The sequence below is a fragment of the Paenibacillus sp. FSL E2-0201 genome (assembly GCF_037963325.1).
GTDB lineage: Bacteria > Bacillota > Bacilli > Paenibacillales > Paenibacillaceae > Paenibacillus_AQ.
Map to the genome: position 1 here is coordinate 3,286,884 of NZ_CP150154.1, position 115,343 is coordinate 3,402,226.

General features: G+C 41.7%; 104 protein-coding genes and 5 pseudogenes (2 of these 109 cut by a window edge). 81 read left to right on the plus strand and 28 right to left on the minus strand.

Going from position 1 to position 115,343, the window contains the following annotated elements; genetic code table 11:
- The 5 genes from NSU15_RS14760 to NSU15_RS14780 form a co-directional block, all read left to right on the plus strand.
- Positions 1–898: the 3' portion of a saccharopine dehydrogenase NADP-binding domain-containing protein gene (locus NSU15_RS14760; protein ID WP_339291097.1), read on the plus strand. It extends 206 nt beyond the left edge of the window; only the last 898 of its 1,104 coding nucleotides appear in the window; the start codon falls outside the window, past its left edge; the stop codon is at positions 896–898.
- Positions 899–1,063: 165 nt separating this feature from the next.
- Entirely contained in the window at positions 1,064–3,448 is a 2,385-nt protein-coding gene (locus tag NSU15_RS14765) for a polyprenyl synthetase family protein (protein WP_339291099.1), read from the plus strand.
- Positions 3,449–3,588: 140 nt separating this feature from the next.
- Complete coding sequence (locus tag NSU15_RS14770; protein WP_339291100.1) at positions 3,589–4,404, plus strand: sugar phosphate isomerase/epimerase family protein; 816 nt, start codon at positions 3,589–3,591, stop codon at positions 4,402–4,404.
- 17 nt (positions 4,405–4,421) lie between these two features.
- Complete coding sequence (locus NSU15_RS14775; RefSeq protein ID WP_339291101.1) at positions 4,422–5,495, plus strand: Gfo/Idh/MocA family oxidoreductase; 1,074 nt, start codon at positions 4,422–4,424, stop codon at positions 5,493–5,495.
- Positions 5,496–5,508: 13 nt separating this feature from the next.
- Positions 5,509–6,060, plus strand: a complete 552-nt coding sequence (locus NSU15_RS14780) for an alpha/beta hydrolase (RefSeq protein WP_339291102.1) — start codon at positions 5,509–5,511, stop codon at positions 6,058–6,060.
- Positions 6,061–6,366: 306 nt separating this feature from the next.
- On the opposite strand, the gene NSU15_RS14785 is transcribed toward NSU15_RS14780, so the two are convergent.
- Positions 6,367–7,122 carry a DeoR/GlpR family DNA-binding transcription regulator gene (locus tag NSU15_RS14785; protein WP_076118577.1) on the minus strand — a complete coding sequence of 252 codons (756 nt, stop codon included), beginning with the start codon at positions 7,120–7,122 and terminating at the stop codon, positions 6,367–6,369.
- A gap of 184 nt (positions 7,123–7,306) precedes the next feature.
- On the opposite strand from NSU15_RS14785, the gene NSU15_RS14790 reads away from it, so the two are divergent.
- The 5 genes from NSU15_RS14790 (at position 7,307) to NSU15_RS14810 (ending at position 12,683) form a co-directional block, all read left to right on the plus strand.
- Entirely contained in the window at positions 7,307–7,801 is a 495-nt protein-coding gene (locus NSU15_RS14790; protein WP_042132176.1) for a sigma-70 family RNA polymerase sigma factor, read from the plus strand.
- A 20-nt stretch (positions 7,802–7,821) separates the two neighbouring features.
- A complete protein-coding gene (locus NSU15_RS14795) occupies positions 7,822–9,297 on the plus strand; it encodes a DUF4179 domain-containing protein (RefSeq protein ID WP_076118579.1) in 1,476 nt (491 codons plus the stop codon).
- 239 nt (positions 9,298–9,536) lie between these two features.
- Positions 9,537–10,925, plus strand: coding sequence for a Na+/H+ antiporter NhaC (gene nhaC, locus NSU15_RS14800; protein ID WP_339291352.1), 1,389 nt, complete (start codon positions 9,537–9,539; stop codon positions 10,923–10,925).
- A gap of 113 nt (positions 10,926–11,038) precedes the next feature.
- The gene (locus NSU15_RS14805) at positions 11,039–12,259 is read left to right on the plus strand and encodes a GNAT family N-acetyltransferase (protein ID WP_042127623.1); all 1,221 of its coding nucleotides are present in this window, start codon (positions 11,039–11,041) and stop codon (positions 12,257–12,259) included.
- Positions 12,260–12,359: 100 nt separating this feature from the next.
- Positions 12,360–12,683, plus strand: coding sequence for a hypothetical protein (locus NSU15_RS14810; RefSeq protein ID WP_076118584.1), 324 nt, complete (start codon positions 12,360–12,362; stop codon positions 12,681–12,683).
- 38 nt (positions 12,684–12,721) lie between these two features.
- Here NSU15_RS14810 and NSU15_RS14815 read toward each other — a convergent pair whose 3' ends face one another.
- Positions 12,722–13,597: a deoxyribonuclease IV gene (locus NSU15_RS14815; RefSeq protein ID WP_076118651.1), complete on the minus strand. Its 876-nt coding sequence runs from the start codon at positions 13,595–13,597 to the stop codon at positions 12,722–12,724.
- A 163-nt stretch (positions 13,598–13,760) separates the two neighbouring features.
- A complete protein-coding gene (locus NSU15_RS14820) occupies positions 13,761–14,759 on the minus strand; it encodes a M23 family metallopeptidase (protein ID WP_249923508.1) in 999 nt (332 codons plus the stop codon).
- Positions 14,760–14,953: 194 nt separating this feature from the next.
- Between NSU15_RS14820 and NSU15_RS14825 the strand changes: the two genes are divergently transcribed.
- The 10 genes from NSU15_RS14825 (at position 14,954) to NSU15_RS14870 (ending at position 28,027) form a co-directional block, all read left to right on the plus strand.
- Positions 14,954–15,709 carry a response regulator transcription factor gene (locus tag NSU15_RS14825; protein ID WP_076118585.1) on the plus strand — a complete coding sequence of 252 codons (756 nt, stop codon included), beginning with the start codon at positions 14,954–14,956 and terminating at the stop codon, positions 15,707–15,709.
- Positions 15,706–17,457 carry a HAMP domain-containing sensor histidine kinase gene (locus NSU15_RS14830; protein WP_076118587.1) on the plus strand — a complete coding sequence of 584 codons (1,752 nt, stop codon included), beginning with the start codon at positions 15,706–15,708 and terminating at the stop codon, positions 17,455–17,457. The genes NSU15_RS14825 and NSU15_RS14830 overlap by 4 nt, the downstream gene beginning before the upstream one ends.
- Positions 17,458–17,642: 185 nt before the next feature.
- Positions 17,643–18,509, plus strand: coding sequence for an SDR family oxidoreductase (locus tag NSU15_RS14835; protein ID WP_076118589.1), 867 nt, complete (start codon positions 17,643–17,645; stop codon positions 18,507–18,509).
- Positions 18,510–18,763: 254 nt separating this feature from the next.
- The gene (locus NSU15_RS14840) at positions 18,764–19,312 is read left to right on the plus strand and encodes a CueP family metal-binding protein (protein WP_339291106.1); all 549 of its coding nucleotides are present in this window, start codon (positions 18,764–18,766) and stop codon (positions 19,310–19,312) included.
- A gap of 252 nt (positions 19,313–19,564) precedes the next feature.
- Positions 19,565–20,065 (plus strand): DinB family protein, encoded by a 501-nt coding sequence (locus tag NSU15_RS14845; RefSeq protein ID WP_339291108.1) that lies wholly within the window; start codon positions 19,565–19,567, stop codon positions 20,063–20,065.
- A 351-nt stretch (positions 20,066–20,416) separates the two neighbouring features.
- Positions 20,417–21,895 (plus strand): Lsa family ABC-F type ribosomal protection protein, encoded by a 1,479-nt coding sequence (locus NSU15_RS14850; protein WP_339291110.1) that lies wholly within the window; start codon positions 20,417–20,419, stop codon positions 21,893–21,895.
- A 211-nt stretch (positions 21,896–22,106) separates the two neighbouring features.
- On the plus strand, positions 22,107–22,526 hold the full coding sequence (locus NSU15_RS14855) for a hypothetical protein (RefSeq protein ID WP_076118595.1): 420 nt from the start codon (positions 22,107–22,109) through the stop codon (positions 22,524–22,526).
- A gap of 273 nt (positions 22,527–22,799) precedes the next feature.
- Positions 22,800–25,589: a glycoside hydrolase family 3 C-terminal domain-containing protein gene (locus tag NSU15_RS14860; protein WP_339291112.1), complete on the plus strand. Its 2,790-nt coding sequence runs from the start codon at positions 22,800–22,802 to the stop codon at positions 25,587–25,589.
- A 290-nt stretch (positions 25,590–25,879) separates the two neighbouring features.
- Positions 25,880–27,430 carry a stage V sporulation protein B gene (gene spoVB / locus NSU15_RS14865; RefSeq protein WP_339291114.1) on the plus strand — a complete coding sequence of 517 codons (1,551 nt, stop codon included), beginning with the start codon at positions 25,880–25,882 and terminating at the stop codon, positions 27,428–27,430.
- Between the two features lie 363 nt (positions 27,431–27,793).
- The gene (locus tag NSU15_RS14870; protein WP_339291354.1) at positions 27,794–28,027 is read left to right on the plus strand and encodes an aldo/keto reductase; all 234 of its coding nucleotides are present in this window, start codon (positions 27,794–27,796) and stop codon (positions 28,025–28,027) included.
- Here the strand turns inward: NSU15_RS14870 and shc are convergent.
- Positions 28,024–29,928, minus strand: coding sequence for a squalene--hopene cyclase (gene shc / locus NSU15_RS14875; RefSeq protein ID WP_339291116.1), 1,905 nt, complete (start codon positions 29,926–29,928; stop codon positions 28,024–28,026). The two genes, NSU15_RS14870 and shc, sit on opposite strands and share 4 nt — an antisense overlap.
- Positions 29,929–30,054: 126 nt before the next feature.
- Complete coding sequence (locus NSU15_RS14880) at positions 30,055–30,501, minus strand: OsmC family protein (protein WP_076118600.1); 447 nt, start codon at positions 30,499–30,501, stop codon at positions 30,055–30,057.
- A gap of 224 nt (positions 30,502–30,725) precedes the next feature.
- Between NSU15_RS14880 and NSU15_RS14885 the strand changes: the two genes are divergently transcribed.
- The 5 genes from NSU15_RS14885 to NSU15_RS14905 all read left to right on the plus strand — a co-directional run bounded on the left by NSU15_RS14885 (position 30,726) and on the right by NSU15_RS14905 (position 36,403).
- A complete protein-coding gene (locus NSU15_RS14885; protein ID WP_170880272.1) occupies positions 30,726–31,370 on the plus strand; it encodes an SUMF1/EgtB/PvdO family nonheme iron enzyme in 645 nt (214 codons plus the stop codon).
- Between the two features lie 586 nt (positions 31,371–31,956).
- Positions 31,957–32,340, plus strand: a complete 384-nt coding sequence (locus NSU15_RS14890) for a hypothetical protein (protein ID WP_052404285.1) — start codon at positions 31,957–31,959, stop codon at positions 32,338–32,340.
- Positions 32,327–32,812 (plus strand): nitroreductase, encoded by a 486-nt coding sequence (locus tag NSU15_RS14895; RefSeq protein WP_076118606.1) that lies wholly within the window; start codon positions 32,327–32,329, stop codon positions 32,810–32,812. The genes NSU15_RS14890 and NSU15_RS14895 overlap by 14 nt, the downstream gene beginning before the upstream one ends.
- 11 nt (positions 32,813–32,823) lie before the next feature.
- Positions 32,824–34,563 (plus strand): ABC transporter ATP-binding protein, encoded by a 1,740-nt coding sequence (locus NSU15_RS14900; RefSeq protein WP_076118608.1) that lies wholly within the window; start codon positions 32,824–32,826, stop codon positions 34,561–34,563.
- The gene (locus NSU15_RS14905; protein WP_081389800.1) at positions 34,550–36,403 is read left to right on the plus strand and encodes an ABC transporter ATP-binding protein; all 1,854 of its coding nucleotides are present in this window, start codon (positions 34,550–34,552) and stop codon (positions 36,401–36,403) included. The genes NSU15_RS14900 and NSU15_RS14905 overlap by 14 nt, the downstream gene beginning before the upstream one ends.
- Positions 36,404–36,482: 79 nt before the next feature.
- Here the strand turns inward: NSU15_RS14905 and NSU15_RS14910 are convergent, their stop codons facing one another.
- From NSU15_RS14910 to NSU15_RS14920, 3 genes are all read right to left on the minus strand, one after another.
- Complete coding sequence (locus tag NSU15_RS14910; protein ID WP_076118610.1) at positions 36,483–37,028, minus strand: TetR/AcrR family transcriptional regulator; 546 nt, start codon at positions 37,026–37,028, stop codon at positions 36,483–36,485.
- A 597-nt stretch (positions 37,029–37,625) separates the two neighbouring features.
- Positions 37,626–38,171 (minus strand): hypothetical protein, encoded by a 546-nt coding sequence (locus NSU15_RS14915; RefSeq protein ID WP_076118613.1) that lies wholly within the window; start codon positions 38,169–38,171, stop codon positions 37,626–37,628.
- A 341-nt stretch (positions 38,172–38,512) separates the two neighbouring features.
- Positions 38,513–39,649, minus strand: a complete 1,137-nt coding sequence (locus tag NSU15_RS14920) for a glycosyltransferase 61 family protein (RefSeq protein WP_339291120.1) — start codon at positions 39,647–39,649, stop codon at positions 38,513–38,515.
- A 220-nt stretch (positions 39,650–39,869) separates the two neighbouring features.
- Between NSU15_RS14920 and NSU15_RS14925 the strand changes: the two genes are divergently transcribed.
- Positions 39,870–40,850 (plus strand): aldo/keto reductase, encoded by a 981-nt coding sequence (locus tag NSU15_RS14925; RefSeq protein WP_042127670.1) that lies wholly within the window; start codon positions 39,870–39,872, stop codon positions 40,848–40,850.
- 27 nt (positions 40,851–40,877) lie between these two features.
- Positions 40,878–41,225, plus strand: coding sequence for a MerR family transcriptional regulator (locus tag NSU15_RS14930; protein ID WP_042127672.1), 348 nt, complete (start codon positions 40,878–40,880; stop codon positions 41,223–41,225).
- Positions 41,226–41,266: 41 nt separating this feature from the next.
- Here the strand turns inward: NSU15_RS14930 and NSU15_RS14935 are convergent.
- Positions 41,267–41,895, minus strand: a pseudogene (locus NSU15_RS14935) (AraC family transcriptional regulator).
- Positions 41,896–42,034: 139 nt separating this feature from the next.
- Between NSU15_RS14935 and NSU15_RS14940 the strand changes: the two are divergent.
- Both NSU15_RS14940 and NSU15_RS14945 read left to right on the plus strand, forming a co-directional pair.
- A pseudogene (locus NSU15_RS14940) lies at positions 42,035–43,090 on the plus strand (family 43 glycosylhydrolase); the annotation flags it as partial.
- Positions 43,091–43,265: 175 nt separating this feature from the next.
- Positions 43,266–43,838 (plus strand): MBL fold metallo-hydrolase, encoded by a 573-nt coding sequence (locus NSU15_RS14945; RefSeq protein ID WP_339291123.1) that lies wholly within the window; start codon positions 43,266–43,268, stop codon positions 43,836–43,838.
- 67 nt (positions 43,839–43,905) lie between these two features.
- Here NSU15_RS14945 and NSU15_RS14950 read toward each other — a convergent pair whose 3' ends face one another.
- On the minus strand, positions 43,906–44,988 hold the full coding sequence (locus NSU15_RS14950) for a GntR family transcriptional regulator (protein WP_339291125.1): 1,083 nt from the start codon (positions 44,986–44,988) through the stop codon (positions 43,906–43,908).
- 313 nt (positions 44,989–45,301) lie between these two features.
- On the opposite strand from NSU15_RS14950, the gene NSU15_RS14955 reads away from it, so the two are divergent.
- Genes NSU15_RS14955 through araA form a run of 3 tightly spaced genes read left to right on the plus strand, consistent with a single transcriptional unit; the run spans position 45,302 to position 49,083 of the window.
- Positions 45,302–46,909 (plus strand): FGGY-family carbohydrate kinase, encoded by a 1,608-nt coding sequence (locus tag NSU15_RS14955; protein WP_339291127.1) that lies wholly within the window; start codon positions 45,302–45,304, stop codon positions 46,907–46,909.
- 16 nt (positions 46,910–46,925) lie between these two features.
- Positions 46,926–47,621, plus strand: coding sequence for an L-ribulose-5-phosphate 4-epimerase (locus NSU15_RS14960; protein WP_076121655.1), 696 nt, complete (start codon positions 46,926–46,928; stop codon positions 47,619–47,621).
- 37 nt (positions 47,622–47,658) lie between these two features.
- The gene (gene araA / locus NSU15_RS14965; protein WP_339291130.1) at positions 47,659–49,083 is read left to right on the plus strand and encodes an L-arabinose isomerase; all 1,425 of its coding nucleotides are present in this window, start codon (positions 47,659–47,661) and stop codon (positions 49,081–49,083) included.
- Positions 49,084–49,167: 84 nt separating this feature from the next.
- Here araA and NSU15_RS14970 read toward each other — a convergent pair whose 3' ends face one another.
- The 3 genes from NSU15_RS14970 to NSU15_RS14980 all read right to left on the minus strand — a co-directional run bounded on the left by NSU15_RS14970 (position 49,168) and on the right by NSU15_RS14980 (position 52,090).
- Positions 49,168–50,310 (minus strand): glycosyl hydrolase family 8, encoded by a 1,143-nt coding sequence (locus NSU15_RS14970; RefSeq protein WP_076121651.1) that lies wholly within the window; start codon positions 50,308–50,310, stop codon positions 49,168–49,170.
- Positions 50,311–50,359: 49 nt separating this feature from the next.
- The gene (locus NSU15_RS14975) at positions 50,360–51,334 is read right to left on the minus strand and encodes a glycoside hydrolase family 43 protein (protein WP_076121650.1); all 975 of its coding nucleotides are present in this window, start codon (positions 51,332–51,334) and stop codon (positions 50,360–50,362) included.
- 270 nt (positions 51,335–51,604) lie between these two features.
- Complete coding sequence (locus tag NSU15_RS14980) at positions 51,605–52,090, minus strand: nucleoside deaminase (protein ID WP_076121649.1); 486 nt, start codon at positions 52,088–52,090, stop codon at positions 51,605–51,607.
- A 152-nt stretch (positions 52,091–52,242) separates the two neighbouring features.
- On the opposite strand from NSU15_RS14980, the gene NSU15_RS14985 reads away from it, so the two are divergent.
- The 5 genes and pseudogenes from NSU15_RS14985 (at position 52,243) to NSU15_RS15005 (ending at position 55,788) form a co-directional block, all read left to right on the plus strand.
- Positions 52,243–52,692 carry an OsmC family protein gene (locus NSU15_RS14985; RefSeq protein WP_076121648.1) on the plus strand — a complete coding sequence of 150 codons (450 nt, stop codon included), beginning with the start codon at positions 52,243–52,245 and terminating at the stop codon, positions 52,690–52,692.
- Positions 52,693–52,747: 55 nt separating this feature from the next.
- Complete coding sequence (locus tag NSU15_RS14990) at positions 52,748–53,110, plus strand: hypothetical protein (RefSeq protein WP_076121646.1); 363 nt, start codon at positions 52,748–52,750, stop codon at positions 53,108–53,110.
- The gene (locus NSU15_RS14995; protein WP_339291135.1) at positions 53,091–54,041 is read left to right on the plus strand and encodes an LLM class flavin-dependent oxidoreductase; all 951 of its coding nucleotides are present in this window, start codon (positions 53,091–53,093) and stop codon (positions 54,039–54,041) included. The genes NSU15_RS14990 and NSU15_RS14995 overlap by 20 nt, the downstream gene beginning before the upstream one ends.
- Before the next feature lie 201 nt (positions 54,042–54,242).
- Positions 54,243–54,904, plus strand: a pseudogene (locus NSU15_RS15000) (helix-turn-helix domain-containing protein); the annotation flags it as partial.
- 89 nt (positions 54,905–54,993) lie between these two features.
- A pseudogene (locus tag NSU15_RS15005) lies at positions 54,994–55,788 on the plus strand (SDR family oxidoreductase).
- 57 nt (positions 55,789–55,845) lie between these two features.
- On the opposite strand, the gene NSU15_RS15010 reads toward NSU15_RS15005, so the two are convergent.
- Positions 55,846–56,925: a response regulator gene (locus tag NSU15_RS15010; protein ID WP_081390077.1), complete on the minus strand. Its 1,080-nt coding sequence runs from the start codon at positions 56,923–56,925 to the stop codon at positions 55,846–55,848.
- A complete protein-coding gene (locus tag NSU15_RS15015; RefSeq protein ID WP_339291137.1) occupies positions 56,903–58,954 on the minus strand; it encodes an ATP-binding protein in 2,052 nt (683 codons plus the stop codon). Before NSU15_RS15015 ends, NSU15_RS15010 begins: the two co-directional genes overlap by 23 nt.
- Positions 58,955–59,175: 221 nt before the next feature.
- On the opposite strand from NSU15_RS15015, the gene NSU15_RS15020 reads away from it, so the two are divergent.
- Complete coding sequence (locus NSU15_RS15020) at positions 59,176–59,976, plus strand: phosphotransferase (RefSeq protein WP_339291139.1); 801 nt, start codon at positions 59,176–59,178, stop codon at positions 59,974–59,976.
- A 76-nt stretch (positions 59,977–60,052) separates the two neighbouring features.
- Entirely contained in the window at positions 60,053–60,406 is a 354-nt protein-coding gene (locus NSU15_RS15025; RefSeq protein WP_339291141.1) for a VOC family protein, read from the plus strand.
- A 137-nt stretch (positions 60,407–60,543) separates the two neighbouring features.
- On the opposite strand, the gene NSU15_RS15030 is transcribed toward NSU15_RS15025, so the two are convergent.
- Complete coding sequence (locus NSU15_RS15030; RefSeq protein WP_076121661.1) at positions 60,544–61,242, minus strand: MerR family transcriptional regulator; 699 nt, start codon at positions 61,240–61,242, stop codon at positions 60,544–60,546.
- A 156-nt stretch (positions 61,243–61,398) separates the two neighbouring features.
- Here NSU15_RS15030 and NSU15_RS15035 point away from each other — a divergent pair, with 156 nt between their 5' ends.
- The 8 genes from NSU15_RS15035 (at position 61,399) to NSU15_RS15070 (ending at position 73,231) form a co-directional block, all read left to right on the plus strand.
- Positions 61,399–62,277 (plus strand): alpha/beta hydrolase, encoded by an 879-nt coding sequence (locus NSU15_RS15035; protein ID WP_339291144.1) that lies wholly within the window; start codon positions 61,399–61,401, stop codon positions 62,275–62,277.
- A gap of 8 nt (positions 62,278–62,285) precedes the next feature.
- Positions 62,286–62,543, plus strand: a complete 258-nt coding sequence (locus NSU15_RS15040; RefSeq protein WP_139328646.1) for a hypothetical protein — start codon at positions 62,286–62,288, stop codon at positions 62,541–62,543.
- 430 nt (positions 62,544–62,973) lie between these two features.
- Complete coding sequence (locus NSU15_RS15045) at positions 62,974–63,600, plus strand: RNA polymerase sigma factor (RefSeq protein WP_339291146.1); 627 nt, start codon at positions 62,974–62,976, stop codon at positions 63,598–63,600.
- Positions 63,597–64,505, plus strand: coding sequence for a hypothetical protein (locus tag NSU15_RS15050; protein WP_339291148.1), 909 nt, complete (start codon positions 63,597–63,599; stop codon positions 64,503–64,505). The genes NSU15_RS15045 and NSU15_RS15050 overlap by 4 nt, the downstream gene beginning before the upstream one ends.
- Positions 64,506–64,763: 258 nt before the next feature.
- Positions 64,764–68,891 carry an SdrD B-like domain-containing protein gene (locus tag NSU15_RS15055; RefSeq protein ID WP_339291150.1) on the plus strand — a complete coding sequence of 1,376 codons (4,128 nt, stop codon included), beginning with the start codon at positions 64,764–64,766 and terminating at the stop codon, positions 68,889–68,891.
- Between the two features lie 326 nt (positions 68,892–69,217).
- Positions 69,218–69,541, plus strand: a complete 324-nt coding sequence (locus NSU15_RS15060; protein WP_339291152.1) for a metalloregulator ArsR/SmtB family transcription factor — start codon at positions 69,218–69,220, stop codon at positions 69,539–69,541.
- Positions 69,541–69,957: an SRPBCC domain-containing protein gene (locus tag NSU15_RS15065; RefSeq protein ID WP_339291154.1), complete on the plus strand. Its 417-nt coding sequence runs from the start codon at positions 69,541–69,543 to the stop codon at positions 69,955–69,957. Before NSU15_RS15060 ends, NSU15_RS15065 begins: the two co-directional genes overlap by 1 nt.
- A 103-nt stretch (positions 69,958–70,060) precedes the next feature.
- A complete protein-coding gene (locus tag NSU15_RS15070) occupies positions 70,061–73,231 on the plus strand; it encodes an ATP-binding cassette domain-containing protein (RefSeq protein WP_339291156.1) in 3,171 nt (1,056 codons plus the stop codon).
- 57 nt (positions 73,232–73,288) lie between these two features.
- Here the strand turns inward: NSU15_RS15070 and NSU15_RS15075 are convergent, their stop codons facing one another.
- Positions 73,289–73,837 carry a TetR/AcrR family transcriptional regulator gene (locus tag NSU15_RS15075; protein ID WP_339291157.1) on the minus strand — a complete coding sequence of 183 codons (549 nt, stop codon included), beginning with the start codon at positions 73,835–73,837 and terminating at the stop codon, positions 73,289–73,291.
- Between the two features lie 182 nt (positions 73,838–74,019).
- On the opposite strand from NSU15_RS15075, the gene NSU15_RS15080 reads away from it, so the two are divergent.
- From NSU15_RS15080 to NSU15_RS15090, 3 genes and pseudogenes are all read left to right on the plus strand, one after another.
- Positions 74,020–75,180 (plus strand): MFS transporter, encoded by a 1,161-nt coding sequence (locus NSU15_RS15080; RefSeq protein WP_076120867.1) that lies wholly within the window; start codon positions 74,020–74,022, stop codon positions 75,178–75,180.
- Positions 75,181–75,327: 147 nt separating this feature from the next.
- Positions 75,328–75,621 (plus strand): annotated as a pseudogene (locus NSU15_RS15085) (aldo/keto reductase); the annotation flags it as partial.
- 237 nt (positions 75,622–75,858) lie between these two features.
- Positions 75,859–76,785: a VanZ family protein gene (locus NSU15_RS15090; RefSeq protein ID WP_339291357.1), complete on the plus strand. Its 927-nt coding sequence runs from the start codon at positions 75,859–75,861 to the stop codon at positions 76,783–76,785.
- A gap of 48 nt (positions 76,786–76,833) precedes the next feature.
- Here NSU15_RS15090 and NSU15_RS15095 read toward each other — a convergent pair whose 3' ends face one another.
- A complete protein-coding gene (locus NSU15_RS15095; protein WP_339291358.1) occupies positions 76,834–77,868 on the minus strand; it encodes a PocR ligand-binding domain-containing protein in 1,035 nt (344 codons plus the stop codon).
- Between the two features lie 202 nt (positions 77,869–78,070).
- Here NSU15_RS15095 and NSU15_RS15100 point away from each other — a divergent pair, with 202 nt between their 5' ends.
- Together NSU15_RS15100 and dhaK are read left to right on the plus strand one after the other, a co-directional pair.
- Entirely contained in the window at positions 78,071–79,207 is a 1,137-nt protein-coding gene (locus tag NSU15_RS15100; protein ID WP_042127767.1) for a glycerol dehydrogenase, read from the plus strand.
- Position 79,208: 1 nt separating this feature from the next.
- On the plus strand, positions 79,209–80,969 hold the full coding sequence (gene dhaK / locus NSU15_RS15105) for a dihydroxyacetone kinase subunit DhaK (protein ID WP_076120870.1): 1,761 nt from the start codon (positions 79,209–79,211) through the stop codon (positions 80,967–80,969).
- A 78-nt stretch (positions 80,970–81,047) separates the two neighbouring features.
- On the opposite strand, the gene NSU15_RS15110 is transcribed toward dhaK, so the two are convergent.
- Positions 81,048–81,389: a nitrous oxide-stimulated promoter family protein gene (locus NSU15_RS15110; RefSeq protein ID WP_076120871.1), complete on the minus strand. Its 342-nt coding sequence runs from the start codon at positions 81,387–81,389 to the stop codon at positions 81,048–81,050.
- A gap of 132 nt (positions 81,390–81,521) precedes the next feature.
- On the opposite strand from NSU15_RS15110, the gene NSU15_RS15115 reads away from it, so the two are divergent.
- Positions 81,522–82,574 carry an HD domain-containing protein gene (locus NSU15_RS15115; protein WP_339291160.1) on the plus strand — a complete coding sequence of 351 codons (1,053 nt, stop codon included), beginning with the start codon at positions 81,522–81,524 and terminating at the stop codon, positions 82,572–82,574.
- A gap of 20 nt (positions 82,575–82,594) precedes the next feature.
- Here NSU15_RS15115 and NSU15_RS15120 read toward each other — a convergent pair whose 3' ends face one another.
- On the minus strand, positions 82,595–83,608 hold the full coding sequence (locus tag NSU15_RS15120; protein WP_339291162.1) for a CapA family protein: 1,014 nt from the start codon (positions 83,606–83,608) through the stop codon (positions 82,595–82,597).
- Between the two features lie 122 nt (positions 83,609–83,730).
- Between NSU15_RS15120 and NSU15_RS15125 the strand changes: the two genes are divergently transcribed.
- Entirely contained in the window at positions 83,731–84,630 is a 900-nt protein-coding gene (locus tag NSU15_RS15125; RefSeq protein WP_052414606.1) for a glycerophosphodiester phosphodiesterase, read from the plus strand.
- A gap of 27 nt (positions 84,631–84,657) precedes the next feature.
- Here NSU15_RS15125 and NSU15_RS15130 read toward each other — a convergent pair whose 3' ends face one another.
- Both NSU15_RS15130 and NSU15_RS15135 read right to left on the minus strand, forming a co-directional pair.
- Positions 84,658–85,227: a hypothetical protein gene (locus NSU15_RS15130; protein WP_076120874.1), complete on the minus strand. Its 570-nt coding sequence runs from the start codon at positions 85,225–85,227 to the stop codon at positions 84,658–84,660.
- Between the two features lie 143 nt (positions 85,228–85,370).
- Positions 85,371–86,240 carry an AraC family transcriptional regulator gene (locus tag NSU15_RS15135; protein ID WP_339291164.1) on the minus strand — a complete coding sequence of 290 codons (870 nt, stop codon included), beginning with the start codon at positions 86,238–86,240 and terminating at the stop codon, positions 85,371–85,373.
- A 123-nt stretch (positions 86,241–86,363) separates the two neighbouring features.
- Between NSU15_RS15135 and NSU15_RS15140 the strand changes: the two genes are divergently transcribed.
- The 4 genes from NSU15_RS15140 to NSU15_RS15155 all read left to right on the plus strand — a co-directional run bounded on the left by NSU15_RS15140 (position 86,364) and on the right by NSU15_RS15155 (position 91,386).
- Complete coding sequence (locus tag NSU15_RS15140; RefSeq protein ID WP_339291166.1) at positions 86,364–87,422, plus strand: Gfo/Idh/MocA family oxidoreductase; 1,059 nt, start codon at positions 86,364–86,366, stop codon at positions 87,420–87,422.
- A complete protein-coding gene (locus tag NSU15_RS15145; protein ID WP_339291168.1) occupies positions 87,419–88,276 on the plus strand; it encodes a sugar phosphate isomerase/epimerase family protein in 858 nt (285 codons plus the stop codon). The genes NSU15_RS15140 and NSU15_RS15145 overlap by 4 nt, the downstream gene beginning before the upstream one ends.
- Before the next feature lie 24 nt (positions 88,277–88,300).
- A complete protein-coding gene (locus NSU15_RS15150; RefSeq protein ID WP_339291170.1) occupies positions 88,301–89,194 on the plus strand; it encodes a sugar phosphate isomerase/epimerase family protein in 894 nt (297 codons plus the stop codon).
- Positions 89,195–89,451: 257 nt separating this feature from the next.
- Positions 89,452–91,386 (plus strand): hypothetical protein, encoded by a 1,935-nt coding sequence (locus tag NSU15_RS15155; protein ID WP_339291172.1) that lies wholly within the window; start codon positions 89,452–89,454, stop codon positions 91,384–91,386.
- Positions 91,387–91,443: 57 nt separating this feature from the next.
- Here NSU15_RS15155 and NSU15_RS15160 read toward each other — a convergent pair whose 3' ends face one another.
- The 3 genes from NSU15_RS15160 to NSU15_RS15170 all read right to left on the minus strand — a co-directional run bounded on the left by NSU15_RS15160 (position 91,444) and on the right by NSU15_RS15170 (position 93,326).
- A complete protein-coding gene (locus NSU15_RS15160; RefSeq protein WP_339291227.1) occupies positions 91,444–92,280 on the minus strand; it encodes an IS3 family transposase in 837 nt (278 codons plus the stop codon).
- On the minus strand, positions 92,196–92,594 hold the full coding sequence (locus NSU15_RS15165) for a helix-turn-helix domain-containing protein (protein ID WP_042123336.1): 399 nt from the start codon (positions 92,592–92,594) through the stop codon (positions 92,196–92,198). Before NSU15_RS15165 ends, NSU15_RS15160 begins: the two co-directional genes overlap by 85 nt.
- 198 nt (positions 92,595–92,792) lie before the next feature.
- Positions 92,793–93,326, minus strand: a complete 534-nt coding sequence (locus NSU15_RS15170; RefSeq protein WP_339291173.1) for a GNAT family N-acetyltransferase — start codon at positions 93,324–93,326, stop codon at positions 92,793–92,795.
- Between the two features lie 364 nt (positions 93,327–93,690).
- On the opposite strand from NSU15_RS15170, the gene NSU15_RS15175 reads away from it, so the two are divergent.
- From NSU15_RS15175 to NSU15_RS15230, 12 genes are all read left to right on the plus strand, one after another.
- Positions 93,691–94,584, plus strand: coding sequence for a LysR family transcriptional regulator (locus NSU15_RS15175; protein WP_076120881.1), 894 nt, complete (start codon positions 93,691–93,693; stop codon positions 94,582–94,584).
- Positions 94,585–94,702: 118 nt separating this feature from the next.
- Complete coding sequence (locus NSU15_RS15180) at positions 94,703–95,218, plus strand: GNAT family N-acetyltransferase (RefSeq protein WP_076120882.1); 516 nt, start codon at positions 94,703–94,705, stop codon at positions 95,216–95,218.
- A gap of 4 nt (positions 95,219–95,222) precedes the next feature.
- On the plus strand, positions 95,223–96,074 hold the full coding sequence (locus tag NSU15_RS15185; RefSeq protein ID WP_076120883.1) for a transporter substrate-binding domain-containing protein: 852 nt from the start codon (positions 95,223–95,225) through the stop codon (positions 96,072–96,074).
- Between the two features lie 33 nt (positions 96,075–96,107).
- Complete coding sequence (locus tag NSU15_RS15190) at positions 96,108–96,893, plus strand: amino acid ABC transporter permease (protein WP_076120884.1); 786 nt, start codon at positions 96,108–96,110, stop codon at positions 96,891–96,893.
- On the plus strand, positions 96,890–97,600 hold the full coding sequence (locus NSU15_RS15195) for an amino acid ABC transporter permease (RefSeq protein WP_076120885.1): 711 nt from the start codon (positions 96,890–96,892) through the stop codon (positions 97,598–97,600). The genes NSU15_RS15190 and NSU15_RS15195 overlap by 4 nt, the downstream gene beginning before the upstream one ends.
- Positions 97,597–98,349: an amino acid ABC transporter ATP-binding protein gene (locus NSU15_RS15200; RefSeq protein ID WP_339291176.1), complete on the plus strand. Its 753-nt coding sequence runs from the start codon at positions 97,597–97,599 to the stop codon at positions 98,347–98,349. The genes NSU15_RS15195 and NSU15_RS15200 overlap by 4 nt, the downstream gene beginning before the upstream one ends.
- 11 nt (positions 98,350–98,360) lie before the next feature.
- The gene (locus tag NSU15_RS15205) at positions 98,361–99,377 is read left to right on the plus strand and encodes an LLM class flavin-dependent oxidoreductase (protein WP_339291178.1); all 1,017 of its coding nucleotides are present in this window, start codon (positions 98,361–98,363) and stop codon (positions 99,375–99,377) included.
- Between the two features lie 51 nt (positions 99,378–99,428).
- Positions 99,429–100,610, plus strand: coding sequence for an amidohydrolase (locus NSU15_RS15210; protein ID WP_339291180.1), 1,182 nt, complete (start codon positions 99,429–99,431; stop codon positions 100,608–100,610).
- The gene (gene solA, locus NSU15_RS15215; RefSeq protein ID WP_339291360.1) at positions 100,607–101,782 is read left to right on the plus strand and encodes an N-methyl-L-tryptophan oxidase; all 1,176 of its coding nucleotides are present in this window, start codon (positions 100,607–100,609) and stop codon (positions 101,780–101,782) included. Before NSU15_RS15210 ends, solA begins: the two co-directional genes overlap by 4 nt.
- On the plus strand, positions 101,782–102,261 hold the full coding sequence (locus NSU15_RS15220; RefSeq protein ID WP_339291181.1) for a DinB family protein: 480 nt from the start codon (positions 101,782–101,784) through the stop codon (positions 102,259–102,261). Before solA ends, NSU15_RS15220 begins: the two co-directional genes overlap by 1 nt.
- A gap of 68 nt (positions 102,262–102,329) precedes the next feature.
- The gene (locus tag NSU15_RS15225; RefSeq protein WP_339291183.1) at positions 102,330–103,667 is read left to right on the plus strand and encodes an LLM class flavin-dependent oxidoreductase; all 1,338 of its coding nucleotides are present in this window, start codon (positions 102,330–102,332) and stop codon (positions 103,665–103,667) included.
- On the plus strand, positions 103,664–104,944 hold the full coding sequence (locus NSU15_RS15230; RefSeq protein WP_339291184.1) for an amidohydrolase: 1,281 nt from the start codon (positions 103,664–103,666) through the stop codon (positions 104,942–104,944). Before NSU15_RS15225 ends, NSU15_RS15230 begins: the two co-directional genes overlap by 4 nt.
- Before the next feature lie 233 nt (positions 104,945–105,177).
- Here NSU15_RS15230 and NSU15_RS15235 read toward each other — a convergent pair whose 3' ends face one another.
- On the minus strand, positions 105,178–105,465 hold the full coding sequence (locus NSU15_RS15235; RefSeq protein WP_076120889.1) for a hypothetical protein: 288 nt from the start codon (positions 105,463–105,465) through the stop codon (positions 105,178–105,180).
- 126 nt (positions 105,466–105,591) lie between these two features.
- Between NSU15_RS15235 and NSU15_RS15240 the strand changes: the two genes are divergently transcribed.
- Both NSU15_RS15240 and NSU15_RS15245 read left to right on the plus strand, forming a co-directional pair.
- The gene (locus tag NSU15_RS15240) at positions 105,592–106,647 is read left to right on the plus strand and encodes an LLM class flavin-dependent oxidoreductase (RefSeq protein WP_076120890.1); all 1,056 of its coding nucleotides are present in this window, start codon (positions 105,592–105,594) and stop codon (positions 106,645–106,647) included.
- A 19-nt stretch (positions 106,648–106,666) separates the two neighbouring features.
- Positions 106,667–107,233 carry an NADPH-dependent FMN reductase gene (locus NSU15_RS15245; RefSeq protein ID WP_339286532.1) on the plus strand — a complete coding sequence of 189 codons (567 nt, stop codon included), beginning with the start codon at positions 106,667–106,669 and terminating at the stop codon, positions 107,231–107,233.
- 34 nt (positions 107,234–107,267) lie between these two features.
- On the opposite strand, the gene NSU15_RS15250 is transcribed toward NSU15_RS15245, so the two are convergent.
- Positions 107,268–107,453 (minus strand): TetR-like C-terminal domain-containing protein, encoded by a 186-nt coding sequence (locus NSU15_RS15250; protein ID WP_249923621.1) that lies wholly within the window; start codon positions 107,451–107,453, stop codon positions 107,268–107,270.
- A 47-nt stretch (positions 107,454–107,500) separates the two neighbouring features.
- On the opposite strand from NSU15_RS15250, the gene NSU15_RS15255 reads away from it, so the two are divergent.
- Genes NSU15_RS15255 through NSU15_RS15265 form a run of 3 tightly spaced genes read left to right on the plus strand, consistent with a single transcriptional unit; the run spans position 107,501 to position 109,727 of the window.
- On the plus strand, positions 107,501–108,250 hold the full coding sequence (locus NSU15_RS15255) for an SDR family oxidoreductase (RefSeq protein ID WP_339291362.1): 750 nt from the start codon (positions 107,501–107,503) through the stop codon (positions 108,248–108,250).
- A gap of 59 nt (positions 108,251–108,309) precedes the next feature.
- Positions 108,310–108,705, plus strand: coding sequence for a cupin domain-containing protein (locus NSU15_RS15260; RefSeq protein WP_339291363.1), 396 nt, complete (start codon positions 108,310–108,312; stop codon positions 108,703–108,705).
- Between the two features lie 41 nt (positions 108,706–108,746).
- On the plus strand, positions 108,747–109,727 hold the full coding sequence (locus tag NSU15_RS15265; protein ID WP_339286534.1) for an aldo/keto reductase: 981 nt from the start codon (positions 108,747–108,749) through the stop codon (positions 109,725–109,727).
- 120 nt (positions 109,728–109,847) lie between these two features.
- Here NSU15_RS15265 and NSU15_RS15270 read toward each other — a convergent pair whose 3' ends face one another.
- On the minus strand, positions 109,848–110,684 hold the full coding sequence (locus NSU15_RS15270; protein ID WP_339286536.1) for an AraC family transcriptional regulator: 837 nt from the start codon (positions 110,682–110,684) through the stop codon (positions 109,848–109,850).
- A gap of 161 nt (positions 110,685–110,845) precedes the next feature.
- On the opposite strand from NSU15_RS15270, the gene NSU15_RS15275 reads away from it, so the two are divergent.
- The 6 genes from NSU15_RS15275 to NSU15_RS15300 all read left to right on the plus strand — a co-directional run.
- The gene (locus NSU15_RS15275; RefSeq protein WP_339286538.1) at positions 110,846–111,505 is read left to right on the plus strand and encodes a ThuA domain-containing protein; all 660 of its coding nucleotides are present in this window, start codon (positions 110,846–110,848) and stop codon (positions 111,503–111,505) included.
- Positions 111,506–111,529: 24 nt separating this feature from the next.
- Positions 111,530–112,633: a Gfo/Idh/MocA family oxidoreductase gene (locus tag NSU15_RS15280; protein WP_339286540.1), complete on the plus strand. Its 1,104-nt coding sequence runs from the start codon at positions 111,530–111,532 to the stop codon at positions 112,631–112,633.
- Between the two features lie 178 nt (positions 112,634–112,811).
- Positions 112,812–113,333: an N-acetyltransferase gene (locus tag NSU15_RS15285; protein WP_339286542.1), complete on the plus strand. Its 522-nt coding sequence runs from the start codon at positions 112,812–112,814 to the stop codon at positions 113,331–113,333.
- A 310-nt stretch (positions 113,334–113,643) separates the two neighbouring features.
- Positions 113,644–114,861: an MFS transporter gene (locus tag NSU15_RS15290; RefSeq protein WP_339286543.1), complete on the plus strand. Its 1,218-nt coding sequence runs from the start codon at positions 113,644–113,646 to the stop codon at positions 114,859–114,861.
- A gap of 21 nt (positions 114,862–114,882) precedes the next feature.
- A complete protein-coding gene (locus NSU15_RS15295) occupies positions 114,883–115,242 on the plus strand; it encodes a GIY-YIG nuclease family protein (RefSeq protein WP_076120896.1) in 360 nt (119 codons plus the stop codon).
- A gap of 73 nt (positions 115,243–115,315) precedes the next feature.
- Positions 115,316–115,343 carry the beginning of a DUF6530 family protein gene (locus NSU15_RS15300; protein ID WP_042127831.1) on the plus strand. Its footprint extends 452 nt past the window's final position, so 28 of the gene's 480 nt are visible here — the first part of the coding sequence; it begins with the start codon at positions 115,316–115,318; the stop codon falls past the right edge of the window.

Sequence of the window (115,343 nt, forward strand, 5' to 3'; positions counted from 1 at the left end):
TAAACAAGTGAAGCTAGTCATCATGTGTTTGGATCAAACCCGTATGGATTTTGTAAAAGCCTGCTTTCACAGTGGTACGCATTATGTGGATGTATCAGCGAGCGGTCCGTTTTTATCTCAAATGGAGGCGTATAGTGAAGAGGCAGCACGACACGGGTCTAAAGCCGTTCTTAGTGTAGGGCTTGCACCCGGTATAACGAATCTAATGGCTAGTGAAGCAGAAAGACAGCTAGAACAGACGGAAGAAATCGAAATAGCGATAATGCTCGGACTTGGTGATTCTCATGGGAAAGCAGCGATCGAATGGACAGTGAATAGTTTAGGAGAAAAGTTTGAAATCAAGCAAAAGAATCGACAGGTAGAGGTGGACAGCTTCACCGATAGAAAGCTGTATCACTTTGGTGACGATTTAGGGAGTCGCAATGCTTATCGTTTCCCCTTTTCAGATCAACAGACGCTTGCCCGAACGCTCAAAGCATCGACTATTTCCACACGGTTTTGTCTGGATTCAGTCTTTGTAACTAAAATATTGGCCATAGCCAAAAAAACAGGAATCGTTCGATTGTTGAAGATAGGCTGGGTGAACAGAGGGATTGTTCGTGCTATGGAGCGGCTGCATTTAGGGAGTGACCAGTTCGCTATCAAGGTTGAGGCTCGAGGAAGAAATCGAGAGGGGAAGCCCACGCGTGCTGATTTAATATTGCAAGGAAAGAATCAATCCGTCGTCACAGCAAAAGTGACAGCAGCAGTATCAAAGCTCCTTTATGATTCACCATTTCCAGGCGGCGTATATCATATTGAGGAGATCACAGGTCTAGCATATATTCAAAAAGAATTAGGGTCGACCCTAAGCATGGAGATCCAAGTAAAGGAGCATAATGCAGATAAATCAAAATAGAATAATTTGTGTATAGTGATTATAAGAAGCTTGATTCGTCAGGCTTCTTTTTCGTAACCCAAAAGCGTTTTGACCGTATTAACTGATGAACATTTCATTCAGGAAGAAATTCTGTTCTTTCCTAATGGGTCATGTTAACAAAAAGAGAAGTTGAGGTCATCACCTATGAATGAAAAATTTACAGATAGCGACGATACAGGATATCCGATCGCTGAGCAGAAAGCGGCTCAGTATTTTGCAGCTCTTCGGGAACAGTTCAAAGAAAAAACTTACGTGTCTACCTTAACTGAAGATTTTCGGTTGTGGAAGAAGAATCACATTCATCGCCGTTCATGGTTGTCCTTTTTATCGAGAGGGAGAAGGAAACCGGATTCTCAGGATTATCATAGATATCTAGGATGGCTGAATCAAACCGGTAAATTGGATGATTATTTGGATCGAAGCGTTTCCTATCTTTATATGAGAGATCTGGGGCAAGCGTTGGATTCACCTAAGACACAGATTAGAATTAAACGTATGGTTGCCGACATTAGAAATCAGATGATTCATCCAGGCTCGACAAAGGCGGAAGATCAGTCAGATTTTATGAGTTTCACTGGGATTTATCGTTGGGCTCAGAAGGAAAGCGTTGAAACCGCCACGATTTGGGTGATAGACAAACTTAAACAGGTGTCAGACCATCTTCCGAAGGAAATGAATCCCGAGCAAGCGCAGCGTAAATTGATCAAGATCATTATTGGGGTGATTCTCCATGTGATGGAAGAGATGGACGATGAAGTAACGCCAGTGAATCGTAGCAAAAGAATTGATGAAGCGATTAGGCTTGGTTATTCATATGGACTTACTTATCCATTCATTGACGATCTCCTTGATTCTAGCGTCTTAACCGAACAAGAGAAAGAACAGTACTCTCAGATGATACGTACTGCGATTCTTGATAGAATTGTGCCGGAGATCGGAGAGTGGTCAGGGGAGAACATGCCGTTCATTCGATTTGTACATTCGGAGCTTAAGGAGGCTTTTGAGTATATTAAGAGGTATCAGCGGGAAGACATGCAGGATGCATTTTTCGAGCAATCCTTTGTGTTTTTTCATTCCCAGGAGTTAGATCGAATGAAGGATCTAGCTAACATGGAATACAGTAATGAAGAGCTTTTTATACCTATCATTTTAAAATCCTCATCTTCCCGTTTAATAGTCCGATCCGTAATTAGTGCTCCCACGGATGACGGATTCGATCAACGTACCTTCTTCTATGGACTATACAATCAGTTAGCTGATGATTTTGCGGATATGTTTGACGATTTGGAAGCGGGCGCTGTAACGCCATATACCTATTATTTGCAATACCGTGGTCAGCGTACCGATCTGATCAACCCTTTTGAATTATACTGGACGGTCATTTCCCATTTAATACACACCGTGTATCGCTCCGATACTAAAACCCGTGAGGTGATATTAGATCGAGCCATCAATGGACTCAAGCGTTGTAAAGCACGTGTGGGGATTGAAAAATATAAAGAGATCATGGAGATCTTTGCTTCCGGACAACCGGAATTTAATCATGTTGTGCAGCAGATGGTGCAGAAAGCGGATGATGTGGATTTTTTCGATAAGCTGCTTCGGGATCAGTTGCTTTTGAATCTGAAAAACAGCAAAAGGGAAAAATCGGAATTTAGAGATACGATTCAAAAGGTCCGCGATCAAATCAACAAACAATTGCTGATAGCCAAGCCAGCCGAGACGCCAGTCATGAAAGAGATGCTGATAGATGCAGCTAATTATAGCCTTGAAGGGGACGGAAAGCGGATAAGGCCTATATTAACATGGGTTATGGGTGTTAACGAATATGGTCTAGATGAAACGGACATTGTACCGCTTCTGAGATCGTTGGAGTATATGCATACTGCTTCTCTAATCTTCGATGATCTTCCCTCGCAGGATAATGCCTCAACCCGGAGAGGCCGTGCGACTCTGCACGAAGTGTATAATAGCGCCACGGCGGAACTAACCGGACTGTTTCTGATTCAGAAGTCAATCGAGGAACAAGCGTCACTTCATTCCTTTGATGCAAAAGCTGTGCTTGCCTTAATGCAATATTCAGCCCAAAAGGCAGAAGATACCTGTATGGGTCAGGCGATGGATTTGAACTCTAAGGGTAAGGCGTTGACGTTAGAGCAATTAAATATGATTTGTTTTTACAAGACGGGGATTGCATTTGAAGCTTCGCTAGTAATGCCAGCTATTCTCGCTAAGGTTAACGAGTCAGAAATTCTGGCTTTGAAAAAATTTGCCTACCATGCAGGAATTGCCTTTCAGATTAAAGATGATTTGCTCGATTTGGAAGGGGATCATCATTTACTAGGTAAGCCTATTGGTCAGGATGTGGAGAATAACAATTCAACGTTTGTAGCTATCCTTGGTGCAGATGATGCGCGAAAAGAGATGTGGGAGCACTACTGTCTCGCCATGGAGGCGTTAAGAGAAATACCCCGTAATATTGCTTTTCTAAAGCATTTATTGAATTATATGATTAATCGAAATCGATAATTGTTTATGAAGTGTTGGCAGGATTGCCAGCACTTTTTTTTATATGGATCTAATAGTTATCCTTTCAATTATTAATTGAAATTTATTGTTTGTAATTGAATTTAAGCGTATGATTGAAGATAGATACGGAGGTGTTTCTTATGAAGCTAGGAATTTTCTCGAAGGTATATTTTGAATATGAAATGGAGATCGCTTTACACAAAATCAAATCGCAAGGTATGAGTGCCGTTCAATTCAATTTTGCTAATGTGGGGTTGGAGAGCTTACCTATAGAAATAAGTCAGAATACCATCGATCAAATCAAAGAAGCAACGATAAACAGCGGGGTTAACATTGCTGTGATCTCAGGGACATTTAATACGCTGGAGCTAAATGAGGAGAAGATAGTTGAGAATCAGCTTTGTTTTGAGAATGTAGTTAAGGCTGCTGCTGCATTAGCTGTCCCTTATGTTTCTATTTCTACGGGCAGTTTGAATCAAGAAGATTTTTGGAGTCCTCATCCTGACAATCATACAGATAGGGCATGGTCACTATTGCAGCATAGTCTGGCATGGATGCTGGAAATTGCAGAAACAAATCAAGTGACTTTAGTATTTGAACCTGAACAAGCGAATGTGGTAAGTACGGCAGAGGATGCTTTAAGACTACTGAGAGAGATGGATTCCCCTCACCTTAAGGTTCTGTACGATGCAGCAAATCTTGTGACCCCGCAGGATCATAAAGACCTTATTGGAAAAATCACAAAAACACTAACCGCGTTGAAAGATTATATTGCCATTGCACATTGCAAGGATGCTTTTGTAACCGAAGAGAAGATTATTTTTCAACCTGTGGGTAAAGGGAATTTGCCTTTAAAGCAATACCTAAATGAATTATGTAAAAATTATGACGGTCCTATTATTATGCATGGATTAGATGAAGCTGATGTAACGTACGCTATAAATTACCTGAACTAGATTAGGAGGACAAGAATATGGTCAAGGAAAGTAAATTGTTAAACATCGGGGTGTTGGGCTGCGGTCAAATCTCTCAGGCGGCACACTTTGATTCGATTAGAAGATCACGAAATGCTAACCTTTATGCGATCTGTGATGTGGATGAATTCTTGCTCCAAAGAATGAATGCGATCTATGAACCTGATAAAGTGTATACGGAGTATGATCAAATGCTGTCAGACCCGAATGTCGATGCTGTAGTTATAGGTATTGCGGATCAATTTCACGTGGAAGCTGCAAAAAAAGCCGTGCGTGCGGGTAAACATGTATTGGTAGAAAAGCCTATAGGTGTAACTATCGAAGAAGTGGAAGAACTACAAGAGCTTGTGGATCGTACCGATCTCAAAGTGCAAGTGGGTAATATGAAGAGATATGACCCTGGTATAATAGCAGCCAAAGAATTCGTGGATCAGGAAATGGGAGAGATAATAGGTCTAAAAGCTTGGTATTGTGATTCGACTTATCGATATACCGTCACCGAGAATGTTCAACCAGTAATTATATCCGGCAAAAATATTAAGAGACCTGCTGGAGATCCAAAAGCGAATAAGGAACGCTATTATATGTTAGGTCATGGAAGTCATTTGCTCGATACTGCAAGATTTCTGGGAGGAAATATTGTAAGTGTTAAGGCGTGGAATACGCAAAAGTTCGGTGCCTATTGCTGGTTTATTACTGCGGAGTTCGAAAACGGCTTTGTAGCCCAATTGGATCTGACCATTGCGGTTCGGATGGATTGGCATGAAGGATTCCAGATATACGGTGAATTCGGAACGGTAGTAGGGAAGACTTACAACCCCTGGACATTAAAATCAAGCGATGTAGAAATTTTCAAAGCTAGTGACAACAGCTACCACAGACCGCTTGGAGCAGATGGCCATGTTTATAGATTACAGATTGAGGGTTTCGCAGATTCTGTACTGCACAACAATACTGGTGTAGGTGCAACGATTGAAGATGGGATGGCTACCATGAGAGCGATGCTCGCTGTAGAAGAATCGGTTAAGACTGGAAATACAATTTACCTAAGAGACGTTTTGGGTCATTTATAAAGGAGGGGAAAATATGCCTTACTTTACCTATGATCATATTCGTTTTTATTATGAAGATGATGAAGGGGATGGAGAGCCTTTTATATTCCTTCATGGTCTGGGCGGGGACGTCAATCAAACCTTCGGTGTAATGAAGCAATCCGATAACATAAGAAGGATCTCACTAGATTTTCGAGGGCATGGAAAGACGGTGTCGTTTGGTCATGCGGATGATTTTTCTTTTAAACAATTCGCCGAGGATGTGATAGCTTTAACGGAACACCTTCATCTTAAATTATTTAATATTGGAGGGATTTCAACAGGTGCTGGGGTGTCTCTTCATTTGGCATTGAGGTATCCGGCTAGCGTTAGTAAGCTTATTGTGTCTCGTCCAGCATGGGAGGATAAACCGCAAGAGAAATGGGTTCGTGAAGCTTTTGCTAAAATTCATGATGTACTGCAGGATACAGATCCCCTGACCGCCCAAAATAGATACGAAAATTCAGAGGTCTATACATCCATAAATTCAGTATCGTCATATGCGGGAGAGTCTCTCTTAGGGCAGTTTAAATATCCTTATGTATAAGAAACCTCGATGAAGTTTGTGAAGCTGCCCCAGGATTGTCCTAATGATGATCGTGAGGCTTGGAAAAACTTAAAGATGCCCACATTGATCCTTGCTAGTCAACATGACCCCATTCATCCATACGCCTATGGACGATTGCTTTCTGATTATATCCCAAACACCCATTTCATTGAGATAACTTCCAAAACGATTAATAGTAAACAACATAATCATGATTCCTATAAGGCTATCGAGAACTTTTTAAACGAAAGATGAGCACAAGCTTCAGGCGGTGTTCATCTTTTTTTGTACATTAAAAGAAGTGATCTATACTGTAACCACGTTAACACCAAGTTTGTTATACGTATTAATAATCTTATTGTCTACAGTATTTTCAGTGATTAAATAGTCTAACGCAGATACCTTGGCTACAAAAAAAGTAGATATTTTCTCCAGCTTCTCTTTGGTAGCTATGGCAATAACCATGGAAGATTGCTCAAAAAGCTGATTCTTAATTATGGATTCTTCATAAGAGGGAACAGTTATGCCGACCTTAGAATCCAGTGTGGATACACCAAGGATAGTTAGATCCAAATGGATTTGTTGTATTGCTCTAAGTGTTGAAGCTCCGAATAACACTTGGTTCTTTTTATCAAGGTCGCCACCCAACAAGGTTATACTAGCTTTAGACAATCGGCATAGTGATAACGCGATAGCGGGAGAATTGGTAATTATTCTTCCATCAAAATGCTCAGGGATGTTCTCAGCCACTTTTAAATTTGTCGAGCCGCCGTCAATAAAGATAACTTTTGCATTCTCAATAAGTGTGCAAGCGCGTTTAGCTAGGTCAGCTTTGGTCTGACTATTAAATTCTACGCGAGAATTGAAATCTTTCATGTCACTGATAAGACTATGGGCTCCGCCATGGATACGTTTGAGAAGTCCCAGCTTCGATAGGCTTTGTAAGTCTTTTCGAATGGTATCTTCGGTTACATTTAATTCCTGTGTTAATTCTTGAACAACAACACGGCCTTCGGTCTCAACTTTCTTTAGGATGTACGCCTGTCTGTCAGCTTTTAGCACCGATCCACCTCTTTTCACAAAATGCTCTAAAGGATGTACTTAACGATACTATTTTACAACATATGAAATGAATTTGAAAAAAATCAATCGATTTTACGTTCAACTCCGTCTTACTTATAGATATATGAGATGGATGCATTTTCCTGATCGAAGACAGAGGGGGTGGTAGAAGGTGGAAAATACAATGGATGAGGTAAGAATGGTAGATTTTGCTCAGATGGATGAAGAAGCTTTTTTTAGTCGTTTGTATGTGGAGCATCGAAAAATGTACGCCATTGCCTACAGTTATCTGAGAACAGAAGCAGACACGCTGGAAGTGATCCAAGAAGCGTCATGCAGGGCATGGATGAAACGTAAAAAACTAAAGGACGAACAGTCCTTCACACCCTGGCTGATTCGAATAACGATTAATTGCTGCATGGATGAGTTAAGGCGCAAAAAACGTGTGGTACCTACGGAAAAAATGGTGGAGGAAGCGGCGCGGGAAATGAAGAGCAACGATCGAATTGATCTGGAGCGTGCGATGAATCGGATAAAGCCTAGGTATCGGCATGTCGTAACGCTTAAATACTACCATGATATGACCACTATCGAAATTGCAAAAGTTCTAAAAAGACCAGAAGGTACTATTAAGACTTGGCTGCGCGAAGGGCTTAAACAGCTTCGAAGTTATCTATAGCGATATTGGAGGTGAATGGAATGACAGATCAAGAAGAACGTATTCTACGCAAGAACATCGATGAGGTTCATCAGAACGTTGAAACAATGCAAGAAATGAATATCTACAACGCTATGAAAAGAGGAATTGTAGAGGGGAAGAACCGGGAAAAGCGACGTATCTATACTACCGGTATGGGCGTGGCAGCAGCTGCAGCGGTTGCGTTAATGGTTACATACAATACGATAGGATTACCGAATAAAGGGATAGCACAATCTTCTGTACAATCAGTCAGCATTAAAAATACGGATAATTTCAAAGCATATCGCTCGTTCTCAAGGTTAGAGCCTGCATTAGCCAGTGCCCTTGAGCAGAATCTTGTTGTGCCGGTCGGTCAAAGTGCGGAAAACAAGGGATACCGGATAGATGTGACAGGTGCCGTTACGGATGGACGGAAGGTTTATGTTTTATACAGTGTTCAGAACAATACGGACGAAGTAGTTATACACGCGGATTTTGAGCTTCAATTTGAAGGAATAAAGGAGTCGCCTCTTCACAAAGGCGCATCATTAAGTATGCTAGCTAGCGAGAGCCGAATTCAACCCGGGCAGTCGATGGATTTTATATACTCCACCAATCTTTCGCCAACGATTCAATATCCAAAGAAAGTAAACTATAATATTATTCTTACTGAAACTTCAGATAAAGCGCTCCTATCCAGCAGCAATAAGTACCGAACAAGCCTTGATGTTGCTTTCGAGCTTGATCCTGACATGCTCAAAACACAGGAACGTATGCTGGATACAGACGGAACACTGACCATAGATGGACAAAAGATTAAAGTGAATCAAGTTCAATATACTCCGCTTAGCACTTATGTAGATCTGGAGTATGATCAAAACAATGATAAACAAATTTTTCAATTAATTAATCCAGTACTGATTAGTAAAAAAGGGGACACAGTTGAGAAGTTGTATTACCCCAATATCATCAATTCTGACAATTCCGAAGTCTACTCGGACAACTCCAAGTTCACGTTAGTGTTCAAGAATAGTAAGGGCAGCCAGCAGCCGGATTCTGTGACGTTGAAAGCATTCGGAATTTCGGCCGTTGAAAAAGATCAGATGAAAATTGTCGTCGATCTTAACAAGTATCAGCTTATAGAAGCGCCGGGAAGTGGACTTGAGTTAGTCACCCCAACTCTAGATGATAACGTAGAGGAAGGAGAAATTTTCCTAAGGCGCAATATTAAGGATGCTCAATACTTAGAACGCTCTACTAGACTTGCTGAGACATTTACTGATGCAAAAGGGAAGGTGCATAATAGAGACAGTAATACACCTTCCAAAAGCAGCTTCAGCAGCTATACGACTTCTAAGGATGGGTCAGCCGTAAACGAGTTTGGATATAATTTTGGCGCGGAAGCAAAAAACTATCCTCAGCCTTTAACGATAATGTTAGAGAAATATACAAATCCAATTATGGATACACAGGCCGTAGAGTTGTATTCAAAGTAAGACGAAATATTAGAATAAGTGATGAACCAGCTAAGCAAACAGAGGGGGATTTCCCCCTCTGTTTTTATTTAAAGAATGGAAATTTCTTCAATGTATGTTCTTTACATTGACTGTTCTCAGTCTTTTCGTTAAGATTACCTCTGCGCTTCAATGCCTAAAAGCAAAAAAGCTTAAAAGTGCGGAAGCAAATACAGTCTTTGAAAAGTATACCTAATACAATGTTAAGGAGCATTATCGTCATGGAACGTCAGCTTAGTTTTACAAAGAGTTTCATCATTATCATTTTTATTCTAGCACTTCTGTTTGTATCCATCTTTCTATTGAAAGCGGAGCCGCATATACCGCTTCTCGTAACAACAATAGGCACGGCCGCCTTACTAGGGATGTTTGGTTTCTCTTGGAAAAAGATCGAATCTGCCATTATTCAAGGGATACAAACGGCCATCATGCCGATTCTAATCCTCATGCTGATCGGAATTCTGATCGCGGTATGGATGATGAGCGGTACGGTGCCGTCGCTATTATATTATGGTATGGATTATATTAATCCGAATTATTTTGCGGTGAGCGCACTATATGTCACGATCATCGTCTCGATGTTCACTGGGAGCTCATTCACAACAGTAAGCACGATCGGCGTTGCTTTAATGGGAATTGCTTTAACTACGGGGATTTCCCCAACGCTGGCTGCTGGAGCGATTATCAGTGGGGCTTGCTTTGGTGATAAAATGTCGCCGCTGTCCGATACGACGAATTTTGCACCTGCAGTGGCTGGTATCCCCATATTCACACATATTCGCAATATGGTTTACACTACATTCCCAGCGCTTGTGATCACCACTGTCTTTTTCTTGTTTGCACCAAAGGGAAATTCGATCGACTTATCCTCGATTAAAGATATTAAGCTTGCCTTACAAGATGGATTTCATATTCACTGGTTAACGCTGCTATCTCCGCTAGCTGTCATTGCTTGCTCGATCAAGCGGATTCCGATCCTGCCTACGCTAATTGTCGGTATTATCAGTGGTCTCCTTGTGACGGCTTTGATTCAACAGCAGACAGAAATCGATGTCTGGTTTAGTGTAATGCAGAGCGGATATAACAGTAATATCGCGAATGAAATGGTTGCTTCTATCGTGAATCGCGGCGGGATGCAATCGATGATGTGGTCGGTATCTTTAATCTTAATTGCATTATCTTTAGGTGGTTTGATTCAGCATTGTGGCGTCATCGAGGCCTTTTTCCGTAAACTCATTCAACCACTCAAGCGTAAGAGTAGTATCGTTCTGATGAGCGGTGCTTCATCCATTGCTGTAAATGGTATGACTGGCGAACAGTATTTGTCGATCCTTTTGCCAGGGCAAATGTTCAAAGATGAATATAATCGACGAGGCATTCCAGCGAAGACATTATCCCGTACATTAGAAGATTGCGGTACGCTAGTTAATCCATTGATTCCATGGGGCGTTAGCGGGGCCTTCTTCGCGGTGACTCTGGGTGTACCCGTTATAGAATATGCACCTTATGCGACCTTCTTATGGCTAAGTCCATTTATCACATTTGCATATGCGTTAATCCCTAGATTGCAAAGAAACTCACTGGGTAAAGATAAAGAAATCTCAAGATAATGGACACCTTATGCATTGATTCAACGTATATAAAGAATACTATGCGTTGAGTCAATGTGAACAAGCTAGTATTCTAAGCTGAAAAAGTGGACCATTTATCGGAGGTAATAACAGTGAGTCGCAGTAAGTTACAGGATCGAATCAGATTAGCCAATGTCGAAACTAAGCACGCAGAGCAATTTAATAATCTACTACGTTATGTATTTCAAGTGACCAACCGCGATCTGCAGATCTTTGGCTGGGAGAATCGTGAAATCACTCAGGCCAAGTTGCCAGTTCTTAAGTACGCAGATGTTGTAGGTTGGTTTGATGGAGACAAGCTCATCTCTCAATTAGCTGTATACCCATTTCAGGTTAATATTTTTGGTCATATTTATGAGATGGGTGGACTAACGGGTGTTGGAACCTATCCCGAATACGCCAATTTGGGTTTAATGAATAAACTGATGCTTCACGCTTTAACTAAAATGCGGGATCGTAAACAATCGATATCTTATCTTTATCCGTATTCAATCCCTTATTATAGAAGAAAAGGCTGGGAAATCATCACCGACAAAATATCATTTGAAGTACCGGATACCCAGCTTCCCAAACAAAGAAATGTTCCAGGAAACGTAGAACGAGTAAACATTGAACATCCGGACATCAAAGTGATCTATGATCAGTTTGCAGTGCAGCATCATGGCGCGATGATTCGTAATGAGTTAGCGTGGGAAGAATATTTGCGGTGGGATTTAGATGATATGACAGTGGGGATTTATTATAATCACGATGATTTACCCATGGGATATTTGTTATATTGGATTGCCGAGGAGATCTTCTATATTAAAGAAATGGTATACATTAACGAAGAAGCTCGAACGGGGTTATGGAATTTTATAAGTGCGCATTTTTCAATGATTAAGCTGGTCAAAGGGGATATTTATAAAGGGGAACCGTTGTCATTTATATTAGATGATGGGGACATCAAGGAAACGATAGCTCCATATTTTATGGCTCGGATTGTGGATGTTCAATTATTTATTGATCAGTATCCGTTTAAACGTCAGGATAAGGATTGTACGCTTATTTTTAACTTGAGCGATCCAATGCTGGAATGGAACCGAGGTACCTTTACGTTAACCGTAGATAAAGAAGGGAAGGGGACCTTACAACAAGGGGGCGTAAATCCTTCACTTACGATTGATATTCCTACCTTAACTACGATGTTAATGGGCTATAAGCGGCCAACCTACTTGGCTCGAATCGGCCGTATTCAGACGAATGAAGCCACGATTCTTTTACTTGAAGGATTGATTAGACCAGAGCATCCTTATTTCTCTGATTATTTTTAAAAGGTACGAACCTGTAAAGCATACTCATATGAGTGTGCTTTTTTGGTCTTTTTATAGTAGAATAATCTCTCAGCAACACAATATGATATGAGGTGTAAGAATGGCAATTAATTTTACTAAACCAATGATCAATAAATTTCAACAAGAAATTACGGAGCTTGAAAACAAAATCAAGAACACGCAGAACAAAAAAGAAAAATCCAAATTCAAAATTAATCAATTAGAACAGGATATGAAATTTAGCAAGTCGCACACGGATTTAAGTAGTAAAATGACCCGTATCAAAAAGCTAAATGATGAGGTGAAGACCTTAAATCGTTTGCAATCTGATCTGTCAAAAGAGTTAACCGCGAAGAAAAATGCTCTAAAAAAGATCCAAGCGAATGAAACCGCATCTGCTCCGAAAAATCCTACTAAAGAATAATTGATTATATTGATAGAGGCCGCATTTTTTTGCGGTTTTTATTTTTTTATAGGATCATCAGTTTCTCCTCTTAATAAGGATATCTCATGCTTATAAGGTGCATTGACATATTTTTTTTCACCGATGGAGGGGGTCTCTAGGAGTTTGGGAATGGTCGATAGTTGAGGATGGTGGACTACATATCGCAGTGCCTGAAGGCCAATATATCCATGTCCGATATTTTCGTGCCGGTCTTTTCGTGAGCCCATGATATTCTTTGAATCATTTATGTGAATGACCTTTAGGCGCTCTATTCCAATTACGCGATCGAATTGATCCAATATGCCATCAAAATCTTCTCTTACATTATAACCAGCATCATGAATATGGCATGTATCCAAACAAATCGACAACCGCTCATTGTACGTCACTCCATCAATAATAGCCGCAAGTTCCTCAAAAGAGACACCACACTCACTGCCTTTTCCCGCCATGGTTTCTAATGAAACCTGAACATTCCGTTTATCTGACAGTACTTCGTTCAAGCCTTCAACGATCCGGGAGATTCCGGCCTGTGGGCCAGCACCAACATGGGAACCGGGATGGAGGACAATCTGTGTAGAGCCTAAAGCTTCGGTTCTTATAATTTCTGATTGAAGAAACGCAATACTGTGCTCAAAGACCTGTGCAGATAACGTATTTCCTAAATTAATAATCAACGGAGCATGCACAACAATATTAGAAATGCCGTTAACTTTCATGTGAGCTTGTCCAGCTTCAATATTCAAAGCATCAATGGGTTTGCGACGTGTATTATGAGGGGCACCGGTATAAATTAGGAAAGTGTTCGCTCCATAAGATGCTGCCTCTTCACTAGCTCGAAGGAGCATCTTTGGCCCAGACATGGATACATGTGACCCTAGGAGTAAAGACATCTGATTTAACACATCCATTCTTCATTGAAAGAGCTCCATTTATCGTCTTTATAGGTCTATTAATATTTGTAAAAGGATCGGATTATATGTATACCAGCGTAGGTAAAGGTTGTCTCGACCAACTATCTTCTGGGGAGACAACCTTTACCATCAACAATGATCGCTATTCAGCAGCACTAATTGTCTCGCCTTGGATCGGCTTCAATCCTTTCGCCCATCTAACAGGGATAGAACGAGAGTTGAACAAATCTACGCCGTCTGAGATCTGGAAATGTAAATGGGGCTCGCTAGTGTTGCCTGAGTTACCTGTCAGCCCAATGATATCGCCTTTTTTAACTTTATCGCCCGGCTTAACTGTGATTGAACCTTTTTTGAGATGAGCTAGATGACTGTATTCACCTCCGTGATCAATGACCACGTTATTGCCGGTTGCTTGGTTTGGATTCATGACACCGACGGGTTCATTATCTTTAATATCATTCACGACCGATACGATTGTGCCATCCGCAGGGGCGAGAATATTTGTCCCAAAGGCATAATAGCTTTTGTTTTTCAGCGGATCACCTTTATAAGAGTAGTTATTCTTGGCTTGGATGAAATCATAAGCGTAACGCTGAATTTCTACTTCATAGTGATAATTCACAAGTACATTCGCTCCGCCCCAAAATACAAACCAGTCGCCTTGGAACGGCAATGCATATTCATGCTTACTAAGCTTCATGTCGGTTTCAGGGGAAGCTGTCAGTTCTTGAATCTGAATTAATGAAATGGTTCCATCCGGATCAAACATTCCGATAAGCCCTTTATTACCCGCATCACTAACCCATGTACGTCGATCAAATCCATTAAGCTGCATAGCGGAAGCCTTGTTCAGTGTTTGTATATCCTTAGTGAATTCCTTAGCGGTCTCAGCTAATTCAGCTTCACTCACCTCATCCTTCAAAGGCTGACTGAAGTGGGAATACATTTCTTTATAGTTCCCTTTAAGTAGAAATTTTGGAAGATTATCTGGCAGGAACACTGATTCTTTTGATTCTCTATCATTCATTTCCGCTTTTCCTCCTCCACAAGCTGTTAATAGCAAGGTAAGAAATCCAATTGCCAAAGCTGTTTTTGCTGACATTCCCGGTTTATTGATAATTTTCTTCGAGCTGTTTTTCAAGAATATCACCTCCCAATAGTTAAATTGTAGCAAATGAGTCTTAGCTCTTCTGAAACGCAGTATTAATACGCTCTTAACTTTTTGAGGAGTAGACGAATACGAATTAAGCTTCCGTTAAGGAACGTGCGATTGATCCCGTAAAAAATCATGCTATGATGATAAATACATCGGTTATTCGGAAAGGGAATTTCACAATGAATGAAGCTTCGATTTTGCTTGTGGATGATGAACAATCGCTTTTGGAGATTATGGAAACAGTGCTGCGTAAGGAAGGTTATATAAATATTGATACTGTGGTAACGGGTGAAGAAGCTATTAGTGCCTGTGAAGCCAAAAAATACGATTTGATTGTATTGGATGTAATGCTGCCGGGACGCAGTGGTATTGAGATCTGTCCTTTTATTCGGCAGACGACGGACGCACCTATCTTATTTCTTACAGCTCGAACCTCTGATTTTGATAAGCTGACTGGATTTGCTATAGGGGGAGATGATTATATCACCAAGCCCTTTAATCCACTCGAAGTGGTTGCTCGTATAAGAGCGCAGCTGCGGAGGTACTTGAGTTCGCCGAACTATAACAGTGCTGAAAAGAAAGCGGGGCCCGTTCTTAGTAAATCTTCGAACGTTTACGATTACGGGAGATTTAAACTAGATGAAGCAGCAGGGGAGCTGCTGGTTGAGGGAGAGCCGGTCTCTTGTCCTGCCCTTGTATTTCAGTTGCTCTTGTTCTTATGTAAACATCCCAATCAAATCTTCAGCAAAAGCGAATTATATGAAAGAGTTTGGGGTGAAGAATCGTTAAGTGACGATAACACGGTCATGGTACACATTCACCGTATTAGAGAACGGATTGAAGCCGACCCATCTGATCCGAAATTTATCGTTAACGTTAGAGGTCTTGGTTACAAGCTGGTTAATGTAGAACGCCAAGGGTTGTTTATGCCATGAATATCAAGCGACGGCTAACGTTAAAGTTTGTACTGCAGCTTGCAATTACAGGTGTAGTAGTTCTCTCTATATCTGCTGTAACGCTGACTTGGATCCTACTGAGGTTTCTTGATATCAGTCTCACGCGTGATTTTGCCAATGTCGGTCTTGAGCAATTGGTGGAATCTTCTAAGATTGATGAGGATGGGATACATTTTGCCCCAAGTTTACTGGAACAAGTGAAGAAAAATAAAGGCTGGCTACAAAGTCTTAATGAAGATGGGCAAGTTGAAAGTGCCTATAATACACCTAAAGATGTACCTAATCATTATGGTCCTGGAGAAGTAGTTGCCTATTGGATGGGTGCTCAGCCGTTTCCTTATCAACTGGCCCTTTGGATTCAAGAAAAGAATGGTAAACAGTTCACACTGGTATATGGTGCACCTAATGTATTAGATCCTCTACTAAAGAAAGTGAAGGAAGCTTCATTCACAGGTGTAAATGGGGAGCCGTTACTTCCAGAGGATCTTGAAAAAGAGATTAAATCGGCACAGGCTTTTGTTCAACTTATAGATTCGTCAGGCAAGGAAATGCTCTCGTATAACAGACCAAATATGATCCCCACCGAGTATTCCGTCCCAGAGCTAGCACTTCGCACAATGTACAGTGATCGATATGGCTACCATGTGCTATCTTCTTTTGATAAGGAGTCAGGTCGTACCTGGATCATTGGAGAACCTAATATCAAAGGAACAGATCCAGGAAAAACTGTTTGGGTACCTGAAGAGGTTAAGGTAGTAATCATCGGCTCATCTGTCATGCTTATCGCTTTATTGATCGCGTTCGTGTTGCTCTCCTTATGGCAAGCGCATCGTTTTGGTGCACCTATGCTACATATGCTCGTATGGCTTGATTCCATCGGAAATGCTATTTATACAGAACCTATGGATCGTAAAGGACATCGCCGCAGTAGAACACCCGCCGGGAAATGGAGACGAAGATTCCGTGTTTTTGCTGATGTAATGGTTTCGATTGAGAAATTATCGGCAACCTTGAAGAGAGATCAAGTGATGCGGGAGGAGACGGAGAGCTTACGTGAGGAATGGATTGCCGGTGTTACTCATGATTTGAAAACCCCATTATCCTCTATCACAGGATATGCCCATTTACTGGCGGAGCCCTCATATGATTGGTCGAATGAGGAAGTCCGTAAGTTTACGACAACGATGCTAGATAAATCGGCTCATATGGACATGCTGATCAGTGATCTTGCGATGACCTATCGTCTAAAGTCAGGAATTAAACCGCCTGAATTGATGGAAGTTGAATTAAACACTTGGTTGAAACAGGCTCTCGATCAGGCTGCTGCCAATCCTGCTTATGGGAAGCAGCGAATTGTATTTCACCCTGCACATACCGAAGTTAGAGCTCAATTGTATACGCCTTGGTTAGATAGGGTTGTCAACAATTTAACTGCGAATGCGCTGCTCCATAACCCACCAGATACCAAGCTAACTGTCTCGCTAATTCTTAAAGGTAAGGACAGCGGATATATCATTCAATTTGCCGACGACGGTGATGGAATGGATGAAGAAACAATGATTCGGCTATTTGAGCGATATTATCGTGGTACGGATACAGCAACTACCTCCAACGGTTCTGGTCTCGGAATGGCGATCTCTAAAGGATTGATCGAATGCATGGGTGGTCAGATTGTTGTTGAGAGTCAAGCAGGTAAAGGGACAATTATTAAGTTAATATGGAGCTGAGATATTCATTCAAGCCCTCGCTGTATTCCAACCGGAAACAGTGAGGGTTATTTGTATTTATTAGGTTTAAGAAGGATAGAAATATAAAGGAGTTGACATTCTTTTTAAATGTAACTACAATAGTTACAGGTTAACAATTATTAATAAATGGATTATTACAATCCTAATTTGAGGAGGCAATCAACATGAAAATAGCTATTACAGGAGCAACAGGTCATTTTGGATCATTAGTTATAGAATCACTACTTAAAAGCGTGTCCGCAGGGAATCTTGTAGTTAGTGTTCGGAATCCAGATAAAGCAAGTGATCTGAAAGCGCGTGGAGTGGAAGTCCGCCAAGGGGACTTTGATAAACCGGAGACACTGGATGTAGCCTTTGCAGGTGTGGATCGACTGCTAATTGTATCTTCAGATGGAGATAACGAGACTCGGATTCGCCAACATAAAGCAGCTATTGATGCTGCTGCCAAAGCAGGTGTTGGATTCATTGCTTATACAAGCGTAGGACATGCAGAGAAGAGTGAGCTGTTCCTTGCTGAAGTACACCGTGTAACAGAAGAGGCCATTCGAGCAACCGGAATTCCTTACAGCTTCCTTCGCAACAATTGGTATATGGAGAATGAGGTTGGATCTATTCAAGGAGCAGTAGCAGGTGCCCCATGGGTAACTTCTGCCGGTAGCGGTAAAGTTGGCTGGGCAGCACGAGGAGATTATGCAGAAGCTGCTGCTAATGTTCTAACAGGAGATGGACATGAGAATACCATTTATGAATTGTCTGGCAAACCTTTAACACAAGAAGAATTGACTGAAATTGTAAGTGGAGTAATTGGTAAAGAAATCAAAGTGCTGCAGGTTGACGACGAAGCTTATGCGAAAATTATGGCTGAAGTCGGTGTACCAGAAGCTGCTCTGCCATTCGTTGTGGCGATTCAACGTGGTATTCGCGAAGGATGGCTGGATATAGAAAGTGGCGATCTGGAGAAAGTATTGAATCGTCCTGCCACTCCGCTAGCCGAAGTCGTTCGTGATCTAGTAAATAGTTTGCAAGCTTAAACCATGTAACAAGATGTAAGGCTTCTTCTCGGTGAATAACCAGAGGAAGCCTTTTTTATTGCTCTATTAACATTAATGGTAAAGATTTCGTGAATATTCACTATTTTGACGAGGCAATTGTCCGAACATATGATAATGTAATAATGATATAATAGAAAACATATGTGAACTGTTGGTGTAATGAGAATAGTTGAATCGAAGAGTACGATATCAAAGCCTTGGGATCAGTTAACAAAGAGAAGGGGATGAATATCATGAGGAAAAAAACCTGGATAGCTTCTGGAGCTGTTGTTGTAGTTGCTTTAGGGGCATATTTGGTTGTGGGAGGGAACGATAAAGAGACACCTGCGGCAAGTGATACCTCTAATGTTAAGCAATTAGTACAGGAATATAGTTCAAGCGGCATGAAAAACCTATCTGCTTCTATCACTTCAGAGCAGCTCATTGTGACCGACAGCAACAATAAATCGACAAAATATGATTTACCCAAAGATGAGTTTTTTGTTTCCATCGCGCCGTACGTTAAGGATACACACCCCTGTGCAACCCACAGCTTGACTGGATGTCAAGGGGAATTAACGGAACAAGAGTTTAGTGTTTATATCGAAGATACTGATGGCAATATGATTGTGGATCAAACCATGAAGTCCCAATCCAATGGCTTCATTGATCTTTGGTTACCTCGGGATAAGAAATATAGCGTAACTATAGAACAGGATGGTGTAAAAGCGAAAGCTGAGCTATCCACGTTTAAAAGTGATAACACATGTGTTACGACTATGCAGTTAGTGGAGAGTATCTAAATACTATAACAAATTCGCTTTTTCCTTTAAATATCCCGTATCGGACCACTTAGCTCTTATTACACTGTAACAGCACAGAATCGGTGTTTTTTTAAGGAGATAACTGCTACTGAGTCCGAACCGTCGGTGAGTTTTGAAGACCCTTTCAAGGACTAAAAGAAATCCTAGAAGAAGGGTATCGTCGAAAAACTCTAGTGTGATTCACTTTGAATAACTTTAGGTGGTACTCCATTTTTGAGAGGAGATAGAGGAATGGATAAAGATCTGATCATCGGGGATGTTTTGCAGGAGTTAGCTGGTACTCGCCGTATGCTGGAAAAGCTGACGCAGGAGCATATGACATGGAGACCGCACGAAAAGTCAATGAGTCTTGGTGGGCTGTCAACACACCTCGTTAATCTGCTAAACTGGCAATCAGCTATTCTTCTTCACTCAGAGTTTGATTTGGCATCTGTGCCATATCGACGAGAAGCGCTGGAGAGCCCTGCCGCGGTTCTGCAGGAGTTCGACATGAGTGCTCACAAGATTGAACAATTAATTTCCGAAAGCAATGTGGAGACGCTTGGCGCAGAGTGGACGCTGCGTAATGGAGCAGAGATCATTCGCCGTCAGTCACGGGCCACCGCGCTTCGTGCCATTGGATTAAATCACATGATTCACCATCGGGCACAGCTTGGGGTATACTTCCGACTTCTAAATATACCAGTGCCGGGTCTTTATGGCCCTTCGGCGGATGAGTTAGAATTAGCATAAGGAATAAGCTTATAACCTTATGTATTGGAGAATTAAATGAAATCGTATTTTGACGGATTAAGGGAAGAAAGTTGAAAAAAACGAATCGGCATGGTAACATGAATACAAATTAATGATCGGAGTTGAAAAGTATAGTGTAGTAACTACTCTTGCGACCTATGATGAATAAAACAACAAAACGGTTTATTTCGTTTGTTTTATTTTTTGTATGCAAGAAAGTTACTACTTCTTTTCACTCGAACAATATATCCTTATCTAACTCCATTTGGGGCTAGGTTTGCTGTATTTATTTGAGTCACAAGAAAGTAACTTTCTTGTGGCTTTTATTTTTTAATACAGGAGGATATTTATATGTCATTAATAAATGTTACCAATCTAACCTTTGCCTATGAAGGCAGTTACGATAACATCTTTGAGAATGTAAACTTTCAAATCGATACGGATTGGAAATTAGGGTTTACTGGAAGAAACGGTAGAGGGAAGACTACATTTCTGAGTTTATTGCTTGGAAAATATGAGTACAGCGGAAATATTTCTGCGCATGTCAGCTTTGAATATTTCCCTTTTCAGGTGGATAACAAGGCACTTAATACCATTGATGTGATCAGCGAGATTTTTCCCGATTATATTCATTGGAAATTAATGCGTGAGCTCTCACTGTTAAAGGTATCTGAGGATGTGTTATATCGGCCCTTTGATTCATTGTCTAACGGAGAGCAAACGAAAGTGCTGTTAGCCACATTATTCATTAAAGAGAATAGTTTCCTGTTAATCGATGAACCTACCAATCATCTGGACATGACGGCAAGAAAGCTAGTCAGTGATTATCTCAATACGAAAAGTGGATATATTCTGGTCTCTCACGACAGATCCTTTCTAGATAATTGTGTAGACCATATTTTGTCCATCAATAAGACCAATATAGAAATTCAAAAAGGCAATTTCTCCAGCTGGTGGGAGAATAAAACTAGACAAGATAACTTTGAGCTAGCAGAGGACGAGAAACTTAGAAGAGATATTAAACGCTTATCTGCTTCTTCTAAACGGACTGGCAACTGGTCTCATGAAGTGGAAAAAACCAAAAACGGAACGAGAAATTCCGGCTCAAAGGTGGATAAAGGATACATTGGTCACAAAGCTACAAAAATGATGAAACGCTCTAAAGCCATTGAGCAAAGACAACATTCTGCCATCAACGAAAAGTCAAAGCTTCTTAAAAACATTGAAAATTCTGAGAATCTTGAAATTAAGCAGCTTGATTATCATAAACAACATCTCGCTGAATTAGACAGTATATCAGTCTTTTATGGTGAGAAGATGGTTTGCTCGGACATAAGCTTTACTATTGAGCAGGGGGAACGAATTGCGCTGTCGGGTAAAAATGGTTCGGGAAAATCGAGTATCATCAAACTGATCTGTGGTGAGGATATGGAATATACAGGCGCCTTAAAAAAAGATGCCCAACTTATCATCTCCTACGTATCACAAGATACTTCTGATTTACAGGGCAATTTATCAGACTATGCTAGAGACAATGGAATTGACGAAAGTCTGTTTAAATCAATTTTAAGAAAACTAGATTTCTCTAGAGTCCAATTTGAAAAAGATATATCTATGTACAGCGGCGGCCAAAAGAAGAAAGTTCTAATTGCTAAGAGTCTAAGCGAGAAAGCCCATTTGTATGTATGGGATGAACCGCTTAATTTTATTGATGTTATTTCCCGGATGCAAATTGAAGAGCTGTTGCTTGAATACACGCCGACTCTTGTTTTTGTAGAGCATGATCGGGAATTTTGCAATAATGTTGCAACGAAGATCGTTGAGCTTTAATACAAGTGAAGAAATGAATAAGAAGTCGGCAGAGCTAATCTGTCGGCTTTTTTTGTTCTCTCTGTGTATTTTTAAAGTGCAATTTAATATCCACTCATAAAAGTTATGGATTACCTCCGTGCAATCCTAATCAGTGTCGAGTACTATGAAACTAAAGAATAATGTTGCATAGATACAGATGTGATTTCATGTGGATCAGGAGGTAGAACAGATGCTTAGTGTTCTTATAGTGGATGATGAATATGAGATTCGTGAAGGTTTGCGGAATCGCTTTCATTGGGAAGGGACAAGCTGTTGCGATCGGACCGACTTCCGCTGCCGGAGATCTACCATAGTTTCTACTTCCTGCTGTAACTGTTTATTCAATCATGTGGATGGAGGAGAGGGTGGTAGAGCTTCCATTGAACTTCATTATGGTACGAGTGAACGACTGGCAAAAGTGAATTTATGCGTCAATGATAAGGATTACTCACTCCTTAATGCTCTCTCTACAGGTGAATCTCAAGAATTCAGTGGACGGACGAATAGTACAGTCTATTTATTGCCAGGTGCTATCAATACGCTAAAAATCTCGGGCGGTCATGGAGAGATCAGTTTAGAAAAAATAACTGTGAGTCCAGTTTTGGACTAAAATGGATAACTGCAAGCTGTGTAATAAACCTGACTGAATAGTAAACAATTAAGGTTGGCTATACTATGATATCCGCTCTATGCGCGGTTTTTTTTGTTTTGTTACAATGAAGACTTCCTCCAGACCAATATAATTATATTAATAAAGTTAATTATTATATATATTCCAGTTTTCCAATGTACTATAATGATAAAGATGAATTGTTAGGATGTTATTAGAGAAATAAAGATTTCAAGAAACAACCTATAGAATTGAACAACAGGAGGAAATAAGTTGAGCACACAGAATGTGGGAATTCCATTAGAAGGTTTTGCAGAATTTAGCCGGACAGTAGCCGCTGAAGGTGCGGTGCTGATCAAGAACGATAATCAGGTGCTTCCGCTTGGCGAAAGCGATAATGTTGCGATTTTCGGCAGATCCCAAGTGAATTATTATCGCAGTGGTACAGGTTCCGGCGGTAGTGTCCATGTTACTTATACGACTAATTTATTGGATGGTCTTCGTAGTAAGAAGAACCTTACAGTTAATGAAGAACTGGCAGCTGTCTATGAGAAGTGGATTGAACAGAATCCGTTTGATAATGGTGGAGGCGCATGGGCTGCAGAGCCTTGGCATCAGAAGGAAATGATTCTGAGCGATGAATTGGTTTCCGAGGCTAGAAGCAAATCGAACAAGGCCATCCTTGTAATCGGTCGCACGGCTGGAGAAGATCAGGATAATGCTGATGCACCGGGAAGTTACCAATTAACGAATGATGAAAAGGCAATGCTGAAGCAGGTAACTACATATTTTGAACAAACCATCGTTGTCCTGAATGTCTCAAACATTATTGATATGAACTGGATGAACGATGAAAGCTATAAATATCCGATTTCAACTGTCATCTATTCCTGGCAGGGTGGTATGGAAGGCGGCAATGCTATTGCAGATGTACTGTCTGGTGAGGTAACTCCAAGCGGTAAACTGACAGATACAATCGCTTATTCCATCAATGATTACCCATCTACACAGAATTATGGGAATGAATTTACGAACTTGTATCAAGAAGATATCTATGTAGGATATCGTTATTTTGAGACATTTTGCCCGGAAAAGGTTCAATTTGAATTTGGTTACGGGTTATCTTATACAACTTTTAGTATCGAGCCGGAAGAAGCTACATTGATTACCAAAGAAGGCGAGACTTACATTGAAATCGGCGTAAACGTTACCAATACAGGAACTGCCTTTGCTGGTAAAGAGGTTGTTCAGGTTTATTATGAAGCTCCGCAAGGTAAGCTCGGTAAACCGACGAAAGCTCTGGTGTCATTCGGTAAGACAAAAGTTCTTGAACCGGGTGAAGCACAGCGCCTTACCGTGAGTTTCTCTGTACAATCGATGGCTTCTTATGATGACGCAGGCGTGACAGGACATGCCTCTGCTTATGTGCTTGAAGAAGGCACGTACCGCTTGTATGTGGGAACTAGTGTTAAACAAGTGGTGGCAATCGGTGTTGAGGGTAACGACGGCTATGTCGTTGAAGCTCTTCAAGTTGTGGAGCAATTGCAAGAAGCTCTCGCGCCTACAGAAAGCTTTACGAGAATGATGCCAGGCGCTCAGAAGGCGGACGGCTCGTACGAGATTGTTTATGTTGAAGTTCCTAAACGTAAGATTTCGATGGCTGAGCGAATTGAAACTAATCTTCCAGAGACGATTTCACAAACAGGTAATTTAGGATACAAATTAAGAGACGTATATGAACAAAAAGTTAGTATGGAAGCCTTTATTGCCCAGCTCAGTGATGAGGACTTGGCAGCCATTGTACGGGGCGAAGGCATGAGCAGTCCTTTAGTTACACCGGGCACAGCTTCTGCATTTGGAGGCGTGAGTGACAGTTTATTTAATCTAGGAATTCCGGTTGCATGTACGGCAGATGGTCCTTCAGGGATCCGTATGGATAGCGGAGCTAAGGCAACTCAGGTTGCGATCGGAACGCTTCTTGCAGCTACTTGGAATGCGGAATTGGTAGAAGAGCTTTATGTCATGGAAGGTCAAGAATTGTTAAGAAACAACGTGGATTCCTTGCTTGGACCTGGTCTTAATATCCGCCGCAGTCCACTTAATGGGCGTAACTTTGAGTATTTTTCAGAAGATCCGTTGATCTCTGGCGTGTTTGCCGCTGCATGTACTCGCGGTATTTTGAAAGGCGGATCAACCGCTACGATGAAACACTTTGCTTGTAATAATCAGGAGAAGCATCGTAGCAAAGTTAACGCAGTGGTGTCTGAACGTGCGCTTCGTGAAATTTACTTGAAAGGCTTTGAAATCGCGGTGAAGCAAGGCGGTTCGAATTCTATTATGACCTCTTATAATCCAGTTAACGGACATTGGGCGGCTTCTAATTATGATTTGAACACCACGATTCTTCGCGGGGAATGGGGCTTTAAAGGGATTGTAATGACTGACTGGTGGGCGATCATGAATGATGTCGTTAATGGCGGACCAGCAGACCGGAAATTTACAAACTGGATGGTTCGTGCACAAAATGACCTCTACATGGTTGTTGCTAACTATGGTGCGGAAATTAACGGATGGAATGACAATACCATTGAATCCTTGGAAAATGGTACGTTAACACGTGGAGAGCTCCAACGCTCTGCCATAAACATCTGTGAGTTTATTATGAATGCACCTGTATTCTCGAGAAAACAGGAAATTGTAGAAACAGTAGAGTCCTTCAAAGCTAATCCTTCTCTTACTGTAGAACAAGCTCAATCCTTATCACAGAATCCACAGGTTAAACCTGTCGTAGAAGGATCGACTAGCTTTAAAGTGGAACAGGCTGGTCAATACCGTATCCTGGTGCATATCATGTCAACAGAACCTGAATTGGCTCAAAGTGCTTGTAATGTGACTGTGAATGATCAATTGATGACAACCATTCAAACGAATGGAACCGAAGGTCAATGGATTAAACAAAAGCTCGTGAAAGTTGAACTCGAAGCCGGTCTATATGATATGAAATTGGAATTCATCAAACCAGGTTTACAGATCGACTGGATCGAATTTAATAAAATCGATTAAATGTATGTGTAAATGTTGAATAGATCGTTTATCCTTTCTAAAAACCGCGAAATTTTTCGCGGTTTTTTTGTTGTACTTATTGTGCAGGGAAACCATAGTAACCAACGCATCCCCATTAAAGTCCTCGGATTCTAACATTTAAGAAAATTGCTCGGTACATCGACAATGATATGCTTGGTGGTTTACTTTTAAAATACTTTACAATACTTGTCTGCATGTGCTTGAGTTTGTTCGAATAAGTTAGAAGGTAGGACAGGACAAACCATAGGTGGAGATGCATATAAATGGGGATGCGTAAACAAAGCTTTGTTCGTGGCACGTTCATTTTAACTGTGTCGTCATTTTTTACAAAAGGGCTTGGATTTTTGAACGGAGTCTTACTGGCACGTTTTTTGGGAGCAGAGGGAGTAGGGCTGCTTATGATTGCTCATCCGCTGCTTCCTTTATTTATTACACTCACAGAGCTGGGGCTTCCAGTTGCGATTTCAAAGCTTGTGTCGGAAGCCGAGGTTAAGCAGGATGAAGCGCGTGTAAAGCGAATTCTCAAAGTATCCTTAAGTATTACGGGGACGTTGAGTATTATATTAACTTTAGTAGCTCTATTTGGCTCCAAGTGGATCGCTTCAGTTTTTTTGGCTGATCAGCGGGCGTATTATGCTATGGTCGCTATTACGCCAATCATTCCAATTATTGCGATGTCAGCTGTATTGAAAGGTTATTTTCGTGGAAAACAGAACATGAATCCGCTTGCCTTTTCCGATATCATTGAGAATTTGGCGCAAATCATTGTCATTATCGGTGTTGTTAACGTTTTGTTGCCTTATGGTATTGCCTATGCAGCTGCGGGTGCTATGGCGGCATCCGTTATTGGCGAAGGATTTGGTTTACTCTACTTGTTTGCTCTTTTCAAATGGGCAAATCGAGGAAAGATCAAAACTTCTCCACCTCCTACGTCAAGTATTTCACTTAAAGGAGATAGTACGTTGAGAGATTTGCTGCGCATCGGTTTGCCGATGACAGGTAGCGGTTTTATTCATTCCCTCTATCATGCATTTCTCCCACTGCTGATTACGAAAAGCCTAGTACTGTTTGGTGTGAGTGTTGAGATGGCGACCAAGCAATTTGGTCTTCTGGCGGGTTATGCGCTCCCCATGTTGTTTCTTCCCAGCTTCTTCACACAATCCTTGTCAACTGCACTAATTCCGGCGATCAGCGAAGCAAGTGTGAGTAATAATAGCAAGCTTTTGCATAATCGGATGGATATCGCTATGCGCTCAGCACTTATTGTAGGACTCCCATGTACAATCATTTTGTACTTATGGGCTGTACCATTAACTACTATGATCTATCATTCTCCAGAAGCAGGCGAGCTGTTAAGGCTGATTGCACCCATATTTTTTCTTTATTATTTTGGAGCACCATTGCAAGCAATTCTGCTTGGTTTAGGGAAGGCTTCAACCGTTATGTGGAATCATATTCTTACCAATATATTTGAAGTGATTACGATCTTTATTCTCGGTTCTAATATTGGCATCGAAGGGGTTGCTATGGGGTTCGGACTAGGGTTGTTACTGCTGACTTTATTGAATTTTTTATCTGTAGCGGGATCGATCGGATTTTATTTTGACTTTCGCATTGTATTCAAGGTGGGCGCGGGAGGAATTGTCATGACGATTTGCGGGATGACGGCTCACGGAATTCTGGAACGATTGGACCTGGGGCAGATCATTGAGCTGTCCGGAGCGTTGCTCGTTTCGTTGATCACCTACGCAGCAACATTGCAGTTAACCCATGCTTGGGAAAGGGCTCCGAAACCGCCAAAGATTACACCTGTTTCTTGAATGGAACCTTTTCAATTTTTGTAAATCGAGCAATGCTGCTAGTTAAGACGTTAGAGTAATTGGTACACCAGTGATTATTAAAGATGACCATATCCGCCGGATGAAGGTAGTGGTGGATAGTGAGGTGTTTTACTGTATTTTGTACAGTAATAAATGTTCAAACCCGTTGCGCATTGAAAATAGCTGTATTTCATGCATCTATTCTCATGAGTTACTGTCCATAAAGTGATTTATCTCGATTTAATTGTATAGAATACAGTTAAAGTTCGATTTATCCTCTAGCCATATGAAATAGTTGTACAGAATGCAATTACTTCCAAGCTTCAACTAAAATCCTACGCTAAAAATATACGAAGTAGAGAAATCGGTAATTACGTATCACAGCTTGCTTTGGCTTGGATGTTATCGAAAGGAGAAGATATCATGCCTTTGGTTGGGGCTAGACGGGTAACTCAGCTTAAAGAATCCATGAAATCGCTGGAGGTTAAGCTGAGTGATCATGATATTAAAAGTATTGAAGAAGCAATACCAGAACATGCGATTGCTGGTGGAAGTTTCCCTGAGATCCATTTTAAAAATGGAGTCATAGCTCATTAATAAACCTTAAAGGCTATACCATATTTCTTTCTATAATGACTCAATGTGAGTAACGGCCAGATATACTGATAGCTATGATAATTAGAATAAAAATTGCCGGGGAGACCTGCACCTGTCGGATACGAACTCTTCCAATCGACTTGGTTAATTGAAGTGATAAGCCGTAGCATTCCTTTTTCCATCTCAGAGGTTGGTTCCGGATGAACAGCGATAAGGGCATCAAGCGCCCATGCGGTTTGAGAAGGTGTACTCTCACCCAGAGGTACGTAACGCAACAACCGATCACTTTGACATGATTCGCCCCAGCCTCCATCGGAGTTCTGGATACTTAGGAGCCACTTCACTCCTTTTTGCATAGTATCATGTTCAAGAGGCAGGCCAACTGCTTGCAGTCCTGTTAATGCAGCCCAGGTTCCATAAATGTAACAAACTCCCCATCTTCCATACCATGAACCATCTTTCTCCTGATGTTGGATTAGCCATTTCATCCCTCGCTCGATGAAATCGTTCCGCGTATCAAGTCCGGCAAAGTTCCCGAGATACTCCAAGGTACGCCCGGTTAAATCTGCCTCCGAGGGATCGATGGCAGCAGATTTGGCACCATCGATAGCAAGCCATGTGAGCATTTCTTTATTGGTGTTTTTTTCGAATGCCGGCCAGCCGCCGTCTTTATTCTGCATCGATAAGACCCAATTCAGTCCGCGATTCCATGACTCTAGATAGGAGCGCTGACTTGTCGATAAACTTCGAATGGCCCGTAAAGCAGCAGTCGTATCATCCACATCCGGATTAATTGTATTAGATTCTGAAAATCCCCATCCCCCGGGAGCCGTATCCGGATTATGAATACTCCAATCAGCCGTTTTATTCTGCTGTCTGGTCAGCAGATACGAAGTAGCTCGTTTAATCGCAAGATGATGATCGGGAACTTGTGCCTCCTGCAAAGCATAGGTGATTAGAGCCGTATCCCATATCGTAGACGGTGAGTTTTGAATGGTTGTTTTACTTTCAGAACGGCATTGCATCGCAGTAAGCCCATCAATGGCTTTCGTAATTATAGGATGCTGCTGATCATAATCTAGAGCCAGCAGTGCAAAAATCATAAGAATTGTACTGGTTCCGTAGCTGTACAGGGTTCCGTCGGATTCAATTCGCTGGAGCATAAACTGTTCTGCTTTGGTTCGGGCAACTTCATGAATGTAACGAGGACTTCCAAGAATTCTGTCTAGGCCAGAGTGCATAACCCTTTGCAGTTCTTGATATCCACGGGAAGTAGATTCATTTATTTCAATACGTGTGTCTATGAGATCAGATAGATCCGGACCATTAGCTGTTGGGATCGAGAAACGTTGATCAGCCATAATGAGCATAGGCGTGAGATGCACTCTTGAGTAGCCAGAGAACTCAAAGTAGTTAATAGGAAAGTAGGACGGGAATAATAGCACCTCTAATGGGATCGAAGAAATCGCTAAAGGCCATTTGCTCTGACCAGTCACGGCAAGAATGACTTTAGTCAATATACTGGTGACTTTTCCAATTCCACCTTTGGATAGGATATAACGCTTAGCCCGCTGTATCGGCTCATCTGTCACCTTACTATACCCAGAGTAGAGAAGGGCGTAGTAGGCTTCAACTGAGGTAGATAAGTTTCCGGCTTCTTCATCTCTATACAATTGCCAGAATCCAGCGGGCTGCTGCTCAGCAAGAATGCGATCATGTAGCGCTCGTATGAGGGCTTCATTCTGTACGTTCAATATCCGAAAGAGGATGATGACATACGCATCGATAACGATTCCATTCTCAAAACAAAAATGCCACGATCCGTCTTCCTTCTGTTGATCAATCAGGAATGCTGCTAAACGTTCGATCTCATTATCTACTGTGCTTAGTATAGAATTCATTCCTTAGGTACCTCCGAAGTCCTTCATTTTTAGTATTATATGATGGAATGGAGAGTGAAATGAAAAAGGACTGAAAAGTTGCTTTATGCAACCTTACAGTCCTTGATACTAAAAATATATAATTATTTAGTTCTCGATAATAATTCGATTCAGCTTAAGATTCACTGGGGCAGCAATCGTGTCACCCACAGGGCATTTGCTTTCTAAAAATTGTACAAAAGCTTCGACCTTCTCAGCAGGTGATGGAGTCTTTATGTAGAAAGTATAACGAATATCGGAATAACCGGGACGGACTTCTGAACGGTTGAAAAATCCATCGAGGTCCAGATCACCCTCAACATCTACTCTAAAATCTTCAAGCTCTACTTCAAATTTAGAGGCATACACTCGAGCAACAATAGATTGGCAAGCGCCCAAAGAAGCAAGCAAAGCTTCTACAGGATTCATTCCTGTATCCGTACCCCCAAGGCTTTGTGGTTCGTCGATGATCAGCTCGAATTGTCTTGCTTTAGTAATGACCTTAACTCCATCTTGTAAATGGGCAGTAGCTTTGAAAGTTTGAACGTTTGGCATGTGTTTACACTCCTTCTTCTGGACAACTAAGTATGATGTGAATATAATTTGATTAATTCATAGTAATTTTCTAGGAATTGTATAGATTATAGTTCTATTCCTGATCCTCTGTCAATACTTGATTAGTATAATTTGGATTTTTGCATTCCAATAGGTTGAGATCTTTAAATAACAGGGAGGTGGATAAAGTGTCAAATGAACTTGAGCGCTATTTGGCCTATCCTATGGTAAAAATTCCGGCAGGAGAAGTAGAATTAAGAGACGATAGAAAGAAAAGCAAATGGAAAGTTAAATTAAATCCGTTTCTTCTTGATCGATATCCTGTAACAGTGGATCTCTACAATGCTATAACTAATAAAGAATCTAAATCACCAGAGGAAAATCTCAAGCCCATGGTGGGTATTTCTTGGCATGATGCTATTTCCTTTTGTAATCTTCTATCCCAGAAGTCTGGATTGAAAGAAGTCTATTCTATAAGTAAAGATAGTGAACTCATTATTTGTGTTGGGGAAGCAGATGGTTTTCGACTCCCTTCTGAGGCGGAGTGGCAATATGCATGTAAAGCAGGGACTACCGGTTATCAATACGGAGAGCTAGATAAGATTGCTTGGTACAATGAAAATTCAGATGGCGAACTACATACAGTAGGGACGAAGGAACCGAATGCATGGGGGCTTTATGATATGTTAGGAAATGTTTGGGAGTGGTGCTGGGATTTATATGATGAACAAGTGTATGGCTCCTATCGAATTTTTCGAGGAGGCAGTTGGGCTGAAGAGGCCAGAGGTTGCGGAGCTACCTGTCGGCGTCGCAGCCACCCTACATTTAGTGTGGATGATCTTGGATTTCGTCTTGCTCGATCTTTATAGAACAATTCGTTTCCACATGAATTCTAGTACTTTATGCTGAACAGGTTGGGATCAAAGATTTTATTTTAGTAGGAGGTGCTTCTGGAATTAAAAAGTTTGTAGCTATCTCCGCAGTAATTATTACTCTGCTCATTATTGGAATATACGCAGCACTTCAGTATAAATATAATACGCTTGAGAATAACTTGAGAGAATATTTGATAACAGTAGAAGGGTACTCTGAATCTGATTTACTGAGTGTAAAAGCTAAACTGAGCTCTATGCCAAAATTCCCTGTTTATGTTAGATTTGCTAATGACCCAGATACAGATTATATTTTCACAGACAGAGATGCATCAGATTGGAAGCAACTAGATCCTAAGGAGCCGCAAAGATTAAAGAAGGTTAATCATTAGTTGATATCTAGCAAATAAACCTGGATCAGAAAAATAACTGGCATTTCGTTAAGTTGACCGCACAATGTGCGGTTTTTTCTTTGTGGACCTATCCAATGGAACTGATAACTTGACAGATCTTACTCTTGCGTATACATTTGTATACATAACCGTAACGTATACATATGTATACAAACTGAAGGGGAGTAAATATGCGTGATGGACATTTCGGAAAACGCGGTCATAGAGAACATGGAGAACACAAAGACCGCGGAGAGCATAGAGATCGCGAGCATATGAGCAGACATGGGATGGATTCTATGGATGGTCCCCCAAAAAGCGCTCAAACTTTTCGTCGCGGCAGAGCTTTAGCATTTTTGGAGAAGCTTAATGTGAATCGAGCCACTTTACAACGGCAGCTTCAAACACCGGAGCTGGATTCGATTAAGCAAGTCATTAGCGGTGAATTGAAGGCAACGGAAGCGATCATTGAAGAGTTTATCCATATTTTTCAGATTCATGAAGTAACGCCGGAAGATAAGACTGTTGGCGAAATTAAAAAAGAGGAGAATGATCAAAAAAATGAAAACCATTGATCTTATTAAAACCCGTAGAAGTATTAAGCAATTTAAGGCGGATTCAATTCATGAGGATGATTTATTGAATTGGCTGGAAGCAGCTAGTTATGCTCCAAACCATCGGATGAACGAACCTTGGGAACTCCTATTTATCGGGCCTGAAACTAGAGCTAAATTAAAGCATAAGACGAATTTTGGAAGCGCTCCTGTCGTTCTTGCTATCTTATCTAAACCTGGTGCAACCGCGTTTGAACGTGACGAGAATGTTATGGCTGCCGCATGTTTCGCACAGAACTTCTTATTAGCTGCACATGAAGTGGGGGTTGGAGCATATTGGGCTTCTTTAGGTGCTTTGCCTCATAATCGTGAAATTCTAGGTGTCCCGCAAGATTACGATGTGATTGGAGTATTTGGTATTGGATATCCGGAGGAAGTTCCAAATGCTAAGCCAAGAACACCGATGAAATCAAAAATCACATATTTATCTTAAAAGGTGATGGAATGTGGAAACTTAAGAGTTACTTAAGGCCATATTGGGTGTGGTCTGTGTTAGCACCACTTATGATGATGCTCGAAGTGTTTATGGATTTGCTTCAGCCTACACTAATGGCGAGTATTGTGGATCATGGGATTATGACGAAAGATTTATCACATATTTATTCGACAGGATTGACCATGCTTGGAGTGGCATTTGTCGGTCTAATTGGTGGGGTGGGCTGCACCATTTTTTCGAGCATCGCCTCACAAAATTTCGGGAATGATTTACGGATTAACCTGTTTGAGCATATTCAGAAATTCTCAAACAAGAATCTGGACCAATTGAAGACGGGCTCGTTGATTACTCGTTTAACAAACGATGTGGTGCAGCTACAAACCTTTGTTCAGATGATTTTGCGGAATATTCGATCACCATTGCTATTAATCGGCAGCTTAGTGATGGCCATCCGGATTAGTCCTTCGTTGACTCTCATCCTTGTCGTTGCCGTACCCCTGTTGGTTGTAATATTGTATGGGTTAATTCGGCTTTCTTTTCCTCTGTTTGAGAAAATGCAGGTCAAATTAGACGGCGTCAACACAGTATTGCAGGAAAACTTATCGGGTATTCGTGTAGTTAAGGCCTTCGTCCGTGCTAAGCATGAACAGAAAAGGTTTAATACAGCCAACAAGGATTACACAGAAACAGCGATAAAAGCGGTACGACTAATGTCGTTGAATATGCCGCTTATGATGCTTGTGCTCAATGCCAGTATTGTAGCTGTTCTTTGGTTTGGTGGGCTGCAGAGCTGGAACGGATCGCTGCCAGTCGGTCAGTTGATCGCCTTCATTAACTATATCACCCAATTGTTGATGTCTATGCTGATGTTGAGCAATATGCTCACCTTCTTCTCACGTGCAAAGGTCTCAGCAGATCGTGAGAATGAAGTGTTTTCCACCATTAGTGAGATTACAGAAGCTTCCGAAGCTAAAAAAGATACCATAACTAACGGTCGAATTGTATTTGATAATGTTTCATTTGCCTATGATACTACGGATGAGAATCTTGTATTAGACGGCATTAATTTTTCTGCCGAGCCAGGTGAAACCGTAGCCATACTTGGAGCCACTGGTGCTGGTAAATCGACCTTGGTCAGTCTTATTCCAAGACTTTACGAAGTGTCCTCGGGCTCTATTACAATTGATGGTTCTGACACGCGGCAGATTTCTTTAAAGCATTTACGCCGCAAGATCGGTTATGTTATGCAGCAGGCTATTCTGTTCAGTGGAACAATCCGGGATAATATCCGATATGGAAGACCAGAGGCTACAGATGAAGAAGTGGAACAAGCAGCAATAGCTGCAGAAGCTCACCATTTTATATTAGAACTTCCAGAGGGTTATGATACAGTGCTTGGCCAACGAGGCATCAACTTGTCTGGAGGGCAGAAGCAGCGGCTTTCGATTGCAAGAGCACTATTAATTCAGCCTACAATTCTCATCATGGATGACAGTACGAGCGCGCTCGATGCGGCGACAGAGTCGCGGATTCGGCAAATGTTAAAAAAACGACTGAGCAATAGTACGAATATTTTGATTGCTCAGCGTGTCACATCTGTGATTGATGCGGATCGCATTTTGATTCTAGAAAACGGTCGAATCGCAGTACAAGGTACACATGATGGACTTCTGAGCAATAGTGAAATTTACCGAGACATCTGGAAATCACAGATGAAGGGTGAGGAGGTTCCTTATGTCAAAGCATGATAACGGCATGAACACTCCTCCGATCCATAGATCAGGCGGATTTGGTCCAGGAATAGGACCAGGATCTGGCCCCGGACGCGGCGCTGCTGTACCAATTGTGCGTGCCAAAAATCAAGCCAGCACACTTAAACGTATCTGGACTTACTTGAATCGTCAGCGGTTTGGGTTAATTATTGTATATGTATTTACGATATTAAATGCACTACTTTCATTGATAGGACCCTATCTCATTGGTAAGGCAATTGATACTGCGGTTATTCCACATGATTATCAGGGCCTTATTCGGTTTTGTGTACTCCTTATTGGTATTTATGGTCTAAGTAGTGTAGTTGCATGGGTGCAAGCATACGTCATGACATCAGTTTCGCAAAATACCGTATTTGAGCTGCGTCGTGATCTGTTCAGTAAGTATCAGCAGTTACCCATTAAATTTTTTGATACACGGGCTAACGGAGAATTGATGAGCCGAGCAACGAACGATATAGAGAGCGTATCCAGCACACTCAATCAGAGTGTAACTCAATTGTTAAACAGTTTGATAACGCTAAGCGGTTCACTCGTTATTATGTTAATGTTGAACGTTCCGTTAACCGTAGTTTCATTAATTACGATCCCGCTCGTTTTATTGGCTAGTCGTAAAATCATAGGGTTAAGCCGAACTTATTTTAGAAATCAGCAGCGGCATTTAGGTGAACTGGGCGGGTTTATCGAAGAAACCATCAGCGGACAAAAGGTGGTTAAACAATATAGCAGGGAAGAGGCAGAAGTTAAACGATTCCGTAAAATCAGCGGAGAGCTGAATAAGGTTAGTATCAAGGCACAAATCGTATCTGGTTTAGTTGGGCCTGTGATGAACATGATAAACAACCTTGGATTTGCGATCATTGCCGGGGTTGGTGGATGGATGGCATTCCATAACATGGCTACAGTAGGCATAATCGTTAGCTTCCTGACCTATTCCAAACAGTTCGGTCGACCCATTTCTGATCTTGCTAATCAGTACAATTTAATTCAATCTGCAATCGCCGGTGCGGAGCGTGTATTTGAGGTTTTGGAGATGCCATCCGAATATGAAGATGAGCAGAGTGAAGATCTTCCACGGTTAAAAGGGGAGGTTGTGTTCCGGGACGTTTCTTTTGCTTATAAACCGGATTCCCCGATTCTGTCTGGAGTTACGTTTGAAGCAAAACCTGGAGAGAAAATTGCGCTCGTTGGCCCAACAGGAGCAGGTAAAACAACCATTGTTAACCTGCTGATCCGTTTCTATGATTTGAGTGGCGGCTCCATACGGATTGATGATCGCGACATCCGTGAGCTTGATAAAAATGCACTTCGTAGTCAACTTGGGATGGTGTTGCAAGATGCGCATGTATTCTCTGGAACGATTAGGGAAAACATTCGGTTTGGTCGGCTCGATGCAACTGATCAAGAAATTGAACAAGCGGCGCGGCTAGCCAATGCGGATGCATTTATCAAAAGATTGCCGCATGGCTATGAGACTCTCCTCAATGCGGAAGGCAGTAATCTGAGCCATGGACAGCGTCAACTGTTAACGATCGCTCGCGCAATTCTAGCTGATCCAGCTATTCTAATCCTAGACGAAGCAACTAGCAGTGTGGATACACGAACGGAAATGCATATTCAACAGGCGATGAAGAATTTGATGAAGGGTCGAACAAGCTTTGTAATAGCCCACAGGCTTAGTACGATCCAGGATGCTAATCGTATTCTCGTGATCCAGGATGGAGGAATTGCTGAGCAAGGAAATCATGAGGAGCTTCTTGCGATGCAAGGTGCCTATTACGAGTTATACAATACTCAGTTCAAGAGAGTGATTTAAAGGAATATATAATGAGCAACGATTCATTCATTTATGGAGAATCGCTGCTCTTTTTTATATCTGTACCGTACTGTCAAAGCTATAAATTTCGCTCTAACAATGTTCCAAGCTGTTCAGCCAAGACTTGATGTGTCACAGGCTTCTCATTCTTGAACCACCATTCCACTACACCTGCATAAGCCGATGCAACAAAATTAATAATAATCTCCTCATTTAATCCCTGATTTATCCCTTCCGTTACATTTACTTCATGTCGAAACTCATTTTGAAGAAAAGTTAAGAAGCGATTCCGGAAATAAGGGGCGCCTTTACTCGCCAGCATCATAGAGAAAAAAGAATAATGATGATCGAAGTATTCCGTCCATTTCAACGTAGCTTCGATAAAATCTAATTCCGCTGCAGATTCGCAAAGTACTCTAAGAACTTCTATATGTTCCTCGATAAGCTTATCTAACAAATCATATTTATCCAGATAATGAAGATAAATGGTTCCTCGGCTTACATTAGCCTTGTCAGAGAGTTCCTGTATGGTAATCTCGTCAAAATTCTTCTCGGACATCAGTTCTATAACAGCCCTCTTAAGTGCTTCTTGTGATTTGAGAATCCTTCTATCCACTTTAGGCACGTGAATTTTCACCTTACTTTCTATAATTAATGAACATTTCTATAGAACCTGTTCAGTATTGAACAGAACGTGCACATCGTAAAATTGAATGTCATCTATAACTGTTTATAATAATAGACTATAATTCATTAATGAATCAACATACATTATCGAAAGGGTGTTTTCATATCATGTCCAAAATCCGAGATAAAGTTGTAATTACGGTGTAGCGATCAATGAAATGATTATACGTCCAACCATTCAAGTAGGATAAAAAGGAATCTTTATGGATAGACCCTATATTATTTCCCATATGCTAAGTATGCAGTTGCCGTGGATTCTTTTGGAGAATTAGGATGGACCCAAAATTATATTTCAGAGGGAAGTAACAGTTCGTTGAAGTGCTTACGGAGGAGGTATCTGACGCTTATCTAGCTCATCTGAAGAAATTAGGAATATCTTATATTTTTGGAGGAATAGAAAGATTGGATTTTGCTGTAGTGGTAGAAAAGCTGAAACACTTATTTTTAATCGACGAGTTAGTGCTAGAGGGTGGGGGTGTTCTTAAATGGCGCCTTTCTGAATGAAGACTTAATTGATGAATCGAGCCTGGTCTTCCTATTTATTTTCATTAACTACTTGTTGGGCAATGCTAAGGATCGTATCCTCATCCAAACTGTTAAATTTTAAAGTGATTGAACCTTTTGAAGCATTGAATGCTAAAAACGTATAATTACTATTTTTTATTTTTTGTACCTGATTTCCGCTAACATCAATAATATCAGCATCGTTCAAATCAACTTTTCTATTGGTATAGGTTATTTCAATGAGTGTTTCTCCTTGAAAAGGTCCGTAGATGATTTCTCTTTCATTGGACGCTTTTTGTTCCTTTGTTAACATCTCCAGCTTCCCTTTGTTTTTTGTATATGTGACTAAAACTTCTTGATTATCTCCAATGAAGTTGCCTTCTTTGTCTTTTGGAGGAAATTTATGCTGTATATAACTAACTTCATATCCATCTAGTGTAGGGATACTAAATGATGATGCTAAAGCACTCACTTGCGCCTGTGCTTTAGCTATTTCATCGTTGGAACCATCCTTTTGACATCCTGATATTAAAAATATAATTGCAGCAATAAAAAATATATATCCAAATTTGTTCATGAAATCACCTCTAATGATTTGAATTAAATACTAATGGGCAATATTAATAGTCCGTAGATATACTTCAGTTACATTCCTCTCAATCCTCTGAATATCCCTAAATATGGAATAATTGAATATACGCTGTGAAAGTGAATTTGTTGCACTAAACTCCTTCTTAGTTCAATGAGAAAATGCTGAACAATGAAGCTTGGTGTTCGTGTCCGTCATAGAGATGTTAGAATTCGCCCATGTCTAAGAACGCCAGAGTAAATCGTCTTCTGACGGTCTCGTATAACTAATACACATATTTGGTCGTTAATTTGATTAAACATAGCTAGTAAATAAGAAATTACATAGTCTTAAGCCTTCAACCCTGCTAAATGTAAAGTCTGTTTCAGACGATCTATATCCACATAAATATCTTCAAATCCCGGAAAACGAATAGCAGGATCTGGCCAGCCTTGACCATACATCATGTAATAATCGAGAGTGTTATGGTTGCTGATCATCCAATACGTTGGAACGACATGCCGATCATGAAAAATTTCAATTACTTGAGTTCCGCTTTGACAAAAAGCCAAATTTGCCAGTCCAGCCCCATGTGCACCCAAGATTACTTTTGCCGAAGCGAATAACTGGATTTGCTGTGCAACCGTCCAATCCTCTAGATAAATGGTTTGAATACTGTATTCCTCAAGGCAACGAGTAACTTCCATTTCATTGATCAAGCGCCTAGTGCTGGCTTTGTTTCGAGAAATATAAATACGCTCAGGAGTGGCGAGTGTTATATCCCTATGTGGCAGGAAAAATTTACGTAGTGTATCCGTAGCCCATGTAGGGTAGTGGGAATTCATCATCAAAGAAGGGACAAGCAGCTGATCAGCTTCATAATAGGCTTCTGGATTTGTCCGGATTACTAACGACTCTGATATGCCTAACATTGCCCAAGTTTGACCTACAAATGACCCGTAAGGGTTTGGATTCATGATGATAGAGGTATACGGAATTCCACTTGTTTTGAGCATCGCCAGCCGAGGGAGCACATCATACATCCAGTGGAAATAGTTATGGCTTCCACAAAACGTCAACACGGCCGAGGTCCCTTTTATTTGTTGAAGCTTCGGATTATTCCACTGGTGGAACACAGGGTGTTCCTCTGCTTCTAGCATTCTATTTTGCACAGCATCATATTCCTGTGATAGATCAAAGATTAGCTTTCCTTCCGAAGATAGAACAGCACCAGATTCACCCCACACCCTCCCACTAGAGATGGTAGCTACGTAGCCGCCAAAAGGCTGTAAGGAATAAGGCGTTAGAACAGGATGGATGTTTGTTTCAATACTTTTAGGAGCAGTGAAGTCGGTCGCCTGACCGAAATCAAACGGAACAACATGTCCAGCTTCATGGACCATTCCACTTTGTTCCCATTCTGTTGTAAGTTCCAAGATATTTCGGTAATATCCATGGGGCGTTTCCCCGTTCATAGAAAAACTCATCGGCTCACCTCTTTTGACCAAGTAGAACTCCAAAAACATCATTAAGCTATTCTATGGAACAAAAAAACTTTAGGACACCATTCTTTCTGAAAAGGGCGAGTGAACGGGGCTTAAGGCAGTTAGTTTCATAAAGGGCTTGACTTGGAGTGAACTCCAAGTGAAATAATAGCAGATATCAGCAAATGAATATTATTATCTAGCCAAAGAGAGGAATCATTAAATGGACTATGTGAAACTTGGTAATACCGGCCTAGATGTATCAAGGCTGTGTCTAGGCTGTATGAGCTTCGGGGTAGCCGAACGTTGGATTCATAAATGGGTGCTTGATGAGGAGCAGAGCCGGCTGATCATAAAAAAAGCCCTTGAGCTCGGAATTAATTTTTTTGATACGGCTAATGTGTATTCAGACGGAACTAGTGAAGAGATTCTCGGACGAGCTATTAGGGATTATGCTAATCGAGATGAAATTGTCCTAGCGACTAAGGTCTACAATCGTATGCACGAAGGACCGAATGGTGCGGGGCTCTCCAGAAAAGCAATCATGAGTGAGATTGACAAGAGTCTTAAAAGATTAGGAACTGATTATGTGGATTTGTACCAGATTCATCGCTGGGATTATCACACACCTATCGAGGAAACGATGGAGGCTCTTCATGATATTGTTAAGGCGGGTAAAGCGAGATATATTGGTGCTTCAGCTATGTATGCTTGGCAATTTCAAAAAGCTTTATATGTAGCGGAAAAGAATGGTTGGACTCGGTTTGTATCGATGCAGAATCACCTCAACCTTATCTACCGTGAAGAAGAGCGCGAGATGTTGCCACTTTGTAAGGAAGAAAAAATCGGTGTTATTCCTTACAGTCCGCTGGCTTCCGGAAGATTAACTCGCGATTGGGCAGTAACGACACACCGTTCAGAGACCGATCAAATACAAAAATCAAAATATGATGGAACTGCAGATGCAGATCGATTAGTAGTGGAGCGAGTAGCTGCGATCGCCGAAAAACATGGTGTTCCGCGGATTCATATCGCCCTTGCATGGTTACTTCAGAAAGAACCGGTTACCGCTCCTATTATTGGTGCTACGAAAACATCACATCTTGAAGATGCTGTAGGAGCGCTATCGCTTACGTTAACACCGCAAGAAATTATGTTCTTAGAAGAACCTTATACACCTCACCCAATCATTGGTTTTAATTAATACCGAGTATCGGAGGATAACGAAAGGATGACTATTTCAGAAGTAAGTGAAAAATTCAATCTGTCACCGGATACGCTCCGCTATTATGAACGCATCGGTATTATTCCACACGTGAATCGCAATAAAAGTGGAAATAGAGACTATTCGGAAGAAGACTGCAGGTGGATAGAACATATCAAATGTATGCGAGGCATTGGACTTCCCGTTGAGATCTTGATTAAATATGTTGAATTGTATAGACAGGGGGATGAGGCTAATCATGCTAGAGTTGAACTCCTAATTGAGCAGCGGAAGCAACTCTTATCTAAAATGGAAGAGATGAATAGAGTATTGGAACGGATGGATGAAAAAATTGAACGAATGAGTAAACAATAAGTCCTCTTTTGAGGGCTTATTGTTGTATTAAGTCTGTTCCTTTATGACTTCTTTCGATAGGCCTTAGGAGACATACCGTAGGTTTTGGTAAATTGTCGTGTGAAATAATTGCTATCGCTAAACCCGCTTTCGTGTGAGATTTGAGTAATACTGAAGTCAGAATGCTTCAGCAAGCTGCAAGCCCGTTCCAGACACATACGATGAAGATAGGAGAAGGGTGTCGTCTGTTGCTATATTCTTCAATCATACCGGCAATGAGGGAGGTGACGTATTCAAGCATAGGAATAGGCAAGCTTAATTTACTAGTGTAGGCGTGTTTATGACGATACAACGGTTCCAATACAAACAACGCCTGAAAGCCGTTCGAAGTCCGCAGATCCGATCCAGCTATTGACAGCATTTCGGGCTTGTACATAATATTGCAGATCTTAAAATCCTGAGGATCTTTAAAAGCATGCGGGGTTGAACCGTTAATAACAAAGACATTCCCTTTCTTAATGAATGATTCTTCGGTATTTACAATATGAGTAGCAGTGCCACTCAAGACGATTACAAGCTCTGAGAAATCCACATGTTTGTGAAGGTCAGTATCGTTGTCGTGAAAGCCGTACTGAATAAAGAATGGGAATTTCTGATCCGATGTAAACCAATTTAAATAAAATTCACTCAATTCGTTACCCTCCAAAAGCATGTCTAGATGAATGTCTATATCATGCTATTTTACGACCGAATAATCAAGGTTTATCGTTTAGCAAGTGGAGTATAATCCATGATATAGCCGCAATTGTTCAACAAAAGGAGAATGTTTCATGAAATATAATAATCCGATATTACCAGGTTTTTATCCAGATCCAAGCATTTGCAGAGTAGGCGAGGATTATTATTTGGTAAACAGTTCATTTGCTTACGTCCCGGGAATACCCATTTGGCATAGTAAAGATTTAGTCCATTGGAAGCAGCTCGGATATTGTTTGACGCGTGATTCCCAGCTTCAATTTGATAAATCGGTCGTGTCTGGAGGAGTGTGGGCACCGACCATTCGTCATCATAACGGTAGATTCTACATGGTGACGACGAATCAGGATAGCGGTGGACACTTTTATGTTTGGACAGAAGATCCAGCAGGTGAATGGTCGGATCCGATCTATGTGGATCAGGAAGGAATTGATCCATCCTTATTTTTTGACGAGGGAAAAGTGTACTTTACAAGCACTGGAAACAAGGATGGCATGGGAATTTACCAATGTGAGATTGATATCGAAACAGGCCATAAGCTTAGTGATTCCAACTTGATATGGACAGGCAGTGGCGGTAAATTCCCTGAAGGACCCCATCTATATAAGGTAAACGGCTACTATTATTTAATGTGTGCAGAAGGCGGGACGGAATATGGCCATATGGAGACTATAGCAAGAAGTAGATCACCCTATGGACCATATGAATCCTCTCCCCGAAATCCTATTTTGAGTCATCGAAGCTCGGATTATCCTATTCAAGCTACAGGTCATGGCGATCTTGTTGAAGCACAGGATGGTAGCTGGTGGGCAGTATTTCTAGGAACTCGGCCGGTAGGGTATCCTTACCGTCATCATCTTGGCAGAGAAACATTCCTGGCTCCAGTCCAATGGAGTGAGGATGGATGGCCGATGATTGGTGATAACGGTGTTGTTGGATTAGTAATGGAAGCTGACACACCTGCACCAGTACTATGGGAAGACGAGCCTGAGACCGATGATTTCAATCAGTCCACTCTAGGAATGAGCTGGAATTTTATTCGTAATGCTAAAAAAGTCGATTGGTCTTTACAGAAACGAGCAGGGTGGCTTGCATTACGAGGATCGGATGTGAGATTGAGCGATAGATCAGTTTTTTTGACTATACAATTCAATGGTCTCGATTTTCTTTACCGATGAATTAATCCTAAAAAAATCATGTACAATTGAGCAAGTTGCCGGGCAAAGCAAAATTTAAGCCCATAGAAGTAAATCAGCTAGACAAAGAAATTATAGAAGAATGTGGTAAATTAAAATGATTTAATTCATGTACTTCATACCGGCAGGACAAGCGGTAGACGAACAGCTTTTATCTTTAGGGTATACTTCCAAAGATTTAGATTATATCATTCTAAGCCATCTGGACGGGGATCATGCCGGAAGACTACAACTGGTCAAGGAAGCGAACAATATTCTGGTCAGCAGTGAAGAGTTGGAGGCTAGTAAAGGCTGGAGTAGAGCAATAAGATACAACTCGAAGCAATGGGAAGGGATTAATTTACAGCCTTTTGAATTTATCGATTCCGGCATCGGACCTATGAAACGTTCTTTTGATTCATTAAAATACGGAAGTCTGCAGTTAATTTGGTCACCAGGTCATAGTAGAGGTCTTACTTCATTAATGGTAAAAAATGATTACGAAGACTACGTGCTCCTTGTCGCGGATACTAGATATGCGACAAAGTCATGGGAAAAGTTAATCATTCCCGGCATTAGCGTAAATAAAAAACAGGCCTATCAATCCCTTAAATGGGTAAAAGAAATGACCCGTCAACCGAACTGTATAGCCGCTTTAGCTAGTCATGATCCTGATGTAAAACCGCACACGATTACCCTGTAATAGAAGAACAAATGCCCCCTATCAATAAGGATAGGGGGTATTTGTTCTTCTTAGTTTCAAAATGATCCTATCTTTCAAACACAGTTTCACCTTCAATTAACACAGGCTGATAATAAGTGTTGCTTTGCAGATCTTTTTTACCTTGCAGTTTCTTAATCACCCAATCCGCTGCATCTCGTCCCATAGTTTCTTGCGGGTGTGTCAAAGTGGTTAGTTTGATGTTCGCGTTCTTAGCGATATAGGAATTGTCTTGTCCAATAATCGATAATTCCTCGGGAATAGTGATATCCAGTTGTCTGCAGGCATGGACTACTTCCAATCCGACTTCGTCGTTATAACAAACAATAGCAGTAAGCGTCTCTCTATTTTTATTTAGAAAATCCTTTAAATCAGTAGAAAGTGTCTGTTTTGTCTCCGTGTTAAATGAAAAAATCTGTTCTGGATAAAACCGTAATTTAGCTTCTTCGAGCGCTTTAATATAGCCTTTCATCCGATATTTCCCCTGCAAATCATCCATTTTTGCAATAAGCCCTATCTGGGTGTGTCCTTTGGTTATTAATTCTCTTGTTGCCAGATAGCTGGACTGCACGTCATCAAGACAAAGATAGGGCAGTTCTATTTCTTCATAAAAAGCATTGATCATAATAATAGGAATATCCTGCTCTTTAAACGATAAGTAGTAAGCAATATTTGGGTTATATAGATTACTTTTAGTCGGTTCAATAATTAAACCATCTACGCCGTAGGACAGCATCATTTCCAGCGCTTTTTTTTCTTGCGCAACATCGTTATTCGTACTAGCCAATAGAAGAGAATAATTATCCTCATTCATTCGGCTTTCGATCCCGCGGATAATGGAGGGAAATATATAGTCGGATATGTAAGTCGTGATTACACCGATCGTCTTCTTATGAGAACTCCCGCTGTTCTTTGATCGATATTGATTGCTGACATATGTACCAGAGCCTTTTTCGCTTCGTAGAAAACCTTCGTTGGATAGTTCTAAAATAGCTTTTCGAACAGTTTGTCTGCTAACTTCGTACATCGATTGTAATGAAGATTCAGTTGGGATTTGTTCTCCTACGTTGTAATCTCCCGACAGGATTTTACTTTTAATATCATCTATGATCACTTGATACTTAGGTTTCATGTAATTCCTCTTTCCATACTTGTTCGCTAAGTTTTTCGTTAATTCGGTAAATTTGTATGTACAAATTATAGCATGACTGCGAAATAAATAGAAAGGGGCTCTTTTTATATGAATATTTGTAAAAATATAGTATTTATAAAGCGTAATACGCTACATAATATAGAGTTAAATCATTATTATCTCCATATTTGTATGTATATATAACTATTCAATTGACAAATGTACGTACAAAAAATTATACTATAGCTGTCAATTAAGAAAGCTAATTCTTATCATGACCTTTTAAAAAAGCGCTATCAGAGAGGTGACAAACGTGATATCGAATCGATTAAGTATCGAGCAAGCGATTAATAAGGGAGAAACTTCGCTTGGTATTGAATTTGGGTCCACGCGTATCAAAGTTGTACTTATTGATCTTAGCTTTCAAACGATCGCTTCTGGAAGTTACGAATGGGAAAATCAGTTGAAGGACGGCATTTGGACGTACAACTTGGAAGATATTATGAAAGGCCTGCAAGACGCCTACCGCGAAATGAAGGAAGAAGTGGCACGGAATTACGGAATTACCCTTCAAACGGTTGGTTCAATCGGTTTTTCTGCAATGATGCATGGATACATGGCTTTTGACGAACAAAATAAACTGCTGGTTCCATTCCGGACTTGGCGTAATGCTACAACGGGTGCAGCAGCTAAAGCATTGACTGAACTGTTTGGGTTTAATATTCCAGAACGCTGGAGCATTGCTCATCTTTATCAGGCAATTTTGAATGAAGAAGAACATGTGCCACAAATTCGTTATGTTACTACGCTAGCAGGATACATTCATTGGCTATTAACTGGAAATAAAGCACTTGGTGTTGGGGATGCATCGGGCATGTTCCCAATTGATGAATCCACAGGAAATTATAACGCATCCATGATACAGCAGTTCGATGAACTTGTTGCGAGCAAAGGTTATCCGTGGAAGACAATTGATCTACTTCCTAAGGTGTATGTAGCAGGGGAGCAAGCAGGTGTTTTAACTGAAATGGGAGCTAAAATTCTGGATCCATCGTTGCATTTACAAGCAGGTATTCCGCTTAGCCCTCCTGAAGGAGATGCCGGAACCGGAATGGTTGCTACGAATAGCGTGAGAAAACGCACAGGGAATGTCTCAGTAGGAACCTCTGTTTTTGCCATGATCGTTTTAGAAAAAGAACTTTCCAAGGTGTATCCAGAAATCGATATGGTTACTACTCCGAACGGAAGTCCAGTTGGTATGGTGCATGCGAATAACTGTTCAAGTGACCTCAACGCCTGGCTCGGATTATTCCGCGAGTTCTATGAAGCAATGGGACACAAAGTTGATTCCAATAAATTGTACAGCGTGCTTCTAAATAAAGCATTGGAAGCGGACCCAGATGGCGGTGGATTACTCAGCTATGGTTATCTCTCAGGTGAGAATATTACCGGGCTTGATGAAGGCCGTCCACTATTTGTCCGCTCGCCGGAAAGCAAATTCAATCTGGCTAATTTTATGCGAACGCATTTGTTTACTGCATTTGGAGCTTTGAGAATCGGAACGGACATTTTGATGAAGGAAGAGAATGTTGCCATTGATAGTATTTTAGGTCACGGTGGTTTATTTAAGACTCCGGTAGTGGGCCAAAAAATGATGGCTGCATCAATAAATGTGCCAGTTTCCGTAATGACGACCGCTGGAGAAGGCGGTGCATGGGGCATGGCTATTCTCGCCTCTTACATGATGAACAAGAATGGGGAAGAGAGCTTAGAAGACTTCCTCGATCAAAAAGTGTTCAAAGATGTAAAGGGTGAAGAAATCCATCCAGATGCAGCTGACATAAAAGGGTTTGATACCTTTATTGAACGATATAAAAAAGGTCTGGCAATTGAACAGTCCGCCGTCGACAATTTAGTGTAAGAATGGAGGGAGCAAGATGTTAGAGCAGCTTAAAGAAGAGGTTTTTCAAGCCAATCTAGAATTACCGAAACAAGGTCTTATTAAATATACATGGGGAAATGTGAGTGCGATTGATCGCGAAAGTGGCTTATTCGTAATCAAACCAAGTGGTGTAGGCTACGACACAATGAAAGCCAGTGACATGGTCGTTGTTGATCTCGATGGTAATGTGGTTGAAGGTGATATGAGACCTTCATCCGATACACCTACTCACGCAGTGCTTTACAAGCATTACTCCGAAATCGGCGGGATTGTGCATACGCATTCCACTTGGGCAACTATCTGGGCTCAAGCAGGACTGGATGTTCCTGTTATGGGAACGACGCATGCAGATACCTTCTATGGTTCCATTCCTTGTGCTAGGTTCTTGACGCAAGAGGAAATCGATCGGGGGTACGAAGCCGAAACAGGTAATGTGATCATCGAGACCTTTGAACAACGCGGGATAGATATTATGGCGGTTCCTGGTGTTTTACTTAAAGGACACGGACCCTTTACTTGGGGAAAAGATGCAAAATCAGCGGTAATGAACAGCGTAGTCTTGGATGAAGTATCCAAAATGAATTTATTTGCAAGAGAACTGAACCATTTTGCCGAGGAATTGCCACAACGTATTTTAGATAAACATTACTTGCGCAAACATGGAAAAGACGCTTATTACGGACAAAAATAACTAAACAAATCTATAAAAAAACGAAAAGAGGATGTATATGTCAACAGCAGTAGCAAAAGAATTTTGGTTCGTCGTAGGTTCACAACATCTTTATGGTGAAGAAGCATTGGCTGAAGTTAAAGCACACGCACAAACAATGACAGATGCTTTGAATAAAAGCGGAGTTTTGCCATACCCACTAGTATTGCAGGATTTGGCTGTCAGCGCAGATAAAATCACAAACATCATGAAAGAAGTTAACTACCGTGACGAGGTTGCCGGTGTTATCACTTGGATGCATACATTCTCGCCTGCAAAAATGTGGATTCGCGGAACAAAAATGCTGCAAAAGCCATTGCTTCATCTGGCTACGCAATATAATGAAAGTATTCCTTGGGCAACCATTGATATGGATTTCATGAACCTTAACCAGGCGGCCCATGGTGACCGTGAATATGGTTTCATTAATGCACGATTGAACAAACAAAATAAAGTGGTTGTAGGTTATTGGGAACGTCCTGAAGTTCAAAAGCAAATTGCAGCATGGATGGACGTAGCCGTTGCTTACAACGAAAGCTTTAACATCAAGGTTGCCCGTTTTGGAGATAACATGCGTAACGTTGGTGTTACTGAAGGAGATAAAGTTGAAGCCCAAATTCAATTTGGCTGGACTGTGGACTACTTCGGTATTGGTGATCTTGTACAAATCATTAATGAAGTTAAAGAAGAAGAAATCGACGCCTTGTTCGCTGAATATGCAGATCTGTATGAATTTGATTATGGTACTAACAGCAAAGAAGCTTGGGAAGCTAGTGTAAGAGTTCAAGCAAGCTATGAAATCGCTATTAAACGTTTCCTTGATCAGGGTGGCTACAATGCCTTCACATCGAACTTCGAAGATTTGCATGGCATGAAACAACTTCCAGGACTAGCTGTTCAACGTCTGATGGCGCAAGGTTATGGTTTTGCTGGGGAAGGCGATTGGAAGACAGCAGCACTTGACCGCTTGCTAAAAGTGATGAGCCATAACCAATCCACTGGCTTTATGGAAGATTACACTTATGAATTGACGGTTGGACAAGAATCTATTCTTCAATCCCATATGCTAGAAGTAGATCCTACTTTGGCAAGCAACAAACCAAAAATCATCGTGTCTCCACTAGGTATTGGTGGTAAAGACGATCCAGCCCGTTTAGTATTTGACGGTAAAGCAGGAGACGGTGTAGTAGTTTCCATGGCTGACTTTGGCACTCATTACAAACTCTTGATCAATGAAGTTACTGCCTTTGAACCAACTGTTCCAGCTCCAAACCTTCCAGTAGCTCGTGTGCTTTGGAATGTTAAACCAAACTTCGAAGACGGGGTTAAAGCTTGGATCGAAAATGGCGGCGGTCACCATACCGTTGTTTCATTGACACTTACTACAGACCAAATTATTGCTTACGCAAAACTTGTGAATTTGGAATATGTAGTTATTAAATAATTTCAGAGCACCTGTATGTTCAAAAGCAAAAAAGAACCTTATGATTAAGGTTCTTTTTTGCGTGAAAATCATCTTATCATTCCTTCAATAAATTCGGTAATTTCCACTTAAAGCCAGTAAACTAAAGAAGTACAGACAGTTGTCATAATAACGACGAAGTCCAGTACGCAATGGTGTATCCCAAAACAAACGTATAAAATGCTCTGCCTCCGGTCCATTAGAAGCAAGGGAAGCCATAGCATTGGTCGCTAAAAGACCTGTCGGATGCAGTGCCAGTTCGTCGAATGGCTGTCCCTCAATGGTATAACGCCGGTAATCGGAAACTTCGATATTCCTGAAAAAAGCCTGAATCCGGTTGCATTGTTCTACTTGCCAAATGTCCTTTTGGAACCAAGCCCAATCCAGACCGATATTAGCTGCTACCCGGTAAGCATCGCTGAAAAAATGGCTAAAATCACCATGAGGCTGGGGTTCTGCCGGAGTGCCGTTAAAATTGGCATATTCGGGAGCAAGGCCAGTTATAGGATGGCATGCAGTGTGAAGATATGCGCGGCTGGCTTCCGCCGCTTCACGCCAAAATATACGGTCATCTTCATCAGCCCACAGTGAGAACAAATCATAGAAATGGGGGAGATGGTAAGATGGATCACTGAAGTCAGATTCTGGTACGAACTTGATCAATTTCGTTTCCGCGTCCCACATGGAGTCGCCAGCTCCTGTTTCAGTTTTATGTACACAAGCATGCAATATCGTTCGGGCTTGCTCAGAATAATTATAAGGATCCGGACCGTTCCCCCAACGTTTTGAGGCAAAAAACAGAGCCATGGCGAAAAACTCTTCTCCGTCCGGTGCAGGTCCCTGAGAAATCCTTGTACCGTCAGGCTTGCAGTGCCAAGCAAAGTAATCGGCATAACGACCTTCTTTGTGCTGCATAAACGTCTTGGAGAAGTTCCATAAACGATCAAACTCATCTTTTTTATTCATTTGAACGGCCATCATCATCCCGTAGGACATACCTTCGGACCGAACATCTAGATTACCTGTATCTAGAATATAGCTTTTATCCTCGTCTTGTGGATAGTAGATTCGTACGTTCGGATCTCCGTAAAATAAATCATTCCAAGTTTCTTCGAGTTTAGTATTGATTTCATCTTCAGAAAAGCCAATCTCCTTAAAGAAATTGCGATATTCGCCCGTATAATAAGCACCTTGTTGTGTCATTGGCATCTTATTTCCCCTCCTGTGAACTACAGTATGCAGCTCTTTTCAATATAAATTAAGGATGGATGGTTTGAATAGTGCCGTCATCATTGTATTTCAGCTCTGTATATTTTACTGAACGCTTGTTATCAGCACCTCCAGACAAAGAACTGTCATGATAAAATAAATACCATTTCTCTTTAAACTGAACAATAGAATGGTGTGTAGTCCAGCCTAGTACTGGTGAAAGTATTTTTCCTTGATATACATAAGGCCCAAGCGGATCTTTACTGATAGCGTATACAATGTTATGGGTAGTACCCGTGGAATAAGAAAGATAATAATAACCGTTATATTTATGTACCCATGGACCTTCAAAATATCTTCTCTCTTCATCTCCTGCAAGAATCGGATTTCCATTTGCATCGATGATAGATATTTCTCTAGGCTCACCATCAAAGCTTAGCATGTCCTCGCTCAGCTCAGCTACGATAGGTCCAAGAGCTGGTGCTGTTTCAGCCGGTCCCTCGGCATCCGCAACAAATGAGCCGGTTTGCCATTTTTCAAGTTGTCCTCCCCAAAGACCACCAAAGTATATATACGATTTTCCGTCATCATCAACGAAAACGGCGGGATCAATGCTATAACTGCCGGGAATATAGTTCGGTTCAGGTGTAAATGGTCCGGAAGGTGAAGCTGAGGTGGCAACCCCGATTCGGAAAATATCGTCATGGTCTCTGGCTGGGAAAAACAAATAGTAGGTATTGTTTTTGTATGCTGCATCCGGAGCCCACATTTGCTGCTTAGCCCATGGAACATCCTTTACGTGAAGCACTTCACCATGGTCAATACAAGGGGAACCATCTCCATCAATAGATAGAACATGGTAATCCTCCATATTGTATTGGTCTCCGTTGTCATTAGAGATCATATCGTGATCCAGGTCATGAGAAGGATAAATATAAATTTTTCCTTCAAATACATGAGCGGAAGGATCCGCAGTATAAATATGAGTTACGAGAGGTTCATTAGGTTGCACAGGCTTTGTCAAGTCATTTCCTCCTATAAAGTTAATCGCTTACAAATTTAATGGTATAAGAACTTTAGGACTCTGTATATATAGCAACTATAGTTTATACCCCACAAAGTTTAGATGTTTCTTTATTGACATTGCCGAATCGCCTCCATGTTCAAAATACTAATTTCCCTGACTGATTCAGTGAAATAATTAAGAATAATAAAAGGGATTAGGATATAAAAAAGAACCTTTATTAAAAGGTTCTTTTTTATATGAGAATCAACTGATGAATTCTGATAAAGTCTATGGTTGTCTTTTTCCGTGGAATTGCCGATGAAGTTCCCATACTTGTTCTGCCAGATCCGGTACAGGGCCATCAACGACCGCATCATGGATAACCTCTTGAATACTCAAATTACGGACGGGTGATGCTGCAACGCCCATATCGCTTAACCACTGTGATAATTGTTGCGAAGAGCTCGCATATACAATTCGTCCTAATTGAACCCAACCATGAGCCGCTGCGCACATAGGGCAATGCTCTCCCGAAGTATACACAGTAGCCTGATTGCGTTCTTCCAGTGACATATTTTGAGCCGCCCAGCGGGCCAATGCGAATTCCGGGTGCTGAGTATGATCACCACCGCCTACATGGTTGCTGTCTTCAGCCAAGACTTCTCCACTTGCTGAAACCAGGATGGAGCCGAAAGGCTCGTCCCCAGCTTCGAGAGCAGATTGGGCAATTTCAATACAGCGCTTAAGATGTTTGATATCCGTTTCGTTGATCATGATGATAGAGCCTCCTGACTTTAATTTATTGAGAAACTTGCTTAACAACTAGACCTGATCCTGTTTGTTCGCTTCATTCTTCTATGTTAGCATGTAAAGTATCAGATGAAAAATAAATTTCAGCATGATAAACATAGGGAGGACATCTAGAAATGAAGCACCCATTTATTTTAAATGCAGTATGGAACGGCGGTCGTAACAGTGACGGAACAATTGAAGCGGGCCAGCTCAAGACTCAAATCTCCATTCCTAAGGAAATGGGAGGACCCGGAGTTGGAACGAATCCGGATGAAATGCTTCTGGGTGCCGCGGCAACCTGCTATCTCATTACACTTGCAGCTATGATGGAGCGATCAGGGCTTACGACTTCCAGCCTGACGTTAACGTCAGAGGCGACAGTGGATGTAACCAATAATATTTTTACATATGAAGCGATCAAGCATTCACCTATCATCACACTTACTAAAGATGCGTCAGAGGACGATATTGAAAAAGCAATTCGTATTGCCCACAAAGCAGAAGACTCCTGTATGATCTCCAGAGCTGTAGCAGGAAACGTACAAATTACTACAGAGCCAACAGTACTGACTTCAAGCTTGTAAGGATAAGTTCCACAGGACATTTATCCGTTAGGTAATCAGAGAGGAGACGTTAACTTTGAACGTTGAGTTGTATAAGGACTTAATCAAGGATGAACGAGGGAATTATTACGTAGCGGTACAAAAAGAGGGCAAAGAACTGACTTTGGTAAATGCAATGCTTGAACGATCTTACCAGGACCTGTGGGAATTTAATGAAGAGTTCAAAAAGAAATATGCAGAGTACGAGCACCAGTTCATCGGCAAAATGATTATGGACAAGCTGCGGCATGATATTGTATTTGCGTCCAAAGAAGACGGCCATGGACAAATGTATGATCTCGCTGCGGTTACCGGTAATTACAAGGTTACTTTTATCGATATGATTGAATTTTATAGGAACCCTAGAGAAGGACGTAGCCATGACAGCGACATCGATTAAACTTAGCGTATTGGATCTCGTGCCTGTATTTGATAATGTGGATGCAAGTTTTGCGTTGGGACAAGCAGTGAAACTGGCTCAAACAGCTGAAAGACTGGGATATACCCGGTATTGGGTTGCCGAACATCATGATATGCCGGGCTTAGCGTGTACAGCGACAGAAGTGCTTTTATCGCATATTGGAGCGAAAACACAGCATATCCGCATCGGCTCGGGAGCGTTATTGCTGCCACACTATAAGCCGCTAAAGGTGGTAGAGTCTTTTCATTTGCTGGCCAGTTTGTATCCGGGGCGCATCGACCTTGGGTTGGGCCGGGCTCCAGGCGGTGTTGCTGAAGTTAGCTTAGCGCTTAGCGGGAATTTTCTCGAAAATGTCTGGAAAATGCCGGAGCTACTTAAGGGAGTCACCGAGTTATTAGAGGGGAACTATTCCTATGAAGGACGTCAGATAACCGCCCGCCCAATCCCGCCTGAATCACCTGAGTTGTGGCTGCTAGGTACGAATAAGAAGAGTGCGGCATATGCTGCTGAGTTTGGAGCAGGCTATGTGTTTGGACAATTCATGAGCGATGTACCTGGAGAGGAGATTTTGCAGGCTTATCGAGAAGCTTTTGCTCCTACTTCAAATTCATCTGTTCCGCGGGCAATTGTTGCTGTTGGCGTGATTTGCGCCGAGACGGAGGAGGAGGCAAAACGCCTTGCCTCATCGGGTATGACATTGTTCCAACAAGAAGGTTCAGCCGAAGAGAGGTCCAAGCTCTTGGATCGTAAGCTGCTGATAGGCACACCTGAAAGTATTAAAGAAAAGCTGGAACACTTATCTCATTTGTATGGAATTGATGAATTCATTATCGTTACTATGATTCCAGACTATGAGAAACGGTTGCATTCGTTTGAGCTGCTTGCCCGTGCTTGCTTGAATGCTAAGTAATGAATAAGTAAGAGATTTTCTTCTTGCTATGCTAAAGGGAAAATAGTGATATATCATGAGAGGGCTGCCGCGAGGTAGCCCTTTGATCATTCGATTATGCTAAAGGAGGTACATATAGATGCAGTCTCATCCCTCTGACTTCATTAAAATCCTTCCCGGATTTTGGACAGGATTAATTCAATTAGGGATAACCGCCCAAGAATCGAATTATATTGGCAGCATCCCAAGCATTCCGGTCCACCTCTGCTGCTTGCCCTTACTCTGGCGTTTTTAGTGGAGCTTGGGCGGCGGGGAACTGGTAAACATATAACAAGCTTGTAGAATTTTCACAACCCATAGGGAATTTACAGGTTCTTGAAGCTTTTTTCGGCTGTCGAATTCAGATCGGTGCTGAGACTAACCGCTTAACAACACTACGACGAAGTGATTTGCAGCTGCCCTTTATCTCGTATAACGAAGAGTCGCTAGAGATTCTGACTCCCGTTTTAGATCGGACACTTGCTGAACAACAGAGCAGTCACTCAATAACTGAAAGGGTCAAATGGATTATGAAAAGTTGCCTTAGCGGAGGTCAACCCGAGATTCAAACCGTTGCTAAAGAGCTAAGGATGAGTGCTCGTTCCTTACAGCGGAGGCTTACTGGAGAAAATACGAGCTTCAAGCAGTTACTGACAGAAGCTAGACGTGAGCAGGCGCGAGCGTATTTAGCAGATCTTTCCCTCGATGTTAAAGAGGTGGCTTTCTTGATCGGATATGAAGATCAGAACTCGTTCTACCGTGCCTTACGACTTTGGGAAGGAGATACTCCTTCAAATTGGCGTGTTAAACAAGAAGTTTGGCGCAAGACACTAGTTACTGAATAATCCCGGTAAGATAGTATAAATACTGCCGGTGCACAGAACTGTTCTTGAGAAACTACTAATAAGCGCCGTATTAAAAGGAGAAATGAAATATGGATATGGGATTAAACACTAAGACAGCCTTAATTACAGGATCTACGAAAGGTATTGGTAAAGCCATCGCCTTTGAACTTGCCAACGAAGGTGTTAATGTACTCATAAATGGACGGAACTATGAAAAGGTAGAACAAACTGTAAATGAAATTAAATCAAAATTTCCCGGCAACTTCTCCGCAGAATGCTACTGCCGATATTGTCAATTTGGAGCAAAGAGAAGCTTTATTTGCTAAATACCCCAATATCGATATCTTAGTTAATAATATGGGGATTTATGAAATTATGAGCTATGAGGACGATGACGATGAAATATTTGAAAAATACATCCGTACTAATGTTCTTGCTGCAAATGGGTTAACAAAATTTTATTTACCAAAAATGTTAAACTACAATTATGGCCGAGTGATCTTCATAGCCAGTGAAGAAGCAATAATGCCCTCAGCGCAAATGCCACAGTATGCAATGACAAAATCAATGCTATTATCTTTGTCAAAAAGCCTATCTAAATTAACAATAGGAACAGAAGTTACAGTCAATACTATCATGCCAGGACCAACACTCTCTGAAAATGTGCAGCAAATCATTGATGGGATGTACTCAGATGAAGAGTTAACATTTTCAGAGAAAGAAAAAAATTCATGACTACAAACTTACCGCAATCTGAAATACAGCGATTTATTAAACCTTATGAAATTGGCAGACTAGCAGCATTTGTATGTAGTCCCTATGCCTCTGCATTTAAAGGTTCTCCGATCCGTATGGATGGGGGCATGATACCAACTATTTTCTAATGTAGATATCGTACGAAAAAAGCCACTCCTTAAGGAATGGCTTTTTCATTTGATAAGTTATTCGCCAACCTCCGGTATAACAAAGGATACCAAAGTGCCTTCTCCTTGGTTGCTGTGAATCGAAAGGCCCTGACCATACAATTGCATCAGTCTTCGATGGGTATTAGCCAATCCGATGCCACTTTTAGCTTTCATGGTCGGTTCCAGCAACAACGCGAGCGTTCTATGATCCATACCTTGCCCATTATCCTCCACTTCGATTTTTACAGCATTGTTCAGACATGTGATCCGAATATAAATGGTACCACCCTGTTGACGCTTGAGCAGACCATGCTTAACAGCATTTTCTACCAAGGGTTGGATGGACAGGGGAGGTAACAGGATATCAATGTCCGGATCTACCTGCCAAACAACGGATATTCGTTCTGCAAATCGCGTTTGTTCAATATACAAATAAGATTCTACCAGCTCTAGTTCATGAGAGAGGTTCACAAGTTCTCCGATATTTAAAAAGTCAAAGCTGATTCGCAAAAAGGAAGTAAAAGCAGTGATGAGCTCTTGCATCTTTTTAGTATCCATATCACTGAGTGCCGCAATAGAGTTCAACGTATTGAACAAAAAATGGGGTTGAATCTGTGCCTGTAGATAAGCTGCTTCAATACGCACCCTTTCATTAAAGGATATTTTCATCGCTGTTAAGGCCCGAATGCGATATTTGAGTTCTACTGCATCCACCGGCTTGGTAACATAATCATTGGCACCGGAGTAGAATCCAGTGTAAATATCTTCAGGTTGACTGCGGGCAGTCAGTAATAGTATTGGGAGTTCATATAAGGAATAACGAGCGCGAACCTTTTGCGTTAATTCATATCCTGACATATGCGGCATCATTACATCACTGATAAGCAAATCCCAACTCTTTTTATCTAACCAATCCAGTGCCTCGTGGGCTGAGTTCACTGTCGTAATGAGATAAGGCTCATTTTCGAGAATACCCTTTAGTACATTCAGATTAACAGGATCATCATCTACCACCAAAAGATTTACCTTTGCGTCTGTAAGGAGCGGCGGGATTTTTTCTGCGTGATGATTGGATTGCTCGGAAATCCCCCAGTCAGCCATCTGTATAAATCTCATCTGCTGTATACGTCGTTATAGGTGCAGCCTCCCTTACTATCTGGTCGCTATATGAACCAGCAAGGGGAAGAGCAAAACTGAAAGTTGAACCTTTTCCGGGCTCAGATTGTATGCGCAAGCTACCACCATGTAGTTCGACCAACTGCCTACTAATGCTTAAACCCAGCCCAATCCCACGTCCGTCATATATTCCGTGAGGACCTTGCTCATAAGGGAGGAATACACGCTCCATAGTTTCTTTGGTCATGCCTACCCCGGTATCTGTCACATAGATAAAGACTTGACCGTCTTTTTCCTCAGCTGACACTGAAATAAGTCCTACTTCGGTGTATTTGAGCGCGTTGTGGACTAGATTTAATAAAACTTGTACCACTCTTTTCTCATCCGCAAGAACAGGTGGCATAGATTCTGGAATGCTCATGGATAACTGTACGGGTTTGCCTTCAATCATATATTGCAGCATGCTAATGACTCCGGGGACCACCGATTGAACTGAAATAGGCTCCTGTTTCAAAATAACTCGATGCTCCTGAAGACGGACAACATCCAGTAAATCGCCAAGCATATGTGACATACGGCGGCTGATAGTAATCAGCAGCTCCATATCCTGCCGGCTACTCTCGTAGAGTCTATCCTTTTCCTTCGTTACTATATTTTGCGCGATATTCATAATCCCATGAAGCGGTGTTCTTAGCTCGTGAGAAGTATTGGCGAGAAACTGATCTTTGAGTTTGTCTGCTTTTTTCAGCTGCTCATTTAGCTCCATGTTCTCTTTGGCATTCTGGAAATACTTTTTAAACCAATAAGCTGAGAAACCCACGATGGCAGCAATAATATCCAAAGGATAGTAGACTATCGAATAGTGTCCTTTACTATCCCACAAATTCCATAACAAATTAGAAACGATCGCCGCACCTGATAACAGCAGAAAAACAACATCCTTATCATCTTGTTTTTTGAACAATAAGCGAATCAAGCTATAAATCAACCAGATGAAGGGAATATACTGAAACACCTGAATAATTCCCCAATGAATCGATGTACTGACCAGATAAGCAGGAACGATAAATATAAATAAGGTATAAAGAAAAAGACACCCAGTGTAAGCACGTAACCACTTGTTGCCTTCGGCGCCAGAGGTGAATTTTCTGAAAACAAGCAGAATAAAAAGGTTTTGCCATAAGAAAGCGATTAAACGGATTTTTAATGACCAAGTGTAATTAATCGACAGCAATGAAAGAACTAAGTTGTCGTTTCGGGCTAAAAGGATTACGGCTACAGATAATGTCATTAACCCAACAAGAAAGAGAGCACGTTCTTTAGGATTAAATAAGTACAGAATATAGGCATATAGCCCATGCAGCAGCAGGATGATTGCAGTAAGCATTTGAAATCCGACGGTATAAAAATTTGTCCGGTCAACCACTTCCTCAGAGCCAAAGTAAATAGGCCCGCTTATACCACCTTTATAGGGATGATCAAAGTTTGCTACATGAATAAGAACATCTATTACTGCCGTGTCTTTTGAAAAATAAGATGCTGTAAATGTGGTGGTTTTTGGTACATATGTATCGGCATTAAGAGCAATTTCCCCATTATTAAGAATAGGGGTGCTGTTAATTTCCACACTAGAGGCGGAATAAATTTGTTTGATCCACAATGCGACAGGCTGCTGAAGTGGATCTACTAAAATGCGCAGACGGTAAGTGCCATATCCATATGAGGAATTGTACTCGCTTCCTAAGGCTTGGCTCCAATTCCCAGGAACTTGAAGATATTGGGGCGGTTTTGGGATCGTAGCAGACTTGGACGAAACGAATTGCGAAGGATAGAAGCCCCATTCACCATCTAGTCTGATTAAGTTAGCTTTCTTCAGATCCTGCCCCCGTAAATCTAGTACCCCGTTGCTAATTACAGGAACATTATCAGAAACCTTAAAAAGGCTAATCCAAATGCAGCGTATGCCAAAGAGAATGCTGATAAAAAGTAGAATGATAGCCAGCTTATGTAGGATAGTATTATTTTTCATGTGAATATTATAGCAAATAATTCTAATCTAGAATCTAAAAAGGAGATTATTTATATAAGATGAGCAAATATCAACAATGATCTTAACGGCCAGTATAGTTATAATTGTTCTTTATAAACAATAACTTGTAAATATTGTTATTATTAGAGAGGGAGTTTTCAACGCTAAGAGGTCAAAAATCTGCAATAGGTAATGCACTGAAATGAAAAGGAATGAACCAAATGCCTAAGGAAGAAGTGTTAAAAGGCGGTAATGTAAATCATATTGTCCGTATGGCGAACACTGTTCGCCGCCCTATGGGTTATTGGAGTCCGAATGTTCATGAACTACTCAAACATTTGGAAAAACAGGGCTATGAGGGAGCACCGAAATTTCTCGGGATCGATGATTCCGGTCGTGAAATATTGACATTTATTTCTGGAGAAGTTCCAGGGGATAATTATCCGATACTTGAACCGTATATGTGGTCGGACGAAACGCTTGTGGGTTTGGCACATCTTATGCGTCGTTTCCATGATGCGACTACAGTGTTTAGGCTCAATACGGAGGACAGATGGCAGCTTAGCTATGCCGACGATGCCGAACACGAAGTGATCTGTCATAATGACGCAGCGTTGTATAATGTTGTCTTTCAAAAGGAGGCTCCTGTGGCGCTGATTGACTTTGACATGGCAGGCCCAGGTCCGCGGATATGGGACATTGCGTACACCTTGTACACATCTGTTCCACTTGCGAGTTTCGCACCGGACCATACTTCTGGAACCACAGTAGCATACCAATATGAAATACATGCCGTAGAGCGACGTCGGCGAATTCATTTGTTTTTTGAAGCTTATGGAATTCCCGTCCCAAATAATCTGCGACAGTGGATTATACAACGTTTGATAGTACTGTGTGATACATTGAGAAATGGTGCTGCTGATGGGAATCCTGCCTTTCAGAAAATGGTAGACGAGGGTCACTTGACCCACTATGAAAGTGAGATTCGGTTTGTAACAGATCATTTCGAAGATTGGATATGAAAATCGGATATTCCGCTCATGGACAGGATCATTGAATAAAATTAAAAAAGTATACCATTAGAATTGAGGTTTGAGAATGAGTGTAAAACGAATTGTCACAAATATTAAAACGCAGAATGTTTCGGCAGCAAAAAGCTTTTACCAGGACGTACTCGAGCTTGATTTATTGATGGATCATGGTTGGATTGAAACATACGGCTTACCCGGAAAGGAAAACATTCAAATAAGCTTTGCCTCACAAGGCGGCTCCAATACGCCTACTCCTGATCTATCGATTGAAGTTGATGATGTCGATGTGGTGTTTGAACGAATGAAAAGTGCTGGATATACGATAGAATATGGACCTGTTGATGAGCCTTGGGGAGTTCGGCGATTCTATGTCCGCGATCCATTTGGCAAACTTATCAATATCCTTGCTCATAGACATTAGATAAGCAGTCACGGTGTGCATAAATCTAGATTGTTAATCTAACGGAATCAACTCCGTCCTTTAAGGGACGGAGTTTTTTGCGTACTTATAAATGATTTTAAGGAAGCATGATTATATCCCTCAAAAAACTAGCTTCCTCAATAGTATTTCACATATTTCATAAGGTCAGCGATCCCTAAAAACTGCTTCATTAATTGGCTATTTAATTTTTGAAGCGCAAGCTCGAAGGATATTTCAACTTTTTTATAGTTTTGTGTCTCTATTTCTTTCAGGAGTTGTTTCATGTTCTCGATATAATACACGGTCTTCCTTAAACTGCTGATCAGTATAATCTTTCTTAATTCCGTTAGAGTATAGAGCCTATAGCCGTTGTCTTTGTTTCTGTTAGAAGTAATAAGGCATTCTTGTTCCCAATGTCGAATGGCTGAAGGCTTAACGCCTGCCATTTGTGCAACCTCACCAATAGTCATTGCATTTGTTACCTCTAAATCTTTGTATTTTGATAAATCTGCGTTTCGGAACATGCGTAACACTTCCTCTAACCTAAGCTTTTCTAATTGTGTATTATGCTGTTCTTGATTGATTGTCCAAAGTGCATGTTCAATTTGCCCGGCTTTAATCTTTCTCATCACATCGTACACCACTGGAATCTCATATCCTTGTAAAAGGGCACGAATCGTTATAAAAGCTTGAACATGGATGGATGTGTAACATCTGCGATTGCTAGCAGTCCTCGGGACATCGGGAACTAAGTCTTGATCTTCGTATCTTCTTAACGTAGTAGTACTTACATTTAATTTCTTAGCTATCATTGTAGGTGTGTAAATATCATCCATAGTCGCTATCGCCCCATACATTAAAGTAAAACCTTCAAGTGCTACAACAACATTAAATCTAATTTATCAAGATATATCAAGGCTTAGAATGGGATAAACCGAAAGATTGCATGAATGTTATATGATATTTTTATAAAACAGTAAGGAGAGGATTGTTTGAAAAAGAATATACGATTATCAAATCAATCAACAATAGAAGTAGGATTAATGGGTGTCTCAGATCGCCCAACCATTATGTTACCTATCGCTAAAAAATCTGTGTACAATCAGGAGGCAGACAATCTAAAGCTATGGGGCGTAGATCCTGAATTAGGTAAACATTTTGTTAAAGGTCTCGCGGATACGTTTCAAGTGCTTTATTTTGATTATGAGGGTCATCTCTTTCAACATCCAGTGGGCAACTTAACTGCAGATCATATTGTGAAGGATTTACTCCTCATTGCTGATGAAATGAACGTTAAGAACTTCAGCTACTACGGTTATTCTTGGCTAGCTTTAATTGGACTACAATTGGCTGTCAGAACAAATCGTCTGGAAAGCTTGGTCATGGGAGGTTTTCCGCCTTATAATGGTCCCTATCAAGAGATGATGATTGTAACTCACAAAACACATACCCAAGCTTTGAATAATCAAAATGAGGCAGCTGAAATAAGCTCTTTTGAAACAGAGAATCCAGATGAGATAGACTGGGACAACATCAAGGTATCCATGGATACCCGTGTAACAGCTCAATTTGTTGCCTTATACGAAAGCCTCACTGCTTTTGATGATCGTAGTATTCACCATTTGCTTAGTCTTCCTAAATTAGCTTTTGCAGGAGAAAATGATACTATCGTATATGGTGAGAATTTTGGGAATGTTACCGTTGATATTGCTGGGATATTAAAGAAGAATACGACGAAGCTGTGTGATTTAGGTTGGGATGTTGAAATTCTAACGGGAACCCAAATGGATCATACAAAAGCGATGCAACCAGCTATAGTATTACCATTGATTAAGCCTTGGTTTATAAAAACAATTATAAATACGGACTAGACTGTAAATTGAGCATTTTTACCCCAGCTGTAAATGAGGATCAATCAATTCGGGCGGAACAGCAAACGGAAAAGGGAATATTATTGATGATAGCCAAAGGTGGAGAAGAACTTGGGCATTTGGTCGTATCGAGTACGATGGGACAAGAGTGTGCTCAGACCTTTCAGAGTAATTACTCTATTATCTACAGACAGGGAGATCAGGACAAAGTCTTAATGGAACTACCCATTTACTCGACCATCCACCAGTTGGAGCAGGTACACTAGAAGAAGATGCTAAAGATATCTATTACAAAATAGAATTTCACAATAAACGGTTAGTGGTTGATTAGCATGATTTGAACAAAAAGAAGGTCAGTCCACGAAATTGCGGAGCGGTTATGCTTCTATCATGAAGCTGTGGATGCTTTGTATGTTGACGGCGTTCAATGGTCACTTCACACAGAAGACCGATTGCCTTATCGGGGCAGTACTGCCCTATAGAAAGGTGCTGCAAATCATCTATTGTTCTTATTTATATATTGGCCGGTGTTGCCCTTTAAAGGGTACCCCGGCTTTTTTTATAGGCACTTTGGTCGATGAAGATGACTTAAGAATCAAAAGGATAAGATCACACGTCATATTATTGGCATTGAATGTCGAAGCTTATGAAGACATAAAATGATTTCCCACACTATTACATAAGAATAAAACTTTTTTGCAACCAAAACCCTTCTTTTCTTACTTTATAAGTGAGGCCTTAATCAAACTGAACGGAAGTGATGGAGTGGAAGATAGTGAAATCATACAGCTGTACTTTGCGCGTAATGAAACAGCAATAGAAGAAACATCCAAAAAATATAGAAATTATTGTACTAAGATCGCTCATAACATTCTGTCTAATTTAGAAGATTCGGAAGAATGCGTGAACGATACCTTTCTAGGAGCATGGGAAGCGATACCGCCGAAGACGCCTGCTAAGCTCTCATCTTTCTTGGGGAGGATCACCCGGAATATCGCATTAAATAAATACGATTATTACATGGCCAAAAAGCGGAATAAAACATTCGATACGATTCTTGATGAATTAAATGATTGTTTATTCTCGCCAGACAATGTTGAAAGTCAATACGAGGAAGAACAAATGGCTGAATCCATAAGCAATTTCCTTCTGAAAATTAACGAAGATCATCGAAATATCTTCCTGAGACGTTACTGGTACTCCGATTCTTTGGCTGATATCGCAACGCGATTTTCAATAAGTGAGAGTAATACGAAATCTATCCTTTTTAGAACACGAAAAAAACTCCAATTATACCTTATGAAAGAGGGTTATATCCTATGAATAATAAAGATCTATTTAAGACTATTGGTTATGTAGACGGCAATCTGGTGGAGAAGGCCAACACGGCGAGGCGCACTAAAAAGAGAACATTTGCGAAGTGGGGATCATTGGCCGCTTGTGCTGCATTGGTGTTAGGAGTGGCTGTTTACACATCTCCTTTGAAGCCATCGTTTACTAATTCACCACAAATCTCGCAGCAAACGCCAGTCTCAGCTCCCAACGGAGTTCGGAAGATTTTAAATTATAATGGATTTCGTTATGCATTCGTGGGTGATGGTGCTCAGTTTAAGTTCACAGGAATGAAGCCTGAAAAGTCACTTGGAAGCATAGATTTTGATATCAACCAAGAGATCGGGAAGGACGATGGAAGTAAAGATGTAGAAAAGGATTATGCATCTACGTTCGCAGTCGGAGGTAAGCTATATGAAATCCCGACGTACCCATCCCAATTCCGTATTGCTGTTAAGTATGAGGGATATTATTATTTGGCAGAAATCGTGGCGAAGACAAACGATTCTATAATGACAGCTAAGGAATATCTAGATATGTCTAATCTAAAAGAGCATGCAAAAGAAATCCATGTTCTTAATCATGTAGGGAATGACGTGTTAAAGAAAATGACGGATCATGCCTCTGTGGAATCTTTCATTGATGGGCTCTATAGCGCAAAAACAGCTGATTTAAGCAATAAAGAATACGAAGCTATTGCCCAGGCGCAGTCCCAAGGAAAATCGTATCAGCTAAAGTTCAATCTTAACGATGGAACCTATATGGGCATGTATATCATTCCTGAATTAAAAGTCGTATCTATGGGAGATGCTTACTATCAATTGCCTGATCTCTTCTTTGATCAATCCGGAGAACTTTTTTCCGGGCTTACACAAGATGTGTTGCCGCTTTACTAAACTTAAGAAGATTTGATTATGCTTAATAAAAAAGTAACGATTTCTAACAAGTTAAAACAAAGGCATCGAATCCACAGATTCGATGCCTTTGTTTTAGAGTAGAGTACAATTACCCAGATTGTGCGTTAGCCCTCACCCACTAATAGTCATTTGCGTATTACTAATACGAACAAAATGGTTACTAAATTTTCAATAATAGATGTATGTCATTTAAGTATGCAATTGAAAATGTTCAGTTGAGGAAGGAGATTAAGCTATATGGCTGCAACCATTACTGGAACAGTGTTTAATGATTTAAATCATAATGGGCAGTTTAATCCTGGTGAACCCGGGATTCCGAATGTTAGTGTTGTTCTATATAGTAATTCGAGTGGAACCTGTGTTTCTACGCTAACGAATGTCAATGGAGTTTATAGTTTTCCGATTACCGTTGCGGGAAGTTATTTCGTTTATGAGACGGTTACAGATTCGGGTGCTTCTTGTCCGCCAACTACTTTTTCGCAGCCAAGTGGATTTACAATGTCAAATGGGCCAAGAAAACTGACCGTAACCATTACAAAGTCTCAAATCAGCAATAATGCAACTGTAGCCAATCAGAACTTTAGCCATGATACTACAAATAATCCCTTAAGCTGTAATACAACAATGATTCAATTTGCAGGAAGACCTTCCGTTTGGTATTACCTCAATGTTGTAACAGGTGCAACCGTTATTCAAGGAACGGTTAGTCCACCTGTAGATATAAATGCAATCGGATATAATCCACTGGATAACTATATTTATGGATATGATCAGCTTAATAATAATCTCGTTCGAGTAGATAACAGTGGAAACGTCACTTCATTATTTCCACTGCCACCCGGATTTCCCTCCGACAGCTATACCACCGGAACCTTTGATTTGAATGGTTTCTTTTATATTATTGTTAATAATGAATCTCGATTTTATGTAATTGATCTCCGGCCAAACGCTTCTACTTATTTGAAGCTGGTAAACCCAGCCAATGAATTTTCCGAGCAAACCAGCAACTTTGGCGTTCCCTTGAGCTCGGCTCTAAATGTCAGCGGCTGGGTTTATAATAGCTCGGATAGTCGTCTATATGGCATCACACCAACAGGTTTGATGGAAAGAGTAAATCCTGCTACGGGTGCGATTACAAATTTAACGACAACCCCACGTAGCGCTGGACCGTTCGGAGCAGCGGCGATCGATTTTAACCATAATATTTATGCAATTTCTAATAGTACGGGTAATATCTATCGATACACCATCGTTGGCAACACGGCTACGGCAACCCTATTCTCTAACACGGCAACTACTTCATTTAATGATGCTACCTTATGTCCTCAAGCTGTTATTAATTTGGACGTTAGTGACACTTCAGATACTGTAGCAGGAAATGGACTTGTCCTCGGGACACAAATAACATCAGAGCTCGACGCGGATCAGAATTCTACTGTAACGGGTGACGATATTTCGAAGGGGATTCAGATCGATGGACTTTCAGTTCCTCTCACAACACTTTCAGTAAGTGCCACCAGTTACACACTTCTTGCAACAGTGACCAATACAATCGGAAGTACAGCTAACTTATACGGATGGCTAGACTTTAACACAAACGGCATCTTTCAAGGTAATGAAGCGGCTCCGGTTCAGGTGGTATCTTCCCGGCCCGGAACACAAATTGTACCGTTAACCTTTACATTACCCCCTGGAGTAATTCTGGCGCCTACGCAAACTTTTGTCAGACTCAAATTTACGACGGATACGCTAGTGAACCAAAATATATCTCCGACAGCAGTGGATACAAGAAGCTTGGGAGCGGCATCTGACGGAGAGGTAGAAGATCATATTCTTGAGGTTAATAACATAGCAGATTTATTGGTAGACAAATCGAATACTCCTATTCCTGTTTTTCCGGGTCAAGAGCTGGAGTACTACATTAAAGTTATAAATAACGGACCGGATGCCGCTTTAAATGTTTTGTTAACCGATCTGATTCCACCGGAAGTCCTTAATCCAGAATACAGTCTAAACGGGGGAACAACTTTCCTAGCATGGACTGGAAGCATAGGCTTGGGAACATTGCCAGCAAATGAATCCATTCCAGTTCTGATACGCGGGACGGTTAGCGATACTGCAGTGGGGACGATTATCAACACGGCAATCATTAGCAGTACTACTGAAGCCCCGGATCCAATAAATAACACATCAACTTCCTTTGCAACGGTGAATCAATCAGCAGATGTATCCGTAATCGAATTAGCAGATCCAACACTTGCCGTCCCAGGAGATTTATTGACATATTCGATCATTGTGTCAAATGCTGGACCATCATTAGCAGAGAATGTAATGTTAGTCGATGCCGTACCAAGTCAAATGACGAATCCAGAATTCTCTGTAGATGGAGGCATTACCTTTAATCCGTGGGACGGTTCTTATAACATAGGAACATTAATCAACGGGAATACAGTTATAATAATACTTCAAGGAATAGTATCTCATTCATCCGTTGGAACGATTATTAATACAGCAGCGATTAATTCCACAACACCCGATCCTGAACTGTCTAATAACACTTCGACATCCGTTACTCCGATTATCAATTTGGCTGATCTTACCGTTGAGAAAACAGTAATCTCTTCTTCAATCACCGCAGATCAAGTACTTACTCCCACTATTTTTACGGCCATTGCAGAACCTTCTAATGCGGAAAATGTTACCTTAACGGAGGGGAGGACAGCAAACCCTTCTGCAGTTTCGCCGAATATCAAAGAAGCTGACCCGGATCTGTTCAATACTGTGAGCGTTACTAATGACGACCCATCGGATACCGAGGGGGTTATGTTAATCGATGCTGATCCTAGTAAAATCATTAACCCGGAACGCTCTGAAGAGTCTGTTACAGGAAACATTACGAATACGGTGATCGTAAGTTTAACTGCACCAGATCCAGATTCAACGAACAACACGTCAAGGACCGGTGCCCCAGTGAATGCATCATCGGATCTTTCTATCGTTAAAACAACGAGCTCGAGTACCGTTATTTCAGGACAATTGCTCACCTATAACTTGCTGGTAACGAATGAAGGTCCATCTGATGCTGATAATGTGGTAGTTACAAATAGTGTACCAAATCAGCTTATCAACGTAGAGTTTTCAATCGATGGAGGAAGGGCCTTTAATCCATGGTCGGGTTCCTATACGATCGGCACATTGGGAAACAGCTTTGGACTTACAATAATTATTCGAGGGACAGTTATCAATGAAGCGGTGGATACAATTACAAATACCGCAACCGTTAGCTCGACAACACCAGACCCGGATCCAACGAACAACACGTCAACCATCGTTATCCCGGTAAATGCATCTTCCGAGCTCTCTTTCGTTAAAATATCGAATGCGAATTTTTCAGATTTAAATCTATCGAATAACACATCAACAATCAGTACTCCAATCAACATTTCGGCGGATCTTTCAGTTGTAAAAACAGCGAGTCCAAATCCCGTAGCTCCCGGCCAACCCCTCACGTATACCGTTGTCGTGTCTAACACTGGACCGTCCAACGCTGAGAATGTAACTTTAATTGATGCGGTGTCTAATGTGCTTTCAAACGTAGAATTTTCTACGAATGGAGGAACGACCTTTGCTCCTTGGGGTGGTTCCTTGAGTATAGGCGCATTGTCAAATGGCGCTTCCAATACGATATTAATTAGAGGCATCGTGAACACTTTCTCTAGTGGACCAGTATCCAATACGGCAATCGTAAGTACCACAACAACGGATCTAAATCCTGCTAATAATACATCAACGGTTACGGTCAATATTATCGGAACAGCGAATGTATCCATTGTCAAATTTGGAAGTGCGGACCGAGCTTGCCCGGGTCAGTTGATCAGCTATACATTAGTAGTATCTAATGCAGGACCTTCGAATGCAGAAAATGTAACTTTAACAGATATTGTTTCAAGTATGCTTAGAAATGTCGAGTTCTCTACGAATGGTGGATTGAACTATTCACCTTGGAGCGGTTCTTACGCATTAGGAACACTGGCTAACGGATCATCAGTCACGGTTATAATTAGAGGGAAAATAAGCTCTTTCGCAGAGGATATGATCTCTAATACGGCAACAGTGAGTGCATCAACACCAGATCCGGTACCAACCAATAATTCCTCGACATTCGTTATTCATATTCAGAAAGGCGAAGAATGCCAAAAGTGCGGTAAAGATCATAAATGTGATTCATGTAAAAACATCCGTAAACCTCACAAAATAAAGAGATGTAAAAAATGCACGAAAACTCATAAATGCGATAAATGCAGAAGAGCAGCGCAGAAACGAAAAAATCGTTCTCGAAAGGCTTTAAAATTGAAACGTAAATAATTAGAAGCGGGTACCCCATGATGGAAGTATCCGCTTATTTGTGTGTCTAATCTATTTATAGCGTTTAAGGGTAAATTGAAAGATCGTTCCCTTTCCTTCATGGATTGAATCTAACAAAACATTGTGGCATAAAAATATCATCCTCATTGAGATATCGAATCTTAATCAGATAAGTAAAAGAACTGTTAATGGAAGGAATAGGAATCTTGACACGACACCATTTGGTGTCCTATAATCAAATAGACACCAAATGGTGTCCAATTACGTACTGATGAAGTATAATCAGTTACACTACAGGTAATATTACGGAAAAGGTGGGGGTGGTTTTGAACGATAATAGTCAAGTGAGAGATGTATATGACGCAGTTGCAGATCCAACAAGGCGAAAATTACTTCAAATCCTGGCTGATGTTGATGAAATACCCCTACATGAAATCACGATTCATTTTGAAATGGGTCGTACTGCAGTTTCTAAGCACTTGTCTATTCTTAAAGATGCTAATCTTGTAGTTGCTCGAAAGGTTGGTAGAGAAACGAGGTATCGTTTGAATGCCAATCCATTGAAAGAAATTCGGGATTGGGTATCTTTTTACGAAGGCTTCTGGAAAGATAGAATCGATAAACTAAAAATTTTATTGGAGGAAGAATAATGAAACCGGATGTATCCTTAGATTATCAATTTACAAGCTCCATCGAGAAGGTATGGAACGCTCTGACGGATTCAGATACACTTGCGAAATGGATTTGGAGCAATGACTTTAAGCCAGTCGTAGGGCATAAATTTCAATTTCGTGCAGAGCCAAATGAATGGTGGGATGGTATTGTTGATTGCGAGGTTCTCGTAGTAGACGAGCCACATACATTATCCTATACTTGGCATAGTGCTGGAGAAGGTACAACAGTTACTTGGACTTTGAGCAAAGAGGAAGATGGTAAGGTTCATCTGCACCTTGCTCAATCTGGATTTAGTGAGGAGACCAAAGCTCGCCAAGGCGCTATCGAGGGTGCTAAATATGCTTGGGTGAATATGGGCAGTCAGCTTGAAAAAGTATTAGCAGAACTGTAATTTCAAGAATAGGGCGCTTTTCTGAAACACGGAAAGTGCCCTTTTTAATGGAATAAATCATGGCAATACTACATGAAGAGAATGGAGATGAGATGATACCACTATGAAAATAAACCGATTAATTGCGAACAATATTAATAAGTTAGATGCAGTACTACCAGTAGATCAATCCCTAGGGATTGCTGGGTTGTCCGGTTCTGGTAAAACAACTTTTTGTCAAACCATCGGTGAAGAATCCAAGAAGCGTCTCGTTTCTTTATTGCCAAAGGCAGAATATCAGTATTTATTCCCTAACATTATGGAAACTAATTTCAGTGCGATCCAGATGGAAGAAATGCCGCTTGTACTTTTTCTAGGGAGATCATCCATTTCTTCTAATCCTCGATCAACTATTGGCACACATACGGGTGTGTTTACAGAGATTCGTGTTGCGATTGCTGAACAATATAACCTATCACCAGAGGTTTTTTCATTTAATAATGAACTAGGCTGGTGTCCAGATTGTAAAGGTCGCGGAACTACTAAAAATGTCGAATGTAAAAAGTGTAAAGGGAAGCGCTATAATCAAGAAACTGAACAATACAAAATGAAGTTATTGAATCAAGACATGAGTATTTCTGATATCAACGATTTAAGTGTCGAAACTATTTTATCACTAGCAGAAGTGCTGAACATTAGTGAAGGTAAACAAAACATTCTAAAAAACATTATCCATATGAATATTGGTTATTTAACCTTAAATCGGATTATGGGTACTTTGTCAGGTGGAGAGTTAACACGACTTTACTTAGCAGAATTCATGGCAACCAGTGAAAACACCGTAATTATCATAGATGAAATCTCTGTGGGTCTGGATCACCAAACCCTTTTGAAAATATTAGAGCAGATTAAACAATTAGGTTTTAAGAATCAAATTTGGCTTATTGATCATTCGGACACGGTATTAGACATAACGGACGATCAATTGTTCTTCGGACCAGGTAGTGGGAAATATGGCGGAAAAATCGTTGAAGAATCACCACGTCCTGCGCCGATCAATGGGGAGATAAATCAGGCTGCACCCACTGAATACTATCATTTTTATGATCTTTTCTGTCGTAATATTCAAATGGCTGAAATTCAGATCCCCCGAAATAGACTTGTAACATTCACTGGTGAATCTGGATGTGGTAAGTCTACACTGGTCAATGAGTGTATGTCCAAAGATTTTGTTACGCGATATCCCAAAGATAAGCTGGTCATTGTGGGGCAAGATCGAAACCAATCGATTACCAGTCGGTCGACCGTTGCAACTTTTCTAGATATTAAAAGAAAACTCACTAAATACAGTGAAGAGATTGATGATATTTTTCAGCGCTCGATTGAAGATATTATTGATGAATTGCCAAATGAAGACATTGCTCATAAACGCTTAAGTTTATTGATCAAGCTAGGCCTTGGTTATTTGACGTTGGAAAGAAAAACACAGTCTTTATCAACAGGTGAATTTCAATGTGTCCATTTAGTTTCTGAGCTATTCGCGGGTTCAAGAAATCCGAATACGCTATTCATCTTTGACGAGCCTTCCAAAGGGTTATCACAAAATATTCTAAATCAATTCATTGATAGCATTAGAGTTATTCTTCAGGATGAAACTGTATCCATTATGATGATTGAACATAACTCGTATATGCTGGAAAACTCTGATTTTATCGTTGATTTTGGCAAAAGACAGCTTGAACCCGTGGAGCATCTCAATGTTGTCAGCCATGAAGAATATTATCGTCAACACAACAATGAAACGCCTGTCGCTCCATTGCAGATTTCTTCAACACTGCGTCAAGAAAATGGTGTTAACTACTTAAAAGATGATCAAATTGCCTATTTTAAAAATGCTGAAAATATCTATAAAGGCGGCATCTTAAAAAGCTTATCCTCTATGGCGCGTTTGATTTATGGTGAATACGAATCGGATACCATTGCACCTGTGATCGCTATTGATTTAGAACGCCACTTATATAGTCAATATACTTTTCTGTATGAGATTGGTGGCTTGATTAACCATATTGTAACGGCGCATCCCACCAATAAAGATACGAGTAGCTTCGATTTCTATTATCAAGACAATCATTGTCCATGCTGTAAGGGACGTCGAGTCGTTGAAAAGTTTGATTTTGAAGTTGTCCTTCAGGACAAAAATGTACCGTTTTGGGAGGGCTTATTGCATCCAGATGCAATGGATATCCTAAAATTCTATCAATTCCCCAAAATAAAATTCATCTTTGAAGAGATTAAGAATGAACTCGGACATGATCTCAGCAAAAGTTATAATGAGATGACGGATGCAGAAAAGCATGCTTTTTGGTACGGGTATTGGGAAAAGTCATTTTATGATAAGGCAAGCAAAGCAACGAGGACTTGGGAAGGCTTTAATTACATCATTGGGAACTACATGGTGATATCGAAGGCGATTATTAAAGAGCATATCAAACAATCTAAAATAATGATTACCTGTCCAATCTGTCAAGGAACCGTACTTAATCATCATAAGAAGCTAAAGTTTGGTGACACGGATATTCGTGAGATCATTGGACAGCCTCTCGAACAAGTGATTAGAACTGTTGGTGAATTACCGGCACTCCAAAAAATGAAAGCCATTGTCGGCGGCGATATGCTTCTGACAGAGGAAGTCTCTCTTTTACCATGGGAAACACAAGTTGCTCTGAAAATGCTTGAACTAGAGCTGGCAAGCTTTGCACACTATGAAATGGTGTTGCAAAATGCTTTGCCTTTCTGGGGAATAATTAGCAATAGTATAGAATCCATCAGCATAAATAATCGAATCACCATTTGTGATTTTGACAATATCACCGAAACAAGAGAAAACATCATTGATAAGTATTTCACGAATGGAAAATACAAAAAGCTGACCTATGTTTATGAAGCGTTTGGTTACAAAAAACTGGTCACTCTAATTAATAAGATAAAAGCTAGTCAACCATGTCCATTCTGTAAAGGAAAGAAAGTTATATCAGAAGATGGACTCCACGATGGCGTTTATAAGTTAACGATTCCATGTGTTAGTTGTTATGCAAGTGGAATTAATGATGAGGGCCGGAAGGAAACCGTTGAAGGTATTAATGTTCAGACCTGGCTAACAGGCAATGTAAGTGATGTTGTGTCTGAAGGCTCAAATATTGGAGCAGTGGCAGATATTCCAATTTTCAATCGTATTCGTGAGTTGAACAAACAAGAAATGATGGCCGTTTATCAATATCTTGAAGAAAATAATTAATAAAAGCCCAACTTCTCTATTGGTTTACGGAGAAGTTGGGCTTTTGGGTTTAGAAACTTAGGATAGGTTATTATCCAATAAAATTTCCAATTGTTTTTCCATAACGTCAGGTGGATAAGGCATTTGGTTTGTAAACCACCATTCCACGATCCCTACATACGCTGGTGCAATAAACTGAAGAATAACGTCTTCGTATAACCCCTGTTTTTTCCCCTCTGACATCTCCCATTCACTCTTGATATCCTCGATGACAAACTCAAGAAACCGACTCCGAAAGAAGGGAGCTCCTTTACTAGATAACATCGCTGAAAAAAATAAATAATTATGTTCGAAATATTCAAACCAGGTCAACTTATGATGTGCTGAGCTTATTTCCGATTCTGAACTGCAGGATTCTCTAAGTTCATTGATATGTTCCTCAATTAACTTATCTAATAAATCATATTTATCCTCGTAATGCAGATAGATTGTTCTTCGACTAACATCCGCTCTGTCAGAAATATCTTTTAGCGTTATAGCATCGAATTTTTTTTCAGACATCAGTTCAGTCATTGCTTTTTTTATGGCTGCCTGAGATTTAAGAATTCTTCTATCAACCTTTGTCACGTAGAGTCACCAAACTTTCTTGCAGATAATAAACAGATCAAAGCAATGTGTGAATTATTACACGGATCACGGATATTTGCTAATTGAAGAAACTTAACTCATCAATAATAATACACATGAGAGTAATAATTCACCAGCGTTTACTTTCGAGCATAAAAAATATATATAGGTAAGGGGTTAATATGGCAAAACAAAATCATTTGTATTTATTTATTCTAGTTATAGGAGTCTTCGGCATCCTAACAACTGAAATGGGGGTAATAGGAATGTTACCTCAAATAGCAGATAACTATCATGTTTCAGTGTCCAAAGCAGGGCTGTTAGTTAGTCTCTTTGCACTTGCTGTTTCGATTGCTGGTCCTACGATGCCGTTATTATTCTCAAGTTTAAACCGGAAAAAAGTCATGTTGCTTGTACTTGGTATTTTTATTCTTGGGAATATCATTTCCATTTTCACATCAAACTTTAATGTGCTGTTAATTGCTCGTGTGATTCCAGCCTTTTTTCATCCAGTTTATTGTTCGTTGGCTTTGACAGTAGCTGCTACTTCAGTCAGTAAGGAAGAAGCTCCAAAAGCTGTTTCTAAAGTCATGTTCGGCGTGACAGGAGGTATGGTTCTTGGTGTACCCATCACTAATTATATTGCTAGTCAAAGTTCTGTAGATATGGCGATATTATTCTTTACAATCGTAAACGCCCTAGTATTCATAGCGACGTTATTATTTGTACCCTCTATGCCAGTGAAGGAAAGGCTTTCATACGGATCTCAAATAAGCGTATTAAAAAAGCCGATGGTTTGGTTAGCCATTATTGCGGTCGTACTTATTGGATCAGCAACAGCTAGTGTTAATAGTTACATCGCAGAGTATCTGGAGTCCATTACACATATTTCAGGGAAGACGTTAAGCTTAGTGTTATTGTTATATGGTTTAGCCAGCTTGGTCGGAAACTTTGCAGGGGGAAGATTACTCTTTAAAAATGCGATAAGAACAGTCATAACATTTCCAATTATATTAGGAATCATTTATCTATTATCATTAGTAACGGGTTCGTCCACAGGACCTATGATCATAACAGTTTTGTTATGGGGTTTGTTCTATGCAATAGGTAATCTGATCAGTCAATACTGGATTACATCCGCAGTTCCAGAGGCCCCTGATTTTGCTAATGGGTTGTTCCTATCCTGTGGGAACTTAGGAATAACCATAGGTACAGCAGTGGGCGGATTATTTATATCAGGAATGGGTACACAGTACATCGTTATAGGAGGAGCGTTATTTTTGGCATTGAGTTTATTCACGATTTTTCTGAGAATTTACTTTTTTAATCCTGCTAAGCAGTAGTTAAGACAGCCATTAGAACAAGAAAAATGAATCGAGTCCATAGACCCGATGCATTATTTTATAATTGTTCATAAAGCTTCTCATCAACGGGTTTATATCCTGGGGCAATAGCTAATTTCCCGATAGGTGGGTTGTTCACCTGCCACTCCTTTTGCAGAAGGAAGAAACAATCTTTTTCAAAATGAAGTATTAAATTCAATCGCTGAAAAACATCAGAAATCCGTTGCTCAAGTAGTTTTACGTTGGTTAACCCAAAGAGGCGTGATTGCCATTCCAAAATCTACTAATAAAAGACGAATCATCGAAAACTTTAATATTTTTGACTTCAAATTAAACCAAGAAGATTTGGAAAGAATAGCTGCGTTAGATACGAAACAGAGTGTATTCTTTTCGCATAACGACCCCCAAATCGTAGAAGAGCTTGCTAAACATAAATTTTGATATTTAATGCTCATATAGCACGTCAAGGGATGTTCCAAAAGCCATGAAAAGGCTGCTGGGGCACCCTTTTTTTGACCTAATCTAACCCCTTGCGATATGAAGTTGTTTTGATACAGTGATGTCTTATTATTGAAATAAGCTTTGAATGACTAAATCGTCACCTTCTGTGTCACTGGAAAGTCACTTTGGAGAGCTATACTGATTCCATCGACATATGGAAGGAATTGTGAAGTGATTATGGGAGTTAAATTGCGCAAAATTCTTGTTATAGGAACTATTTTGTATACGCTTTTAATCTTATATTTTTTGTTTCTTGCTTTCAATAGAGTAGAGCATGCAACAAGCCAATATGGATACACGTTTATGATGATTCCAGAAAGTGTTCCGCTTCGTTTTCCCAATCTCACTGACCTATCCTTTTCTTGGATATATAACTTTGGGAACATCGCTGCCTTTATTCCTTTTGGTGTATTATTTCCCTTGTTGTATCGTACTCATTTTAAAAAGTTTATTTGTTTGTTTATCTTAACGATTTTTGTGTTGGAGACTCTTCAAGCTTTAACTTTTTTAGGTTCCTTTGATGTAGATGATGTCATTTCCAATACGTTAGGAGCAATGATCGGATTTTGCGCCTATAAGATAGGATTTATTTCAAAAATCACTTGGAAATCACTTATTAATTCGGCTTTAACTGTTGTTGTTCTATTGATTGGAATCATGGGAATCTCTGAGATCATTGATGTAACTCTAGAGAAAAGTGAAAGACCTATACAGGGATTACAAACACTGAAACAACTTACTGGAAGTATGCCCATCACGCATGATCTTCCCAGCTTCACTATTGCAGGTGAAAAAATCACACCAAAATTGAACTTGTATAACAGTGAGGGGAAAGAAATTAAAGAATACAAATACACTTTGGATGATAAAAAAGAGGTGTTGCTATATTACAACTTCGGTTTCCCTGATCATGTTGATTCTAATAGTGAACTCATTATTGCAGTTGATGGTAACGTAATGCTTCAATCGACTGAACAATATAGTCCACAAGCTGAGCTTATAAATACAGCGTTAGTTACCGTAAGCGAAATAACCATTACCCTCAAAGGGAATGTGAAGCTATGGGATGTAGGATTCAGTGAAATGAAACACTGGTGGGAATGAGGAGTTAACCCTTCGTTAATTTTATTAACGGAGGGTTTGTTTTGCTGATCAACTCATATACATATTCCGGTATACAGCAGGGGTGAGGTTTTCGAACCGTTTGAATGTTTTAATAAAATAACCAGTATCACAAAATCCTAAATCATCGCTCACTTGATTAATAGGTGCGTCTGTGGTTTCCAGCAACTGTTTGGCCCATTCAATTTTGAGCCTGGCAACGAAGAGGGAGAAGTTCTCGCCTGTTTCTTTTGTAAATATGCGACTGAAATAACTGGGGCTGATATGACAAAGCTTGGCCATTTCTTTTAGGCTGAAATTTTCATTTTTGTGCGCATAGATGTAATCGAACGCAGGCTGAAGCACTGAATTTGTAGAGACGAACCTTTGAGCCCCATTTTTCAATTTGGTCTCGATGAGCGCCCCTGACAGTTCTTGCTGAATGGATTGAATTTTGCGATACGCACGGTCTGTCTCGTCAAAGGTTTCTGCTGAAGCAGTTGTGTCAATATTTGAGGTCAGCACTCTTTTGTACAAATCAACTGTGGTCCGTTTCTGAATGGCTTCTTCTACGATATAGGTGCTCAGCTGAAGCAGCAGATCAACGCACTTTGTTACTTCATCATAGGATAAGACAGGGAGTGCATCGTAATCCTCTTTGAGCGAATTAAACTTCTTGTTCGCCTCAACATTAGGTGGCCTAGATACAATCTGCTCCAGTTGTGACACGTCAGGTTCACGATGCTTAAGCTGTCCGGCCATAATTGCACCTAAATATTGATCGTCAATAATAATTGGAATGGCAATATCGATAATGTTGAAATGGCATAAGTAAATATAAGGCTTGTTCTGGCGAACAGCTTCAATGCCGGCACGAGCATCACATTTTTGACAGTACTGAGAGAGGTTAGAATCCTGGCGCACGCCTTGACAGAATGGCTGACAGAAGCTGTGCTTAGTCACAGGAACACCTTTATAATCAACGGTAAGGATGGCCATTTTAGTAACAAGTGATAAGGAGTCCTGCAATTTCTCCCATTTCTTCAAATCAATTATTTCTTCTAAATTAAAGCGAGATTTGGGCATCATGATATTCTCCTAGGAAAGTTATAGAAACATAATGAACATTATAGCGAATTTATGAACAAAAGGACAAGATAATACAATTTCTAAAAGAGTGGACAAAAAAACATGATAAGAAAACGCTTTATTTAGACCTTATTGTTTCATGCATATCGAAATTGAGCAATCTATAATAATAACTATATACAATCTAGGAGGAATGAAAATGAGAAGAGCGTTTATCAGTCCGACGAAATATGTGCAAGGTGAGAATGAACTTTTGAATTTAGGTTATTTTGTAAAAACCTTCGGTGATTCTGCACTGCTCATTGCACATCCAGATGATGTTACACGTGTGAAAGATAAATTGGAATCCACTAAACAGAAATTTAATATAACGCTTGTTGAAAGCGGCTTTCATGGGGAATGCTCAAGACAAGAGGTTGCAAGATTGCAGGCTCTAGCCAAGGAACATCAATGTGCATGTACGATTGGTTTGGGTGGAGGTAAGGCGATCGATACGGCAAAATGCGTAGCAGAGGGAGAAGCGTTGATTATCGTTCCGACAATAGCAGCCACGGATGCACCCACAAGCCACTCTGCAGTACTGTATACCCCAGAAGGCGAATTCGATGATTATGCTTATTTCAAGCAAAGTCCAAGTGTAGTCATGATCGATACAACAGTCATTGCCAAAGCGCCAACAAGATTTCTTGTTGCTGGGATGGGAGATGCACTGTCCACTTATTTCGAAGCAAGAGCTACCGCGAATTCTTACTCCAATGTGAATGCGGGATTACCTTGCGGGGTTCGTGAAGGTGTTTGTGGGGAAGCTAAAGGAACAATAACAGCGCTAGGTCTTGCTAGACTGTGCTATGACACTTTGCTTGAAAATGGATTCAAGGCAAAGCAGGCCTGCGATTTGAATATTGTAACACCAGCCTTAGAGAATATCATTGAAACGAATATTTTATTATCGGGACTGGGCTTTGAAAGTGGAGGTTTGGCAGCGATTCATGCGATTCATAATGGTTTAACAGCATTAGAGGGTACGCATCATTATTATCATGGAGAGAAGGTAGCCTTCAGTACAATTGCTCAATTGGTGCTTGAAAATGCGGACCGTACGGAATTAAGAGAAGTATTGGACTTCTGTCTGTCGATTGGTCTTCCAGTGTGCTTAGAAGATATCGGAGTAGAGCATGTAACTTACGAAGAACTTCTTGAGGTTGCTAAAAAAGCTTGTATTGCTGAGGAATCCATTCATTCGATGCCATTCCCAATTACGGAGGAGGCGGTAGCATCGGCGATTATGGCTGCTGACCAACTAGGCCGTCAATATAAACTAAGTAAGGAGCTTTAAGATGAAGAAAATTATGAACAAGCCGGAAACGCTAGTCCGGGAGATGTGCAACGGACTTGTCCTAGCGCATCCTGAGCTGGATTTCAACGATAAATTTAAAGTGATTTCTAAAAAAGAGATCAATGCCGATAAAGTTACGCTTATTAGCGGTGGCGGAAGTGGGCATGAACCAGCCCATGCCGGGTTTGTAGGCAGCGGTATGCTGGATGCAGCCGTGTGCGGTGATGTGTTCGCTTCTCCATCACAGATTCAGGTCTATCAAGCGATCCGCCGTTCTGCGAGCCAAAAGGGTACATTGCTGATTATTAAAAACTACAGCGGTGACATCATGAACTTTAAAAATGCGGCTCATCTCGCAAGTGAAGATGGTATACAAGTGGAATATGTCAAAGTAGACGATGACATTGCTGTTGAAGACAGCCTGTATACTGTAGGGAAACGAGGGGTTGCCGGAACCGTTCTCGTTCATAAAATAGCCGGGGCTGCAGCAGAAGCAGGACTGTCCTTGACGGAAGTGAAAGAAGCGGCGCAACATGCGATTGACCATGTTCGCACCATCGGCTTCGCCTTTACATCTTGCACCGTTCCTGCCAAAGGAACTCCGACGTTTCATATCGAAGAAGATGAGATGGAATACGGTGTAGGAATTCACGGTGAACCTGGAATTCGCAGAGAAAAAGCCGTGTCAGCGGATGAACTGGCGCAGCGAATGGTTACGTCCTTGCTGAGCAACTTGCAGATGAACGATGAGTCACAGCATGAAGTTGCTGTTCTAATCAATGGATTTGGTGGAACACCACTGCAAGAGCTTTATTTGTTGAATAATTCTGTGATCCGTGAATTGACGGCCAAGAATAAGAAAGTGTTTAAAGTATTTGTCGGTAACTATATGACTAGCATCGATATGGCCGGCGCATCAGTGTCGATTATGAAGCTGGATGAGACGCTGAAGAAATGGTTGTCTGCTCCGTGTGATACACCGGCATTGTCGGTTAAAGGTTCATTTGAGCCCGTGAATTATACCGAGATCATCAAGGAAGAGAAAGCAGACAGCACGGTATCTTTCAAGAATAATACGAATGCTGAAGCAGCGGTAATTAAGAACAACCAGTTCTCCTTGCAAAATATTGTTTATTTGATTGATCAAATGAGTGAGGTCATTATTGAGAATGAGGTGCCTTTCTGCGAGCTAGATGCCCACGCCGGAGATGGTGATTTTGGGATGAGCGTAGCCAAGGGCTTTAAGCAGTTGAAAGTAGAATGGGAAGATATTTTAGCTCATCATCTCAGCAATATCGGTGATTTCCTTGATGCTTGTTCTTTGATCATTATGGAGCATTGTGGTGGAGCATCTGGACCGATCTGGGGATCGGGCTTCCGTGCAGCGAGCAAGACTGCGCAGCAAAAGCAGGAGTTGTCCATCCAAGATTTTGCCAATATGATGCAAGCTGTAGTTAAAGGGATTCAGGATACGGGTGAAAGATCCTTCGGGAGAGGTGCTGTCGTTGGCGACAAGACATTAATTGATGCGCTTGTACCTTTTGCGGATGCCTGGACACAAAGCGCAGAACATGGTGATGATATTAAAATGGCAGCAATCAAAGCTGCGGAAGCCGCAGTTCTCGGTGCCCAGAAGACTTCGGACGTCGTTGCCCGTATGGGAAGAGCAGGTACGGTGGGGGAACGCAGCATTGGGTATCCGGATGCGGGAGCCTACGCGCTTGGTGTTATATTCACAGAGCTGGCAAAAGCAATGAGATAAGTACGAGAACGCACTAAGCAATTGAATAGGATTAAAAACAGCAACAGTCATTGACTGCTGCTGTTTTTATTTATATGCTTATTTTCTTAACTTACCTGGTAATGGGATATGCCTAATCGACTCAACTGGATGGTAGAGTAACATCCATGGACCTGAGAAACGCATAACTTCTTTAATTCTTTGCCGATACTCCTGTTTGTAACAATGGATAGGGCACTTTGCACATGCTGTTTTGTCTTCCCCGAATTGGCAGAGAGATAATCTTTTTGTTGCATATTCATTTAAGCCCTGACATTCCTCGCATAACCCTTTTTGATGATGTTTTTTCTTACAATATATACGAATCATTTTTTCAACAATTTCTTTTTCTTTTCGGATTTTCGGACCATCATTTAACTGCCTTTTTGTTTGTGCTGCCATGTTAATACGAATCCTTTCAATGTTATAAAAATGTATTCTACGATAACTATATCATTAGATTTTTAATGGGAGCGGGTACTTATTTAACATTTCTATGGCATTTGCTATGAAAATAAGTAAAGAAACTTGTCGATGAATGAGGTAAAATCTTTTAGTGAAGTGAGGGCGGAAAGTATGAGTAATATAAATACTGATCGATACATTGCACAATTAACAGGTAGTGATGAACTATGGGAACCTTTGTGGGGACTTAAAACCAGATTAACGGAAACAGAATCCTATTTATTAAATTCGTTCCCGGTACGCAGACTGCATTTTATTCATCATAGCGGATGCAGCTACATCAATACACAACATGTCGCCACCCGGTTACAGCACACTCTTGGAGTATTTTCTTTAGTTGCCTACTATTGTCCGGATTGGTATGAACTAAGGATTGCTGCGCTATTACACGATATTGGACATAGCCCTTTCAGCCATGTTTTAGAACAGATAGAGGGTATTGATCACCATAAAAGAACAAATGAGTTGCTATATTCCCCTGAGATAAGTGATATCCTTTCAAAAGATAATTTTGAACCCAGTGTGATATTAGATTTAATTGAGGGTAATACAATAAGTCCCCTACGAAATAAAGATAATAAGATCCATTTGGATCATCTGGATTCATGGGTGAGGAGTGCACAAATCACGGGGCTTCTACAATCACCTGCTCAGCTATTACCTAAATTAGAATTAGAGGGCAACTATATTTCGACGGATGTTGATACTGCTGAGTTATTATTACAATTTATTATTTCTGAAGCAAAGTTTCATTGTTCGGAAGTTAATATCGGGCCGAATGTTATTCTAAAACATTTGATTTCTAAACTAATCGATCATAACGTTGTAACTGTCGAGGCTATCAGTGAGATGACGGATTCCAGACTAGAGACTTTATTATTAAGCAATGAACAGACAAAAGAAGAGGCTAATCGCTTGTTTTACCATTCGCAAGAAATAAAGGTCAGTCGCAAAGCAGAAAACGTTGCTTCCAATCAATACAGTTTTGTTCTGAATAAACTATATTTATCCGAACCCGTCATCAAAGATGGAGTGGTCTTAGTCAATTCATTAACTTCATATCCGATGCTCGAGCGATTAAGTTCGTTTTTGGGTACATACCTTATTAGTTGGAATGACTAAATGATTGTGAGTTGACGTCTTTATGGCCACTTTAAAATATCTATAGTATGCTTCAACATACGATTTAAGCGATTTCTCCGTTCCGTTATTAAATCTGTGTTCTTTAACGTATCATGGATGGGAATGACCTCAGAAATTTGTTTACCGCCTTTTGTTATCCTTCGATCGACGCAAGTTGGGATGTAATTTATGTCCGTTATACTCGTGTTACCATTATTGTCCTTTTTAATGGTGAGCGTAAGAATGATTCCGCTTTGTGTAAATGGATTATTCTTAAGCTTAGTCGAAACAAAATTACCTAGGGAATAACTAACGAATTTCTTTTTCCCCTGAACGGATATCGGTTGCAGCACGTGTGGGTGAGATCCCAAAACGATGTTTGCACCATTCTTAAGAAAGAGGCTTGCCAGTTGCTTTTGCCTCTTATTAGGTGTGTACTGATATTCTTTTCCAAAATGCATATAAAGTAAGACCAGATCGACTTTCTTTTTTAAATCTCGAATTTCTCTAAGTATTTTATTGGTTTCTATCCGATTGACTAACCATGGCTGTTGAATAGGTACAGGGATTCTATTGGTTCCTGCAGTGTAAGAGAGGATTCCAATTGTAATCCCTCTAACGTTTTTGATTAGCGTACGCTTTGATTCTTGTACTGATCTTGATGTACCGGTATGATCGATTCCACTACGGTCTAATACTCGTAATGTCCGAATCAGACCCGAGGCACCATAATCCATACAGTGATTGTTCGCTGTTACTAATACATCAAATCCAGCTTCTTTTAGCGCCGGTGCTAATTCATCCGGGCACTTGAATGTTGGACCGCCAGATCGTAGACTTTTTCGACATTCTCGTCCGTTTCCTGGAAAGGTGGTTTCGAGATTACCGATGGTTAGATCCGCCTGTCTTAGATAAGGAGTTACTTTTGCGAACAGGGGAGTGAACGAATAGGTTCCGTCCGATTGTTTAGCATCAGAAATAATGTAACGCTTGACCATAAGGTCTCCTACAGCAGCTATTTGTATTTCGGTCATCTGTATCCACCTTTTTTCGTTTTCATATAGAATATGGAAGAAAGCTGTTATGGGTTATTTTTTTGGCAAAATGGACATCAAGTAATATACACTAATTTTTTTGAAAAGAAGAGGGAAGCTTTATGCAAAGGATTCAAGATTCTAAAATGTACTTTATATTTATTCACATCTTTCTGTTGATTTTATTGTGTACCTCCATGTATGCCTATTCTCCGTGGATTCGTACGAAAGTGAAGGAAATTCTTGAGCCAGCGGACAAAGTATATACCATTGCTCACCGTGGCGCTTCAGGATATGCGCCTGAGAATACTATACCTGCATTTGAACTTGCCATGAATATGGGGACCGATTATATCGAGTTAGACATACAGTTAACTAAGGATCGTGTTCCTGTAGTTATTCACGATGAAACGATTAATCGCACGACGAATGGAACGGGTTATGTTAAAAATTTCACCTTGGAGGAGCTTTCGAAATTAGACGCCGGCTCATGGTTTAACGAACAGTATCCCATGTTTGCTAGGGATCAATATGCTGGATTACGTATTCCGACTTTAGAAGAGGTATTTGAAACGTTTGGAAAAGATGTGGACTATATGATTGAAATTAAAGAACCCGCTTTGAATCCGAACATCGAAACCATCTTAAACGAACAAATTGAAAAATATAATCTGTCAGATCATGTTTCCGTACATTCATTTAGTGAGACGAGTTTACGTAGATTGCATTCCATTAACCCAGAGATTCCTCTTTATCAAATTGTTTGGTATAATATTCCGGTTTATAAAATACCAGAATCTTATATTAACCGAGTAAAAACTTATGCAGTTGGCATAAGTCCTAACTTTCAAAGAATAAATTCATCCTATGTTGCACAGGTGAAAAATGCTGGGCTAAAGGTATTTCCATATACAGTGAATTATCAAGTCAATATGGACAAAGCCGTGATTTGGGGCGTAGACGGGGTACATACCAATTTTCCTGACCGTTTTAACGAAGTGATTAAGAATAATAAGAAGTAAGGAAACCCTAATTCATCTATCGGGAATTCATATTCCAAATACATCGATTTCGGAAACAGGAAACCATATTTTTGAATCCACATCTTTAAAAAACACTTGAATAGTATAGGTGCCTTTTGCATTAAAGGAATAAGTAAACTCGTTGGTTTTGAACCAGAAGTTTTCTTCACTTTTCTTAATTTGTTGATTATCTATGGTTTCTGTTTTATCCGTAGGATCGGTGATCGTAAGTTTTATATCTGATATTTCTGTCTTCAAATGATCCACTTGTAATAAAGTTGAAAAAGCAAAGCGGGCAGGACTTTTTACCTTACCAAAGATCTCTCCATTGTTATCAAGCAATACCATATTCACATTTGGCTTGTAGATTCGAACCTTTTTACTTGTTTCGTCCAAAGTAATTAAAGCAAACAAATTTTTAGAAAGCTGTTCAGCAGGTAAGAGGATATCTCCCTCGGATAATATTGCTGCCTGTTTTTGAATCGCGTTATTGAAATAGAATGAAACTTCTGATTGGTTTGATGCGGCATAAATCATTGTTCCCGGTAAAATCATTATGCAAAGTACTAATACAGTCAGTTTTACTATTTTTCTCAATGATTTCCCCTCCTATAGAGCTTTATGTTAATTATACCCATAAGATGGAAGATAGTTTCTCTTGTGGTATGGATCTATAAGAAGGGACCAATTGCAATCTTCTGTGAGCAGAGAAAATGTGAGAATAGGGGCAAACATGCTAACTAGAACCCTCTCACCTTGCTAGGGGTTACTTTTCTATGCTTTTTGAAGGTTCGGCTGAAATAGTAGATGTCGCTGAAGCCAGAAGTGGTAGCGATTTCAGAAATTGTTAACTGGGTATGCCTTAGCAAATAATCTGCACGGTCTAAACGGATAGCGTTTATATATTCCGATATCGTATGCCCAGTTAATTCCTTGAAGAGACGACTGAAATGGAAGCGGCTTAACCCTGTTAGTGCCGCAAGTTCGTCAACTTGAATCGGTTCCTGGTAATGGGTATCGATATAACGTAATACAGGTGCGAAGCGTTCGACGGTTTTACTGCGTCTTTCTTGCTCAGCCTGTGAGAGTACGGTGACGATATGTCTGCGCAATAGCAGCGTTAGCAGACGGTATAGCTCCGACTTGACAGCCAGCTCATACCCAAATTCGCGAAGTTCCAGTTCTCGAATAATCGCCAGTGCACAGTCTGTAATGTTCTGATCCCCCCGAATATGGTTACGTAACAGCAGCTGGTTCTGCTGAATGGGGGCGATGAACTTGGTCTCGGCAGCGTCGCTTACCGCACTATGCAGCAAAGAAGTATCTGCAATAATTGCATAATACAATAAATCAGAAGAAGCGCTAACTCCATAATGCAGCTCATTGCTGTTCACGGCAACTAAGTCACCAGCCCTGACCCTGATTGGTGTCCGTCCGCATTCAAATACTGCCTCACCGCTTTCAATAAATAGAAATTCCAGATGCTCATGCCAATGATGTGAGAACAGTACAACTCCCTCTTGGTTGAAGCGCTGAGTATGTACTTTAATCGGAAACTCGGGATCTGGCATATCCATGGATTCTTGTAGATGTTTATCATAGTCGCGCATATATGGACTGCACCTCCTATAGCACAATTGTACAAATGAAACCGCAAGGCTCTGCATGGTGTTTAGGGTTGAAATCATTATAATACGAATCATACCCAATGCAAAATAAAGGAGCGAGTGTTGATGAATATACTCAAAATCGGTGTAATAGGTACGGGCTCTATCTCCGGTATGCACTTAAGTGCTTATCGGGATAATCCGCAGACGACCATATATGCGGTTTGTGACCTGAATGAAGAGCGTGCACGTGCAGTTGCTACTGAGTATAACGTCGAAAAAGTATACACAGATTACCGTGAATTGCTGGCTAATACCGAAATAGATGCAGTCAGTATCTGTACATGGAACAACTCTCATGCTGAGATCAGCATTGCGGCCCTTGAGGCAGGCAAGCATGTGCTTGTAGAGAAACCGCTTTGTCGCACGGTCGAAGAAGCACTTCAGGTTCAGAAGGCAGTGGAAAAGAGCGGAAAGATCTTGCAAGTAGGCTTTGTAAGACGTTATGACTCTAATGCCCAGCTACTTCAGACATTGGTGGAACAAGGAGAATTCGGCGAAATCTACTATGCGAAGGCTACGACGTTCCGGAGACTTGGCAATCCCGGCGGCTGGTTCAGTGATATTGAACGTTCCGGCGGCGGACCTCTGATCGATATCGGCGTCCATGTGATCGATCTATGCTGGTATTTGATGGGCCGTCCGAACCCAGTATCAGTAAGTGCCAATACCTACCGGAAGCTCGGCAATCGTTCTAATATCAAGAATCTTTCTTTTTATAAAGCCGCTGATTACGACGCAGCGAACAATACGGTGGAAGATTTGGCAAATGCACTGATTCGTTTTGAGAATGGAGCTTCGCTGATGGTCGATGTCAGCTTTACACTGCATGCCAAAGAGGACGAGCGTTCGGTGCGCCTGTACGGTGACAAGGGTGGGTTTGAAATTGATCCTGAGATAGTCCTCGTCAAAGAACTGTCGGATACGATTATCAATACCTATCCGCAGACCGATCATAAGGGGTTTGAGTTCAACAGTGCATTCCAGAATGAGATTAACCACTTTGCGAACAACATCAGCAACGGCTCTACACCGATTAGTCCTGTACAGGACGGCGTTACAATCATGAAGATTCTCGGCGCGATCTATGAATCCGCTGCCAAAGGCGAAGAGGTGAAACTATGAAGCTAGGAATTAGTACCTACAGTTTGCATTCAGCTTTTTCAACGGGTGAGCTCACGCTTGAAGGAGTCATTGAGACGATCGCCGATCTGGGCGCGGAGCATGCGGAGATTGTACCCTTGGGCATCAATTTGGTTGAGAATCCTGAGCTAATTGATCAGATTGTACGAACGGCAGCAGGTCGTGGACTAGAGTTGTCTAATTATGCTATCGGGGCGAACTTTGCCGGGCTTGAGACAGCGGAAAGACAGCGGGAAGTCGAACGGGTAAAACGGGAAGTAGATGTCTGTGCGGCATTAGGTATTAAGAAGATGCGGCATGATGTAGCTTCGTCAGAAGATCTCTCAATTACGCACTTTTTGGAAGAGCTTCCACGTTTGGCTGAAGCCTGCCGAGAAATTGCCGATTATGCCGCAGGTTTGGGCATTACGACCAGCGTGGAGAATCATGGATACTTTATTCAGCACAGCGATCGTGTACAGGCGTTGGTTCACGCAGTAGGAAGAGATAACTTCCGTACAACACTCGACATTGGTAACTTCCTGTGCGCAGATGAGAATCCGCTTATTGCTGTGACTAACAATATTAAGCTTGCTTCGATGGTACATTTCAAAGATTTCTATATTCGTCCGCAGGATCGCCAGCCTGGCGAAGGTTGGTTCCAGTCCTCCGGTGGGAACTGGTTGAGGGGGGCCATCGTTGGTCAAGGAGACATCGATATGCCGAGTGTCATTCGAACCGTTAAGGAAAGCGGTTACGACGGATATATCTCTGTAGAATTCGAGGGAATGGAAGAGTGCCGCAAGGGAACAAGACTTGGGTTGGAATACATCAAGCGGGTTTGGAACCAAATCTAATTCATTTTAAGGAGGATTATTGCCATGGTTAAACCAATTATCACTAACAAAATCGGTGTTATCGTAGACAGTTTTCAGGTCGGAGTAAAAGAGGGATTGCGCAAGGCAAAAGAAGCAGGGGCTGATGGAGTTCAGATTTATGCGGTGCAAGGTGAATTTGATCCCGCTAACCTATCTCCGTCAGCCCGCCGTGAATGGAAGGAATACATCGCTTCACTGGGTCTCGAAATTTCTGCCCTCGTTGGAGATTTAGGCGGACATGGATTTCAAGACCCTGCACAGAACCGAGCCAAAATCGAAAAGTCCAAACGCATTATGGAGCTGGCCAAGGAGCTAGGTACAGATATAGTTACTACACATATCGGTATTGTTCCCTCGGACCACACCAGTAAAATTTATGAAACCATGCACATCGCCTGTGAGGAACTAAGCAGATACGCGCATGAGATGAATTCTTACTTTGCGATTGAGACTGGGCCAGAACCCGCTGCGCGTCTGAAGACGTTCCTCGACGGTTTGGGTTCCAAAGGGGTTTCTGTTAATTTTGACCCGGCCAACATGGTGATGGTGACTGGTGATGATCCCGTGCAAGGTGTTCATACACTAAAAGACTACATTGTACACACCCATGCTAAAGATGGTCTCAAACTTGCCGATATCGATCCGCGCGATATTTATGGTCAATATGGATATGAAGCACCCGCATTAGACCATGAGAAGATGGCTGAAATGGCCGAGACCGGCTCGGCGTTCCGTGAAGTTCCACTTGGAGCAGGTTCTGTTGACTGGAACAACTATCTGCAAGCGCTGAATGACATCGGTTATACAGGATTCCTGACCATAGAACGGGAAGTTGGCACTAATCCAGAGGAAGATATCCGCCAGGCTGTGAATTTTTTAAAGGGCTTTCGGGTCTGAATGTGGTAGTGTTAAAGATTAAATCGTTCATCCAATCGTTAGGATAAAAGTGAGCTGCCTTACAGGAGAACAGGCCTGTACGGTGGCTTTTTTTATTGCTACAAACAATTTTACTTAGTTCAGGATAAGAATCTGAGCCATTTACTACAGGCTAGGTTTGATCTAGATAATACTTTTAATAGGTGCTAAATCTCATTTTTTGCAACTTTATCCTCTATTTGGCGTTAAAGAAGAGAGAATACGAAGGGGGAGCCTATATGAAAAGGATAAATCTACTAGCCCTTTTAGCAGTCATTTCAGTAATCATTGTTGGATGTATAAATACAGGGAATAAGGATAAAGCGAATCAAATGCTGATCGATATAAGCTCTGTTCATTCCATAACAATCCTGAGCGATAGCGGTGAATCGATGACCCTAACGGACAGCAAGTTAATAAAACAATTCAAAGCTATACATACTGCTGAGTATGACAGCGCCAAGCTTGATATTGCAGCACCTGATTATGAAGCTATTGTTGAAATGAAAAATAAAGAAAACGAAAAGTTCTCATTCTGGATTAAGGGCGAGAATCAAGGTCTTTTCACCAAATCAGGACAAAATGGACATTACAAATTGCCGGAAACAGAAAAAGCAGTATTGCTTCACTTATTTCAAACAAATGATCAACAAACAGAAACCAATAATCTAAAAATCGATGAGGACATAAAGCGAATTACAATAGCGAACTCTCTAGCACATGGTTCTGTGAATGCTAACATAAAGGAAGAATACATAGATCATGAAACCATAGAAATTTTCGTCCGAGCCATCCGTAACGCTGTACAAATACCAGGGATTTTAAATACCGCAACTCCTAACTACGATATTGTTCTAATTTCAGATAATCATAAATATGCCTTTCATTTATGGATTAACGAATCAAGTGAGCAAGGCATGTTAATGAATGTGAACGAAACGAGCACAGGTTACAGCCTTACTAAGGAATCAACTGCCGAGTTAAAAAAGATTACGTTCATGGCTTCAACATTTAAGGGGCTGGAGTTTAATGCAGTACGGAGCTCAAATGGAGATCTGGTGGCTAAACCAATAGGCATATCCGAAAATAACTATATATTAAACGGTGGAGCAGTAGTTGAACTGCAGGGAATCACATATCACACCATTCATTTTTTCTATGGCGACCACAATGCAATCAATGCTTTGCTAGCCCATGATCCTGCTACGGATGAAGTTAAGTTGAAATGGAGTGATGAGCTGAACGATTCCAATAATCGTTGGAACAATGCCTTTATGTACAACTATAATATGCTAATCCCGTTGGACGAGGATCATCTATTATTTCTGGAATCGGATCTGACGAAAGAAGCTGGGCAATATCATTTGTCCTCATATAATGTTGTTACAGGAACCATCGAACGACTTCGGGAGGACTTTTGGCCGCTTTCTGATGATTATGATTACATATATAAATTTCAATGGAAAGCTGATGAGCAAAAATTGTTTATGCAGAGTTACCTCGGTAATGTATGGATCTTTGATCTGAAGAATGGAAAGGACGATGTCCATCTTCTGAAATATCGCGTAATCCCTCATTCGACGACTGGGGCGCCATCCCTATTTCTTTCACCAACCTTTAAGAGATTTGTACATGATGATGAGAGCGGGCTGTTAACCTTTTACGATAATAAAGGAGCTTCGCTACATACTGTACCGTTACCACAAGAGCAATATGTACCTTCTGAGAAAATAAAGTGGAACCCGGCGGGCACGATTGCTTGGATGGATACAGCAGAGATCAACCAAAACCGAATCCATGATATCGATATCGATTATTTGAAAATAGCTCCACAAAAAATTAATTTTTATAATCAGGATGGGCTTCCCATCAGCTCTATTAAGACTGATAGCGACCAAGAAGATGCAGCGGTTGAAGTTGTAGGATGGATGGACGCTAATGTAGCTGTGATGAAATCCTATTCAGTAGAACTTTTGTACAAGGATACTATAGGGCTGAAGGTTAAGAATGTTTCCTATTATCTCTATGATGTAAAAAAGAAGCAGAGGGGTGCAAGCTATTCGTCAATTCCCTCAAGTGCAACCGTTACTACAGATCAACGAATAGATGATGCCGATAATGAAGGGAATATCACTGTAAGTTCTAAGGAAATCACCTACAAAAAAGGAAAATAAAAAAGCCTCGGGAAGCTTCTGGTCAAGCCCCCATTTTATAGACACTGAAAAAAGACCCTAGGCAATAAGCTGTTTCCGGTACTCTACCGGAGGCAGCTTATTTAACCTTCGTTGTGGCCGATGTTGGTTATAAAATCGAATGTAATCTTCAATTTTCCTTTGTGCCTCATCCATATTTCGGATATCATAAGGATAGAGTCCTTCCGTTTTGAGATGCGAGAAGAAGCTCTCCATAGAGGCGTTGTCATAACAATTGCCTCGGCGAGACATGCTGATTCGGGCCCCAACCTTTGGCAGCATGTCGTGGTATGCATGAGACGTGTATTGGAATCCCTGATCGCTGTGAACGATCAGTCCAGTCACGTCTTTTTGCTGACTCCACGCCTGCTCAAAGGTCCGGAGAACCAGTTCGTTGTCGTTCCTAGCGCTCATTTGATAAGCGATAATTTCGTTATTGAATAAATCTTTAATCGCAGAAAGATAGAGCCACTTTTCGCCTACACGATATTGCGTAATGTCTGTCACCCATTTTTGGTTGGGAGCATCCGCTTTGAAATCCCGTTTCAAAATATTTTTCGCCACACGGTCTCCTTCAGAAGTAGCATAATTACAACGATGTTTTCGGCGGATCCTCGAACGAATGCCTAAATCCTGCATAATTCTGAGTACCTTCTTATGATTCATCCAAACCCCGTGGTCTTGTAGCAAGAACAATTGAATTTGGCGATAACCGTAGACTCCTTCATACCTTTCATAGACCTTCTGAATGAGCGCCTTTGCTTCCTGATCCCGATCTGTTCCTTTGCGCTTCATGAAAGCGTAGTATCCACTTCTAGAGACCCTAAAGAGTTTACACAGGTTGCTAACGGCATACTCTTTTGCAGCGTTCTCAATGACTCTATATTTGTGCGTTTCACCTCCTGCATCCAGATTTCCAAACACTTTTTTAGCATTTCATTTTCCCGTTTGAGCTTTTGAACATACCTATCTTGATCGATATATTCAATACGACGCCCCCGTTGATCTAGTAGCCCAAATTCCCCTAGCTCTCGGTATTTCTTCATCCATCTCTTTACCCGTCCTTGATCTTGTATCTCAAAATGCTCCGTAATTTTCCGATAAGTCCATCTTTCCTCCACATGTAAACGAATGGCCTCTTTTTTAATCTCATCTGAGTAATTTTTAAACTTCTGTCCTTTAATCGCCATAAAAATGCACCCCCTAGAATTTCATCGGATAAACCAGGGGTTTTTTCCAATGTCTATTCTAAGGGGTGCACTTCACTTCCCGAAGCTTTTTTATTATTTCAAGACATATTAATCTTCGTCATTGATAAGCTGCAAGTGAAAAGTGTTTCGAAGGTAACGCAGGCACGCAATGAGTCAGTATGAACTCAGAGTCTATATTTATCCTGCTGTAGTACGAACTAAAGGTAGTAGGTCTAGTTGGAAACCCTGTACCAGGGTTTCGCCGTTCATAAGATCGGTCTCATACGCCCGTTTGAAGCCTAAGTGATAATAGAGCTTGATTGCTGAAGCCATCATTTCTGAGGTATGCAGATTTAAAGTGGCGGCACCCAACTCGCGGGATCTCCTTGCAGCTTCGTGAATCAGATGGGTCGCAACGCCGAGGCCGCGAGCAGATGGGGACACGGCAAGCAGGCGCAGGATAGGGGAGTGAATACCTAGCTCTGGCTTACCGTAAGCCGTTTCCGAGGAAGAGAACAATAGTGCGCTACCAACGATTTGCTCATTGAGCTCAGCGATGATTCGCACAATTGGGGCATCTCCATGGACGGAATCAAGAAGCGATTTCCGGTATTCCAGCCATAACGGTTCGGGCATGATCTTTGAATATTGGTGGTAAGCGTCCAGTATCACTTCAGCGATGGCATCACGATCATGATTCTCAGCTTCACGGATAATAATCTCTTGTGACATATTCTCGCGATCCCCTTTCAATTAAATGTATAGTTCATACGAATGGAGTCATTATATACGATAATTCCGAGTTATATAAGTGGTATTTTATAATTTTGATAAATGAATAGAAAAGCTTTATATGAAATAAACATAACAGTCGATTACAAAGGGATTCGTTAATGCTTCTTCAGTTCAAACGTTGAACTTATGTATTAATTATGCGTCGGATTTTTTAAAATCCGATTATTTTACACGGAATTTAAGTTGACAAAAAATGGGGGCGTGAATAAGATATAAACAAAATCTATAGGAAAGCAACGCTATATTTCATTGTTTTTTCATCGGAATAGTAAAGTTAAACAGGAATTTAGGGGGAATAGGGATGAACATTGAAAATATTGAGGCTTTTGTCTACATCAACCATTATGGAAGCTTCAATAAAGCGGCCGAAGTCCTATATATTTCTCAGCCGACAGTTACGGCACGGATTCAATCGCTCGAAAGGGAATTGGATTGCAGAGTGTTTGATCGGTTGGGTAAGCAGATTAGCCTAACGGATAAAGGGAAGCAATTTCTTCCCTATGCCCAGCAGATTCTCCAGATCTATCAGAACGGTAAACATCAGGTTCAGGCCAAGGGGCATATTCCGAATGAGCTGAGGATTGGTAGTACTGTCTCGGTGTCCAATTATCTGATGCCCCATCTAATGCTTCATTTGAAGCGTAAGTATCCGCATATCACGATCAAGCTGATGACAGCTTCTACGGAAGTGTTGATTGATAAACTTAAATCCAAAGAGCTAGATCTGGCTTTTATTCGGAAGGTCGTAAATCCAGCCATTCAAGCCTTTCCTTTCTGCGAAGACCCCATTTCGCTGTATGTAGAGAAGGGGCATCGCTTAGCAAAGGCACAACGTACATCGCTGGAAGATATTCGCCAGGAGACGTTAGTCTTTTTTGAATGTGGGTCTTTAGATTGGATGCGGCTGCATCGTGTATTTGAGAGCATGGAACAGCCGCCGAAGATTGAATATCAGGTGGATAACCTGGAGACGGCCAAGAAGCTGGTGTTGAAAAAAGCAGGCATATGTTTTCTTCCGGCACTCAGTGTACAGGAAGAGGTATCGGCAGGGACGTTAGTACGGGTGGATATTGCGGAGACGGAAGGCATCTCCTTACGAACCAGCCTGATTTCACTTAATGGTGAGAACGCTGAATTCATAGAAACTCTACTTGAACTCGGGATTGGTAAAACGGGAAATCGACTAATTGTATAGATGTATTAAAAAACTCTATTAGCGCATCGGCAAATGCAGTGATAAAGTTAATTGCATATAATCACGACTATTTCGATAGGAATTATAAATTTAAATTCGAAAGGATGGAGAGCTTGCGATGAGTGAGACATACAGGCTGGCAGAACTGAAAGATGCGGAGAATTTGCTAGAGGTTACATACCGTGCTTATGAGCTGATTCGTGAGCTCGGGCTGCATTGGCCGGCGGCTACAGCTGACTTGGCACTTATTGAAGACAATATTGCTACGAATGAGTGTTATGTGCTTGAAGTTGATGGAACGATCGTTGCAACGATAACACTTTCAAAAGAAGAAGAGATTAAGAAGATTAGCCCACTTCCTTTTATTAAATGGTTTGCTGCTCATCCGGATTACAGTAACAGAGGTTATGGTGGAAAGCTTTTGGATTGGGTGGAAGAGCACATTATTGCTGGACAATTGGGTTCGGCTGCGGTCACGCTGGCAACGGCGAAGAAGCACCCATGGTTAGTTCAAATGTATGAACGCCGGGGGTATGAACGGTTTCTGGAGCTGGACCAGCAGAATGGTGACGGCATTATGTATCTGATGAAAAAAACACTTATAGATAAACCACAATTCATTCAAAGGGGATAGAACAATGAAAAAGTCCATTTCACTAGTAATTGCATCGTTATTGACACTGGCGATTGCCGGTTGCGGAAATAGCAGCACGAACAGCAGTAAGAACGGAAATGTGGCGGATGCCGCAACACCAGCTAATACTTCGGAAAAGGTAACTAAAATCATCGTAGGTACGGGTACTGCTTTTCCGAAGGTCTGCTTCATAGATGAGAACGGCAAGCTTACAGGCTTTGATGTAGAACTGCTCAAAGAAATCGATAAGCAGCTGCCAGAATATGAATTTGAGTTTCAAACCATGGATTTCAGTAATTTGCTGCTGAGTCTGGAAACTAAAAAAATCGACCTTGTCGCCCATGTCATGGAGAAAAATCCAGAGAGGGAATTGAAATATTCTTTTAACAAAGAAGCCTATGCCCACTGGAGAAACCGCATCGTAGTGGCGAAGGATAATGATTCGATCCAATCACTCGAAGATCTTAAAGGAAAAAAGGTGTTAGTCGGTGCGACAAGCGCACAAGCGCAAATTCTGGAGAACTACAATAAAGAGCATGACAATGCAATTAATATTGTGTATCAGAACGGTGCAGCAAATGATACCGTCGCACAGATTAGTACTGGACGTGTGGACGCTACGCTGGCTGCAGATTTTGTCCTACCGATCATTGATCCGCAGAGTCAGCTAAAAGCTACGGGCGACGAGCTGTCCTCCGCGGACATTCTCTATGTTTTCCGTAAGGATGATGCCGATTCACAAAAGCTGTCAGATGCGATTGACAGTGCGATTAAAGAGCTGAAGACAAACGGAACACTGGGTAAGCTGAGCACGGAATGGCTGGGTGCGGATGTTACTGCGGATTCGGTTAAATGATTGAGCCGGTGAGCACGGGAAGGGAGGGAATATATGGGCGCACAGTTTGATATCAGTTTTGTATTTTCGTTTTTGCCTAAGTTACTAGGGACTTTAAGCACCACGCTTCTGATTGTCGCCTGTTCTCTACTGACAGGAATTATTGTCGGCTTTCTCGTAGCTCTGCCAAGACTTTATAAAGTGCCTGTGTTAAAGACCCTCTCCGAAATCTATATTTCTTTTTTTCGGGGAACTCCGATTCTTATCCAGCTCTTCTTGTTTTATTATGGTCTGCCTGAAATCATGAAGCTGGTCCATGTGGATATGACCCGAACTCCTGTACTTGTCTTTGTGATTCTAACCTACGGTCTGCATACGGGAGCATACATGTCCGAAATGATTAGGGCTTCTGTGATGGCGGTGGATAAGGGGCAGGTGGAGGCTGCATATGCTGCGGGGATGACAGGGTTTCAAGCTTTTACACGAATCGTGCTTCCCCAAGCGCTAGGTATAGCTGTTCCTGTATTCTCTAATCTAGTAATTGCACTACTGAAAGATACGTCATTAGCTTTTACCCTCGGGGTGATGGAAATGTCAGGTAAAGCTCAGACGCTTGGCAGCCTAACACAGCATTTTATTGAAACGTATATCGCGCTTGCGCTTATCTATCTGATCATCAGCTTTACGATTGAGAAGCTGCTGCTTGTAGCAGAACACCATCTGCTGAGGCATGAGAAACGGAATACACCGGAGAAAAATTTGTTCAAAATCAACAGAAGCTGGTCTTACCGTCGCATTATTGCAGAATTAGGAACGGGCAAAGGAGGCACCGGATTATGAAACTAGACCCATCGTTTATATGGACCGCTCTGATGCAAATTCTGAGTGCAATTCCTACGACCTTATATATCACCTGTGTCTCTGTGTTAATTGGTTTTGTGATTGGCGTAGCTGTAGCCTTAATCCGGCTATACAGAGTTCCACTGCTCTACCCGTTGGCTGTTGGTTATGTAACTTTCATCCGAGGGACACCAATGCTGACGCATCTGCTGCTTATATATTTTGGGCTTCCTGTATTGATTGATGGTCTGGCGGCGCATTTCGGCTGGAGCTTTAGGTCGGTTTCGATTCCAATGATCGGTTTTGCATATATTTCGTTCTCGATTACTGCTGGAGCTTATATGTCAGAGGTCGTCCGTTCCGGTCTGCTCGCTGTGGATCGTGGTCAGCTAGAAGCGGCCCACTCTATCGGTATGACTACTCCCCAAGCACTGAAGCGGATTGTTTTTCCTCAAGCGCTGGCGGCAAGTCTGCCTAATCTTTCGAATTCAGTAATCGGTATGCTGCACGGATCTACCCTAGCTTTTACGGTTTCGGTGGTGGATATCAATGCAAAGGCACAGATAGTGGCTTCGACGAACTGGAAGTTTTTCGAGGCTTATCTGGCGGCAGCGCTGATCTTCTGGGCACTAACGTTTCTGATCGAACGCGTAACGTCGGTCATTGAGAGAAGGATCAATCTGTACAATCGAGGTGGAGTAGCATGATCAAACTTGCACAAATTTCGAAGTCATTTGGTCGGAATCAGGTGTTAAACAATATAGATTTAACGGTGACGAAGGGAGAGGTTGTTGTCATTCTCGGTCCCAGTGGCTCAGGCAAAACGACTCTCTTACGCTGTGTGAATTATCTGGAGAAGCCAAGCAGCGGAGAGATCGCTATCGGCGATTTTAAAGTAGACTGCAAACATGCTCGTAAAAAGGAGATTCATCAGCTTAGGCAAAAAACGGCAATGGTATTTCAGCAGTACAATTTGTTCCGTCATAAAACCGCACTGGAGAACGTGATGGAAGGGCTGCTAATTGTCAAAAAGATTCCGAAGGATGAAGCGAGAAAACGGAGCATAGCGCTGCTTGAAAAGGTAGGTCTTGCCAGTAAGCTGGACGCTTACCCGAGTCAGCTGTCCGGGGGTCAGCAGCAGCGTGTAGGGATTGCTCGAGCCTTGGCGCTTGAGCCAGAGGTTATATTGTTCGACGAACCAACTTCGGCGCTGGACCCTGAGCTAGTGGGTGAGGTGCTGGCTGTTATCCGAAAAATTGCCAAGGAAGGCATAACAATGATTGTAGTTACCCATGAAATGGGGTTTGCTCGTGATGTGGCAAATCATGTGGTTTTTATGGACGGAGGCGTCATTGTTGAAGAAGGAACGCCGACAGAGTTGTTCAACCATCCGCGTGAAGAAAGAACGAAGCAGTTCCTAAAGCGGATCACACCTGAATTTAACTATTCTATATAGGAGGCAAAACAATGGCTATTACAATCAGCGTACTCGATCAAAGTCCGATCTATCCGGGAGAAACGCCAGAGGAAGCATTCCAGCATACCATTAAGCTGGCACAACTATCCGAGGAGCTTGGATTCCAACGATTCTGGGTTTCCGAGCACCATGACTCCGAGCAGGTAGCTGGTTCTTCCCCTGAAGTACTCATCTCACATCTGCTAGCCAAAACAGACCGCATTCGTATTGGATCAGGTGGCATTATGCTCCAGCATTACAGCCCGTATAAAGTGGCGGAGAACTTTAATGTTCTAGCTACGCTGGCTCCTGGCCGAGTGGATCTTGGTGTGGGACGTGCTCCCGGCGGTCTCCCGCGCAGTACTCAGGCACTTCAGCTAGGAAGGGCTGAATCCCCTAGCCTAACGGACAAAATCATCGAGCTGGAGAAGTATGTACATAACCGGCTTGAAGAAAACCATCCGCTGGCAGGGTTGAAGGCAGGTCCCCTTCCTGGTACTCCACCTGAGCTATATGTGCTTGGCGCGAGTGTAGGCAGTGCAGAGATTGCTGCTGAACTTGGATTGCCTTATGTGTTCTCCTTATTTATTAATAGCGATAAGACAGTAGCGCTTGATGCTATTCGTGCTTACCGCAGCGGTTTTGTTTCTTCACAGGGCAGACAACCGCAAGCAATTATCGCTTTAGCACTAGTGGTGGCTAATACTGAAGAGGAAGCGAAAGAACTGGCAGGCGCGCATAAGTTGATTCGGATTCAGCTGGCAAGCGGAAAGAAGCTAACTGTTGGGACTCAGGAACAGGCGGAAGAATTTGCCCGGCAGAGTAATGAAGCCTACACAATTGAAGAGCTGGAACCGGAGATTACCAAAGGAACAAAGGCATCTGTGCGTGAACAGCTGTTGGGACTTTCGGAAGCATCCGGTGTCGAGGAGTTTATCATAACGACGAATGTGCAGCCATTTGATAAACGACTCCGTTCCTTTGAACTGCTGAGCGAAGCTATCGCTGAAGTGCCGGCAGAAGCATAAGCGGGCGGATCAGCGTCACACAAAAGATCGTGTAAAGGAGGGTGACTGTATATGACAAGCAAAGCAATAGAGCTGAGTGCGGAAGCGCTTGGAGAAGAATTAATCGGGATACGCCGTCATCTGCATCGGCACCCGGAACTGTCCAATGAAGAATATGAGACAACAAAATATATTATTTCCCTGTTGGAGCGGGCAGGAATCAGGGTCGTAGATTACGGGCTATCTACCGGAGTGATCGCAGAAATTGGGGGCGCTCAGCCCGGTTCGGTCATCGCGCTGCGCGCCGATATTGATGCCTTGCCGATCCAGGAGGAAACCGGAGCGGCCTTTGCTTCGGTGTATCCCGGCAAAATGCATGCCTGCGGACATGATTTCCATACCGCAGCTTTGATCGGTGCTGCCTATCAATTGAAGCAGCAAGAACATCAATTGCAGGGAACGGTACGCCTGTTGTTTCAACCGGCCGAGGAGAAGGCGCAAGGGGCACAGCGAATCATTGCTAGCGGGGCGCTAAAAGAAGTCCGGGCAGTAATCGGGTTGCATAACAAGCCGGAACTGCCTGTAGGAACGATCGGTATTACGGCGGGCCCTTTAATGGCAGCGGCTGATGGGTTCGTGATTGAAGTGCAGGGTGGCAGTTCTCATGCTGCTGTTCCAGAAGCTGGGATAGACCCGATTGTAGCTGCTTCGCATATTGTGACTGCATTACAATCCATAGTAAGTCGCAATGTCAGTCCACTGCAGAGTGCGGTGGTCAGTGTGACGCAAATTCACAGCGGAAATTCATGGAACATTATCCCCGAAAAAGCTGTGCTTGAGGGTACAATCCGTACCTTTGATGAAACGGTGCGCAGCAAAGTACTTGACCGTTTTCGGGAAGTGGCGACTGGTGTGGCAGCTGCTCTTGGAGCAAAAGCCACTGTCCGTTGGATAGAAGGGCCGCCTCCGGTTATCAACGACACCACCTTAGCGGCTTTAGGAGTAGAGTCCGCTGAAGGTCTTGGCTATCGAGCGGTCAAACCAGAGCTTTCACTTGCCGGAGAGGATTTTGCCTTCTATCAGCGTGTGGTGCCGGGATTGTTCGTCTTTATTGGTACTGAAGGAAGCCAAGAATGGCATCATCCAGCCTTCAATCTAGATGAACGAGCGCTCCCTGTGGCGGCACGTTTCCTAGCGGATGTGGCTGTACGTTCCCTTGAGTACTACAATTCCGGTGGAGGTGCAGAATTATAGCTGAACATAAGAGTTACGATGTAATTATCGTAGGAGCAGGCTCGATGGGCATGAGCGCTGGTTACAATCTTGCGAGGCGCAGAGTGAAGACGCTACTAGTGGATGCCTTTGATCCACCTCATACACAGGGTAGCCATCACGGGGAATCCCGGCTGATCCGACATGCTTACAGCGGTGATCCTGCCTACATTGATTTAGCTTTGCGGGCAGATACACTATGGAAAGAAGCGGAACAGTTGAGCGGAACAGAACTGCTTGTCCGCTCAGGCGTGTTGAATCTCGCGGATAGCACAGTATATTCCTTCAACGGTCGTCTCGAAGAAGCGAAGAAACGGAAGGTGCAGGTCCAGCATCTGGATGCCGAAGAGATCCGGCGGCGCTGGCCGGCACTGAACATACCGGAATCATTCGCGGCAATGTATGAACCAGATGCCGGGTATTTGTACAGCGAACGCTGTATTTCCGCCTACCGCAAGCTTGCCCTTGGACATGGTGCAGAACTGTTGACGAACACTCCAGTAGTGAATATTACCGCTCGCGAAGGTAGCATTACGGTTCATACGACAAATGGCGATTATCACGGAGCGGCAGCTATCCTTAGTGCCGGAGCTTGGTTTGGTGCGTTGGCACCTTTTGTACATTTGCCGATTAAAGCAATCCGCAAAGTTGTGGGCTGGTTTGAGAGCTCCCCTGCTTTTGCTGCGGGTAATTTTCCTGGCTTTACGTTAGGAGCAGAGGAAGGTGGCTATTACGGATTTCCCAGCATTGATGGAGCTGGTCTGAAGATCGGCCGGCACGATACAGGGCTGGAATGGAAGCCGGGTACACAGCTTGCCCCGTTCGGCAGTGAAGCCAGCGATGAGGGTGACCTACGCAAGGTACTGGAGTCATACATGCCTGGTGCAGCTGGCCGATTGTTAAAAGGTTCTGTATGCAAATATGAACATACGCCTGATGAAGATTTCGTTATAGATCGCCATCCGCTCCACTCCAATGTGCTGGTAGCTGGAGGGTTTTCGGGGCATGGTTTTAAATTTTCTAGTGTTATAGGTGAAATACTGGCCGACTTGGCGATCAGTGGAGTCACCGGTCATAATATCAAGCCTTTTTCGTTATCTCGTTTTGCACCACCGGATCATTCTCAAACAGATCGTATATTGGAGGGGATTTAATGAGCAGAGTTCAAATCAGTGATTATTTAAGGACGTACCATCAATTAGTAAAGTCGACCGCCGGGTTAACGGAGGAGCAACTGAAATGGAAGGCGGAACCCGCCAGTTGGAGTGTGACTGAGGTACTGACTCATCTGGCTGATCACAGCATCGTAGTTTCGTTCCGCATTCGTGATATTCTCGCTGCTACGACTGCACAGCTTCCAGTCTTCAATCAGGATGCTTGGGTCAGCGGTCAGTACGCCAACAGTCGCAATGCTTCCGACAATCTGGAGCTGTTCCGCAGTCTGCTTTACTATAACAGCCTTTTGTTTGAACGCCTTAGCGAAGAAGATTGGGAGAAAAGCGGAATTAATTTCAAGGGGGAGACCGTTAAAATTTCCGATATCGTGTACGGCTTCACTGCACATGTGGAGAGACATCTTGGTCAGATCGAACGAATCAAACAGGGCGCAGCTAATGCATCGTTTGTGCAATGAGCTTAGTGAAGTCCTTACATTCAGTTCTATAGTCTGCATTTAAAACAAAACTTTTAGGAGGAATGAACATGACCAAACCAAGACAACTGAAGTTGGGTGCACTGCTGCATGGGGTAGGAGGCAGCACGTCGATGTGGCGACATCCAGACGCCAAACCGGATGCCAGTGTAAACTTTGAATTATACAAAGAGTGGGTTAAGAAGGCAGAAGAAGGTAAGTTGGATCTGATCTTCATCGCAGACGGTCTGTACATTAATGAAAAGTCCATTCCTCATTTCCTTAACCGGTTTGAGCCGCTGACCATTCTTAGCGCACTCGCAGCCGTCAGCACTAACATCGGTTTAGTTGGTACCTTATCAACCTCCTACAGTGAGCCGTTTACCGTAGCGCGTCAATTCGGCTCACTGGATGTAATCAGTGGCGGCCGGGCCGGCTGGAATGTGGTGACTTCACCTCTGGAAGGTTCTGCGTCAAATTACAGCAAAAAAGAGCATCCTGACCATGGCAAGCGCTACCGCATTGCCACCGAATATTTGCAGGTGACACGCGGACTATGGGATTCTTGGGAAGATGATGCGTTTGTACGAGACAAGGAATCAGGTGTATTCTTTGATCCGCAAAAAATGCATACCCTGGACCATCAAGGAGAGTTCTTCTCTGTGAAGGGACCGCTGAATATTGCTCGTTCGAAACAGGGGCAGCCTGTCGTATTTCAGGCAGGATCCTCGGAAGTCGGTAAGAATTATGCCTCCAAGGAAGCAGATGCTATCTTCACTGGACACGAAACGCTAGAAGATGCCCAAGCATTCTATAACGATGTCAAGACACGGGTAGCTTCGTTTGACCGGAATCCGGATGAGGTGCTGATCTTCCCTGGAATCGCTCCAATCATCGGTGACACGCCGGAGGAGGCAGAGCACAAATACCAGGAGGTTGCTGGCCTGGTAACGATTGAAAATGCACTGAACTACTTAGGCAGATTCTTCGAGCATCATGATTTCTCGCAATATCCGCTGGATGAGCCATTCCCTGAGCTTGGCGAGTTGGGGCGCAATAGCTTCCAAAGCGGCACGGATAAAATCAAAAAGGATGCGAAGGAGAGAGGCTTGACGCTTCGACAGGTCGCCTTGCAATCGGCTACCCCACGCAGCAGCTTCATTGGCACACCAGAGCAAGTAGCTGATCAGATTCAAGCTTGGTTTGAGAGTGGTGGGGCAGATGGATTTATGATTGCGGCTGCTGTCCCTAACGGACTGGAGGAATTCATCGATCGAGTAGTTCCAATTCTGCAGGAGCGGGGTTTGTTCCGCACTGAATATGAAAGTGACACGCTACGTGGAAATCTCGGTATTCCGTTGCCGGAGAACCGCTATTCCAAAGCTTCTCAGCCAGCAGGGCAAATTTGACGGTTGATCCAGTATTTGCAATCCACCAAAACCCGAATATTGCGGAGATGATGCATTACGCCAGCCAGCTGCAGGATGAAATGATTGAATACCGTCGTGATTTGCATGCCCATCCGGAGCTACTGTATGATGTCGTCCGCACTTCTAATAAAATAGCAGAATTGTTGGAGGAGTGGGGGATCACAGTACGGAGAAATGTTGGCAAACATTTCGGAATGGGAGTGGTCGGCCTCCTGCAAGGCTTAGCAGACAATGGCAATAGTGGGCCCACTCTTCTTCTAAGGGCAGATATGGATGCCCTGCCGATACAAGAGTGCAATGAGTTGCCTTACAAGTCAGTCAATGACGGCATCATGCACGCCTGTGGCCATGATGCCCATACCGCTATGCTGTTGGGGGCTGCCCGAACCTTGGCAGCCTTCCGCGAACGATTGATGGGCACGATCATTTTCGTCTTTCAACCAGCTGAAGAAGGCGCTGTCAAGAGTCCGCTTGATGGAAGATTACTCTCAGGCGGCCGCGATCTCATTGAGGATAACGTGCTGGAAGGTGTCGATTATGCCTACGCGCTACATGTCATGCCAGAGCTTCCGGTCGGAACGCTTGGAATTCACCCTCATGATGCCATGGCAGCGTCCAGCCATTTTAAGGTGGAATTTCAGGGAACATCCGGTCATCATAGTGCTCCGCACAGAGCTGTAGATGCGATCCAGATGGCGGCACGATATATAGGAGAGATTAACGGAATGATGGCTAATCGAATCGATCCGCAGGAGGCGGCGGTGTTGGCCTTCGGAACGTTGCAGGCTGGTACTGCTGTTAATGTGATCGCTGAACACAGTGTACTGACAGGAACGTTCAGAGCATTTACCAAGACGACGGTAGCTGCAATTACAAATGGTTTACAACGTCATGCTTCAGCTATAGCTGAGTCTTACGGAGGGAAATACAAGCTGGAGCTACGTGAGGGAATTGCAGTAGTGAATAATGCGGAAGCGGTGCAGCAGGTGCTTCATGCAGCCCGTGCAGTTCTAGGAGAGGATCAGGTAATACTTCTGGAGCAGCCAAGTCTGGCTGGTGAGGATTTTGGTTGGTATCTTGAAAAAGTTCCTGGTGCCTTCGCCTTTATTGGTTGCGGCAATAAGGAGAAGGGAATTCTCCATTCTATCCATCAGCCACAGTTTAATATCGATGAAGCGATGCTAGGTCATGGTGCGAGTATACTGGTTAGACTCGCAATACAACATAATGGCTCGGCCATCAGTGAAAAAACGTAAAAGGTACCCAACTTGGGTACCTTTTACGTTTGTTTAAGCTTGTCAACTCACCAGAAATACGTTTCGAATGTGTAACCGTTTTTCCCAAAGAAAGTTATCTCCCCGCTTGTCACTTCCTCAGGAATGTCAAAAAACATGCCTTATTTACCCGCGATATCATAGGTGTGAGTTACTTTCTTATCATGAACTTTGTAACTTACCTCAAAATGACTGAATTGCTTCTTAAGAACTTATTAGAACAGACCGACACTAACGAGTTGTCCGCTCCTCTTCACTTGGACGTCGTCTCCATCATCCACCATGCCTAAATCCAAACTCCAGTCCAAACTCCCGTTTTTTAAACGATCGACGTATTTCAACGTAAGCGATTCTACGCCATCTTCCTCTTCGATATGTAAGAGTACAGCCTCCTCAGGAGATTCGAGTTCAGCACGAAAGACATCATCCGTGGTAATGATCGCTGTTCTAGTTGCTACATCCCAATCAACGGAGATCCCGATTCGTTCGGCAATAGTGCGCAATGGAACAGGATCATTAGTTTGACATTATGCAAGCATTTAACTATACTTAATATAGTGACTTACTTAATTATATTTAATGAATAAATCATAAATAAATTCTAGCTTCTTATAGAAATGAGGATAATCATGGAACAATATCGGATCAATACAGACAACGGCTTAGAGTTTGGACTTTATACATTAGGTGATCATCTAGCGAACCCTGAAACTGGGAGCCGAATATCTGCCAAACAACGCATACGTGAAATTATTGACTTGGCTCAATTAGCGGAGCAAGCAGGAATTGATTTTTTTAGTGTAGGAGAGAGTCATCAAGAGTATTTTGCTACTCAGGCGCATACCGTTGTGCTGTCAGCTATTGCACAGGCTACTAAGAAAATGAAAATAGGTAGCTCATCTACGATTATAAGCACCTCTGATCCGGTTAGGGTGTACGAAGATTTCGCTACAATTGATTTGATTTCAAATGGTCGAGCTGAAATAATAGCTGGCCGTGCCTCTAGAGTGGGGTTATATGAATTATTGGGCTATGATCTTAATGATTATGAGGAATTATTTGAAGAAAAATTCGACTTGTTATTAAAGATAAATGAAAACGAAGTTATGAATTGGAAGGGAGAATTTCGTAACCCTCTCAAAAATGCAAGAATCCTCCCCCGTCCTGAGGGAAACTTACCGATATGGAGAGCTGTAGGGGGAACTTCTGCCAGTGCGATCAAAGCAGGCATTGCAGGTGTTCCTATGTTTTTGGCCCATTTAGGGGGTCCTGCAGTCTTGTTTAAAAGATCCATTGATGCTTATCGTGAAGCCGCAAGCCAGAACGGATTCGATCCGTCGAAGCTGCCTGTAGCGACTGCTGGATTCTTTTACGCGGATGAAACGACACAAAAGGCACAAAGAGCCTATTATCCTTATATAAACGAAGGAATGAAATTAACCAATGGACGTGGTTTTCCTAAACAGGCGTTTGCTCAAGGAGCCGATCCCCGCGATGTTATGAATATTGGCAGCCCACAGGAAATCATTGAAAAAATTCTATATCAACATGAACTCTTCGGCCATCAACGATATATCGCACAAATGGATTTTGGTGGCGTACCTTTTGAAAATTTAATGAAAAACATAGATTTAATCGGTTCTGAAATTCTACCAGCGATTAAAAAATATACAGCAAAAAAATAAACTCCAGGAGGTCAGAAATATGAAAATCGTAGCATTATCAGGGTCAAAGATAGGCTCGAAAACCAGAATCGCTATGAATTACACAGTAGATTCGTTTCATGAAAAATACCAAGATGCAGAAGTTACACTTCTAGATCTGGCGGAGTATAATGTTCAGTTCAGTGATGGCCGCAATTATCTGGAATACGAAGGGGACACCAAGTACGTCATTCAAACGATCATGGAAGCAGATGTTATCGTAATCGGAACGCCTATATTTCAAGCTTCCATCCCAGCAACACTAAAGAATATATTCGATTTAGCACCCGAAAAAGCATTTCAACACAAGGTTGTAAGTATGCTCGTCACGGCAGGTTCTGCACGTCACTATCTGGTAGCTGAGCAGCAATTGAAACCAATATTATCCTATATGAAAGCCCAAATTGTTCAAACGTATGTATTTATAGAAGAGAAAGATTTTTATCGAAAAGAAATAGTAAATGACGATGTGCTATTCCGTATAGATCGCTTAGTGGAAGATACCTATGTACTCTCTGAGACTTATGCCAAAATTCGAGAGGCTGAAGAAGCTAAATATGGTTTCTAAGGAAGATACTTTTTTTCAAGTTACCCTTCATCCATTAGGATGAGGGGTTATTTGTACAATTTCTTTCTAACAAGGCTCCCAGTTGCGCTGCTAATTCTAGATAAGTTACAGGTCTTTCATTCTTAAACCACCATTCAACGACACCCACATAAGAAGAAGCTACAAATTGTACGACTAGATCTTTATTTAAGCCTTCGTTTTTACCTTTTGTGACATCCACTTCGTCTTTAAACTCTTCGATTAGAAATTCTAGAAAGCGACAAGGTTATTGGCACTGTTCGTAACAAAAATAAGGTCGCCGACCTCATAAAGAAGTATCCTGAAACCTTCTGTTGTGAGATTCTAGATGTGACCGATGTTCCTGCTATTCGTAATCTTGTCGATGATTCTTTTGAAAAGCTTGGAAGTATCGACGTTATCATAAGTAATGCTGGCTATGGTCTGTTCGGGGCTGCTGAAGAACTCTCTGATGCCGAAGTTGATCATATTATTGCTACTAATCTAACAGGATCCATCCAGCTGATCCGCTCAGCTCTCCCGCATATGCGTACACAGGGTAGTGGCCGCATTATTCAAATCTCTTATGGTGGTCAGGTAGCCTTTCCCGGTAATTCATTGTATCATGCAACCAAATTTGGCATTGAGGGCTTTTGTGATTCAGTTGCTCAGGAGGTTGCTGCTTATAATATTGGTATTACATTGGTAGAGCCAGGAGGCGCCCGTACTGAGTTCCGATATGGTAGCGCACAGGTTGCGAATCTAATGCCAGCATACGAAGGGAATCCAGCACATAGCTTTTTGAACATGTTGGATGCTTCTAAAAGTTTAGCTCCTGGAGATCCTGTGCGGATGGCTACCCGCATCATTGAAAGTGTCGAAGTAGAACCAGCACCGATGCGAATGGTACTCGGATCTCAAGCGCTGGCAAGCACGATTTCGACACTGAAAGCCCGTGTTGCTGACTACGAGTCGCAGACCGATCAAGCAGCTTCAACTGACTTTCCAGTGGGTGAATAAGAGGGACGTAGCACTTGATTTTTTCAACAATAATAATAGACAGAAAGTAGGAATTTATGATGAAAAATGAACAGCTCAGCAACAGTACTATTTTTCCATTAGGGGAAAAAGTTAAAGCAAACTTTACGGGTGACGCTTATTTGCAAATGGTGTTTACAGATCCAGCGCCGCTTAATACCGCGATTGGTAATGTAACTTTTGCTCCAGGCGCCCGAAATAACTGGCATGCGCATCGGGTTGGTCAAGTTCTGTTAGTCACCGGAGGAAATGGGTGGTATCAGGAAGAAGGGAAGCCTGCCCAATTGCTCAAAACAGGTGATGTGGTCAACATTCCACCTAATGTAAGACATTGGCACGGTGGGACAAAGGATAGCTGGTTCGTGCATTTGGCCATGACGCCAGGGGAAACGGAATGGTTTGAAGCTGTCAATGATGAATGGTTTGAGGCACTGTAGAAATTGAATCTTATAGAACTTTAGAAATGGAGGCGTGCTCTGTGGAATATATTAAATTTGGAAATACGGGAATGGACATCTCACGGATTTGCCTTGGTTGTATGAGCTTTGGAGAGGTGTTGCCTGGAGGGCATCAATGGGTGCTTGATGAGGAGAACAGCCGTCCTATCATAAAAAGAGCGCTAGAGCTCGGCATCAACTTTTTTGATACGGCTAATATTTATGCAAGTGGTTCTAGTGAAAAAATTATCGGTCGTGCGCTTAAGGACTATGCGAATCGGGAGGAAATTGTTCTTGCCACGAAGGTCTGGGGGCAGATGCGTCCAGGTCCAAATGGTGGTGGGCTTTCCCGAAAAGCTATTATGAGCGAAATAGATAACAGTTTGAAAAGACTTGGGACCGATTATGTGGATCTCTATATCATTCACCGCTGGGATTACAACACACCCATTGAAGAAACCATGGAAGCGTTGCATGATGTGGTGAAGTCTGGAAAAGCCAGATATATCGGTGCCTCTGCCATGTATGCTTGGCAATTTCAAAAAGCATTACATGTGGCCGAGAAGAATGGCTGGACTCGTTTTGTATCCATGCAAAATCACCTTAATCTCATCTACCGCGAAGAGGAAAGAGAAATGATGCCGCTCTGTCAGGATCAAAAAATTGCGGTAACTCCTTACAGTCCTCTAGCATCAGGAAGATTGATTCGAGATTGGTCGGAAGCAACGCGTAGATCCGAAACCGATCTCATTCAAAAATCCAAGTATGATTCAACCGTTGATGTAGATCGGTTGATTGTTGAGCGAGTAGCCTCATTGGCAGAGAAACGCGGTGTTCCGCGTACACATATCGCACTTGCATGGCTGTTGCAAAAAGCTTCTGTAGCTGCGCCTATTGTTGGTTCAACGAAAATCGCTCAGCTCGAAGATTCAGTAAATGCGCTATCGGTGAAATTATCTCCTGAAGAGATATTGTTCCTAGAAGAATTGTATGTTCCGCATCCCATCGTAGGAGCCCAGTAGTTATTGATACCCGTAAGCCGTACTTAACCATCAACGGATAACACCTTTAGGTAAACGAATTTAATTAAGCCTGTGATCAGAGCCAAAAGATCATAGGCTTTTTTTTACGCAATAAATGATTTAACGCAATTCACTTGGAGTCCGCTGTTTAATTTGTTTAAATACTCTGTTGAAGGTACGGATATTAGTGAAACCACATTCCAGTGCGATCTCCAGAATGGATTTGTCTGTGGTCAGCAGCAGTTGTTCTGCCTGATTAACCCGGATGTTGCTGAGGTACACAATATAGCTCATACCTGAAATGCTCTTAAAGAAGCGTGAGAAATAAAAGAGGCTCATATTGGCTTGGCGTGCAGCGTCAGCAAGTGTGATGGAATGCATATAGTTGACGTCGAGATATTCAAGAACCTCCTGCATAACCTTCATGTTAGTAATACGCCTTTTGTCTTTCTGTGGATTTATTTTATCCAAAGGGACATGCCGTAAAATGAGTCCACTCCATTCGTGCAACAAGCCAATGATTAACTGTTCATGATATTCAAGTTTCTGATTATATTCGCGCATAAGCTCCTGCATAATGGCAGAAAGCCGGTTGTTGATAGCTACTTCATCTTCTCTAATGACTAAGCACTTATCAATAAAAGGAGAGGTCAGTCTCACATTCAGGGGCCACCCTCCAGGAAAACCGATTAAAGAAGGATTAAAAATAACCATCATTATCTTAGAACTGCCGTCCTTGCTCTCATAGTAATGGATGTCTCCGCTGCTACATATAGCCATGTCACCAGCTTCCAAGACCCGCGTTTCCGAATTGATTCCCATCCGAATGGAGCCCTCGAATACATAGACTAATTCAAGATCATTATGCCAGTGGGCTAGGAAATCTATATTATCAGACACTATTACTGTGAAAGGAAAATTCGAATGATAGGTTCTATTTTCGTGAAAAGCTTTCATAGGATCTCCTGTTCATGCGATTTGAATTGAATGTTCACCTTTAAAACTTAGCAAAAAATGACCATTCACACAAGTGAAATGGCGAGCAGATATCTCCAATCTGGATTACAATTTCATCAGATGGAAGTAAGCTAGATTTCATATAAAAAGGAGATTGCAGCATGACGAAGAAGGCATTGATTGTAAAAGGTGGATGGGATGGGCATGAACCTAATGAAGTAGCTGCGATATTCGCTGGCATACTTGAAGCTGAGGGTTTTGAGGTTGAAGTGTCTGATACACTAGATAGCTTCAACAATGCAGAAAAGCTTGCCGACTTAAGTCTTATTGTACCGGTGTGGACCATGGGAGAAATCAGCAATGATCAGGTATCTTCCGTTCTGAAGGCTGTAGCTTCTGGCGTAGGAATTGCCGGTTGTCATGGAGGGATGTGCGACTCCTTCCGTAACAATACAGATTGGCAATTTTTGACCGGATCTCAGTGGGTGGCGCATCCATTTAACGATGGGGTAGAGTACGAAGTCAATATAGTACACTCTGGCTCAAGCGCCATTGTGGAGGGCATCCAAGACTTTAAGGTGAAATCGGAGCAATACTATTTACATGTGGATCCGGCGGTAGATGTTTTAGCAACAACTACGTTTGTAATGAGTGAGGATGAGCATTCAGCGAATGGTGTCATCACAATGCCCGTTGTATATACAAAGAAATGGGGAAAAGGCAAGGTTTTCTATAATTCACTTGGGCATCATGCCGATGTTTTCGATATTCCAGAAGCCAAGGAACTGATGCGAAAAGGTTTTTTATGGGCGGCTAATTAAAACTGAGATAAGGTGGGAATGATCTTGCGCAAAGTGAAGGTAGGTATAGTCGGCTGCGGAAACATCAGCAGCATTTATTTTGAAAATTTGAACGGTACCTTTGTTAATACTGAGGTGTATGCTTGTTCCGACTTGGATAAAGAAAGAGCAGAGCAGGCAGCGGAGAAATATGGAGTTCCTCATGTGTGGACGACAGAGCAATTACTTGCTTCGGAAGAGATTGAAATTGTTGTTAATCTGACAACGCCTAATTTTCATTTTGATGTGTGTAAACAAGCCTTGTTAGCCGGTAAGCATGTGTATGTGGAAAAGCCATTATCCCTTTCCCTAGAAAATGGCACCGAGCTAGTTCGCCTGGCGAAGGAAAAGAATCTGTTCCTCGGCTGCGCGCCAGACACTTTCCTCGGAGGCGGACTGCAAACCTGCAGCAAGCTGATTGCGGACGGCTATATCGGACAACCGGTGGCAGCAACAGCCTTTATGCTCTGTCATGGACATGAAAGCTGGCATCCAGATCCGGAATTTTATTATAAAACCGGTGGCGGACCGATGTTTGACATGGGGCCCTACTATCTAACTGCCCTAGTGTCTCTGCTGGGCCCAGCAAAGACAGTATGCGGCATCACTAAAACTTCCTTTGCCCAAAGAACAATTACTAGCGAAAAGAAGTTTGGTAAAGTCATTGATGTAGAGGTGCCTACACATGTTGCCGGAACAATTGAGTTTGACAGTGGTGCTGTGGCAACGATGATCACCAGCTTCGATACTTGGCATAGCACATTGCCGAGAATCGAGATCTACGGATCGCAAGGAACTTTAATCGTACCAGACCCTAATAACTTTGGAGGGCCGATCCTTCTACGCCCGGCACACAGCCCGGAATTCCAGGAGATTCCGCTTATCTATAACTATGCAGATAATAGTAGAGGCATAGGCGTAGCAGACATGGCCCGTTGCATCGACACTGGGGAAACACCGCGTGCAAACGGAGAACTAGCCAATCACGTACTTGAGATTATGCATGCGTTCCATACAAGTTCTGATTCTAAACGGTATGCGGAGCTGGTCACCAGCTGCGAGCAACCCAAACCACTGCCGCTTGGCTTAGTTAAAGGATATTTAGGATAGCATATACTTGGAGTAAAATATCTCACAAGTATACAAATAAAAGTCCCAGTAGTTGCTTTTTTTGACATGCTCTTTCTCTTAAAGTATGCTTTATACATCTAATTCGAGCATAGGAGTGGATATAGTCTATTGACTGTATTCACTTTTTTCTTTGTCATCACTATCAGGAGGTTAATTCATGGACATAATCATTAGGCAAGAAAAAAATGAAGATAATAACGAAGTTTACCATGTAGTCCAAAAAGCATTTGAGAAGGCAGATTACTCAGACCATGATGAACACAACTTAATAAAAAGACTTAGGACATCTGCGAAGTTTATTCCGGAGTTGTCACTTGTAGCTGAATACGATAATGAAATCGTAGGACATATTCTTTTTACAGAGATAAAAGTGGGGGACCAGACTCTGATTGCGCTAGCACCTGTTGCTGTATTACCAGAATTGCAAAGTAAGGGTATAGGGAAGCTGCTCATTACTGAAGGGCACAATATCGCAAAGCAGCTTGGCTATAAGGGCGCTGTTGTTTTAGGTCATGATAAGTATTATCCGAAGTTTGGTTATACAAAGGCTAGTCAATATGGAATAGAGGCACCCTTTGAAGTTTCTGACGATAATTTCATGGCCGTTGAGCTTGTGAATGGCGGTCTTTCAGATGTCCATGGTGTTGTAGAATATGCTAAAGAATTTTTTGAAAAATAGATTAAAGTGCTCCTATGGAGAAGGAAACCCAGTCATTTTTAACGACGTTGGGTTTCCTTTTTTATATTTAGGCAAGTGATGTTCCTTAAAAACTTAAATCGAATATCGAAAACGACTTGACGAACGATAATATCCTGTTTAAACTGAAGCAGTGATTTAGTAAATTAGTAAATTAGTAAATTATAAAAAGAGTAAATTAGTAATTGGAGTGAGGCAATGAAAATAACCACAACGTTAAAGTATAAACCGGTTGTCATGTTAGAAAGTTTCGAAAAGGTGTGAAAATCAGTAAAGGATAAGGGGTAATAAAATGTTTTCCAATCGTTATGTTCGGACAGTTATTCTCTCCCGTATGTTGTTGCAGCTCGGAATATGGATACGGAATTATGCCGTCCTTCTTTATGTTTCTGAATTGACAAATAATAATCCGGTAGATGTATCTTTGATATCGGTTGCTGAATTTGCACCGATCTTTATATTTGGTCTGATTGGAGGGACCTTTGCTGACCGATGGCGACCGAAGAGAACCATGGTATGGAGCGATTTGTTATCTGGCTTGTCCGTCGGGGTGGTGCTGATTTCGGTTATGAATGGCGGATGGGTTGCACTTCTCATCGGATCATTCGTGTCAGCAAGTTTATCTCAATTTTCTCAGCCTTCGGCCATGAAACTGTATAAGAGACATGTACCAGCTGAACAACTGCAGGGGGTTATGGCGATGTCCCAAACACTTGTCGCTGTCTTTACAGTTTTGGGACCCGTTATCGGTACGTTTATTTTTATTAAGTTTGGAATTCAAGTATCTCTAATCCTGACAGCCGTAATGTTTCTGGGATCCTCGCTTATATTGTCGTCCCTTCCACGGGATGAAGAGGAACCGAAGTCTGGAAAAGCCAGTGGGTTCATCAATGAGTTAACGGCTGGCCTACGTTATATTGGATCGAGTAAACCCTTAAGAACACTTAGTTTAACTTTCTCGGCTGTGGGATTGGCATCAGGACTAACTCAGCCGCTTCAAATCTTCCTAGTCATCGAAAATTTGGGTAAGGACAAACAATTTCTGCAGTGGCTCGTGATGGCTAATGGAGCATCCATGTTAGTAGGCGGAGCTGCCATAATTGCGATAGCCAAAAAAGTAAGACCACAGCTACTGCTGTTGATAGGCTTGCTCGTCAATGCCGTCTGTACGGTTGGAATGGGTGCGTCTAAGGAAATATGGCTGACGATTATTTTTTTAGTGATCAGTGGTTTGTTTTATCCTTGTATTCAAGGGGGGATTCAAACACTTCTTGTGCGGAATACCGAAGGCGCTTTTATTGGACGGGTTTCGGGAGCGATAATGCCTATTTTTATGGGAATGATGGTCGTAGGCATGTTCATTTCCGGCTACCTAAAGGATACGTTCTCCCTAATAGGTGTATTTATGACAAGTGGTGTTTTTGTGGCTATTGGTGCGCTTTTTCTGCTTCCCATTGTTGTTAAGAAAAGAAGTAAGAGTGAGCATAATCATTCCATGAATATTCAATAACTACGATAAGGAGAGAATGAAATGGATATGAATAAACGCAAAGAGCTGATCGAGGAGTACAAACAAATTAAGATTTATATGGGTGTTGCTCAAATCAAAAACCAAATCAACGGCAAAATCTTTATCGACAGCTATCCTAATTTGAAAAACAAATGGCTTACCCTGCAAATGCAGCTGGATTCAGGGAGATTTGCAAATGCCCAGCTCCAGAAGGATTGGAAAGAATTTGGTGCCGATGCGTTCACGTATGAGGTACTGGAACAGAAGGAAATAGATAAGGTAACAGATATGCGCTGGGAACGGAAGAAAATTCTAAAACCATGGTTAGAGAAGTTACAGCCATACGGAGATAGCGGATATAATAAACCACGAATTGACTAACTAGTAAATCCAAGCTAAGATGAAACCGTCGTTTAGTAAATTAGTAAAATAGTAACTGGAGGAAGAAAATAATATGAAAATACCTACAACTTTAAAACATA

What these genes read in the sequence shown, in the direction of transcription:
- NSU15_RS14960 (WP_076121655.1), top strand. Translation starts at nt 46,926, where the DNA reads ATGTTAGAGCAGCTTAAAGAAGAGGTTTTTCAAGCCAATCTAGAATTA.
- NSU15_RS15025 (WP_339291141.1), top strand. Translation starts at nt 60,053, where the DNA reads ATGAGTGTAAAACGAATTGTCACAAATATTAAAACGCAGAATGTTTCG.
- NSU15_RS14925 (WP_042127670.1), top strand. Translation starts at nt 39,870, where the DNA reads ATGGACTATGTGAAACTTGGTAATACCGGCCTAGATGTATCAAGGCTG.
- NSU15_RS15010 (WP_081390077.1), bottom strand. Translation starts at nt 56,925, where the DNA reads ATGAGATTTATACAGATGGCTGACTGGGGGATTTCCGAGCAATCCAAT.
- spoVB (WP_339291114.1), top strand. Translation starts at nt 25,880, where the DNA reads ATGCGTAAACAAAGCTTTGTTCGTGGCACGTTCATTTTAACTGTGTCG.
- NSU15_RS15285 (WP_339286542.1), top strand. Translation starts at nt 112,812, where the DNA reads ATGGACATAATCATTAGGCAAGAAAAAAATGAAGATAATAACGAAGTT.
- NSU15_RS15200 (WP_339291176.1), top strand. Translation starts at nt 97,597, where the DNA reads ATGATCAAACTTGCACAAATTTCGAAGTCATTTGGTCGGAATCAGGTG.
- NSU15_RS14930 (WP_042127672.1), top strand. Translation starts at nt 40,878, where the DNA reads ATGACTATTTCAGAAGTAAGTGAAAAATTCAATCTGTCACCGGATACG.
- NSU15_RS15275 (WP_339286538.1), top strand. Translation starts at nt 110,846, where the DNA reads ATGACGAAGAAGGCATTGATTGTAAAAGGTGGATGGGATGGGCATGAA.
- NSU15_RS15220 (WP_339291181.1), top strand. Translation starts at nt 101,782, where the DNA reads ATGAGCAGAGTTCAAATCAGTGATTATTTAAGGACGTACCATCAATTA.
- NSU15_RS15090 (WP_339291357.1), top strand. Translation starts at nt 75,859, where the DNA reads ATGGGAGTTAAATTGCGCAAAATTCTTGTTATAGGAACTATTTTGTAT.
- NSU15_RS15270 (WP_339286536.1), bottom strand. Translation starts at nt 110,684, where the DNA reads ATGAAAGCTTTTCACGAAAATAGAACCTATCATTCGAATTTTCCTTTC.
- NSU15_RS14835 (WP_076118589.1), top strand. Translation starts at nt 17,643, where the DNA reads ATGAAAATAGCTATTACAGGAGCAACAGGTCATTTTGGATCATTAGTT.
- NSU15_RS15190 (WP_076120884.1), top strand. Translation starts at nt 96,108, where the DNA reads ATGGGCGCACAGTTTGATATCAGTTTTGTATTTTCGTTTTTGCCTAAG.
- NSU15_RS14810 (WP_076118584.1), top strand. Translation starts at nt 12,360, where the DNA reads ATGGCAATTAATTTTACTAAACCAATGATCAATAAATTTCAACAAGAA.
- NSU15_RS15115 (WP_339291160.1), top strand. Translation starts at nt 81,522, where the DNA reads ATGAATGAGGTAAAATCTTTTAGTGAAGTGAGGGCGGAAAGTATGAGT.
- NSU15_RS14900 (WP_076118608.1), top strand. Translation starts at nt 32,824, where the DNA reads ATGTGGAAACTTAAGAGTTACTTAAGGCCATATTGGGTGTGGTCTGTG.
- nhaC (WP_339291352.1), top strand. Translation starts at nt 9,537, where the DNA reads ATGGAACGTCAGCTTAGTTTTACAAAGAGTTTCATCATTATCATTTTT.
- NSU15_RS14945 (WP_339291123.1), top strand. Translation starts at nt 43,266, where the DNA reads ATGTACTTCATACCGGCAGGACAAGCGGTAGACGAACAGCTTTTATCT.
- NSU15_RS14770 (WP_339291100.1), top strand. Translation starts at nt 3,589, where the DNA reads ATGAAGCTAGGAATTTTCTCGAAGGTATATTTTGAATATGAAATGGAG.
- NSU15_RS15205 (WP_339291178.1), top strand. Translation starts at nt 98,361, where the DNA reads ATGGCTATTACAATCAGCGTACTCGATCAAAGTCCGATCTATCCGGGA.
- NSU15_RS14765 (WP_339291099.1), top strand. Translation starts at nt 1,064, where the DNA reads ATGAATGAAAAATTTACAGATAGCGACGATACAGGATATCCGATCGCT.
- NSU15_RS15195 (WP_076120885.1), top strand. Translation starts at nt 96,890, where the DNA reads ATGAAACTAGACCCATCGTTTATATGGACCGCTCTGATGCAAATTCTG.
- NSU15_RS15245 (WP_339286532.1), top strand. Translation starts at nt 106,667, where the DNA reads ATGAAAATCGTAGCATTATCAGGGTCAAAGATAGGCTCGAAAACCAGA.
- NSU15_RS14815 (WP_076118651.1), bottom strand. Translation starts at nt 13,597, where the DNA reads ATGTCTTTACTCCTAGGGTCACATGTATCCATGTCTGGGCCAAAGATG.
- NSU15_RS14855 (WP_076118595.1), top strand. Translation starts at nt 22,107, where the DNA reads ATGCTTAGTGTTCTTATAGTGGATGATGAATATGAGATTCGTGAAGGT.
- NSU15_RS15170 (WP_339291173.1), bottom strand. Translation starts at nt 93,326, where the DNA reads ATGTCACAAGAGATTATTATCCGTGAAGCTGAGAATCATGATCGTGAT.
- NSU15_RS14970 (WP_076121651.1), bottom strand. Translation starts at nt 50,310, where the DNA reads ATGCCAATGACACAACAAGGTGCTTATTATACGGGCGAATATCGCAAT.
- NSU15_RS14920 (WP_339291120.1), bottom strand. Translation starts at nt 39,649, where the DNA reads ATGAGTTTTTCTATGAACGGGGAAACGCCCCATGGATATTACCGAAAT.
- NSU15_RS15290 (WP_339286543.1), top strand. Translation starts at nt 113,644, where the DNA reads ATGTTTTCCAATCGTTATGTTCGGACAGTTATTCTCTCCCGTATGTTG.
- NSU15_RS14830 (WP_076118587.1), top strand. Translation starts at nt 15,706, where the DNA reads ATGAATATCAAGCGACGGCTAACGTTAAAGTTTGTACTGCAGCTTGCA.
- shc (WP_339291116.1), bottom strand. Translation starts at nt 29,928, where the DNA reads ATGAATTCTATACTAAGCACAGTAGATAATGAGATCGAACGTTTAGCA.
- NSU15_RS14890 (WP_052404285.1), top strand. Translation starts at nt 31,957, where the DNA reads ATGCGTGATGGACATTTCGGAAAACGCGGTCATAGAGAACATGGAGAA.
- NSU15_RS15260 (WP_339291363.1), top strand. Translation starts at nt 108,310, where the DNA reads ATGAAAAATGAACAGCTCAGCAACAGTACTATTTTTCCATTAGGGGAA.
- NSU15_RS15050 (WP_339291148.1), top strand. Translation starts at nt 63,597, where the DNA reads ATGAATAATAAAGATCTATTTAAGACTATTGGTTATGTAGACGGCAAT.
- NSU15_RS15110 (WP_076120871.1), bottom strand. Translation starts at nt 81,389, where the DNA reads ATGGCAGCACAAACAAAAAGGCAGTTAAATGATGGTCCGAAAATCCGA.
- NSU15_RS15145 (WP_339291168.1), top strand. Translation starts at nt 87,419, where the DNA reads ATGAAGCTAGGAATTAGTACCTACAGTTTGCATTCAGCTTTTTCAACG.
- NSU15_RS14995 (WP_339291135.1), top strand. Translation starts at nt 53,091, where the DNA reads ATGACAGCGACATCGATTAAACTTAGCGTATTGGATCTCGTGCCTGTA.
- NSU15_RS14780 (WP_339291102.1), top strand. Translation starts at nt 5,509, where the DNA reads ATGCCTTACTTTACCTATGATCATATTCGTTTTTATTATGAAGATGAT.
- NSU15_RS15125 (WP_052414606.1), top strand. Translation starts at nt 83,731, where the DNA reads ATGCAAAGGATTCAAGATTCTAAAATGTACTTTATATTTATTCACATC.
- NSU15_RS15210 (WP_339291180.1), top strand. Translation starts at nt 99,429, where the DNA reads ATGACAAGCAAAGCAATAGAGCTGAGTGCGGAAGCGCTTGGAGAAGAA.
- NSU15_RS15240 (WP_076120890.1), top strand. Translation starts at nt 105,592, where the DNA reads ATGGAACAATATCGGATCAATACAGACAACGGCTTAGAGTTTGGACTT.
- NSU15_RS15165 (WP_042123336.1), bottom strand. Translation starts at nt 92,594, where the DNA reads ATGGCGATTAAAGGACAGAAGTTTAAAAATTACTCAGATGAGATTAAA.
- NSU15_RS15155 (WP_339291172.1), top strand. Translation starts at nt 89,452, where the DNA reads ATGAAAAGGATAAATCTACTAGCCCTTTTAGCAGTCATTTCAGTAATC.
- NSU15_RS15295 (WP_076120896.1), top strand. Translation starts at nt 114,883, where the DNA reads ATGGATATGAATAAACGCAAAGAGCTGATCGAGGAGTACAAACAAATT.
- dhaK (WP_076120870.1), top strand. Translation starts at nt 79,209, where the DNA reads ATGAAGAAAATTATGAACAAGCCGGAAACGCTAGTCCGGGAGATGTGC.
- NSU15_RS14775 (WP_339291101.1), top strand. Translation starts at nt 4,422, where the DNA reads ATGGTCAAGGAAAGTAAATTGTTAAACATCGGGGTGTTGGGCTGCGGT.
- NSU15_RS14950 (WP_339291125.1), bottom strand. Translation starts at nt 44,988, where the DNA reads ATGAAACCTAAGTATCAAGTGATCATAGATGATATTAAAAGTAAAATC.
- NSU15_RS14795 (WP_076118579.1), top strand. Translation starts at nt 7,822, where the DNA reads ATGACAGATCAAGAAGAACGTATTCTACGCAAGAACATCGATGAGGTT.
- NSU15_RS15185 (WP_076120883.1), top strand. Translation starts at nt 95,223, where the DNA reads ATGAAAAAGTCCATTTCACTAGTAATTGCATCGTTATTGACACTGGCG.
- NSU15_RS15020 (WP_339291139.1), top strand. Translation starts at nt 59,176, where the DNA reads ATGCCTAAGGAAGAAGTGTTAAAAGGCGGTAATGTAAATCATATTGTC.
- NSU15_RS14915 (WP_076118613.1), bottom strand. Translation starts at nt 38,171, where the DNA reads ATGAACAAATTTGGATATATATTTTTTATTGCTGCAATTATATTTTTA.
- NSU15_RS14790 (WP_042132176.1), top strand. Translation starts at nt 7,307, where the DNA reads ATGGATGAGGTAAGAATGGTAGATTTTGCTCAGATGGATGAAGAAGCT.
- NSU15_RS15180 (WP_076120882.1), top strand. Translation starts at nt 94,703, where the DNA reads ATGAGTGAGACATACAGGCTGGCAGAACTGAAAGATGCGGAGAATTTG.
- NSU15_RS14895 (WP_076118606.1), top strand. Translation starts at nt 32,327, where the DNA reads ATGAAAACCATTGATCTTATTAAAACCCGTAGAAGTATTAAGCAATTT.
- araA (WP_339291130.1), top strand. Translation starts at nt 47,659, where the DNA reads ATGTCAACAGCAGTAGCAAAAGAATTTTGGTTCGTCGTAGGTTCACAA.
- NSU15_RS14980 (WP_076121649.1), bottom strand. Translation starts at nt 52,090, where the DNA reads ATGATCAACGAAACGGATATCAAACATCTTAAGCGCTGTATTGAAATT.
- NSU15_RS14825 (WP_076118585.1), top strand. Translation starts at nt 14,954, where the DNA reads ATGAATGAAGCTTCGATTTTGCTTGTGGATGATGAACAATCGCTTTTG.
- NSU15_RS15120 (WP_339291162.1), bottom strand. Translation starts at nt 83,608, where the DNA reads ATGACCGAAATACAAATAGCTGCTGTAGGAGACCTTATGGTCAAGCGT.
- NSU15_RS15135 (WP_339291164.1), bottom strand. Translation starts at nt 86,240, where the DNA reads ATGCGCGACTATGATAAACATCTACAAGAATCCATGGATATGCCAGAT.
- NSU15_RS14905 (WP_081389800.1), top strand. Translation starts at nt 34,550, where the DNA reads ATGTCAAAGCATGATAACGGCATGAACACTCCTCCGATCCATAGATCA.
- NSU15_RS14840 (WP_339291106.1), top strand. Translation starts at nt 18,764, where the DNA reads ATGAGGAAAAAAACCTGGATAGCTTCTGGAGCTGTTGTTGTAGTTGCT.
- NSU15_RS15030 (WP_076121661.1), bottom strand. Translation starts at nt 61,242, where the DNA reads ATGGATGATATTTACACACCTACAATGATAGCTAAGAAATTAAATGTA.
- NSU15_RS15065 (WP_339291154.1), top strand. Translation starts at nt 69,541, where the DNA reads ATGAAACCGGATGTATCCTTAGATTATCAATTTACAAGCTCCATCGAG.
- NSU15_RS15225 (WP_339291183.1), top strand. Translation starts at nt 102,330, where the DNA reads ATGACCAAACCAAGACAACTGAAGTTGGGTGCACTGCTGCATGGGGTA.
- NSU15_RS15095 (WP_339291358.1), bottom strand. Translation starts at nt 77,868, where the DNA reads ATGCCCAAATCTCGCTTTAATTTAGAAGAAATAATTGATTTGAAGAAA.
- NSU15_RS14985 (WP_076121648.1), top strand. Translation starts at nt 52,243, where the DNA reads ATGAAGCACCCATTTATTTTAAATGCAGTATGGAACGGCGGTCGTAAC.
- NSU15_RS14850 (WP_339291110.1), top strand. Translation starts at nt 20,417, where the DNA reads ATGTCATTAATAAATGTTACCAATCTAACCTTTGCCTATGAAGGCAGT.
- NSU15_RS15100 (WP_042127767.1), top strand. Translation starts at nt 78,071, where the DNA reads ATGAGAAGAGCGTTTATCAGTCCGACGAAATATGTGCAAGGTGAGAAT.
- NSU15_RS15175 (WP_076120881.1), top strand. Translation starts at nt 93,691, where the DNA reads ATGAACATTGAAAATATTGAGGCTTTTGTCTACATCAACCATTATGGA.
- NSU15_RS14885 (WP_170880272.1), top strand. Translation starts at nt 30,726, where the DNA reads ATGGTAAAAATTCCGGCAGGAGAAGTAGAATTAAGAGACGATAGAAAG.
- NSU15_RS14880 (WP_076118600.1), bottom strand. Translation starts at nt 30,501, where the DNA reads ATGCCAAACGTTCAAACTTTCAAAGCTACTGCCCATTTACAAGATGGA.
- NSU15_RS14845 (WP_339291108.1), top strand. Translation starts at nt 19,565, where the DNA reads ATGGATAAAGATCTGATCATCGGGGATGTTTTGCAGGAGTTAGCTGGT.
- NSU15_RS15070 (WP_339291156.1), top strand. Translation starts at nt 70,061, where the DNA reads ATGAAAATAAACCGATTAATTGCGAACAATATTAATAAGTTAGATGCA.
- NSU15_RS15055 (WP_339291150.1), top strand. Translation starts at nt 64,764, where the DNA reads ATGGCTGCAACCATTACTGGAACAGTGTTTAATGATTTAAATCATAAT.
- NSU15_RS15150 (WP_339291170.1), top strand. Translation starts at nt 88,301, where the DNA reads ATGGTTAAACCAATTATCACTAACAAAATCGGTGTTATCGTAGACAGT.
- NSU15_RS15080 (WP_076120867.1), top strand. Translation starts at nt 74,020, where the DNA reads ATGGCAAAACAAAATCATTTGTATTTATTTATTCTAGTTATAGGAGTC.
- NSU15_RS15140 (WP_339291166.1), top strand. Translation starts at nt 86,364, where the DNA reads ATGAATATACTCAAAATCGGTGTAATAGGTACGGGCTCTATCTCCGGT.
- NSU15_RS15015 (WP_339291137.1), bottom strand. Translation starts at nt 58,954, where the DNA reads ATGAAAAATAATACTATCCTACATAAGCTGGCTATCATTCTACTTTTT.